The organism is Janthinobacterium sp. BJB301 (assembly GCF_002735685.1).
GTDB classification, from domain to species: domain Bacteria; phylum Pseudomonadota; class Gammaproteobacteria; order Burkholderiales; family Burkholderiaceae_D; genus Janthinobacterium; species Janthinobacterium lividum.
Genome location: NZ_PDZJ01000003.1, coordinates 280,837 through 395,256 on the forward strand (window position 1 = coordinate 280,837; position 114,420 = coordinate 395,256).

At 61.3% G+C, this 114,420-nt stretch carries 104 protein-coding genes, 1 tRNA gene and 1 pseudogene (2 of these 106 cut by a window edge); 47 read left to right on the plus strand and 59 right to left on the minus strand.

All coding sequences use genetic code 11. The features are described from left to right. The 6 genes from CSQ91_RS20635 to CSQ91_RS20660 all read left to right on the plus strand — a co-directional run. On the plus strand, positions 1-277 hold the 3' end of the coding sequence (locus CSQ91_RS20635) for a carbohydrate ABC transporter permease (RefSeq protein ID WP_034781832.1). It extends 593 nt beyond the left edge of the window; the window shows 277 of its 870 coding nt (coding positions 594-870); its start codon lies beyond the left edge, outside the window; the stop codon is at positions 275-277. 13 nt (positions 278-290) lie between these two features. Further along, entirely contained in the window at positions 291-1,127 is an 837-nt protein-coding gene (locus tag CSQ91_RS20640; RefSeq protein WP_070257507.1) for a carbohydrate ABC transporter permease, read from the plus strand. 26 nt (positions 1,128-1,153) lie between these two features. Further along, positions 1,154-2,482 carry an MFS transporter gene (locus CSQ91_RS20645; protein WP_052140085.1) on the plus strand — a complete coding sequence of 443 codons (1,329 nt, stop codon included), beginning with the start codon at positions 1,154-1,156 and terminating at the stop codon, positions 2,480-2,482. 14 nt (positions 2,483-2,496) lie between these two features. Further along, on the plus strand, positions 2,497-3,630 hold the full coding sequence (locus CSQ91_RS20650) for an ABC transporter ATP-binding protein (RefSeq protein WP_099389469.1): 1,134 nt from the start codon (positions 2,497-2,499) through the stop codon (positions 3,628-3,630). Between the two features lie 159 nt (positions 3,631-3,789). Next, entirely contained in the window at positions 3,790-5,097 is a 1,308-nt protein-coding gene (locus CSQ91_RS20655; protein ID WP_070257505.1) for a tetratricopeptide repeat protein, read from the plus strand. Positions 5,098-5,178: 81 nt separating this feature from the next. Then, positions 5,179-6,381, plus strand: a complete 1,203-nt coding sequence (locus CSQ91_RS20660; RefSeq protein ID WP_099389470.1) for a DUF5009 domain-containing protein — start codon at positions 5,179-5,181, stop codon at positions 6,379-6,381. Here CSQ91_RS20660 and CSQ91_RS20665 read toward each other — a convergent pair. The 3 genes from CSQ91_RS20665 to CSQ91_RS20675 all read right to left on the minus strand — a co-directional run bounded on the left by CSQ91_RS20665 (position 6,378) and on the right by CSQ91_RS20675 (position 13,140). Then, positions 6,378-7,499, minus strand: a complete 1,122-nt coding sequence (locus CSQ91_RS20665) for an acyltransferase family protein (RefSeq protein ID WP_099389471.1) — start codon at positions 7,497-7,499, stop codon at positions 6,378-6,380. The genes CSQ91_RS20660 and CSQ91_RS20665 overlap by 4 nt on opposite strands. Before the next feature lie 64 nt (positions 7,500-7,563). After that, a complete protein-coding gene (locus CSQ91_RS20670) occupies positions 7,564-10,278 on the minus strand; it encodes a TonB-dependent receptor (protein ID WP_180278478.1) in 2,715 nt (904 codons plus the stop codon). Between the two features lie 177 nt (positions 10,279-10,455). After that, on the minus strand, positions 10,456-13,140 hold the full coding sequence (locus CSQ91_RS20675; protein WP_099389472.1) for a TonB-dependent receptor: 2,685 nt from the start codon (positions 13,138-13,140) through the stop codon (positions 10,456-10,458). A gap of 387 nt (positions 13,141-13,527) precedes the next feature. On the opposite strand from CSQ91_RS20675, the gene CSQ91_RS20680 reads away from it, so the two are divergent. Continuing rightward, positions 13,528-14,268 carry a GntR family transcriptional regulator gene (locus CSQ91_RS20680; protein ID WP_034781815.1) on the plus strand — a complete coding sequence of 247 codons (741 nt, stop codon included), beginning with the start codon at positions 13,528-13,530 and terminating at the stop codon, positions 14,266-14,268. A 192-nt stretch (positions 14,269-14,460) separates the two neighbouring features. On the opposite strand, the gene CSQ91_RS20685 is transcribed toward CSQ91_RS20680, so the two are convergent. The 10 genes from CSQ91_RS20685 to rpsP all read right to left on the minus strand — a co-directional run bounded on the left by CSQ91_RS20685 (position 14,461) and on the right by rpsP (position 21,972). Then, positions 14,461-15,924: a carbon-nitrogen hydrolase family protein gene (locus CSQ91_RS20685; protein WP_143451071.1), complete on the minus strand. Its 1,464-nt coding sequence runs from the start codon at positions 15,922-15,924 to the stop codon at positions 14,461-14,463. Further along, positions 15,921-16,739, minus strand: a complete 819-nt coding sequence (locus tag CSQ91_RS20690; protein ID WP_099389474.1) for an AraC family transcriptional regulator — start codon at positions 16,737-16,739, stop codon at positions 15,921-15,923. Before CSQ91_RS20690 ends, CSQ91_RS20685 begins: the two co-directional genes overlap by 4 nt. A 206-nt stretch (positions 16,740-16,945) precedes the next feature. Beyond that, positions 16,946-17,395, minus strand: a complete 450-nt coding sequence (locus CSQ91_RS20695) for a CBS domain-containing protein (RefSeq protein WP_035825422.1) — start codon at positions 17,393-17,395, stop codon at positions 16,946-16,948. A gap of 81 nt (positions 17,396-17,476) precedes the next feature. Continuing rightward, positions 17,477-17,812 carry a DUF3579 domain-containing protein gene (locus CSQ91_RS20700; protein ID WP_099389475.1) on the minus strand — a complete coding sequence of 112 codons (336 nt, stop codon included), beginning with the start codon at positions 17,810-17,812 and terminating at the stop codon, positions 17,477-17,479. A gap of 225 nt (positions 17,813-18,037) precedes the next feature. Continuing rightward, on the minus strand, positions 18,038-18,997 hold the full coding sequence (locus CSQ91_RS20705) for a CobD/CbiB family protein (protein ID WP_034759859.1): 960 nt from the start codon (positions 18,995-18,997) through the stop codon (positions 18,038-18,040). Positions 18,998-19,094: 97 nt separating this feature from the next. Continuing rightward, positions 19,095-19,754 (minus strand): CoA pyrophosphatase, encoded by a 660-nt coding sequence (locus tag CSQ91_RS20710; protein ID WP_070282504.1) that lies wholly within the window; start codon positions 19,752-19,754, stop codon positions 19,095-19,097. Positions 19,755-19,835: 81 nt separating this feature from the next. Then, positions 19,836-20,219 (minus strand): 50S ribosomal protein L19, encoded by a 384-nt coding sequence (gene rplS, locus CSQ91_RS20715; protein ID WP_010395528.1) that lies wholly within the window; start codon positions 20,217-20,219, stop codon positions 19,836-19,838. Between the two features lie 133 nt (positions 20,220-20,352). After that, complete coding sequence (gene trmD / locus CSQ91_RS20720) at positions 20,353-21,099, minus strand: tRNA (guanosine(37)-N1)-methyltransferase TrmD (protein WP_099389476.1); 747 nt, start codon at positions 21,097-21,099, stop codon at positions 20,353-20,355. A gap of 50 nt (positions 21,100-21,149) precedes the next feature. After that, positions 21,150-21,707, minus strand: coding sequence for a ribosome maturation factor RimM (gene rimM / locus CSQ91_RS20725; protein WP_070282501.1), 558 nt, complete (start codon positions 21,705-21,707; stop codon positions 21,150-21,152). 13 nt (positions 21,708-21,720) lie between these two features. After that, positions 21,721-21,972: a 30S ribosomal protein S16 gene (gene rpsP / locus CSQ91_RS20730; RefSeq protein WP_010395524.1), complete on the minus strand. Its 252-nt coding sequence runs from the start codon at positions 21,970-21,972 to the stop codon at positions 21,721-21,723. Between the two features lie 288 nt (positions 21,973-22,260). Between rpsP and CSQ91_RS20735 the strand changes: the two genes are divergently transcribed. Beyond that, positions 22,261-22,695 carry an NINE protein gene (locus tag CSQ91_RS20735; protein WP_034781788.1) on the plus strand — a complete coding sequence of 145 codons (435 nt, stop codon included), beginning with the start codon at positions 22,261-22,263 and terminating at the stop codon, positions 22,693-22,695. A gap of 137 nt (positions 22,696-22,832) precedes the next feature. Continuing rightward, positions 22,833-23,459: a glycine zipper 2TM domain-containing protein gene (locus tag CSQ91_RS20740; protein ID WP_034781786.1), complete on the plus strand. Its 627-nt coding sequence runs from the start codon at positions 22,833-22,835 to the stop codon at positions 23,457-23,459. A gap of 153 nt (positions 23,460-23,612) precedes the next feature. On the opposite strand, the gene CSQ91_RS20745 is transcribed toward CSQ91_RS20740, so the two are convergent. From CSQ91_RS20745 to CSQ91_RS20770, 6 genes are all read right to left on the minus strand, one after another. After that, positions 23,613-25,403 carry an acyl-CoA dehydrogenase gene (locus tag CSQ91_RS20745; RefSeq protein ID WP_070282497.1) on the minus strand — a complete coding sequence of 597 codons (1,791 nt, stop codon included), beginning with the start codon at positions 25,401-25,403 and terminating at the stop codon, positions 23,613-23,615. Positions 25,404-25,495: 92 nt separating this feature from the next. Then, a complete protein-coding gene (locus CSQ91_RS20750; RefSeq protein ID WP_099389477.1) occupies positions 25,496-26,428 on the minus strand; it encodes an electron transfer flavoprotein subunit alpha/FixB family protein in 933 nt (310 codons plus the stop codon). Between the two features lie 42 nt (positions 26,429-26,470). Beyond that, complete coding sequence (locus tag CSQ91_RS20755) at positions 26,471-27,220, minus strand: electron transfer flavoprotein subunit beta/FixA family protein (protein ID WP_034759884.1); 750 nt, start codon at positions 27,218-27,220, stop codon at positions 26,471-26,473. Positions 27,221-27,476: 256 nt separating this feature from the next. Next, positions 27,477-27,704: a sulfurtransferase TusA family protein gene (locus tag CSQ91_RS20760; protein ID WP_010395510.1), complete on the minus strand. Its 228-nt coding sequence runs from the start codon at positions 27,702-27,704 to the stop codon at positions 27,477-27,479. Between the two features lie 237 nt (positions 27,705-27,941). Then, the gene (alaS, locus tag CSQ91_RS20765) at positions 27,942-30,554 is read right to left on the minus strand and encodes an alanine--tRNA ligase (protein ID WP_099389478.1); all 2,613 of its coding nucleotides are present in this window, start codon (positions 30,552-30,554) and stop codon (positions 27,942-27,944) included. Between the two features lie 119 nt (positions 30,555-30,673). Beyond that, positions 30,674-31,147 carry a Fur family transcriptional regulator gene (locus CSQ91_RS20770; protein ID WP_034781775.1) on the minus strand — a complete coding sequence of 158 codons (474 nt, stop codon included), beginning with the start codon at positions 31,145-31,147 and terminating at the stop codon, positions 30,674-30,676. 157 nt (positions 31,148-31,304) lie between these two features. Here CSQ91_RS20770 and CSQ91_RS20775 point away from each other — a divergent pair, with 157 nt between their 5' ends. After that, a complete protein-coding gene (locus CSQ91_RS20775; protein ID WP_180278479.1) occupies positions 31,305-33,362 on the plus strand; it encodes a TonB-dependent receptor domain-containing protein in 2,058 nt (685 codons plus the stop codon). Between the two features lie 89 nt (positions 33,363-33,451). Here the strand turns inward: CSQ91_RS20775 and ugpQ are convergent, their stop codons facing one another. Next, a complete protein-coding gene (ugpQ, locus tag CSQ91_RS20780) occupies positions 33,452-34,189 on the minus strand; it encodes a glycerophosphodiester phosphodiesterase (protein WP_099389480.1) in 738 nt (245 codons plus the stop codon). A gap of 197 nt (positions 34,190-34,386) precedes the next feature. Here ugpQ and CSQ91_RS20785 point away from each other — a divergent pair, with 197 nt between their 5' ends. Beyond that, positions 34,387-35,505, plus strand: a complete 1,119-nt coding sequence (locus CSQ91_RS20785) for a sensor histidine kinase (protein WP_099389481.1) — start codon at positions 34,387-34,389, stop codon at positions 35,503-35,505. Beyond that, positions 35,502-36,359 carry a LytR/AlgR family response regulator transcription factor gene (locus CSQ91_RS20790; protein WP_099389482.1) on the plus strand — a complete coding sequence of 286 codons (858 nt, stop codon included), beginning with the start codon at positions 35,502-35,504 and terminating at the stop codon, positions 36,357-36,359. The genes CSQ91_RS20785 and CSQ91_RS20790 overlap by 4 nt, the downstream gene beginning before the upstream one ends. A 19-nt stretch (positions 36,360-36,378) precedes the next feature. On the opposite strand, the gene CSQ91_RS20795 is transcribed toward CSQ91_RS20790, so the two are convergent. Beyond that, entirely contained in the window at positions 36,379-36,705 is a 327-nt protein-coding gene (locus CSQ91_RS20795) for a hypothetical protein (RefSeq protein WP_070221866.1), read from the minus strand. A gap of 168 nt (positions 36,706-36,873) precedes the next feature. Between CSQ91_RS20795 and CSQ91_RS20800 the strand changes: the two genes are divergently transcribed. Further along, positions 36,874-37,518: a hypothetical protein gene (locus CSQ91_RS20800; RefSeq protein WP_070282483.1), complete on the plus strand. Its 645-nt coding sequence runs from the start codon at positions 36,874-36,876 to the stop codon at positions 37,516-37,518. 5 nt (positions 37,519-37,523) lie between these two features. On the opposite strand, the gene CSQ91_RS20805 is transcribed toward CSQ91_RS20800, so the two are convergent. Next, complete coding sequence (locus tag CSQ91_RS20805; RefSeq protein ID WP_257217426.1) at positions 37,524-38,801, minus strand: MFS transporter; 1,278 nt, start codon at positions 38,799-38,801, stop codon at positions 37,524-37,526. Positions 38,802-38,909: 108 nt separating this feature from the next. On the opposite strand from CSQ91_RS20805, the gene CSQ91_RS20810 reads away from it, so the two are divergent. Then, positions 38,910-39,812: a LysR substrate-binding domain-containing protein gene (locus tag CSQ91_RS20810; RefSeq protein WP_034781759.1), complete on the plus strand. Its 903-nt coding sequence runs from the start codon at positions 38,910-38,912 to the stop codon at positions 39,810-39,812. A 28-nt stretch (positions 39,813-39,840) separates the two neighbouring features. Here the strand turns inward: CSQ91_RS20810 and CSQ91_RS20815 are convergent, their stop codons facing one another. From CSQ91_RS20815 to CSQ91_RS20830, 4 genes are all read right to left on the minus strand, one after another. After that, complete coding sequence (locus CSQ91_RS20815) at positions 39,841-40,713, minus strand: hypothetical protein (protein ID WP_034781756.1); 873 nt, start codon at positions 40,711-40,713, stop codon at positions 39,841-39,843. 19 nt (positions 40,714-40,732) lie between these two features. Beyond that, positions 40,733-41,533 carry a hypothetical protein gene (locus CSQ91_RS20820; RefSeq protein ID WP_034781755.1) on the minus strand — a complete coding sequence of 267 codons (801 nt, stop codon included), beginning with the start codon at positions 41,531-41,533 and terminating at the stop codon, positions 40,733-40,735. Next, positions 41,523-42,035 (minus strand): hypothetical protein, encoded by a 513-nt coding sequence (locus CSQ91_RS20825; protein ID WP_099389483.1) that lies wholly within the window; start codon positions 42,033-42,035, stop codon positions 41,523-41,525. Before CSQ91_RS20825 ends, CSQ91_RS20820 begins: the two co-directional genes overlap by 11 nt. 105 nt (positions 42,036-42,140) lie before the next feature. Then, positions 42,141-42,434, minus strand: coding sequence for a DnaJ domain-containing protein (locus tag CSQ91_RS20830; protein WP_010395442.1), 294 nt, complete (start codon positions 42,432-42,434; stop codon positions 42,141-42,143). A gap of 161 nt (positions 42,435-42,595) precedes the next feature. Here CSQ91_RS20830 and CSQ91_RS20835 point away from each other — a divergent pair, with 161 nt between their 5' ends. From CSQ91_RS20835 to CSQ91_RS20845, 3 genes are all read left to right on the plus strand, one after another. Then, on the plus strand, positions 42,596-44,362 hold the full coding sequence (locus tag CSQ91_RS20835; RefSeq protein WP_092611631.1) for a glutamine--tRNA ligase/YqeY domain fusion protein: 1,767 nt from the start codon (positions 42,596-42,598) through the stop codon (positions 44,360-44,362). Positions 44,363-44,563: 201 nt separating this feature from the next. Then, positions 44,564-46,423: a CHASE domain-containing protein gene (locus CSQ91_RS20840; RefSeq protein WP_257217427.1), complete on the plus strand. Its 1,860-nt coding sequence runs from the start codon at positions 44,564-44,566 to the stop codon at positions 46,421-46,423. A gap of 189 nt (positions 46,424-46,612) precedes the next feature. Next, entirely contained in the window at positions 46,613-47,359 is a 747-nt protein-coding gene (locus tag CSQ91_RS20845) for a glycine-rich domain-containing protein (protein WP_034781741.1), read from the plus strand. An 87-nt stretch (positions 47,360-47,446) separates the two neighbouring features. Here CSQ91_RS20845 and CSQ91_RS20850 read toward each other — a convergent pair whose 3' ends face one another. The 4 genes from CSQ91_RS20850 to CSQ91_RS20865 form a co-directional block, all read right to left on the minus strand. Further along, entirely contained in the window at positions 47,447-47,686 is a 240-nt protein-coding gene (locus CSQ91_RS20850; RefSeq protein WP_029496207.1) for a hypothetical protein, read from the minus strand. A 242-nt stretch (positions 47,687-47,928) separates the two neighbouring features. Then, positions 47,929-48,291 carry a hypothetical protein gene (locus CSQ91_RS20855; protein ID WP_070257480.1) on the minus strand — a complete coding sequence of 121 codons (363 nt, stop codon included), beginning with the start codon at positions 48,289-48,291 and terminating at the stop codon, positions 47,929-47,931. Between the two features lie 112 nt (positions 48,292-48,403). Then, complete coding sequence (locus CSQ91_RS20860) at positions 48,404-48,664, minus strand: hypothetical protein (RefSeq protein WP_034781738.1); 261 nt, start codon at positions 48,662-48,664, stop codon at positions 48,404-48,406. Between the two features lie 84 nt (positions 48,665-48,748). Continuing rightward, a complete protein-coding gene (locus CSQ91_RS20865) occupies positions 48,749-49,666 on the minus strand; it encodes an SDR family oxidoreductase (protein WP_099389484.1) in 918 nt (305 codons plus the stop codon). 12 nt (positions 49,667-49,678) lie between these two features. Between CSQ91_RS20865 and CSQ91_RS20870 the strand changes: the two genes are divergently transcribed. The 5 genes from CSQ91_RS20870 to CSQ91_RS20890 all read left to right on the plus strand — a co-directional run bounded on the left by CSQ91_RS20870 (position 49,679) and on the right by CSQ91_RS20890 (position 54,552). Next, entirely contained in the window at positions 49,679-50,704 is a 1,026-nt protein-coding gene (locus tag CSQ91_RS20870) for a CDP-6-deoxy-delta-3,4-glucoseen reductase (RefSeq protein ID WP_099389485.1), read from the plus strand. Between the two features lie 79 nt (positions 50,705-50,783). Then, positions 50,784-52,055: an MFS transporter gene (locus CSQ91_RS20875; protein ID WP_099389486.1), complete on the plus strand. Its 1,272-nt coding sequence runs from the start codon at positions 50,784-50,786 to the stop codon at positions 52,053-52,055. 38 nt (positions 52,056-52,093) lie between these two features. Beyond that, positions 52,094-52,759: a DUF1345 domain-containing protein gene (locus CSQ91_RS20880; RefSeq protein ID WP_034781730.1), complete on the plus strand. Its 666-nt coding sequence runs from the start codon at positions 52,094-52,096 to the stop codon at positions 52,757-52,759. A 189-nt stretch (positions 52,760-52,948) separates the two neighbouring features. Then, complete coding sequence (locus CSQ91_RS20885) at positions 52,949-53,326, plus strand: HPF/RaiA family ribosome-associated protein (RefSeq protein WP_034781728.1); 378 nt, start codon at positions 52,949-52,951, stop codon at positions 53,324-53,326. A 260-nt stretch (positions 53,327-53,586) separates the two neighbouring features. After that, entirely contained in the window at positions 53,587-54,552 is a 966-nt protein-coding gene (locus CSQ91_RS20890; protein WP_099389628.1) for a GGDEF domain-containing protein, read from the plus strand. Between the two features lies 1 nt (position 54,553). On the opposite strand, the gene CSQ91_RS20895 is transcribed toward CSQ91_RS20890, so the two are convergent. Beyond that, positions 54,554-55,168 (minus strand): DUF5610 domain-containing protein, encoded by a 615-nt coding sequence (locus CSQ91_RS20895; protein ID WP_257217428.1) that lies wholly within the window; start codon positions 55,166-55,168, stop codon positions 54,554-54,556. Between the two features lie 146 nt (positions 55,169-55,314). Here CSQ91_RS20895 and sbcB point away from each other — a divergent pair, with 146 nt between their 5' ends. After that, complete coding sequence (sbcB, locus tag CSQ91_RS20900) at positions 55,315-56,763, plus strand: exodeoxyribonuclease I (protein WP_099389488.1); 1,449 nt, start codon at positions 55,315-55,317, stop codon at positions 56,761-56,763. Positions 56,764-56,898: 135 nt separating this feature from the next. On the opposite strand, the gene pyrF is transcribed toward sbcB, so the two are convergent. Further along, complete coding sequence (pyrF, locus tag CSQ91_RS20905; RefSeq protein ID WP_034781724.1) at positions 56,899-57,723, minus strand: orotidine-5'-phosphate decarboxylase; 825 nt, start codon at positions 57,721-57,723, stop codon at positions 56,899-56,901. A 167-nt stretch (positions 57,724-57,890) separates the two neighbouring features. Here pyrF and CSQ91_RS20910 point away from each other — a divergent pair, with 167 nt between their 5' ends. The 5 genes from CSQ91_RS20910 to CSQ91_RS20930 all read left to right on the plus strand — a co-directional run bounded on the left by CSQ91_RS20910 (position 57,891) and on the right by CSQ91_RS20930 (position 61,681). Next, entirely contained in the window at positions 57,891-58,505 is a 615-nt protein-coding gene (locus tag CSQ91_RS20910) for a LemA family protein (RefSeq protein WP_034781723.1), read from the plus strand. A gap of 1 nt (position 58,506) precedes the next feature. Next, positions 58,507-59,337 (plus strand): TPM domain-containing protein, encoded by an 831-nt coding sequence (locus CSQ91_RS20915; protein WP_099389489.1) that lies wholly within the window; start codon positions 58,507-58,509, stop codon positions 59,335-59,337. After that, entirely contained in the window at positions 59,337-59,858 is a 522-nt protein-coding gene (locus CSQ91_RS20920; RefSeq protein WP_099389490.1) for a TPM domain-containing protein, read from the plus strand. Before CSQ91_RS20915 ends, CSQ91_RS20920 begins: the two co-directional genes overlap by 1 nt. Positions 59,859-59,942: 84 nt before the next feature. Continuing rightward, a complete protein-coding gene (locus CSQ91_RS20925; RefSeq protein ID WP_070282461.1) occupies positions 59,943-60,707 on the plus strand; it encodes an SDR family NAD(P)-dependent oxidoreductase in 765 nt (254 codons plus the stop codon). Positions 60,708-61,255: 548 nt separating this feature from the next. Further along, a complete protein-coding gene (locus CSQ91_RS20930) occupies positions 61,256-61,681 on the plus strand; it encodes a VanZ family protein (RefSeq protein ID WP_070257290.1) in 426 nt (141 codons plus the stop codon). A 20-nt stretch (positions 61,682-61,701) separates the two neighbouring features. On the opposite strand, the gene CSQ91_RS20935 is transcribed toward CSQ91_RS20930, so the two are convergent. Beyond that, positions 61,702-61,989, minus strand: coding sequence for a hypothetical protein (locus tag CSQ91_RS20935; protein WP_099389491.1), 288 nt, complete (start codon positions 61,987-61,989; stop codon positions 61,702-61,704). Between the two features lie 221 nt (positions 61,990-62,210). On the opposite strand from CSQ91_RS20935, the gene CSQ91_RS20940 reads away from it, so the two are divergent. After that, complete coding sequence (locus tag CSQ91_RS20940; RefSeq protein WP_099389492.1) at positions 62,211-62,690, plus strand: hypothetical protein; 480 nt, start codon at positions 62,211-62,213, stop codon at positions 62,688-62,690. 41 nt (positions 62,691-62,731) lie between these two features. On the opposite strand, the gene CSQ91_RS20945 is transcribed toward CSQ91_RS20940, so the two are convergent. After that, the gene (locus CSQ91_RS20945; RefSeq protein WP_099389493.1) at positions 62,732-63,859 is read right to left on the minus strand and encodes a M24 family metallopeptidase; all 1,128 of its coding nucleotides are present in this window, start codon (positions 63,857-63,859) and stop codon (positions 62,732-62,734) included. 194 nt (positions 63,860-64,053) lie between these two features. Continuing rightward, on the minus strand, positions 64,054-65,559 hold the full coding sequence (locus tag CSQ91_RS20950) for a dipeptidase (RefSeq protein WP_099389629.1): 1,506 nt from the start codon (positions 65,557-65,559) through the stop codon (positions 64,054-64,056). Positions 65,560-65,773: 214 nt separating this feature from the next. Between CSQ91_RS20950 and CSQ91_RS20955 the strand changes: the two genes are divergently transcribed. Further along, positions 65,774-66,772 carry an LLM class flavin-dependent oxidoreductase gene (locus CSQ91_RS20955; protein WP_099389494.1) on the plus strand — a complete coding sequence of 333 codons (999 nt, stop codon included), beginning with the start codon at positions 65,774-65,776 and terminating at the stop codon, positions 66,770-66,772. Between the two features lie 184 nt (positions 66,773-66,956). Continuing rightward, the gene (locus CSQ91_RS20960; RefSeq protein ID WP_099389495.1) at positions 66,957-68,186 is read left to right on the plus strand and encodes an MFS transporter; all 1,230 of its coding nucleotides are present in this window, start codon (positions 66,957-66,959) and stop codon (positions 68,184-68,186) included. Positions 68,187-68,312: 126 nt separating this feature from the next. Here CSQ91_RS20960 and CSQ91_RS20965 read toward each other — a convergent pair whose 3' ends face one another. The 6 genes from CSQ91_RS20965 to CSQ91_RS20990 form a co-directional block, all read right to left on the minus strand. Further along, positions 68,313-69,953 (minus strand): M28 family peptidase, encoded by a 1,641-nt coding sequence (locus CSQ91_RS20965; RefSeq protein WP_099389496.1) that lies wholly within the window; start codon positions 69,951-69,953, stop codon positions 68,313-68,315. A gap of 137 nt (positions 69,954-70,090) precedes the next feature. Then, complete coding sequence (locus CSQ91_RS20970) at positions 70,091-70,927, minus strand: HDOD domain-containing protein (protein WP_034784492.1); 837 nt, start codon at positions 70,925-70,927, stop codon at positions 70,091-70,093. Positions 70,928-71,042: 115 nt separating this feature from the next. Then, positions 71,043-72,119: a BMP family ABC transporter substrate-binding protein gene (locus CSQ91_RS20975; RefSeq protein ID WP_099389497.1), complete on the minus strand. Its 1,077-nt coding sequence runs from the start codon at positions 72,117-72,119 to the stop codon at positions 71,043-71,045. A 21-nt stretch (positions 72,120-72,140) separates the two neighbouring features. Continuing rightward, the gene (locus tag CSQ91_RS20980; RefSeq protein WP_099389498.1) at positions 72,141-73,070 is read right to left on the minus strand and encodes an ABC transporter permease; all 930 of its coding nucleotides are present in this window, start codon (positions 73,068-73,070) and stop codon (positions 72,141-72,143) included. Further along, positions 73,063-74,139, minus strand: a complete 1,077-nt coding sequence (locus CSQ91_RS20985; protein WP_099389499.1) for an ABC transporter permease — start codon at positions 74,137-74,139, stop codon at positions 73,063-73,065. Before CSQ91_RS20985 ends, CSQ91_RS20980 begins: the two co-directional genes overlap by 8 nt. Next, positions 74,132-75,646 (minus strand): ABC transporter ATP-binding protein, encoded by a 1,515-nt coding sequence (locus tag CSQ91_RS20990; RefSeq protein ID WP_099389500.1) that lies wholly within the window; start codon positions 75,644-75,646, stop codon positions 74,132-74,134. Before CSQ91_RS20990 ends, CSQ91_RS20985 begins: the two co-directional genes overlap by 8 nt. Positions 75,647-76,086: 440 nt before the next feature. Here CSQ91_RS20990 and CSQ91_RS20995 point away from each other — a divergent pair, with 440 nt between their 5' ends. Both CSQ91_RS20995 and gluQRS read left to right on the plus strand, forming a co-directional pair. Continuing rightward, positions 76,087-76,899, plus strand: a complete 813-nt coding sequence (locus tag CSQ91_RS20995) for an outer envelope protein (protein ID WP_099389630.1) — start codon at positions 76,087-76,089, stop codon at positions 76,897-76,899. Between the two features lie 243 nt (positions 76,900-77,142). Further along, a complete protein-coding gene (gene gluQRS, locus CSQ91_RS21000) occupies positions 77,143-78,069 on the plus strand; it encodes a tRNA glutamyl-Q(34) synthetase GluQRS (RefSeq protein WP_099389501.1) in 927 nt (308 codons plus the stop codon). A 74-nt stretch (positions 78,070-78,143) separates the two neighbouring features. Here gluQRS and CSQ91_RS21005 read toward each other — a convergent pair whose 3' ends face one another. Then, the gene (locus tag CSQ91_RS21005) at positions 78,144-80,375 is read right to left on the minus strand and encodes a TonB-dependent receptor (protein ID WP_099389502.1); all 2,232 of its coding nucleotides are present in this window, start codon (positions 80,373-80,375) and stop codon (positions 78,144-78,146) included. 516 nt (positions 80,376-80,891) lie between these two features. On the opposite strand from CSQ91_RS21005, the gene CSQ91_RS21010 reads away from it, so the two are divergent. Beyond that, entirely contained in the window at positions 80,892-83,567 is a 2,676-nt protein-coding gene (locus CSQ91_RS21010; RefSeq protein WP_099389503.1) for a hybrid sensor histidine kinase/response regulator, read from the plus strand. Continuing rightward, positions 83,560-84,453: a class A beta-lactamase gene (bla, locus tag CSQ91_RS21015; protein WP_070257246.1), complete on the plus strand. Its 894-nt coding sequence runs from the start codon at positions 83,560-83,562 to the stop codon at positions 84,451-84,453. The genes CSQ91_RS21010 and bla overlap by 8 nt, the downstream gene beginning before the upstream one ends. Here the strand turns inward: bla and CSQ91_RS21020 are convergent, their stop codons facing one another. The 10 genes from CSQ91_RS21020 to CSQ91_RS21065 all read right to left on the minus strand — a co-directional run bounded on the left by CSQ91_RS21020 (position 84,454) and on the right by CSQ91_RS21065 (position 93,692). Beyond that, the gene (locus CSQ91_RS21020) at positions 84,454-84,888 is read right to left on the minus strand and encodes a DUF695 domain-containing protein (RefSeq protein WP_099389504.1); all 435 of its coding nucleotides are present in this window, start codon (positions 84,886-84,888) and stop codon (positions 84,454-84,456) included. A 44-nt stretch (positions 84,889-84,932) separates the two neighbouring features. After that, the gene (locus CSQ91_RS21025; protein ID WP_099389505.1) at positions 84,933-85,595 is read right to left on the minus strand and encodes a hypothetical protein; all 663 of its coding nucleotides are present in this window, start codon (positions 85,593-85,595) and stop codon (positions 84,933-84,935) included. Positions 85,596-85,705: 110 nt separating this feature from the next. Continuing rightward, positions 85,706-86,569, minus strand: coding sequence for a hypothetical protein (locus CSQ91_RS21030; protein WP_143451072.1), 864 nt, complete (start codon positions 86,567-86,569; stop codon positions 85,706-85,708). Positions 86,570-86,642: 73 nt separating this feature from the next. After that, positions 86,643-87,638, minus strand: a complete 996-nt coding sequence (locus CSQ91_RS21035; RefSeq protein ID WP_070281050.1) for an extracellular catalytic domain type 1 short-chain-length polyhydroxyalkanoate depolymerase — start codon at positions 87,636-87,638, stop codon at positions 86,643-86,645. An 84-nt stretch (positions 87,639-87,722) separates the two neighbouring features. Continuing rightward, a complete protein-coding gene (locus CSQ91_RS21040) occupies positions 87,723-89,942 on the minus strand; it encodes a TonB-dependent receptor (RefSeq protein WP_218963768.1) in 2,220 nt (739 codons plus the stop codon). A 148-nt stretch (positions 89,943-90,090) separates the two neighbouring features. Then, entirely contained in the window at positions 90,091-90,897 is an 807-nt protein-coding gene (locus tag CSQ91_RS21045; RefSeq protein ID WP_099389507.1) for an alpha/beta fold hydrolase, read from the minus strand. 107 nt (positions 90,898-91,004) lie between these two features. Next, complete coding sequence (locus tag CSQ91_RS21050; protein ID WP_218963769.1) at positions 91,005-91,652, minus strand: TetR/AcrR family transcriptional regulator; 648 nt, start codon at positions 91,650-91,652, stop codon at positions 91,005-91,007. Positions 91,653-91,759: 107 nt separating this feature from the next. Then, positions 91,760-92,716 carry a bifunctional helix-turn-helix transcriptional regulator/GNAT family N-acetyltransferase gene (locus CSQ91_RS21055; RefSeq protein WP_099389508.1) on the minus strand — a complete coding sequence of 319 codons (957 nt, stop codon included), beginning with the start codon at positions 92,714-92,716 and terminating at the stop codon, positions 91,760-91,762. A gap of 97 nt (positions 92,717-92,813) precedes the next feature. Next, a complete protein-coding gene (locus CSQ91_RS21060) occupies positions 92,814-93,239 on the minus strand; it encodes a hypothetical protein (protein WP_034784502.1) in 426 nt (141 codons plus the stop codon). Between the two features lie 27 nt (positions 93,240-93,266). After that, entirely contained in the window at positions 93,267-93,692 is a 426-nt protein-coding gene (locus CSQ91_RS21065) for a hypothetical protein (RefSeq protein WP_099389509.1), read from the minus strand. Between the two features lie 172 nt (positions 93,693-93,864). On the opposite strand from CSQ91_RS21065, the gene CSQ91_RS21070 reads away from it, so the two are divergent. The 4 genes from CSQ91_RS21070 to CSQ91_RS21085 are packed head-to-tail and all read left to right on the plus strand — an operon-like array spanning position 93,865 to position 96,164. Next, positions 93,865-94,359, plus strand: coding sequence for a hypothetical protein (locus CSQ91_RS21070; protein ID WP_099389510.1), 495 nt, complete (start codon positions 93,865-93,867; stop codon positions 94,357-94,359). Between the two features lie 9 nt (positions 94,360-94,368). Beyond that, the gene (locus tag CSQ91_RS21075; RefSeq protein WP_099389511.1) at positions 94,369-94,890 is read left to right on the plus strand and encodes a DUF1993 domain-containing protein; all 522 of its coding nucleotides are present in this window, start codon (positions 94,369-94,371) and stop codon (positions 94,888-94,890) included. Then, the gene (locus CSQ91_RS21080; protein WP_099389512.1) at positions 94,874-95,605 is read left to right on the plus strand and encodes a DUF1566 domain-containing protein; all 732 of its coding nucleotides are present in this window, start codon (positions 94,874-94,876) and stop codon (positions 95,603-95,605) included. The genes CSQ91_RS21075 and CSQ91_RS21080 overlap by 17 nt, the downstream gene beginning before the upstream one ends. Positions 95,606-95,645: 40 nt before the next feature. Continuing rightward, positions 95,646-96,164, plus strand: a complete 519-nt coding sequence (locus CSQ91_RS21085; RefSeq protein ID WP_099389513.1) for a hypothetical protein — start codon at positions 95,646-95,648, stop codon at positions 96,162-96,164. Positions 96,165-96,167: 3 nt separating this feature from the next. Here CSQ91_RS21085 and CSQ91_RS21090 read toward each other — a convergent pair whose 3' ends face one another. Next, positions 96,168-96,884 (minus strand): SDR family NAD(P)-dependent oxidoreductase, encoded by a 717-nt coding sequence (locus CSQ91_RS21090; protein ID WP_099389514.1) that lies wholly within the window; start codon positions 96,882-96,884, stop codon positions 96,168-96,170. A 163-nt stretch (positions 96,885-97,047) separates the two neighbouring features. Between CSQ91_RS21090 and CSQ91_RS21095 the strand changes: the two genes are divergently transcribed. From CSQ91_RS21095 to CSQ91_RS21115, 5 genes and pseudogenes are all read left to right on the plus strand, one after another. Further along, positions 97,048-98,352: an MFS transporter gene (locus CSQ91_RS21095; protein ID WP_099389515.1), complete on the plus strand. Its 1,305-nt coding sequence runs from the start codon at positions 97,048-97,050 to the stop codon at positions 98,350-98,352. A gap of 337 nt (positions 98,353-98,689) precedes the next feature. After that, positions 98,690-100,270, plus strand: a complete 1,581-nt coding sequence (locus CSQ91_RS21100) for an isocitrate lyase (protein ID WP_034784508.1) — start codon at positions 98,690-98,692, stop codon at positions 100,268-100,270. Between the two features lie 646 nt (positions 100,271-100,916). Then, the gene (locus CSQ91_RS21105; protein ID WP_099389516.1) at positions 100,917-101,654 is read left to right on the plus strand and encodes a LemA family protein; all 738 of its coding nucleotides are present in this window, start codon (positions 100,917-100,919) and stop codon (positions 101,652-101,654) included. After that, positions 101,651-103,384, plus strand: a complete 1,734-nt coding sequence (locus tag CSQ91_RS21110; RefSeq protein WP_099389517.1) for an MAG1210 family protein — start codon at positions 101,651-101,653, stop codon at positions 103,382-103,384. The genes CSQ91_RS21105 and CSQ91_RS21110 overlap by 4 nt, the downstream gene beginning before the upstream one ends. A 288-nt stretch (positions 103,385-103,672) precedes the next feature. After that, positions 103,673-104,172: pseudogene (locus tag CSQ91_RS21115) on the plus strand (LysE family translocator); the annotation flags it as partial. Between the two features lie 147 nt (positions 104,173-104,319). Here CSQ91_RS21115 and CSQ91_RS28760 read toward each other — a convergent pair. The 6 genes from CSQ91_RS28760 to acs form a co-directional block, all read right to left on the minus strand. Continuing rightward, positions 104,320-104,838, minus strand: a complete 519-nt coding sequence (locus CSQ91_RS28760; RefSeq protein ID WP_143451073.1) for a hypothetical protein — start codon at positions 104,836-104,838, stop codon at positions 104,320-104,322. 5 nt (positions 104,839-104,843) lie between these two features. Then, on the minus strand, positions 104,844-106,199 hold the full coding sequence (locus tag CSQ91_RS28765) for a hypothetical protein (RefSeq protein ID WP_143451074.1): 1,356 nt from the start codon (positions 106,197-106,199) through the stop codon (positions 104,844-104,846). Position 106,200: 1 nt separating this feature from the next. Continuing rightward, positions 106,201-107,322 (minus strand): UvrD-helicase domain-containing protein, encoded by a 1,122-nt coding sequence (locus CSQ91_RS21125; RefSeq protein ID WP_099389519.1) that lies wholly within the window; start codon positions 107,320-107,322, stop codon positions 106,201-106,203. A gap of 16 nt (positions 107,323-107,338) precedes the next feature. After that, positions 107,339-108,703, minus strand: a complete 1,365-nt coding sequence (locus tag CSQ91_RS21130; protein WP_143451075.1) for a serine/threonine protein kinase — start codon at positions 108,701-108,703, stop codon at positions 107,339-107,341. A gap of 444 nt (positions 108,704-109,147) precedes the next feature. After that, positions 109,148-109,238: transfer RNA gene (locus CSQ91_RS21135), tRNA-Ser, on the minus strand. A 190-nt stretch (positions 109,239-109,428) separates the two neighbouring features. Continuing rightward, a complete protein-coding gene (gene acs / locus CSQ91_RS21140; protein WP_099389521.1) occupies positions 109,429-111,435 on the minus strand; it encodes an acetate--CoA ligase in 2,007 nt (668 codons plus the stop codon). Positions 111,436-111,743: 308 nt separating this feature from the next. On the opposite strand from acs, the gene CSQ91_RS21145 reads away from it, so the two are divergent. The 3 genes from CSQ91_RS21145 to murI form a co-directional block, all read left to right on the plus strand. Next, entirely contained in the window at positions 111,744-112,358 is a 615-nt protein-coding gene (locus CSQ91_RS21145) for a YqhA family protein (RefSeq protein WP_034784515.1), read from the plus strand. A 97-nt stretch (positions 112,359-112,455) separates the two neighbouring features. Beyond that, positions 112,456-113,997, plus strand: a complete 1,542-nt coding sequence (locus tag CSQ91_RS21150; protein WP_034784516.1) for a fumarate hydratase — start codon at positions 112,456-112,458, stop codon at positions 113,995-113,997. Positions 113,998-114,063: 66 nt separating this feature from the next. Continuing rightward, positions 114,064-114,420, plus strand: partial view of a glutamate racemase gene (gene murI / locus CSQ91_RS21155; protein WP_099389522.1) — the 5' end (the start) only. It continues 489 nt past the right edge of the window; only the first 357 of its 846 coding nucleotides appear in the window; its start codon is at positions 114,064-114,066; the stop codon falls past the right edge of the window.

Sequence of the window (114,420 nt, forward strand, 5' to 3'; positions counted from 1 at the left end):
GCGTTTCTGGAAGATCACCGTGCCGATGCTGCGCCCCACCATCATGCTGTGCTCCATCCTGTCCGTGCTGGCGGCCCTGAAGGCTTACCAGGAAGTCGATGTGCTGACCCAGGGCGGCCCGATGAATTCCACCTTCACGGCGCTGTACTACGCGTATGACCAGGGCCTCAAGCACTTGAAACTGCCGCGCGCGCTAGCGGCCAGCTTCGTCGTCTCGCTGTTCTGCATCGGCATCGCCCTGCTGTGTCTGCGCTACCTCAAACCCAAGCACCGCTGACAGGGGAATGACCATGAAAACCCGTTCCCGCTCCCTGAAAACGCGCCTGCACATACTGGGCCACTATGCCGTGCTGTGCGCGATCGCCGTCGTCTGCGTCTTCCCCTTCTGGTGGACCCTGGTGACGGCCATTTCCACGGAAGGCAATATCTTCGCCTTCCCGCCCACCTTCTGGCCGAAGGCGCCGTCCTTCGACAACTTCATCGAAGTGTTCAATGCCATCCCGATCTGGTCGTTCTTCAAGAACTCCGTGCTGATCGCCGTGTTCACCGTGTTCTGGAAACTGCTGCTGTGTTCACTGGCCGCGTATCCGCTGGCGCGCCTGAAATTCCGTGGCCGCAAGCTCGTGTTCGGCCTGATCCTCGCCACCCTGGTGCTGCCGTCCGAGGTCAACTTCCTCGTCAACTTCATCACCATCACGCAAATGAGCCTGGTCGATACCTACACGGGCGTGATCCTGCCCAACGTGGTGACGGCCGTGGCCATCTTGCTGCTCAAGCAGGCGTTCGAGGAAGTGCCGCAAGACCTGATCGACGCGGCGCGTGTCGATGGCGCTACCGAGTGGGTCATCTTCAGCCGCATCATGCTGCCGCTGATTACGCCATGGCTGGCCACCGTCGGCATCCTGACGGCCGTCGAATCGTGGAATGAATACATCTGGCCCTCCATCGTCATGAGCAAACCCGATGAATTCCCCCTGTCGGTGGGCGTGCTGTATTTGCGCGGCACCTTCGGCAGCAGTACGCGCGTGATCGCCGCCGGCACCCTGATCACCATCGTGCCGACCCTGCTCGCCTTCCTGTTTACCCAACGCTTCTTCATGCGCGGCATGGACGGCGCAGTCAAATGAAAACGTCTCTCGATAAGGAAGCCCCCATGCACGACCAGCGCATCAGCATCAGCAAAAAAGTCCGCAGCCCGATTTCCTGGGTGCCCACCTTGTACTTCGCCCAGGGCTTGCCGTTCTACGCCGTGGCCCTGGTGGCCGGCCTGATGTTCAAGAGCATGGGCGTGCCGAACGACCAGATCGCCCGCTGGACGGGCCTGATCGGCTTTGCCTGGGTCTTCAAGTCGCTGTGGAGCCCCTTCCTGGAACTGGCGTCGAGCAAGAAGACCATGGTGGTGCTGTTCCAGTTCGCCGGTGGCCTGAGCCTGGGCCTGATCGCGCTGGCCCTGCAAACGCCGCTGTGGTTCGCCGCCTGCATCGCCGTGCTGTTCGTCGCCGCGCTGGCCTCGTCCACGCACGACATCGTCTGCGACGGCCTGTATATCGCCAGCCTGTCGGACAAGCAGCAGGCGGCCTACGCGGGCTGGCAAGGCGCCTTTTTCAATGCGGGCAAGTTCATCTCGCTGGGCGGCCTGGTGATCCTGGCCGGCTACCTGGAGAAAAAAATCGGCATCAAGCCCGCCTGGTCGGTGATCTTCCTGATCATCGGCGCCATGATGCTGTCGCTGGCCGCGTACCACCTGTGGGCGCTGCCGCAGGTGCGCAATGCGGCCGTGGCCGACAAGAGCGTGGCCGGCATCAGCCGCACCCTGTGGGACGTGCTGGTGGACTTCCTGAAAAAGCCCGGCATCTGGGGCATGATCGCCTTCATCATCCTGTTCCGCGCCGGCGAGGCGCAAGTGCAGACCATCGGCCCGCTGTTCCTGCGCGAAGCGCGCGAACTGGGCGGCCTGGGCCTGTCGACGACGGAAGTGGGCGCCGTGTACGGCACGGCCGGCACCGTGGCATTCCTGCTGGGCAGCATCGGCGGCGGCTACTTCACTTCGTGGCTGGGCCTGAAGCGCGCCATGTTCTTCCTGATCCTGGCCATGAACTTGCCGAATCTGGTGTTCTATTACCTGAGCCACAGCATGCCGACCGACCTGACCCTGATCACGGCCGCGCTCAGCGTGGAGATGTTCGGCTATGGCTTCGGCTTCGTCGGCCTGATCCTGTTCATGATGCAGGTGGTCTCCGTCGGCAAGTACCAGACGGCCCACTATGCGTTCGCCACCGGCGTGATGCAGCTGGGCTTCGTGCTGTTCAAGATGATCAGCGGCGACATCCAGACGGCGCTCGGCTACAAGACGTTTTTCCTGTGGGTGCTGGTGTCGGCCGTGCCCGTATTGATCCTGTCGCGCTTCATGCGCATCGGCCCGAAGGATACCTCCGACCAGTCTGACGCCGGCGCCACGTCCGCGCCGGCCAGCGCAAGCTAGGAATCGCACAGTCCATGGCACACATCGCATTAAAGAATATCGTCAAGCTGTATGACGACAAGCACCCGGTCATCCACGGCATCGACCTCGATATCCGCGACGGCGAATTCGTCGTCTTCGTGGGGCCCTCCGGCTGCGGCAAATCGACCCTGCTGCGCATGATCGCCGGGCTGGAAGACATCACCGACGGCGAGCTGCATATCGGCGGCAAGCTGGCCAACGATATCGCGCCGGCCGAGCGGGGCCTGGCCATGGTCTTCCAGAGCTACGCCCTGTATCCGCACATGACGGTGTACGAAAACATGGCCTTCGCCCTCTCCCTGGCGGGACACAAGAAGGCCGAGGTGCGCGCCGCCGTCGAGCGCGCGGCCGACATCCTGCAGATCACGCCACTGTTGAAACGCAAGCCGAAGGACCTGTCGGGCGGCCAGCGCCAGCGCGTGGCCATCGGCCGCGCCATCGTGCGCAAGCCACAGGTTTTCCTGTTCGACGAACCGCTGTCGAACCTCGACGCCTCGCTGCGCGTGCAGATGCGCGTGGAAATCTCGCGCCTGCACCAGGAACTGAAAACCACCATGATCTACGTCACGCACGACCAGGTCGAGGCGATGACCCTGGGCGAGCGCATCGTCGTCTTCAATGGCGGGCGCATCGAGCAGGTGGGCAGTCCGCACGCGCTGTATAACAATCCCGGCAACCTGTTCGTGGCCGGCTTCCTCGGCGCACCAAAGATGAACTTCATCGCTTGCACGGCCGTTGCCAGCGGCCCCGGCTCGGTGGCCGTGCGCCTGCCCGGCGGCGCCGTCATCGACGTCGAGGCGCAGGGCGGGAGCGTGGCGCAGGGCGACGGGCTGACCCTGGGCGTGCGCGCCGAGCATGTCAGCCTGCAGCACGGGGACAATGCGGACGGCAACGTGATCGACGCGGCCGTCAGCCATGTCGAATACCTGGGCGACGTGGCCATCGTCTACGCCAGCATGCCAGGCGTGGCCGAGATGCTGGCCGTCAAGCTGCCGGCCGAGGAAGGCTTGCGCCAGGCAGGCGACGCCATGCGCCTGCACCTGCCAGCGCAGCGCTGCCTGCTATTCGATGCCGCAGGGCAAGCCCTGGCACGCACGTTTGCCGCACCCGCTCAGCCGTTTATGTGACAATAGCCGTTTTGTATCATGCCGCTTCTGTTTGACCTATGCAGGCAGAACGGCAGAAATGTGTTTTTCGAGCTTCCTTGCCCCTCTGGCAATGCCACTGCACGATGTTGCGGTTGCCAGTGCCGGTGCGTATTTTTGTTATTGATTGAAGGATTGACCATGTCCCAATTCCGTCTTGCCCGTCTTAGCCTGCTCCTGGCCGCCATCGGCCTGAATGTCCTGCCATCCCTGTCGCACGCGCAGGATGCCAAGCCAGCCGCCGCCGCGGCTGCCGCTCCGGCCGAATCGGTGCGCCCTGAAGTGTTCAAGCTGCTCGATCCGACCGCCGTGAAGGCATCGATGGATGCCAAGAACTACGCCGACGTGCAAAGCCGCATCGACCAGGCTGCCGCCATTCCGGCCCTGACGCCGTATGAAACGTTCGTGCTGAACCGCCTGCGCGTGGCATTGGCATCGGCCACCAACAATGCGCCCATGGCCATGACGGCACTGGAAGCGGTGATCGAATCGGGCAAGCTGGAAAAGAACGTCAAGGGCGATTTCATCCAGGCGCTGGCCAACTACCACTACAACGCCAAGGATTACCCGAACGCCATCAAATGGTTCACCCGCTACCAGACGGAAACGGGCGATGTCGCCAGCGTACGCAAGTACATCGTGCGCGCCTATTACCTGGGCAATGACTTTGCGCGCGCAAAGCAGGAATTGTTGGCCGATATCACGGCACAACAGCAAGCGGGCAAGACACCTAGCCTGGAAGAATTGCAATTGCTGGCCAACACGGGTTCGAAAAGCAAGGATCCGGCCACCTACCTGATCGCCATGGAAAACCTGGTGCGCTACTACCCGTCGGACGACTACTGGACCGACCTGCTGGGCCGTTTGCAGGGCAAGGCCGGCTATTCCGACCGCTTTGCGCTGGACGTGCTGCGCCTGCAATTCCAGGCCGTCGGCACCATGTCGCCGCAAGATTACAGCGACATGGCTGAAATCGCCTTGCAAAACGCCTTCCCGACGGAAGCGAAAAAAGTCCTCGACGCCGGCTTTGCCAAGGGCGTGCTGGGCACGGGCGCGAATGCGGCCAAGCACAAGAAACTGCGCGACCAGGCCAACAAGGCTGCCGCCGACGATGCGAAAAACATCGCCAGCGGCGAAGCGTCGGCCATGAAGAGCAAGGATGGCACGGGCTTGATCAATCTGGGCTACGCCTTCGTGACGATGGACCAGTTCGACAAAGGTATCGACCTGATCCAGAAAGGCATCGCCAAGGGCGGCCTGAAACGTGCTGAAGACGCCAAGCTGCGCCTCGGCTATTCCTACGCCATGGCTGGCAAGAAAGATGACGCCATCAAAGTCCTGGAAACGGTCAAGGGCGGCGACGGCGTGGGCGACCTGGCCCGCTACTGGATCCTGTGGCTGAACCGCCCTGCCACGGCAGCGGCGGCACCGGCAGCAGCGGCACAGTAATTCCCGCTCCGTCCAGCATGCGCAAGGCAGTTCCCGGCTCAGGCCGGGGCTGCTTTTTTTTCGACCTTTTTTCATCCTTCCATGCCGCCAGCCACTATCGCCACCGCCACCGCCGCCGAACGATTGACCAGCCTGGACGCCTTTCGCGGCTTCGTGATCGTCACCATGATCTGGGTCAACTACCTGGCCGGCATGCCCGGCATTGCCTGGTGGCTCGAACATGCGGGTCCCCGCGCCGACGGCATCACCGTGCCGGACCTGGTCTTTCCCGGCTTTCTGTTCATGGTCGGCATGGCCATTCCGCTGGCCTTGCAGCGCCATTGCGGCCACGTCACACCAGCCCTGCTGGGACGCCTGCTGTGGCGCTCCGCCAGCCTGATGCTGGCCGGCGTGGTGCTGGCGAACGCCTACCGCTACGATGCGCAGGCGGCGCTGCTGCCGCACGCCGTGTATTTCCTGCTGTTTTACGTGGCCATGATCCTGCTGTGGCGCCAGGGTGCGGGCAAGCTTGAGCTGGCCGCGGGCGGCGCCCTGATGCTGTTCCTGCTGGCGACGTTCCGCGGTGAATTGAATGCGGAATTTTCCAGCACCTGGCTGCAACCGTCCTGGTGGGGCATCCTCGGCATGATCGGCTGGTCTTACCTGCTGTGCAGCCTGCTGTACCTGGCATGCCAGGGCAGCGGCACGGCGCTGATGGGCGTGCTTTCCCTGCTGATCGCGCTGTACATGGGCGGCACGGCGGGCAGCCTGGATTTCCTGCCGGCGGGTATCAACGGGTTTGTCAACGTGCCGCAAGTGCTCGGTTCGACGGCGGCGAATGTGCTGGCCGGTACCCTGGTGGGCCGGCTGTTCCTGCGTGGCGCAGCATTGAACCATGCCCAGAGGATACGTTTCATGGCGTGGTTCGCGCTGGGCCTGCTGGTGGCCGGCCTGCTGCTGCGGCCGTATCACCACATCAACAAGATCGCGGCAACGGAATCCTACACGCTCGTGTGCAGCGCCATCATCCTGGCCCTGTTCCTCGTGTTTTATGTCGTCATCGACGTGTGGCGCTGGCGCGCCTGGGCGGCGGTGCTATTGCCCGCCGGCACCAATGCCCTGTTCGCCTACATCGTGCCCGACCTGTGGCAGCAACTGGCAACCGTGCTGCACCTGCCGCGCTTCTGGTGGCCGTATCTGGAAACGGGCGGCGCGGCCGGCCTGTGGAATGCCGCCGCCGTCACCACCCTGATGCTGCTCTTCACGGCCCTGGCCACACGCTATGGCCTGAAGCTGAAGTTTTAGACCTTGATATAGATCTTGCGCTTGTCCATGCCGTACGCGATCAGCCAGCACAGCAGCATGAAGCTGACGGCAAACAGCAAGGAGCCCACGCGCGCCGGCGCCCAGCCCGTAAACCACTGCTGGTACAGCCACTGGTACAGGTTGCCGCCACCGATGCGCACGGTAAACGCGATGATCACCAGCACTTCCGACACCAGGTAGATGAACAGGGTGTTCTTGCCGAAGACTTCAAAGAAGTAGGTCCAGCCCGTGATCTTGCGCACGTCGATGATGAACATCAGCAGCGCCAGCAGCAGCAAGTCCAGGCCGATACCGAGCATCACGTAAGAGCTGGTCCACAGCTTCTTGTTGATCGGAAACACTTCATTCCAGCACAGGGCCACCGCCACGCAAATGGCGCCGGCCACGGCCAGCTGATACAGGCTGGCGCGCAGCTGCGCCGGCGCCGTCTGGCGCAGGAAACTGCCCGCCAGGTAGCCGGCGATCACATTGACGATAGCTGCCAAGGTGCCGAGGATGCCTTCCGGATCGAAGGCGATGCCTTCGCCGTGGTACAAATGGCTGTCGCCCAGCAGAATCAGATCCAGCTTGGCCGGCGCGTTGCCGTGCAAGCTGTAGTCGCCCCAGGTCGCCAGGATGGCCCAGTAGCCAAGCAAGGCGCAGGCGCTGAAGACCAGCGCGCCCCGCGTCTTCCAGTAATGGAGGATCAGCGCGGCGGCCAGGTAGCATACAGCGATGCGCTGCAGCACGCCGGGGATGCGCGTGTGCGACAGGGGCGACCAGGCGAACTGGCCCGCATCGTCGAGCTTGAAGAAGGGAAACCAGTACAGCAGGAAGCCCAGTAAAAAGATCAGCGCGCTACGCTTGCACAGCTTGGCCAGCACGGCGCCATGGCCCAGGTTTTCATACTTGCCCAGCGCAAAGGCAAGCGCATTGCCGACCACAAACAAAAAGCTGGGAAAGACCAGGTCCGTCACGGTAAAACCATGCCATTCGGCATGCAGGAACGGCGCATACACGCTGCCCCAGTCGCCAGGCGTATTTACGACGATCATCAGGGCGACGGTCAGGCCGCGCAGGACGTCGAGGGCGAGGTAACGTTGAGGTGCAATAGTCATGTCAAACAATTCCAAAAGATAACAGCCAGCTCCCCGCTTGTGGCAGAAAGCCGGCAAAAAAAACCTACAGCTTGGCGCGCAGACCAAAGTAATACTGGCGGCCGTTCGAGTAGAGGGCCGTCGGCTGATCCTGGTTGGCGCCGTAATACTTGAGTACCGGATTATTCAGGTTCAGCACGTCGAAGGTCAACGAGTAGCGCTCGTCGATCTTGTAGTTGAGCGACGCGGCCAGGTTGCCCACGCCATGCACATACTGTGGCGAACTGCTGAACAGGCCTGCCAGGAAGCTGGAACGGTAGGTGTAAGCCAGGCGCGCGCTCAGGCGCTCATCCTCGTAATAGCCTTCCAGGTTGTAGGTGCCGCGCGAGCTACCGACCACGGCGGCGCCATCGTCGGCCTTGCCATTCGTATAGGTGTAATTGCCCACCACGCCGAAACCGCCCCACAGGCCCTGCTGGTAACTGAGTTCCACACCCTTGTTCTTGGCGCCGATATTCGTCGGCGACTGGATCACATAGGTGTTGAATTTCTTGAAGGTATTATTGTAGTAGCTCACGGGCGCGGTACCAAACGTCACGTACGATTTCATGTCCATATAGAAGGCCCCCACGGACAGCATGGCCTTCGGTGAAAAATACCATTCCAGAGTGGCATCGTAGTTGGTCGAGCGTATCGGTTTCAGGTCCGGATTGCCGCCCGTTCCCGTCAGTAACTGGTCATTCAGGTTGACAGCACCCACCAGAGCGCTATAGTCGGCGCGCGCCATGGTTTTCGCCACGGCCGCGCGGGCCACCAGGTCCTTGCTCAAGTCAAACTTGATATTCGCGCTGGGCAGCACGTCCGTGTAGCTGTGCTTGACGACGGTGGGCGTGTAGGTGCCGAAAATGTTTTCCTGGCCGATCGGATTTTCGCCGCCCGGCACGTTCGTCACCGTCGTCTGCTGCGTGCGCACCACGCGCACGCCCACATTGCCGCGCCACTTGTTGCCCGCCAGATTGGCCATGATATAGGCCGCGCTATCCTTTTCTTTCACGTCCAGCTCGGCCGGCCAGTTGCGCGAATTCGGTCCGCCCGAATTGTCGTATTTGTTGGCCCACGCCACGAGGTCGGCCGGATCAAGCTGCCAATAGCGGCCCTGCGCATTGCCGCCCAGCCCCTTGCCATAGTCGCCTGGGTATGTAGCGCCATTCCACTTCGGCAAGGGTGCATTCGTCGTGCCGTCGCATACGGCGCAACTGCGATTTTCCGGCCACGACACATTGCGGTGATGTTCCGCGTAGCGGGCACCGAACTTCAACGATTCGAGCACGCCGTAATCCATGCTCAGCTCGCCGTCCGCCTGGCCATATTTTTCCGTGTCCAGGGTTTCCACATGCGAACCCCAGGCCGACGCCGTGACCACGTTGGAAAACCTGGAAATGTCCAGGCCAGGGAAATTCAGTCTGGCCGGCGACAGACCGTTCAGCTGGTACGACACGCCAACGCCCGTCAAGCCTGCCTCATAGCCGAGGTCGACGGGCGTCTCGCCGATACCGCGAGTGTAGCCGAGACTGCCCGTGATGCGCAGGCGCTCGCTGGCGCGGTAGCTGCCGTTGAAGTCGACATACGCGGTCGACGAGTTCGACCCGGGACGGTAGATCTGGTCGACCAGGGCCGGGTACAGCTGGCCGTTATACGGCGTGGTGGCATTCGCGGCAGGAAATTGCGACGCGGGAAAATCGGCTGCCACCAAGGTGTTGTTCTTCACCGTAAACGCGCTGGGAATCACGCCGACGTGCTTGCCGTCATTGTCGACGGCATTCAGGTTGGCGCCTGGCTGGTTATAAAAACTGCGGTTGTAATTGGCCGCATCCAGCTTGGAATAGAAACCGTTGACGTCGAGCATCAAATCAGACGTCGGCTTGAATTGCAGGTCGATGCTGCCGCCCTGGCGCTTGCGCACCTGTTCGAACAGGGCCGAGTTGATGCCCAGCGGCGCCAGCACGCCGGCCAGTTGCGGATATTTCTGCGCGGCCGGGCTGTTGGCGTCGATGGCGCCATAACCGAAGAATTCCTGACCATCGCGGCGCTCATGGCGTTTTTCGGAAAACACCTGGAACAGCACGCCCAGGGTCTTGGCCTCGTTCTTCCAGTTGAACAAGGCATTCATTTGCGGATCTGTCTTGCCCGGCAAGTCCGCATAGATCGCCTGCACGGCCAGCTCGGCTGTGAACGGCTGCTTGAAACTGAGCGGCTTGCGCGTCTCGATATTGATGGAGCCAGCCACGCCGCCTTCCACCAGGTCCGCCTGCGAACTCTTTTGCACAGTGACCCGGCTGACGATTTCCGATGGCAGCAAGGCAAAGCTGACGCTGCGCCCCACAGTGCCCACCTGGTCGGTGACGAACCAGTCGCCCGTGCCGACGGCGTGGCCATTGATCAGGGTCTGCGTCAGGCTGGGACTGGTGCCTCGAATGCTGACCCGGTCGTTCTCCGAAAAACCGCCCTCGCCGCCTGCCGACGAGGAAATATTCACGCCCGGCACCCGCTGTACGGCGTCGGCCACGTTCTTGTCCGGCAGCTTGCCGATGTCTTCGGCGCTGACGACGTCGATCACGGAATCGCTGTTGCGCTTCTGGCTCAGCGACTGCTCCAACGAGGCGCGAATGCCGGTGACGACGACCTCCTGCATCGATGGAGCGGCGACCTGGGCCTGCTGCGCTTGGGCCGCCATGCTCATGGACAGCAAGGCTGCAGCGGCGGCGATGGGGTGCAATACGGGGTGCAAACGACTGTTCATAGACTCCTCGTTATAGATGTCCGCCACAGTGGCCAGACGGTTTTATATGAGTACAGACGGCAGGCGCCCTGCCAGTGGGCGTCGAAAAAAAAGGCAAGCTCCCGAAACAGGAACTTGCCTTGAAAAGACCGAGGAAGACCGGGCCCGACGCGGATGCATCAGGCCAGATCGTCTTGCTTACAGCTTGGCGCGCAGACCCAGGTAGAAGGTACGGCCATTGCTATAGAAAGCGCGTGGCTGATCCTTGTTTTCCGCGTACATCTTGATGGTCGTGTTCGTCAAGTTAAGCGCATCGAACGTGATCGTGAAGTGTTCGTTGATCTTGTAGTTGAGCGAACCGGCCAGGCCGCCCGCGCCGGCAACGTGCTGGCTGGCGCCACGGTCCACGCCCGCTTTGTAAGCGGAACGGTAGTTGTAGGCCAGGCGTGCGCTGAGGGCATTGGCTTCGTAGAAGGCCGTCAGGTTATACGTGCTGCGCGATGCATTGACCAGTTCATCACCATTGTCCAGCTTGCCGTCGGCATAGGTGTAGTTGGCCAGGATGCCGAAGTCGCCGAACAGCGGTTGCTGGTAGCTGAACTCCGCGCCCTTGTTCTTGCCGCTGGTGTTGAATGGCGACGTGATCTGGTACACGGCATTGGCATTACGCTTGCTGTTGAAGTAGGTAGCGTTGACGGTACCATTCGACACGACCGATTTCAAGTCCATGTAGAACAGGCCCACCGAGAAAGCCGACTTCGGTGCGAAATACCATTCGGCGCTGACTTCGGCGTTATCCGACTTGACCGGGTTCAGGTTGACGTTGCCGCCGCTACCGCTGAGTGCATCGTCGTTCAGCGATACCGAACCACCGAGCGCGCTGTAGTCAGGACGGGCGATGGTGCGGGCAATGGCGCCGCGGACGACCAGGTCATTGCGCACGTCGAACTTGATGTTGGCGCTAGGCAGGTAGTCGTTGTAGCTACGCTCGTACAGGTGCTGCGAGTATGCGCCCCAGTCGGAGCCGGTGATCGGGCCGCCAGCCTGGTTGACCAGCGTCGATTGCTTGGTGTGGACGGCGCGCAGGCCGAAGTTACCGCTCCAGTTGTCGCCCGTCAGGTTGGCCATGGCATAGATTGCCGAGGTTTTTTCCTTCAGTTTGAATTCGTCGGTCCAGTTATGGCGACGCACGTAGTCAAACAGACGGTTGCCAGGAGCCGCGCCCCATGCGCCCAGTGCCGAACCGTCGTACTTGAAGTAATTGCTCGACAGGTTGCCACCGAGATCCTTGGCGAAGTCGCTTGGGTACATGCTGCCATTCCATGCCGGGCCAGGGTTGCTGAAACCCAGGTCGCCCGGACGGGTCTCAAACGGATGCTCGGCATCGCGCTTGTGGTCGGTCAAGCGGCCACCGAACTTGACCGAATCCCAGATGCCGGACGACAGACGCAGTTCCGCATCGATCTGGGCATATTTTTCCTGGTCGACGGAACGCGATTCGCCGCCGCCGGCCCATGCCGTCGAGCCAGGCTTGGTGGTGGTGCCGCCCGGATAGGAAACGCTGGCCGGGCTCATGCCATTCAATTGATACACCATGCCGCCATCGACGTTGTTCTGGTAGTACACATCGTCACGGTCATAGCCGACGCCATGGGTCTTGCCCAGTTTACCGGTCAGTGTCAGGTCCTTGGTGGCGCGGTATTTGAAGTTGAAATCGAGATAGTACGATTCGCCACCGGCGTCAGGACGGTAGATATTATCGACTTCGCCCGAGTTCCTGGCGAAGGTGGCGCCTGTCAGCGTACCATTCTTGACCGTGTAGTTGGTCGGCACCTGGCCGGTCGACACGCCTTTGTCGTCCGTGCTATTAATCGAGTTGGCAGGCGCAGCCAGCCAGTTGGTGTTTTGATGCGGCGCCTTCAATTGCGAATAGAAGCCGTTCACATCCAGGGTCAAGTCCTTGCTGGGCTTGAATTCGATGTCGAATGCGCCGCCTTCGCGGGTTTTCTTTTGCTCGAACAGGCTGGCGCCGATAAAGGTCGGCACTTTCACGCCGGCCAGTTCAGGATGGGCCTTGGCCGCGTTGCTGCCTGCGGCGATGGGCGTGTAGCCGAGGATTTCCTGGCCATCGCGGCGCACGGTCGATTTTTGGGAAAAACCTTGCACCATGATGCCCAAGGTATTCGTGTCATTCTTCCAGTTCACCAGGCCGGAGAACTGCGGATCGGTCTTGCCGGCCAGGTCATTGTGGAAAGCCTGGATCGAACCTTCTGCCGTAATTTGGTTCTTGAATTCCAACGGACGGCGGGTGATCACGTCAATCACGCCCGAGACGCCGCCTTCAGGCAGGTCCGCCGTGGCGCTCTTGTGTACGACAACGGAGCTCACAAGTTCCGATGGCAGCAAGGAAAAGCTGCTGCTGCGGCCGACATTGCCGCCGAACTGGTTCAGGACGAACCAGTCGCCCGTGCTGATGGCGTGGCCGTTGAACAGGGTTTGCTGGAAGCTGGGGCTAGTGCCACGCAAGCTGACGCGATCGTTTTCGCCGAAGCCGCCTTCGCCACCGGCAGACGATTGGGTATTCACACCTGGCAGGCGCTGGATCGCGTCAGCCACGTTACGGTCTGGCATCTTGCCGATATCTTCGGCGGTGACCACTTCCACCACGGAATCCGCATTGCGTTTTTGCTTCAGCGATTTTTCCAGCGAGGCACGCACGCCGGTCACCGTCACCACGGTGGCCACGTCTTCGGCGGGCGCCTCCTGCGCCTGCGCCGAAAAGGACAGACCGGCGACCATCACGGCAACGGCCGCGGCGATCGGCGTACGGCTACGCGAACCGGATTTCACGACGGCAGCTGCAGGTGTCAAATTGCGTTTCATGTACTCCCCCTTGATTTAGGCTCCAGGATTGGATCCTTTTCATTTTTAATGTAGGTCTTCTTTCCAGCCGCCCACTCTCGCCGGCATGCTGCAGACCCTTCGGCACAACCACTTACAAAACCAATTCAACGCCAATATACTACTATCCAATACCAGAACACTACCAGTTGCAACTTTTTTTTTATAACGTTGCTTGAATCACACAGACCACTTTATCTAAATCAATCCGTAGCCCGTATGAGCAGGCTAAATCCCGGCGAAGCCAGGCATAAATTGCTGGCATGACAATTCAAATTGGTTTTATAACGGCCTTTTTTGGTATTATCCAGCGACACAAAACAGATACAGAGCGCGTCTGCAACGCGCCGTAACGGAGACCCTCAGCGTATGACAACCCTGGCTCACATCATGCAAGGCCTGGGGCAGACGAGTAGCCTGCCCCTGTACCAGCAACTGCAGCGCGCGCTGCGCGAAGCGATCGACAAGCGCATCCTCGGCCCCGAGGAAGCCTTGCCGGCCGAGCGCCAGCTGGCCAGCGACCTGTCCGTCTCGCGCATCACCGTGCGCAAGGCGATCGATGGCCTCGTCAACGAGGGCTTGCTGGTGCGGCGCCCCGGTTCGGGCAATTTCATCAATACGCGCATCGAGAAAAATTTCGCCAAGCTGACCTCGTTTTCCGAGGATATGCGGGCGCGCGGACGCACGCCGCGCAGCGTGTGGCTCAAGCGCGCGGAGGGCACCGTCACGCCGGAAGAGGCCTTGCGCCTGCGGCTGTCGCCGGGCGCGCCCGTGTACCGCTTCCACCGCATCCGCTATGCGGACGAGGTGCCGATGTGCCTGGAATACGCGACCATCGTCGCCAGCTGCCTGCCGAACCTCGACGCTGTCGATATCTCCATGTATGACGCGCTGGAACAGGCGGGCAACCGGCCCGTGCGCGCCTTGCAACGGCTCAGCGCCTTGTTGTTGACGGGGGAGCAGGCCAGCTTGTTGCAGGCGGAGGAAGGCGACGCGGGATTATCGGTGGAAAGACTGGGCTTTTTGCGCGATGGCCGCGCCGTGGAATTTTGCCGCTCCTACTTCCGCGGCGATATGTATGATTTCGTGGCTGAATTAAGTACCAATTAATACCAGCTGCCCGAATTTCTGAATACCAGATAAAACCACTTATTGCAGTGCAATATATATGCCGGCATCGCGGCTATATATGCACGGCAATGGTGCAATCATCGGCGGCGATTATGTGGCTGCCTGCGCGGAATATAAAATAAGAGCGTGCAATACGCTTTTTGCGCATTGCAGCAAAACGGAGATTATCCGTCAGGAAGCGGGGGCGGCGCGGCGGCCCACGCACAGCAAAATCACGCCCAGCGCCACGCACAGCCAGCCGAATAGCGGCCCCAGCCATCCGGCCCAGGTAGCGACGCTCGGGTGCGCCGGCAGCGGCGCCAGCACGGTACTGCCCGGCATGGCGCTGCTGGCCCGCTCCGCCAGCACGCGTCCATACGCATCGCTGACCGTCAGCATACCCTCGCGCGCCGCGCGCAGCACGGCATAACCGTTTTCCACGCCGCGCACCACCGTCATGCGCGCCCCCATCCAGGCGTCCAGCTGGAAATCCCAGGCCGGCACCAGCATCGCCTGCGCCCCGGCGGCGCCATACGCCTGCCCCAGGGGCGCGAAATGCATGTCCTTGCAGATGGCCAGTCCCATGGCCATCCCCGCTACCGGCTGCACGGCATAGGCGCTGCCAGCAAGAAACTCGCGCTCGGGCGGCGCCAGATGATGTTTTTGATAGCTGACAGGCGCGGCGCCATCGGGCGCGAACAGCCAGGCCAGGTTGCGCCGGCCGGCCTCATCTTGCACGCCCAGCCCCAAGGTGATCCACGCGCCCGTGCTGCGCGCCAGCGCCTGGAAACGCTGCCGCACGGCGTCCGCCTGCGCTGGCGCCAGCACGGCTATCTTTTCCGGCAACAGCACCAGCCTGGCGCCCTGCCCAGCCAGCCCTACCACGTGGCGCGCATACTGGTCCCAGATGGCTTGCGCGCGCGCTGGCGGCGTGGCCGGGCCGATGAAGTCATCGATGGCTACCAGGCCCGCCAGCGAACCGCCAGATGCCGGAGCGCCCTGCACGCGCCAGGCGCCGCCGGCAAACGCCACCGCCAGCAGCAGCACGGCAGCGCCGGCCGCTGGCGCATACGCGCGGCCGCCCGTCAGCAGCAAGGCCAGCGCGGATGGCGCCAGGCACAGCAAAAACAGCAGGCCAGGCACGCCCGCCAGGGCCGCCACCTGCAGCACGGCAAGGTTATCCGCTTGCGAATACGCGAGGCTGCCCCAGTTACCGTCCGGCAGCAAGGCCGCCATCAGCGTATCGATGGCCACCCACAGCACGGGATACGCCAGCACCGTCCAGGGCGCCCGGTAGCGCAGCACGAGGCGCCGCGCGGCCAGCACCACCAGCAGCCACAACAGTGCCTTGACGGCGATCACGGCCAGCACGGCCGGCAAGGGCATGAGCAGGCGGAAATAGGCAAAGTTCGATGACAGGCCGAGCACGGCGGCCAGGAACGTCATCCAGGCCGCATCGCGGCGCGACGAGCGCAGGGCCAGCCACAGCACGGGCAGCGGCGCGCACCAGGCCAGCCAGCCCAGCGGCTGCGGTCCCAGCACCCAGTACAGGGGCAGGCCCGCCGCCAGCGCGGCGGCGGTTTGCAACAGGCGCTGGCGCAGCGCGGTGCCGCCGGCAAACGCAGCCGAGGTAGTCAAGGTCGGGAACATGCTCATGCTTTCAAGGGAAGCCAGATTTCCACACCGCCGATGCCGCTGGCGGGATCGAAATGCTGGCCGTAGCGTTCAAAATCGGGCGCGTCGGCCACCTCCAGCCCGGACTGGGGCAGCCATTCGTTCCACACCGTGTGCCAGGTGGCGCGGATGGTGGAAATATGCCCGCGGTGATGAAACACGGCATAGCGCCGCGGCGCGATGCGCAGCCGCGTCCAGCCATCGGGGGCCTGGGAAAAGTCGCTTACCGGCATGGCGCACAGGTAGTCGAAATTGCCCGCGTCGTCATTGTTGCAGCACACGCCATACACCAGCTGGCCGGGCGCCACATGGGGCAGGAAACGCTGCCACAGGGCGGGGATGCCGGCAGCCGTCTCTGCGCAATAACGTTCGACGAAGCCCGCCACCAGCAAGGCGGGGCCCTGTTCGAAACGGGGTGCTTCCAAGGGCACGCCAGGCGCCACATCCATTCTGATGGCCTCCACCAGCGCGAGGTTGGCGACGTGGCGCTGGGCCCGCACCTTTTCCGGCGTGATCTGGAACTGCTCGCGGAAGGCCCGCGTAAAGGCCTCGTGGGAACTGTAGCCGGCCTGCAGCGCGACGGCGAGGATGTCTTGCGCGCCCTGCGCCAGCGCGCGGGCCGCCTCGCTGAGCCGGCGCGCCCGCACATAGCGCATCACGGAATGGCCCGTGGCCAGGCCAAACGCACGCGTCAGGTGACACGGCGAGGCACCGCCCACATTGGCGATGTCACCGAGCGAGATATTCTCCGCATAGTGCGATTCGATATACCAGAGTGCCTTGGCCAGATAGTGCATGAACGCTTCCCGTTGAACGAGCAGCGACTGTAGCATTTTCGGGAAGCCACCACTTGACCGGAATTGCGCAATAACCGGCGCACTGAACACCTGACAAAACCGTAGCGAGCGGCAGTGATTTGTGGTTGAGAAGCGCAGGCGTACTGTAGTACGGTGAGCATCGCCGACCGCAAAGCGCGACGCGCAGTAGGTTTTGACAGGTGTTCCTACTTCCGGGTGCGCTTTTCGTACACCAGCTGGCCGCTGCTGATGCGGGCCAGCTCGGCCATTTCCTGGGCCAGGAAGGCAAGCAGGTCGTCGATGCTGACGACGCCGGAGAGCGCGCCCAGGCTGTTGACCACGGGCAGGCGGCGGATGCCGTTGACGCGCATGCGTTCGATGATGTCATAGACATCCTCGTCTTCGCTGGCGGTCAGCAGCTGCGCGCTCATGATGTCGCCCACCAGCAGGCTGGCGGGGTCGAGGCCCAGGGCAATGACGGAAATGACGATGTCGCGGTCGGTGAGGATGCCGATGGGGACGCGCTCGCCGTTCGGCTGCTCGGCCACGATCAGGTCGCCCACGTGGTGCTGGCGCATCAGCAGCGCCGCGTCCTGCACGCTGGTGTCACGCTGGCAATGGATGGTGTGCAGGGTACAGATGTCGCCGATGCGCATGTCGCCACTCCGTTTGAGGCCGAGTGTCCACGCTACGCCAGCCCGCCGTGGCGGGTTTGAGGCACATCAATGAAACGGGTCTTACTTTTCTTCGGGAGGCGGCAGGAAGCAGGCTTCGACGATTTGCAGGTCATTATCCTTGGCAAATTCGCGCACGAAGTGAAACGCCATCGGTTCGATCTCGCGCAACTTGATGTTGACGACCACCGACTTGACGCCATTGACGACGGTCGGGCGCACGTAGGGCGAATACTGGAGGTGCGCATTGCGCCCGCCACCTTCGGGATTGAAACAGGACATCACTCCGCAAAGGCGCTCGGCCCAATCGCTGGGTCGGAATTGCTTGCCATTGCTGGTGAGACCAAGGATGAAGAACTCGTCTGAGAGTTCCCCTGTTTTTTGAGATAACTCGGCCATGTGGCTTGTCGGGACTGGATTGCGTGAATGGCCCCGGCGGGTAAGCCGGGCTGGTAATTCAACTACGTTTGCTGCGGTAAGCCAGTATTATATCTTATAGAAGACTTGGGTTCTACCTCGATCTGCCCTGACTATGCAAACAGGGGCTGGCACGCCTTGCGCGCCAGCCCCTATTTTAACCTTGTTCCACGCGCAAGGCGCATGGATGGCGCATGTGCGCCCGCGTCAGCCGAGGAAAACGGCGCCCGACATCAACAGCAGCAGCAGCATCCACAGCAGCAGGGCGCGCCACACGAGGCCCACCGTACTCTGCAAGGCGCGCGCTCCCGGCTCTTCGCCTGGCAGGATATCGCTTTCGCTGTCGCTGTCATCGACGGCCATGTCCGGCGTGACGAGCACGCGGGCCGCCGTTTCCGCTGGCGTGCCCAGGCGCACGCCCATGGCGCCGCCGCCGGCCGTCAAAATGATGCCGATGGCCTCGTCCTGCCAGCGCTGGGCGAAGTTGCGCCAGGCGTAGATGGCATCCTCGAAATTGCCGACCACGGCAAACGCCACGGCCGTCAGGCGCACGGGAATCCAGTCGATCCAGTAAAAGGCGCGCGCGGCGAACTGGCCGAACGCTTCATTGCGCATGTGCTCGGGCTCGTTCCAGGCGCGCGCCAGGTATTCGGCCACGCGGTACATCACGGCGCAGGCAGGGCCCAGCGGCATAAGGAACCAGAAGAACACGCCAAATACATTGCGGTGCGTGGTGACCAGGGCTTTTTCCACGGCAATGCGGGCGATTTCGCTCGCTTCCATGCCCACCGTGTCGAGCTTGGTCCACTCGGCCAGCAAGGTGCGCGCGGTCGCTTCGTCGCCGGCGCTCAGGGCCAGCTGGATCGACGTGAAGTAATGGCTGTAGTGGCGGAAGCCCAGGGTCAGGTAGACGATGAGGACGTTCCAGGCAAAGGCCAGCAAGGTCAGCTGATAATGCTGCAAGAGCCAGTAAATGCCGGCCGTCGGCACCATCAGCACGCCGATCATGAGGAACCAGCCCATGCGGCCATGGTTGGCGTGGCCGGCATTGAACCAGGTCTCCATGCGCATTGCCAGGCTCTTGATTTCGGCGTAGATCGGATTGTCCGCGCGCAAAGGTTTGAGCTGCTCGATCAGCAATGCGCAAAGTATGGAGAGAAATGTCATCAAACGTCCTTTTTGTCTTTTTCAGCAATACCGCAATGCCCGCTACGATAGCGCAGTGCAGTGCTGGAATCAAACTTATTACGTGCGGGGCGCCATTTTACGCGCGCAAGAGGTGAAACAGATTGCGCAGCATGCCGGCGGTGGCGCCCCAGATGTAGAAGCGCTCGTACGGCATGGCGTAGAACGAGCGCCGTCCGCCGGGCAACTCCACCGACAGGCGCTGATGGTTGAGGCCATCCATGAGGAAGACCAGCGGCACTTCGAAGATTTCCGCCACTTCGGACGGGTCGGCGCGCAGCTCGAACGGCGGCGTCACCAGGCCCACCACGGGCGTGACCTGGTAGCCGGTACCCGTCAGGTAATCGGGCAGGCAGCCCAGCACTTCGATATGCTCGCGCGCCAGGCCCACTTCTTCTTCCGTTTCGCGCAAGGCCGTGGCGATGGGCGACGCATCGAAGGCTTCGCTGCGCCCGCCTGGAAAGCTGACCTGCCCCGCATGGCTGCTCAGGTGGTCCGTGCGCATGGTCAGCAAGATGGTCAAGCCCTGTGGCCGTTGCACCAGGGGAATGAGCACGGCGGCGCGCACTGGCACGGCACGGGCGGAAAGAAAATCCTGGGTAATCTCGGGCTGCCAGTCAGGCTGTTCGGCCAGGCGCTGGCGCAGCCAGCCGGGCGTCAGGCGCACGGCGTCCAGCGCCGCCTCGCCGGCGATCGAATCGATGGCGAGTTGTTTTGGATCAAATGCGATAGTGGCCATGGCAGCTTGCCTCAATAGCAATTCAGAATAAAAAAAGGGGCACCATAACAGGCACCCCTTTTCCCAACGCAGACGCTGATATTACGCGCTTGCTTTCGCCACAACGCGGCGATTTGGCAATTTTTCTTTGATACGCGCCGATTTACCCGAACGCTCACGCAGATAGTACAGCTTGGCGCGGCGAACGTCACCACGGCGTTTCACTTCGATCGAAGCGATCAGCGGCGAGTACAGTTGGAACGTACGCTCAACGCCTTCGCCGGACGAGATCTTGCGAACGATGAAGTTCGAGTTCAGGCCACGGTTACGACGGGAGATAACGACGCCTTCGTAAGCCTGGGCGCGCTTGCGCGTACCTTCGACTACGTTGACGCTGACGATAACGGTATCGCCTGGTGCGAATTCAGGAATGGTTTTACCCAGACGAGCAATTTCTTCCTGCTCTAATTGTTGAATCAAGTCCATTTTTATAACTCCGAAAACCATCATGCCGGCGCACTGTGGATAGCAAGTATCCGCCCGGTAGAGGATGGGTATTACCAATTTGGGCAACATGCCCGGCACTGCAAGGCCACCCTGCTTGCAGTCCGAAAACGGCTTACAGGCTGGCCAGGAATTTTTCGTCGGTCTTGCTGAGCAAGCCGGCGGCACGCGCGCTGACCAGCAGGTCAGGCCGCTTTGTCGCGGTCGCTTCCAGCATGCGCTGGCGGCGCCACTTGACGATCTCGGCATGGTTTCCACCCATCAAGACGGGCGGCACGGCCATGCCTTCATATGTTTCCGGCCGCGTGTAGTGCGGCGAATCGAGCAAGCCATTGACGAAGCTGTCCTCGACGGCCGATGCCTCGGTGTTCAAGACACCCGGCAACAGGCGAATCACCGCATCCATCAGCGCCATGGCAGGCAATTCACCGCCCGACAGGACAAAGTCGCCGACGCTGATTTCTTCGTCGACGCAACGGTCCAGCAAACGCTGGTCCACGGCTTCATAGCGGCCACACAGGATCACCAAACCAGGTTCGGCTTTCAGTTGCGTGACGCGCTCGTGCGTCAACGGACGGCCTTGCGGCGACATGAACACCACGCGGGGCGCCGCCAGGCCGAGATCGGTCTGGCGTTGCTTCGCGGCATGAATTGTCGCTTCAAGGGGACGGGCCATCATCACCATGCCGGGGCCGCCGCCATACGGGCGGTCATCCACGGTACGGTGATTGTCGGTCGTGAAATCACGGGGATTCCACAGCGACAAGCCACATTTCCCCTGCTCGAAGGCGCGCCGGGTCACACCCGACTGCGTCAGCGCGGCAAACATTTCCGGGAACAGGGTCACGACATCAAATTGCATCGTTCACCATCCTGCAAAGTTTGCCCGGCGCAAAGTTAAGCGCAGGCGGTTTAATAATCGAGGCCCCAGTCGACCGTGATCTTGCTGGCAGCCTTGTCAACGTTAATGACAAACTGGCCAACAAACGGGATCAGGCGCTCAGGCGCCTTTTCAACGGTCTCATCGGCAGTGGCGACGGGCGTAACGCGCAAGATCGACTGCGGACCATTGCTCATCATGTCGTGCACTGTGCCGAGGCACTCGCCTTGCAAATTCTCGACTGTCAGTCCGATCAGATCGGACCAATAAAATTCATCGGCCGTCAGCGTCGGGAAATGGCTACGCGGAATTTGCACAGAGACGCCTTTCAGCGCTTCTGCGGCATCCCGCCCGACCACACCCACCAGCTGGGCCACGACGTCGCCGCCGTGTAACTTCGCTTGCCTGACTTGAACATCATGCAAGGTCGGTTTATCAAACCACCAGGTTTTGACGCTTAATAATGCATCCGCATCTTCGGAGAAAGGAGTGATCCTGACTCCGCCAGCAATGCCATAAGCACCGGAGACATAGCCTACCTGTACCAGGTCATCGGGGACTTTCACCCCGGATGCAGTCTTGACCGTCAAACCAGTGATCTAATTAAGCTGCTGCTTTGTTGTTGCTGGCTACCAGGCGAGCAACGGTTGGCGACAATTGTGCGCCAACGCCTTGCCAGTAGGCCAGACGGTCTGCGGTGATACGCAGTGGAACTTCGCCACCTTGCGCCATCGGGTTGTAAAAACCGATACGCTCAATGAAGCGACCATCGCGGCGATTGCGCGAATCAGTAGCGACGATGTTGAAGAACGGGCGCTTCTTGGCGCCTCCACGAGCTAAACGAATAACGACCATAATATTTCCAAAAAGTGTGCTGAGGCGGAAAAAGCCGCAAATTATAGCGCGCTTTACCGCCAGGCAGCAAGCGTTATGATGACGGGCGTGTAATTTGGGCTAATCAAACATTATGACCAGTCATGGCCGAAGACGCAATAGGCGCGTGCGTCTATCGTGCCTGCCATGCCACGTCCAGGCGATGATCTTGCACGACAGCATCGCCTGAACGCCGCCTGAAAGTGCTATCGTTGCGGCAAGCAATGACCGATACTGGCAATCTTTACCGATGAGCAACTCTGGAGTCCCATGACCACCGCTACCATTTTGCAACAGTCGCACAAGAACAAGGCATTCACGACACTACTGGCCTTCCTGCTAGGCATGCTGGGTGCCCACCGCTTCTACCTGCATGGCAGCAAAGACCGCTGGGGCTGGCTACACCTGGCCGCCCTGCCCGCTAGCTTGCTGCTGCGCCAGCTGTTTCCCGAGGCCGACTGGTTTTACCAGATTTTGCCGCTGACCCTGTCCGCCCTGGGCGGCTTCCTGGAAGCGCTGGTGCTGGGCCTGATGCCGGACGACAAGTGGGATGCGCGCTACAACGCCGCCTCCGGCCGCCTGTCGGATACGGGCTGGCCCCTGGCCGTTGTGCTGGTCGCTACCTTGATGCTAGGCGCAGGCGTGCTGATCGCCACCATGGCGCGCCTGTTCGACTTGCTGTATACAGGCGGTGCCTACGGTTAATTTCCATACGGAAAATGACTTCAGATATGGCGCGCCACACGCACATGTAAGTGTTGGTAAGCAATCATGATTTTCCTCTATACTGCATTCACAATGCCGACATTACTGGCACATTTAACACCCCCTAGGAGAAGATCATGATTCGTCGCCCACTCATCCTCGCAGTCGCCATCACGGCCCTGTTCAGCACCTCCGCCTTCGCGCAAAACCTGTCGCCGAAGGCGCAATACGCCTACGACACCAAGCAAGCCAGCACGCGCTATGCGGACGACAAGAAACTGTGCGCAGAAGAAAGCAGCTCGAAAGCCCGCATGCAATGCCTGCGCGACGCCAAGGGCGAATACGACCAGGCCATCATCAACGCCAAGGCCGCGCAAAAGGCCGGCAATTCATACGCAGGCCAGAACAACAAGCCAGCCCAGCAGCAAATCTGCGCCGAGTGCGGCAAGGTGCTGGCAGTCAACGTCGCTGAAAAAGCGGGCGAAGGCGGCGCGCTGGGCATGATCGGCGGCGGCGTGGCCGGCGCCCTGCTGGGCCGCCAGGTCGGCGGCGGACGCGGCAAGGACCTGGCCACCCTGGCCGGCGCCGCCGGCGGCGCTTTCGCAGGCAAGCAAGTCGAAGGCCACATGAAAAACAGCAAGGTGTGGACTGTCACCGTGCAATACGAAACAGGCGCCAAGGCTGACTTCGCATTTGACCAGGATCCAGGCCTGGCCGCTGGCGACCTGGTGCGCAATTCGGGTAATGGTATTGCCAGAAGATAAGCCCAACCCAAGAAAGACCGGGGTCGTACGGGGACGCCGAGTCCCTCAGGGTACGACCCCAGAATTTGCTTTGGGGCTAAAAAAGAAAAAGCGCTGGAGAGTGATCTCCAGCGCTTTTTGCATTCAACCAGCTTGCACTGGCCAAGCTTCAACTTAAAACTGCTCTTCCGACAAGGCCATCACGCCGGCGCTGCCATCGATGATGGTGGCGCGCAATCCTGGCGCTTGCGACAGGATGTGGTCGGCAAAGAAGCGCGCCGTGGCGATTTTTGCCTTGTAGAACGAGGCGTCGCCGCTGCCCTCGCCCAGCTTTTGCTGCGCCACCACGGCCGCGCGCGCCATTTGCCAGCCGCCCAGCACGATGCCGGCCAGCTTCAAATAGGGCACGCTGCCCGCGAACACGGCCTTGATGTCCGTCTTCATGTTCGCCACCACGTACTCGACCACGGCTTCCAGCGCGGCGCTGCCTTCGGCCAGGTGGCGCTGCATGGCCTGGAAGTCGGCGCCGGTCAGCTCGCCCAACTGGGCTTCCGTGGCGCGCACCTGGGCGATGATGGCTTTCGCCACGGCGCCGCCGTCGCGCACCGTCTTGCGGCCCACGAGGTCGTTCGCCTGGATGGCCGTGGTGCCTTCATAGATGGTGAGAATCTTGGCGTCGCGGTAATGCTGGGCGGCGCCTGTCTCTTCGATGAAACCCATGCCGCCATGCACTTGCACGCCATCGCGCGTGACGTCCTGCGACATTTCCGTGGCCCAGCCCTTGATCACGGGCACCAGGTATTCATACGTCGCCAGGCTTTCCGCGCGCACGTCCGCCTCCGGATGGTGGTGCGCCACGTCGCTGATGGCCGCCCCCACGTAGGCCAGCGCGCGCGCCGCTTCCGTCTGCGAGCGCATCGACATCAGCATGCGGCGCACGTCCGGGTGGTGGATGATGGAGACGGGGCCAGGCGAACCGGCCAGGTCGCGCGACTGCACGCGGTCCTTGGCGAACGCCACGGCCTGCTGGTAGGCGCGCTCGGCCAGGCCGATGCCTTGCAAGCCCACGCCGAAGCGGGCCGCGTTCATCATGATGAACATGTATTCGAGGCCGCGGTTTTCCTCGCCCACCAGGGTGCCGATGGCGCCGCCGTGGTCGCCGAATTGCAATACCGCCGTCGGGCTGGCCTTGATACCCAGCTTGTGTTCGATGGAAACACAGTGGGCGTCGTTGCGCGCGCCCAGGCTGCCATCGGCGTTGACGAGGAATTTCGGCACGATGAACAGCGAGATGCCTTTCACGCCGGCGGGCGCGTCCGGCGTGCGGGCCAGCACCAGGTGGACGATATTTTCCGCCATGTCGTGCTCGCCGTACGTGATGAAAATCTTCGTGCCGAACACTTTATACGTGCCATCGTCCTGCGGCACGGCGCGCGTGCGCACGGCGGCCAGGTCGGAACCGGCCTGCGGCTCCGTCAGATTCATGGTGCCCGTCCACTTGCCGGACACCAGGTTTTCCAGGTAAACCGCCTTTTGCTCATCGCTGCCGGCCGTCAGCAGCGCTTCGATGGCGCCGTCCGACAGCAGAGCGACCAAAGCGAACGAGATGCTGGCCGAGTTGAGCATTTCGATGCACGGCGTGGCCAAGAGCTTGGGCAAGCCCTGGCCGCCGAATTCCGTCGGGTGCTGCACGCCCTGCCAGCCCGCTTCGCCATACGCCTTGAACGCTTCCTTGAAGCCTTTCGAGGTGGTGACTTGGCCGTCGTGCCAGAAGCTCGGCTCCTTGTCGCTGGGGCCGTTCAAGGGGGCCACCACGCCGCCGCAGAACTTGGCGTTCTCTTCCAGCACGGCTTCGGCCGTGTCGGGCGTGGCGTCTTCGCAGCCGGGCAAAGTGTGGATTTCGGCCAGGCCGGCCAGTTCGTTCATCACGAACAACATGTCTTTCAGCGGGGCTTGATAGCTCATCTTCTTTTCTCCAAGAAAAAAGCCACGCGCGGCTCGCCGTGTGGGGCGGGCCGGCGTGGCTTTGTCAGTAACAAAACCGGAAGGGGTGTGACTTAACCCAGTTCTTTGACCAGTTGCGGCACGATCTCGAACAGATCGCCCACGATGCCGTAGTCGGCCACGGCAAAGATCGGCGCTTCAGGATCCTTGTTGATGGCGACGATGGTTTTCGAGTCTTTCATGCCGGCCAGATGCTGGATCGCGCCCGAGATACCGACGGCGATGTACAGCGATGGCGCGACGATCTTGCCCGTCTGGCCCACTTGCCAGTCGTTCGGCACGAAGCCGGCGTCGACGGCGGCGCGCGAAGCACCCATGGCGGCGCCCAGCTTGTCGGCCAGCGGCTCGAGGATGTGGAAGTTCTCGGCCGAACCCATGCCACGGCCACCCGACACGATGATTTTCGCGGCGGTCAGTTCAGGGCGGTCGGACTTGGCCAGCTCGCGGCCCACGAAGGCCGATTTGCCATTGTCGGCAACGGCGGCGACGGTTTCCGTGGCAGCCGAACCGCCGGTGGCGGCAGCCGCGTCGAAACCGGTGGTGCGCACGGTGATGACCTTGATCTTGTCACCAGATTGCACGGTGGCAATCGCGTTACCGGCGTAGATCGGACGCTCGAAGGTGTCAGGGGAATCGACCTTGGTGATTTCCGAGATTTGCGCGACGTCCAGCTTGGCGGCCACGCGCGGCAGGATGTTCTTGCCGTAGGCGGTGGCCGGGGCCAGGATATGGCTGTAGTTGCCGGCGATGGCCAGCACTTGCTCGGCCACGTTTTCGGCCAGGCCGTCGGCAAAGTATGGCGCGTCGGCCACGATGACTTTCGTCACGCCGGCGATTTGCGCGGCGGCAACGGCAGCGGCCGATGCGTTCGAACCTGCGACGAGCACGTGCACGTCGCCGCCGCACTGGGCGGCCGCGGTCACGGTGTGGTGGGTGCTGCCCTTTAAGGTAGCGTTGTCGTGTTCAGCAATAACTAATGCGACCATGATGTGTCCTGTAATTGTTCTGGATAAACGGCGGGGCCGCGCTTAGATGACTTTGGCTTCGGTACGCAGCTTGGCGACCAGGGTAGCGACGTCAGGCACCTTGATGCCGGCCGAGCGCTTGGCTGGCTCGACGACTTTCAGGGTCTTCAGGCGTGGCGCAACGTCGACGCCCAGGTCTTCCGGCTTGACGGTCTCGAGCGGCTTTTTCTTCGCCTTCATGATGTTCGGCAAGGTCACATAGCGTGGCTCGTTCAAACGCAGGTCGGTGGTGATAATCGCTGGCAAGGTCAATGCCAGGGTTTCCAGGCCGCCGTCAACTTCGCGGGTAACGGTGACTTTACCGTCTTCCAGCACGACTTTCGAAGCGAACGTGGCTTGCGGCCAACCCAGCAGGGCTGCCAGCATCTGGCCGGTCTGGTTGCTGTCGTCATCGATGGCTTGCTTGCCCAGGATGATCAGTTGCGGCTGCTCTTTCTCGGCCAGGGATTTCACCAGCTTGGCGACAGCCAGCGGTTCCAGTTCAGTCGTCGTTTCCACCAGGATGCCGCGGTCGGCGCCGATGGCCATGGCCGTGCGCAGGGTTTCCTGGCACTGCGTCACGCCGCAGGAGATGGCGACCACTTCAGTGACCTTGCCTGCTTCTTTCAGGCGCATCGCTTCTTCCAGTGCGATCTCATCGAAAGGGTTCATCGACATTTTGACGTTGGCGGTATCGACGCCAGTGCCGTCACTCTTGACGCGGACTTTGACGTTGTAGTCGACCACGCGTTTGACGGGTACCAAGACTTTCATAGCTATGCCTTTGGGAAATTATAAAAATGACGGATCAAGTGCTGATTGTGCGTTCGATTATAAGAGAAATTTGAATCTTGAACCGAATTTAAGCACGATCGTGCGATTTTTTGTTAGAGCAATCCATCTAAACTGTCCAGCTTTGAGGATTTCAGGGGGCTCGGCCGCTACGCTGCAGGGCAGCAAAAGGGCCTGAAAGTGACGCGGCACGGCAAGGAGAAACCAGGCCGCACCACGGCGGCCCCGGCTGGCAGAATTATTTGCGTTGCATCAGGAAGACGAACTCGGTGCCCGTCTGCACATGCGACAGCAGGGCATTGCCCGTTTGCTTGGCGAAAGCCTGGAAGTCGCGCACGGAACCGGGATCGGTTGCCATGATGCGCAGCACTTCCCCGCTCTGCAGCTCTGACAAAGCCTTTTTCGCCTTCAGAATCGGCAACGGGCAATTCAAGCCCCGCGCGTCGAGTTCTTTGTGAAATTCCATAATCTCGGTATCAAGTAGTGTGTCGCTCATCATCAATATCCCACCATTGTTTTGTTGTACTGATTTTCGACATACTACTCTAAATCAGGGGCATTGACGCGCTGCACCAAAATAGTTCATCGGCTGTTGTGGTGTCACAACGAGATTCCACACGGCAAAACGGCCCACAAACAGTGTCTGCGGGCCGTTTTCAAGGGGCTGTGGGACGAAAACCCCGCATGCCCTCTAGCTTACGCCTTATTTTGCGCGTTCGCCGACCCAGGCCGGCACGCCAGCCAGGGCATTCGCCAGGCCGCTCGGATCGGTGCCGCCAGCTTGCGCCATATCGGGGCGTCCGCCGCCTTTTCCGCCCACTTGCTGTGCAACGAAGTTCACCAGCTCGCCCGCTTTGACCTTGGAAGTCGCATCCGCCGTCACGCCGGCGATCAGGCTGACCTTGCCGTCCGCCACGCTGGCCAGCACGATGGCGGCCGTTTTCAGCTTGTCCTTCAGCTTGTCCATGGTTTCGCGCAAGCGGGCCACGTCAGCGCCGTCCAGCACGGCTGCGAGCACCTTGATGCCATTGACATCGACGGCTTGCGTGACCAGTTCATCGCCCTGGCCCGAGGCCAGTTTCGATTTCAGCGCGGCCAGTTCCTTCTCCAGCGCCTTCACATGGTCCTGCACCTGGCCGATGCGGGCAGTCAGCTCTTCCGGCTGCGCCTTCAGGGCGTTGGCCGCTTCGACCAGGCGGCGGTTGATGGTTTGCACCAGCGCCAGCGCACCTTCGCCGGTCACGGCTTCCACGCGGCGGATGCCGGCGGCAACACCGCTTTCGGCTATGATCTTGAACAGGCCGATATCGCCCGTGCGCTGCACGTGGACGCCGCCGCACAGCTCTTTCGAGCTGCCGATATCGAGCACGCGCACTTCGTCGCCGTATTTCTCGCCGAACAGGGCCATCGCGCCATGCTTGACGGCATCGTCAAACGACATCAGGTGCGCTTGCGTGGCGCGGTTTTCCAGGATCTCTTTGTTGACGATGGTTTCCACGGCGGCGATCTGCTCGGCCGTCATCGGCGCATTGTGGCTGAAGTCGAAACGGGTTTTGTCCGGGTCGACCAGCGAACCCTTTTGCGCCACGTGGCTGCCCAGCACTTCGCGCAAGGCCTTGTGCATCAAGTGCGTGGCCGAGTGGTTGCGGATGGTGCGCGCGCGCTTGGCCGTATCGACTTGCGCCGAGACGGCGTCGCCTACCTTCAGCACGCCCGATTCCAGCACGCCGTGGTGGCCAAACACGTCAGCCTGGATTTTCAGCGTGTCGCTGACGGCAAAGCTGCCTGCGCCCGAGGAAATCACGCCCTGGTCGCCCACCTGGCCGCCCGATTCCGCATAGAACGGCGTGGTGTCGAGCACGACGATGCCATCCTGGCCCGCCTTCAGTTCCGTGACCTGCGTGCCGGCCGCGTACAGCGCCACGACCTTGCTGCTGAACGTCAATTGATCGTAGCCCACGAAGGTGTTTTTCTCGCCCGTGTACTCGACCTTGCTGTCCTTGTGCGTCTTGCCGCCCTTGCGCGACAATTCCTGGCTTTCCTTCAGGGCAGCGTCGTAGCCGGCCTGGTCGAACGTGATATTGCGCTCGCGGCAAATGTCGGCCGTCAGGTCTGGCGGGAAGCCGTACGTTTCATACAGGGTGAAGGCGGTGGCGCCGTCGATGCCCGTGGCATCCTTGGCCAGCTGCGCTTCCAGCACTTTCATGCCCGTTTCCAGGGTTTCGCCGAAACGCTCTTCCTCGGCTTTCAGCATGCTGGCGACGTTGTCTTTCGCTTCTTCCAGCTCGGGATAGGCGCCGCCCATCTCGATGGCCAGGTCGGCCACCAGCTTGTAGAAGAACGGTTTCGTCTGGCCCAGCTTGTGGCCATGGCGCAGGGCGCGGCGGATGATGCGGCGCAGGACATACGCGCGGCCTTCGCTGCCCGGGATGATGCCGTCGACGATCATGAAGGCGGCGGCGCGGATGTGGTCGGCGATCACGCGCAGCGACTTGTTTTCCAGGTCGGTGGCGCCCGTTTCGCGCGCGGCAGCCTTGATCAGGTGCTGGAACAGGTCGATCTCATAGTTCGAATGCACGTGCTGCAGCACGGCGGCCAGGCGCTCCATGCCCATGCCCGTGTCGACGCACGGCTTCGGCAGCTTGTGCATGACACCGGCTTCGTCGCGGTTGAACTGCATGAACACCAAGTTCCAGATTTCAATGAAGCGGTCGCCGTCTTCGTCAGGCGAGCCCGGCGGGCCGCCAGGAATGTCGGCGCCATGGTCATAGAAGATTTCCGTGCATGGACCGCATGGGCCCGTGTCCGCCATCTGCCAGAAATTATCCGACGCATAGCGCGCACCCTTGTTGTCGCCGATGCGGATGATGCGCTCGGTCGGCACGCCGATTTCTTTCGCCCAGATATCGTACGCTTCGTCATCTTCGATATACACGGTGACCGTCAGCTTGTCGGCTGGCAAGCCGTACACCTTGGTCAGCAATTCCCACGCGTATTGAATCGCATCACGCTTGAAATAGTCGCCGAAGCTGAAGTTGCCCAGCATTTCAAAGAAAGTATGGTGGCGCGCCGTGTAGCCGACGTTTTCCAGGTCGTTGTGCTTGCCGCCAGCGCGCACGCAGCGCTGCACCGAGGTGGCGCGCGTGTACGGACGGCTGTCCGTGCCCGTAAACACATCCTTGAATTGCACCATGCCGCTGTTCGTCAACAGCAAGGTCGGATCGTTGCCTGGCACCAGGGAGCTGGAACGGACGATGGAATGGCCCTTGGACTCGAAAAATTTGAGGAACTTGTCGCGGATTTCAGTTGATTTCATGTTTTTTTGGCAAAGAGTGGCGGCAGCTTTAAAGGGAAGATTATACGTGATATGGGGTGCGGCAATGACGGCTGGCCAGGGCATTGTTGCGCCCGTGCCAACATCGACGACCTGCCCGCTCAGGCCGGGTCGTGGTGGCTGGCGCAGGCGTGCGGTGCAGGCGCGGCCTTGGCCCCGGCAGCGGCGCCTTTGGCCGCAGAGCCTGTGGCGCCGGCGGCGGCATTGCAGTCGGCGCAGCGGCCGTACAGGGTCAGCTCGTGGCGCTCGACAACAAAGCCTTGCGGCGCCATGCGCTTCAAGTCGCCCGGGCAATCATGCACGTCGAACACACGCTGGCATGTGGTGCACTGGAAATGGTGGTGGTGGTGATTGGCGACCGTGTTCGACTCGTAGCGCGGGTTTTCACCCGGCAAGGTCACCACGTGCACTTTTTCTTCCAGTACCAGGGACTTCAAATTGCGGTAGACGGTGGCGATGCCCAGCTGCGTCACTTGCAAGCTGGCCTGTTCGAGGATTTCCTGCGCCGACAGGGGGCGCTGGGCCGACTCGATGGCGGCTTGAATAGCGGTTTTTTGACGTGTTGTGCGTTCCATAGCCGACAGAATACACCATCCGACTATATCTACCGTCCGGAAAAACTGTCACACAGTAATGATAATGGGTTATCATTATCATCTTAGGGCAGGCTATTTCCTTTTCACGCGCTGCCCCAACCCTGCCAACACTGATAGCCGATAAGGAACCTTGCCCATGTCCGTCCGTCCTCACCAACCCACTCCCCTCGCGCTGGCCATCATGCTGGCCTTTGCCGCTCCCGCCAGCGCCCTGGCGCAGCAGGCCGCCACCTTGCCTGCCGTTACCGTCTCGGCCAGTGCGCTGGCCCTGGGCAGCGACGACATGAGCACGCCCGTGACCGTACTCGAAGGCGAGGAACTGGTGCGCGCCCGCGAAGCGACCTTGGGCGAAACCCTGGCCGGCCAGCCCGGCATCACGTCCAGCCATTTCGGCGCCGGCGCCAGCCGCCCCATCATCCGCGGCATGGATGGCCCGCGCGTCAAGGTGCTCTCCGATGGCGCCGAAGTGCAGGATGCATCGACCATCAGCCCGGACCATGCTGTCGCGGCCGAACCGATGCTGTCGGAACAGATTGAAGTCTTGCGCGGCCCGTCCGCGCTGGCCTACGGCGGCGGCGCCGTCGGTGGCGTCGTCAATGTGATCGACAAGAAAATCCCCACGCGCGTGCCGGCGAAAGGCTTTGAAGGCAGCGCGGAAGTGCGCGCCAACTCGGCCGCGCGCGAAAAGGCGGGCGCCTTTGAAGTGACTGGCGGCTCCGGCAACATCGCCTTCCACGCGGAAGGCGTCAAGCGCGACGCGAAGGAATACAAGGTCGGCAGCGGCTGGGAAGGCGGCTCGAAAGTAGGCGGCAGCTACAACAAGACGGACACGGGCAGCGTGGGCGTGTCGTGGGTGGGATCGCGCGGCTTCCTGGGCCTGGCCTTCACCAGCCAGCACGCGGAATACGGCTTGCCTGGCCACAACCACGAATTCGAAAGCTGCCACCCGCACGGCACGCACCTGCATTGCGGCGGCCACGAAGGCCACGACCATGGCGATGAAGAGGAACACGACCACGATCACGAGCATGAAAGCGTGCCGTACGTGAAGCTGAAGAGCGAACGCTGGGATGTGCGCGGCGAATTGCGCGACCCCGTGCCCGGCTTCGCCAAGCTGCGCCTGCGCGCCGCGTTCACCGATTACAAGCACGATGAAATCGAAGGCACCGAAATCGCCACCACGTTCAAGAACAAGGGCCACGATGCGCGCCTGGAAATGGAACACCATCCCGTCTTCGGCTGGCGCGGTGTGGCCGGCCTGCAAACGTCGAAGCGCGATTTCTCCGCCCTCGGTGAAGAAGCGTACGTGGCGCCGACGGTAACGAAGAAACATGCGGCTTTCCTGGTGGAAGAATACAAGCTCGACCAATGGCGCTTCGAAGCGGGCTTGCGCCACGAATGGCAGGACATCACCGTCGACAGCGCCACCTTGCAAGACCGCAGCGCCAAGGGCACGTCCGTGTCTCTGGGCGCCGTGTGGAAATTCGCGCCCCAGTATTCGCTCGGGTCGACCATCTCGCGCACGCACCGCCTGCCCAGCGCCGAGGAACTGTATGCGCACGGCGTGCACATGGCCACGGCCACGTATGAGCTGGGCAATGAAAACCTGGGCAAGGAAACGTCGAACAATATCGACTTGACCTTGCGCAAATATGCGGGCGCCACGACCTTCTCGGCCAGCGCCTACCGCAACAAGGTAGATAATTACATCTTCGGCTCCACCCTGGACAACCACGAAGGCTTCCAGCTGATCCAGTACGCCCAGCGCGACGCCACGTTTACGGGCGTGGAAGGCCAGATCCGCCAGCAACTGAACCCCATGTTCGGCGCCAGCGTCTTCGGCGACTACGTGCGGGCCAAGCTGGCCAACGATGGTGGCAACTTGCCGCGCATCCCGGCCCAGCGCGTCGGCGTGAAGTTCGATGCCAACTGGCAGGCATGGAGCGGCGTGGCCGAGTTCTACCGCGTGGGCAAGCAGGATAAAGTGGCAGCGTTCGAAACGGCAACCCCGGGCTACAACATGCTGAACCTCTCCGCCAACTACGACACGCGCATCGGCACGACGCCGGCCCAGTTCTACATCAAGGCAAACAACCTGACGAATGAACTGGCGTACAGCCACACCTCGTTCATCAAGAATGCGGCGCCGTTGATGGGGCGCAATGTCACCGTCGGCATGCGCGTGACGTTCTAAGGATGGAAGCGTAGGTCGGCTTAGCGCGTGGCGCCTAAGCAGACGTTGCCACGGCACCATGAAGTCGGATTACGCTACGCTAATCCGACCTACGCCTTGATCAGATCGATCCTGTCCGTGCAAAACCCATCCACACCCCAGGCCAGCAGCTCGCTGGCCCGCTCGGGCGTGTTGACGGTGTAGCAGAACAACCCGTATCCCGCCTCCTTTATCTCTCGCGCCAGCTCCGGCGTCAGCTGCTGGTGATCGCAATGGAGCGCCACCACGCCCAGTTCGCGCGCCTGTCGTTCCCAGCCATCCGGTATCTGTTCGACCAGCCAGCCGCGCGCCAGTTCCGGCGCCGCCTGGCGCGCCGCCTGCAAGGCTTCGATGCTGAACGATGACAGCAGCGGCAGCAATTCCCCTGCCGCGATTTCCTGCGCAAAGTAACCGCGCGTGGCGCGCGCCACCGCCTCGCCCGTGGGCACGTCGAAGCCGGGCGCCGGCTTGATTTCGATATTCATCCAGATGCGCTGCGTCTTGCAATAGCTGACAACGGCGTCAAACGTGGGCACGCCCTCGCCCGCGAAAGCGGGGCCAAACCAGGCGCCCGCCTCCATCGCTCCCAGCTGCGCGGCCGTGTAATCGCTGACATGCCCGCTGCCGGCCACGGTGCGCCCCAGTTCGGGGTCGTGCACGACGACGGGCACGCCGTCGGACGCCAGCATGACGTCGAATTCAACGGCGCGGTAGCCGTAGGCCAGGCCGCAGCGCAGGGCGGCCAAGGTATTTTCAGGCGCCAGGGTGCCGCCGCCGCGGTGCGCCAGGGTACGTGGATAGGGCCACATGATGCTTCCTTTATAGCAATTCCATGGATACAGACTGTCTTGCCATACTATTGCGTGCCTGTCCTGAAAAGTAAAGCGGTCCCGTTTGGCGACCCTCCGCGGCGAATGGCGGCGCGCCAGGCGCGTTTCGTCGCAGCCCGGTTGCGCCCTGGCTTGCGCTGGCACACAATGCCCCATCGCTACCAGCAGACAACAACATGAAAACCGACGCTCCCTCCGCCGCTGCGCCAGCAGCCAAGGCCAGGTCTCCGTACTACCGCATGCTGCACGATGCGCGCTACGCACTGGCGCTGAACGTGATCTGCGCGCTGGTCATTACCTTCATCCTCAACCCGGGCAGCCATTTTGGACAAAACCTGGTCGCCTCGATGTGCATCGGCACGATCGCCTTCCTGCTGATCGACGGCATGCGCCTGACGTTATGGGGCGCTGACCAGCGGCCCAAATTCCTGCCCTTCATGCTCATCATCCTGATTTCCGTGCCCGTGGCGCAAGTGCTGGGCCTGACCCTGTTCAGCTGGCTGACGGGCGTGGACGTGGGCGGCTTCGAAAACCTGCTGCCCACGCAGATGGTCAGCACCCTCGTGTTCACCTTGCTGGCCACGGGCGGCGCCGTGCTGTTTTTCTCCAGCCGCGAAAAGATTACCCGCCTGCAAATGGCGGCAGCCCAGGAAAAGGCCCGCGCCGAATCCGTGGCGCGCCAGGCCATGCAGGCGCAACTGCAACTGCTGCAAGCGCAGATCGAACCGCACATGCTGTTCAACACCCTGGCCAACCTGCAGGGCCTGATCAGCTTTGATCCAGACCGCGCCCAGTTACTGCTCGACCAGCTGATCCAGTATTTGCGCGCCACCCTCTCTTCCTCGCGCGCCGAATCGACCACTCTCGAGCAGGAGTTTTCCCTGATGCAAGCCTACCTGGGCCTGATGTCCATCCGCATGGGCGCGCGCCTGAGCTTTGCGCTGGACTTGCCCGAGGCTTTGCGCCAGGTCAAGGTGCCGCCCATGCTGCTGCAGCCGCTGGTGGAAAACGCCATCCAGCATGGCCTGGAACCTAAGATCGAAGGCGGCCATATCCATGTGCACGCCTCCACGGACGCTGGCGTGCTGATTCTTACCGTCAGCGACGATGGCCTGGGCCTCGACCATCCGGGCCAGACCAAGGGCACGCACCTGGGCGTAACAAATATCCGCGAACGCCTGCGCGGCATGCACGGCGATGCCGCCAGCCTGTCGCTGGCCGCCAACCATCCGGCAGGCGCGACCGCCCGCCTGACACTCCCCCTTCCACCCACCATCACGAGTCCCCTCGCATGAGCCAACACACCGCACGCGCGCCACGCGCCCTGATCGCCGAAGACGAACCGATACTCGCCGCCGCCCTCGCGCACGCCTTGCAGCGGCTGTGGCCGGAACTCGACATTGTCGCCACCTGTCCCAACGGGGTGGAAGCCTTGCGGCAGGGCCTGGCGCTGCAGCCCGACATCCTCTTTCTCGACATCAAGATGCCAGGCAAGACGGGCCTGGAAGCGGCCGAGGAGCTGGCAGAGCAATGGCCGGACAGCGTCCCTTTTCCTCACATCGTGTTTGTTACCGCTTACGACGAATACGCGCTGGCCGCCTTCGAGCACGCGGCCGCCGATTACGTCTTAAAACCCGTCAACGATGCGCGCCTGGGCAAGACGGTGGAACGCCTGCAGCAGCGCTTGCGCGACAGCGGCGGTACGGCAGCGCCGGCGAACGCGACAGCGACGGCCGCCACGGTGACACCGGCAGCCGGATCCGCCAGCGACGACAACATGGCCCGCCTGCTGAGCCAGCTGCAAGCCATGCTGCCGCCCGCGCCGCGCCTGCAAATGATACGCGCGGCCGTCGGCAACAGCGTGCGCATGATCGCCCTGGCCGACGTCGTGTATTTCGAGGCGCTGGACAAATACATCAACGTCGTGTGCCAGGACAGCGAAGCGCTGATACGCACGAGCCTGAAGGAACTCTTGCCCCAGCTGGACCCGCAACAATTCTGGCAAATTCACCGGGGCACCATCGTCAACGCCGGCGCCATCGCCACGGCCGTGCGCGACGAGGCGGGCAAGCTGTCGCTGACCCTGCGCCAGCACCCGGCGCAGTTGCGCGTCAGCCCTCTATATGCCCATTTGTTCCGCCAGATGTGAAGCGGTCAAGAGGTAGGGCCTAGTGCAGCTGGTGCTTCAGGTCCGACAATTCATCATGCACCTTGAGCACGGCGCTCTTCATTTCCGGCGTCACGCTGGTCGCCGTGCCGCACGCCCGCTTGGCGCGGTCGCCCAGTGATTCCATCTGGTCGACGGCTTGCCGGATGCGCGCATCGTCTTGCGTGTCGATGGCTTGCCGCACGGCGCTCTTTTGCTGGTCCAGCTGGTTGATGCAATCCTTCAAGTCCATCGGCATGCCCTGCTGCTTGCCGCACAGCTGGGCTGCCTGGCCGATCGCGTGTTCAATGGCGCCAAAGCGCCGTGCCACTTCCTTTACTTGCATCATGATGATCTCCTGTTCGCGTGGTGTCTGGATTGGATCACCAGACTGGCGCAGGGTTCCCCACCAGCGGCCAGCACATCAAAATTTCCATGCGGCACTTTTTTTGTAAGCGCTTGTGACATTTTAGATAATTATCAAATCCTTCAGATACATTGGCGTACCTGAACCACCATGCCCTCCATGACCTCGCTGACTACCTTGCCCCGCCGCGCTCCCGGCCTGCTGCTGATTGTCCTGCTGCACGTGGGCCTGGCATATAGTGTCTTGCAGTCGCGGCCCCGCGCTATCACGGACGAACACCTGCCGCAGGGCCCGGCCATCGCCTGGCTGCGCTACACCCCCCCGGCGCCGCCCAAGCCGGTCCCCGTACCATTGCCCAACGTAAAACCAGCCGCCGCGCGCCTACCCGTGCCGGCGCCCGTCAGCCGCCCCTTGCCCGCTCCCGCCGCCGAGCAGGCGCCGGCGCCAGCAACGCCGGAAGCGATCACACTCGTCGCGCCACCCAGCGCGGCCGATATCCTGGCGCAAGCCAAGCGCGACGTGGGCAAGATCGACAGGGAGTTGCGCAAGGAATTCCCGCAGCGGGGAGAGCAAAAACTGGACGACACAGCCTTCAAGCGCATGCAGCAAGGCTTTGCCGAGGCCTACGCAGCCGTGCCGCCGAAATGGTATGAAGCGTCAAGAATCGAGGAGATCGGCGCGAATGAGGCCAAAGGCAGCCGCACTTATAAAATCACCAGCGCGCTGGGTACATTGTGCGTGACCACGCGCGCGGGCAAGCAGGGGGAAACGATGATCGGCATGTGCCCCAAATAGCTGCCTCAGCCCACCGCTTCGCGCGCCCCCAGCGGCTGCAAATGGCGCAGGCGCAAGGCGATCAGCACGCCGCCGCCCAGGCACAGGCCCAGCATGATGACCACGCCCGTCCAGCCGTCGAAGCCCCACATCATGCCCGAGGCGGAACCGATCAGGCTGGAACCCAGGTAATAGAACAGCAAATAAAAGGCCGAGGCCAGGGCCTGCGGTGCGCGGGCACGGCGGCTGACCCAGCTGCTGGCGATCGAATGCGAGGCAAAGAAGCCGAAGGTGGCCAGCGCCATGCCGATGACGATCAGCGGCAGGGAATCGAACAGGGTCAGCAAAATGCCGGACAGCATCACCGACAGCATGATCCACAGCACGCCCCGGCGCCCCAGGCGGTCCACCAGACGGCCTGCCCAGACGGAACTGAAGATGCCGATCAGATACAAGAAGGCCAGCAAGCCGACCGTGCTCTGGCGCAAGCCAAATGGCGCGGCCAGCAGGCGGTAGCCGATGTAGTTATACAAGCTGACGAAACACCCCATCAGCACGAACGCCAGGCAGAACAGCCATGGCAAGCCCCGGTCGGAAAAATGCTGCTTGATGGCGTGCGGCAAGGCGTTCCAGCCCTTGGTGCTGGGCACGAAGTTCTTCGATGCGGGCAGACTGCGCCAGAACTCGGCCGCCGCCAGCACGCCGGCCACGCCCAGCACGCCGAGGGCCCAGCGCCACGACAGGAAATCGCTGAGCATGGACGCCACCAGCCGCCCCGACATGCCGCCAAACGCGCTGCCTGCAATATACAAGCCCATCGACAGGCCCAGCGACGGCCCCTCGATTTCCTCGCCCAGGTAAGCCATGGCCACGGCCGGCATGCCACCCAGGGCAATGCCCAGCGCGGCGCGAATCGCCAGCAGCTGCGCATAATCCTGCGCGAAGGCGGACAAGATGGTGAGGATCGCGGCGGAAAACATCGACGCCACCATCAAGGACTTGCGGCCGACCCGGTCCGAGACGGCACTCAGCAGCACCAGCGAGATGGCCAGCAAGCCGCTCGACACGGACAAGGACCAGCTGCTTTGCGCCGGCGTCAGATGAAACTGGTGCGACAGCAGCGGAAACAGGGGCTGGATGCAATACAGCAGGCTGAAGGTGGAAAAGCCGCCAAAGAACAGGGCGCGGTTGCTGCGCTTGAATTCCGCCGTACCTTTGGCGATGGCCGAACGGGGAGCGGGAGGAGCAACAGGAGCAAGCGCCGGAGTGGCGACGGAGGCAAAAGCAAGCGATGAATCAGACATGGCCGTGTTTCGAAGAGGAAGCGAGTCTTCATCTTAGGATTGCCAACTCATATCGTCCAATATATATTCAAGGCCCAACTCATACTTTAAAACAATTACTGGACAAATATGGAACTGCGCCACCTGCGTTATTTTGTCGCCGTCGCCGAGGAGCTGCACTTCACGCGCGCGGCCGAGCGCCTGCATATCGGCCAGCCGCCGCTGAGCCAGCAAATCCAGGCGCTGGAGGCGGAATTGGGGGCGCAGTTGTTCGAGCGCAACAAGCGCTCCGTGCGGCTGACGCAGGCGGGCACGCTGTTCCTCGACGATGCGCGGCGCATCCTGGCCCTGTCGGAACAGGCGGCCGTGACGGCACGCCGGGCGCAGCGGGGCGAAGCGGGCGAATTGCGCATCGGCTTTACGTTTTCCACGCCGTTTACGCCGTATTTTGCCACCGTCATCAACCGCTACCGCCAGCAATTCCCGCACGTCACCTTGACCCTGCACGAAATGGCGACCCTGCATCAACTCGAAGCGATCTCGGGCAGGACGATGGACCTGGGCTTCGTGCGCCCGCCGGAAACGACGTACCCCTCCGATATCAAGCTGACGCAATTGCGGCAAGACCCGTTGTTCCTCGTGCTGCCCGTCGCCCACGCGCTGGCGGCCAAGAAGGCGATTGCCATTGCCGACATGGCGGGCGAAGGTTTTGTCATGTACCCCAAGGATGCGGGCACGGGGATTTATCCGCAGATCTTCCGCCTGTGCAAGGCGGCAGGCTTCGTGCCCCAGGTCGCGCAGGAAGCGGGCGAAGCGTCCACCATCATCGGCCTGGTGGCGGCCGGCTGCGGCATTTCCGTGCTGCCCGCCTCGTTCGACCGCATCCGCATGGATGGCGTGTGCTACCGCCCGATCGCCGACCCGCAGGCGACGACCAGCTTATTGCTTGCACAACGGGAAGAAGAAACGTCGCCGCTGGTGGCGGCGTTCGTCAAGCTGGCCGAAGAGGCCGCAATGGAAGGGGGAGCGTAGGCCGGCAGGCGCCGGCCCACGTACTGTACTACGAGTAATCCGCGTCCAGCTCCGAACCCGCGTAGTTTTCCAGGTCCTCGAACAGGCTCTTCATGCTGGCCCGCGTGAGGATTTTATGCACGACGGTGCAGCTGCGGCGGTACGAGTCTATGCGGTCGAGCAACACGGGATGGTGCTGCACAGGCACCTTGGCCACCAGGGCGGCCCAGCCTTCCTCGAAGTCGGGCTTGTTCTTGCGCACGGAACGCACAAAGCGTTCAAACTCCTTTTGACCCGTGCGCGCGATGATGCGCCCGCCGCCTTCGATGGCGAAGATGATGGCCAGGGCGATGACGCCCTCGGCATTCAAGTCGCTGTCGCTGACGGGGCCGTTGTCATGGTGGCGGCGCAGCCAGCCGGCCAGACGCACGACGGCTTGCACTTCCTTGCGCTGTTGCAACTGCAGCGCATACTTTTCATAGCCGGCCCAGTTCTGGTTCGGGTCGGCCTGGCAAATATCGATGAACAGTTCGCGCAAACGGCGCTGCAGGTAGACGGGATCCTGGTCGTATTCGCCGACGAGGGCGTCTTCCGGCAACTGCGACAGGTCCTTGATCAGGCGAAAGCCCACCTGGAACGCGTGCTCGGCGCCGTGCTCGACGAGGAAATCGAGCGCGGCCTGGTCGCCTTCATGCGTGACGGCCTGCTCCAGTCCCAACGACACGCCGCCCACCGTCAGGTACAGCGCTTTCTGGATGCCATCGGCCGTGCGTTCATTCGTGAACTTCTCGGCCACCATGGCCGTGATGCCCGTCAATTCGTCGGCCAGGTTCAGCGCCGCGTCCTCGCGCGGGTCGCGCGGCAACAGTTTGATGGCGCGCACCAGGCGCGGAAGATTCTCTACAACAATTGCTGGCAGCATTAGACGTTCCCTGCTTTCATTACGAGAAAATGCCGGTGCCCAGGCTGCGGCGCGTGCTGGAGCGTGGCGCGCTGCGCGTGCTCGGCACTTGCTTGCGCAGGCGGTACAGCAATTCCTTGGTGCTACGCTGCAACATGGTCGGCTCTTCGTCCGGGTCGTCCGAGTATTCCGCGTCGGCCAGGTCGGCGCTGTGGCGGAAGTCGGGGAACAGTTCGAACAACGAGCGGTCCCAGCCGTCTTCATTCGCTTGCGCCAGTTCGATGGCCAGCGGCACGACGTCATTGTCGGACGAGGTCACGCCCGTCACGTACGGTCCCTTGATGACGATCTCGCCCGCCACTTCGAGGATTTCCTTCGGCGCCATCGAGAACAGGATCGCAAACGCCGTGGCGCCCCAGTCGGTGGCCGATGCTTCCAGCAGCAGCTCGCGGCGGCGCTCGGCGTCGTCGGTGGAAAACACCACGCCGTGGATGTGCGCGAACAGGGCTTCGGCGATGCGTTCAGGATCGTCCTCGATCTGGTCGTCGCTCCAGGTGGCGGCGATGAAGGCCAGGCTGTCGGCCCAGGCTTTCGGCGGCACCAGCAAGGTCGCCAGCGACATCTTGCCGCCATCGAAACCGGCCAGGTGCAGGGCCGTCACCTGTGGCGGGATGGCATTCAATACTTCCACCACGGCCAGGTCGCCATACTGGTCGGCCGCATCGGCAAACGCCTGCTCGGCGTGGCCCAGCGAACCGGACAGCACCAATTCCGTGACCTGTTTCGTCAGCGCGGGAAGATTGCTCTTTTGATCCGCATTTTGCTTGTCATTATCTGCCATGGTCATCTCCATCCTGGTCAAACATCTGGGCGAAATCGTCGGTGGCTTCGTCTTCGTCGTGATCGTCGTCGCCGCCGTCATTGGCGGCCAGCTGGTCGAGCGACTGGTCGTCGTCGTCCCACAGGCGCGGATTCTTGTGCAAAAAGGCCGTGATGATGGCCTGGCGCGCCAGGTCGGGGAAGCTCTCTTCGATGGCGGCGTACATCTTTGCCGCTTCCGGCGCGGCGCACGCGGCCATGGAAAACACGCGGGCCGTATCGCCGAATTCGTAGTCTTCGCTTTCGGCCAGCAAGCCTTTCGGGTCGCTGAAGGTGATGTGATCGACCAGCGCGAAGGCCAGCATGTTCACGTCTTCGATGCCGCCGCCGCTCGCGTATTCACCGACCAGGGCGTCGACCATGCTTTTGTAATTCTTGCGGTTCGGCGGGTCGCCGAGGATGCCTTCGATCTGGCCTTCCAGCTCGCGCGACTGGTACGCGAATTCAGGGTGTACTCTTCTCATGCTGTGCTTTCCAATGTGGTGCGCGGCACTTTTACTTAAAAGCAAAAGCACCATTGTTTGTTGTTTTTCAAATCATTCAGGCTGGCCGGACAGCCGCCAGCAGGCTTAATCTGCCGGTAGGACGGTGCCATGCAGGCGGAACACGCCGCACCACAGGGCATAGGCTTCCGCTTCCGGATCGATGATGATGCGGTGATTCACGCTCTGGTCGTACTCGGCGCGCTTGGCCGGGTCGGCCAGGATTTCATACGCCTTGGTCACGCTCTTGAAGCGCGCCTCGGCGCCGGGGGCCTGGTTGCGGTCGGGGTGGAAGCGCATGGCCAGCGAACGGTAAACTTTCTTGATTTCATCGTCGCTGGCATTGGGCGCGACACCGAGGACGTTATATAAATTTTCCATAAAAGGCTCCGGGGTCACGTTTTTCTACTAATTAAAGGCGAATTATCCTATAGAACGGCGCCCGCGTCGCTTGCATGCTGGGATATGGGGGCAAATACGTGCTTATAAAGCGCTTGCGGTACGGTAAAATGCTTTTTACTGTCACTCTTCCGCATTGATCAATGAGCAACGATAAACCGAATACCGCCGCGCCAGCGCTGGCGCCCAATTTCTTGCGTAACATCATCGAAGCCGACCTGGCTGCCGGCGCCCACGTGCGTCCCGGCCTGCCCCAGGTGATCACGCGTTTCCCGCCGGAGCCGAACGGCTACCTGCACGTGGGCCACGCCAAGTCGATCTGCGTCAACTTCGGCCTGGCGCGCGATTACGCCGGCCAGTGCAACCTGCGCTTCGACGACACCAATCCGGCGAAGGAAGAGCAGGAATACGTCGACACCATCATGGACAGCGTGAAATGGCTGGGCTTTGACTGGGAGCCGAAGCATGCCGATGGCCAGAGCCATCTGCACTACGCGAGCGACTATTTCGACCAGTTGTACGCGATGGCCGAATACCTGATCACGGCCGGCTTTGCCTATGTGGACAGCCAGAGCGCCGAAGACATGGCCGCCAACCGGGGCAATTTCGGCCAGGCCGGCAAGAATTCGCCGTTCCGCGACCGTCCGCGCGACGAATCGCTGGCCCTGTTCCGCGCCATGAAGGCGGGCGAATTCAAGGATGGCGAGCACATCCTGCGCGCGAAGATGAGCGAAGATGCCATGAGTTCGCCGAACATGAACTTGCGCGACCCGGCCATCTACCGCATCCGCCATGCGCACCACCACCGCACGGGCGACGCCTGGTGCATCTATCCGATGTACGACTACACGCACCCGATCTCGGACGCGCTGGAAAACATCACGCATTCGATCTGCACGCTGGAATTCCAGGACCACCGCCCATTCTACGACTGGCTGCTGGAAACCCTGTCGGCCGGCGGCTTCTTCGCCAAGCCGGTGCCGCACCAGTTCGAATTCTCGCGCCTGAACCTGACCTACATCGTCACCAGCAAGCGCAAGCTGCGCCAGCTGGTGGAAGAAAAAATCGTCGACGGCTGGGACGACCCGCGCATGCCGACCCTGGTGGGCATGCGCCGCCGCGGCTACACGCCGGAAGCGATCCAGCTGATGTGCGAACGCACGGGCGTGACGAAATCCGACGGCTGGATCGACTACAGCGTGCTGGAAGGCTGCCTGCGCGAAGACCTGGATCCGAAGGCACCGCGTACGGTGGCCGTGCTGCGTCCGTTGAAACTGATCATCGATAATTTCCCTGAAAACGAAAGCGTGGAATGCACGGCGCCCGTGCACCCGCACTTCCCGGAACGTGGCTTGCGCACCTTCCCCATCTCGCGCGAGCTGTGGATCGAGGAAGACGACTTCATGGAAGTGCCGAACAAAGGCTATTTCCGCCTGTATCCGCCGATCGACGACAAGCCGGGCAGCAAGGTACGCTTGCGCTACGGCTACGTGATCGAGTGCACGGGCTTTGACAAGGATGCGGACGGCAAGGTCATCGCCGTGCATTGCACCTATTTCCCGGACAGCAAGTCGGGCACGGAAGGCAGCGCCAACTACAAGGTCAAGGGCAATATGCACTGGGTCAGCGCACCGACGGCGATTCCCGCCGAAGTGCGCCTGTACGACCGCCTGTTTACGGACCCGCAGCCGGACGCGGGCGGCAAGGACTTCAAGCTGGCCTTGAATCCGCTGGCCAAGGAAGTGGTGCAAGCGTGGCTGGAACCGGGCGCGGAACTGGCCCAGCCGGAACAGCGCTTCCAGTTCGAGCGCCACGGCTACTTTGCGGCCGACCGGGTAGACAGCCAGCCTGGCAAGCCCGTCTTCAACCGCATCGTCACCCTGAAAGACAGCTGGCAGCCCGCCAAGTAAGCCACCGGGACGACCCACAAAAAAACCGCTGCGGCGGTTTTTTTTCGTTTCAACGGGAAATATTGCCTGTTGACTATAATAACGATAATTTTGTATATTAGGCAGCTATTGAGCAATTTGCAATTTTAATAGTGCTTGTACAACCTAGCCTAGCCTCCGCCACCAGGCGGCACCCGATTCCTCTTCCTGATGCGGATGGCAATGCCTTCTACTGCCGGCGAACACCCCTTAGCTGCTGAAAAAAGACCGCTGTGGCTGTTCGGCTTTGTCGTGTCGACGATGGTGGGCCTGCTGTTCTACATGGCCGCATCGCTGTCGATCGAAAGCGATGCCAGCGAAGAATTCAACAATCTGGCGCACAACACCCAGAAAAACATCGAATCGCGCACCAAGTCGTATGCCAACCTGCTGCGCGGCACGGCCAGCCTGTTCCAGGCCAACGAACACGTGAGCCGCGAGCAATTCCACCGCTACGTGGCAAACATCTCCCTGCAACAGAACTACCCGGGCGTGATGAACCTCAATTACAGCCAGGAACTCGACGAGACGCAGCGCGCCGCCTACGAAGCGGCCATGCGGCGCGACTATCCGCCCGGGCGCGACGGCTATCCGGCGTTTGCCATCCACCCGCCCGGGCCGCGCGCCCAATATTCCGTGCTCGTATACATCGAGCCGATCGCCAGCGCCCCGGAAAAGTATGGCCATGACATCGCCTCGCGCCCCCAGATCGCGGAAGCGCTGGCGGAGTCGCGCGATTCCGGCCGCATCAGCAATTCCGGCGTGCCCGTGCCGATGGACGGCCGTCCCCAGCTGACGGGCATGGCCATGCGCCTGCCCGTGTACCGCTTCGGCATGCCGGTCGATACGGTGGAACAGCGGCGCGCGGCTTACCAGGGTTCCGTCGGCATCGGCTACGACCTGGTGACGATGATGCGCAGCGCGCTGGCCGACATGCCGGTACGCAACGTCCGCCTGACCCTGTTCGATATCGGCCCGCAGGCGCTGCAACAGCGGGAGGTGCCGCTGCAGTTGCCGCACGACATGCGCCCCATCTTCGACAGCACGGCGGCGGGCATGCATGCGCCATGGTGGCAGCCCGGCAGTTCAGGCCGCTACCTGAGCAGCACGCTGCTGATCGAGCACAATGGCCGCGCCTGGCAAGCGCTGTTCAGCGTGCGCAAGAGCGACCTGTATTCGCGCTTCGACGCCTTCCTGCCGTGGCTGGCCCTGCTGATCGGCTTTGCCAGCACCATGCTGCTGTATGTGCTGTTCCACACCCTGGCGTCGTCGCGCCGGCGCGCCATCCAGATGGCGACAGGCATGACGGAGGAATTGCGCGCCAGCCAGATCCGCCTGCAGCTGTCGCACCAGAAACTGCGCCGCCTGGCTGCCCACGCCGACCAGATCAAGGAAGAAGAGCGCAAGCGCATCGCGCGCGAAATCCACGACGACCTGGGGCAGAACCTGCTGGTGCTGCGCATCGACGCCGACATGCTGGCCTCGCGCACGCAGCGCCGCCACCCGCGCCTGAACGCCCGCGCGCGCTCAACCCTGGAGCAGATCGACGCCACCATCAAGAGCGTGCGGCAGATCATCAACGACTTGCGCCCTACCGTGCTGGACCTGGGCGTGAATGCGGCCGTCGAATGGCAGGTGGCGCAATTTCGCCAGCGCACGGGCATCGCCTGCGAAGTGAGCGAAAGCCATGACGACATTTGCCTCAGCGACCAATGCGCGACGGCCCTGTTCCGCATCCTGCAAGAGTCGCTCAGCAATATTTCCCAGCATGCGAATGCCAGCCGCGTCCAAGTCAAATTGGAAAAGTGCCGCGATACGGTGTCGATGAGCATCAGCGACAACGGCGTGGGCGCGGCCATCGACGGGCGCAACAAGCTGGGCTCGTTTGGCCTGGTGGGCATCGAAGAACGTATAAAGTTGCTGGGTGGTACTTTCTACATTGAAAGCAGCCCCGGCGCCGGCATGAGCGTGCATGTCAGCGTGCCGCTGGGCGCGGACGCCACCGCGTTTCCCTACCAGGAAGAAAGCCGGGCCAGCAGCTGAGCGGCGCGCGTTCCGCATGAAACAAGCTCAGCTTGCGTATTTTGTAATTAGATGCAATATTGATGTAGAACAACTTAGCGCCTGCCCGCCATCGGCCAGGCATTCCCCGACTACTTGCCAGGAGTACACAGCCACCGCTTTCCCTTGTTTTACCGCAGTTCCCACAACGCTCTTTACCAAAGGACATTCATGGATACGAACGACAGTTTCAAGGCAATTGCCGATTTGAATTTGGACGCGATCAAGGTCAAGCTGATGCACCGGGAGTCAGGCGAAGGATGGAGCCTCGAGAAGGCCAATGCGGTGGAATTCGAATACCGCCGCTTCCTGATCCTGATGAAACAGTTTCCGCAGGAAGAAACGGCGCCGCTGATGGACGTCGATACCTTCTGGCACTACCACATCCTCGATACCCTCAAATATGCGGCGGATTGCGAACAGGTGTTCGGCTACTTCCTGCATCACTTCCCATACATCGGCTTGCGCGGCGAAGACGACGAAGCGGCGCACCACCGCGTGGGCGAACGCATGAAGCAGTTGTACGAGCAGACATTCGGGGAAGATTATCTCCGCGCGGAGACGGCATATTCGGGACGCGCCGTGCAGGCGGCATTTTCCAGTGCGGCGGTACAGGCGACGGCATTTTCCAGCGCGGCCGTGCAGGCGACGGCGTATTCGGGGCGCGCCGTACAAACGGCGTTTTCCAGTGCCGCGGTACAGGCAACGGCGTATTCTGGCCGGGCCGTGCAGACGGCTTTTTCCAGTGCTGCGGTGCAAGCGACCGCGTATTCGGGCCGCGCCACCGGTGCTGCCCAGACCGCATTTTCCAGCGCGCCCGGCAAAGTGGCCGCAGCGCTGGTCGAGTCATCCCCGACTGGCCTGGAAACAGGGCGCTTCTATACGGATCGTCCGACGCTGAGCCCGGACACGCAATAGAAAACGGGAAGGTAGGTATGGCTGCCGCACGCGGCAAGCTTGACTAACGCAGACGGCACCTCTCAGTTTGCCGTCTGTCAGGCGCTCTTAGGCAGCCATCAACTCGCGCAGTTCACGAATGCTGAAATCGCTGATTTCATGCATGCGGATGAGGATCGTGGCGCCGATCGGCAAGGTGTTGTGACGAATCTTGCTGATGACCGGTGGCGCCACTTCCAGTGCTCGCGACAGGGCCGCATCGTTCTTCAGTTGCAGCTTGTCGATGATCGCATCGAGGACGCGATTCGGGTTGTAGGTAGGCAAAGAGGTAATTTGTTTGAGAGACATGATCGAAAATCCGTACTTGTTGTATTAAGGCAAAAAGAAACCGAATGTCTCTTCTGCAATAATTCAGGGTAAACACACTAAAAAGCGCCATCACTTATGCGGCTTTTACGCCGCAAACAATATAATACACGCTATTGTTGATTTTTGCGTAACTTAAAGCAAAATTGTGATAATTGAAGAGAATTGACGCACTTGGAATGTGCTAGAGGATAACTCAAATTGAAAAAATTTGCTGCACGTCATCAATTTTTACGATGAGCAACACCGCTATGCATGAGCCAGGCTATGGCCATGAGGGTGCTCAGGCGGGCCATTTCCGCTGATAAATGCCAGCCTTGCACAGCCACGCCGGCCGGGGTGGCAAGCGGGCAAGTGCCCGGAATGGCATCCACGCGGCACCAGGCCAGTTGCCGGCGGATTTCATCGGGAGGCGGCGGCGGCTGCAGCGCGCGTTCGCGCCGGCGCATATAGGCGCGTACCTGTTCCTTGCTGGGGTGACTCGTAGCTCGCATGGCTCGCTCCTGCTGACGGGAAACAACGTCACGCTCATTGTGGATGCCGAGCCCGCCACAAGAGCCCAGACGCGTGACGACATTGCTCACCATATCGCCAGCGTGCCATGGCACGTTTGCGCTGCATCAAATGGCCGGGCCCCGGCATTGCGCCGAAGCCCATGTTGCGCCATGGCCAGGCGGCCAGAAGCCCAGTGATCCGTTCTTATTTCTTTTGCTGGCGCACGCGCTGCTGCTGTTTTTCCTGCGTTTGCTGGCGATTCTGCTTGCGCTCGAATAAGGTGACCGCATCCTTCTTGGCTTGTTCGACGGTACGCATTTCTTCATGGGCATCGTGCGGGACAAAAAATTCGGCGTCCTGCGCCGCCACGACCAGCTTGATGGCGGCGTCGTCGTCGAGGTCATACAGTTCCGTCAGGACAGTGGTGACCTCGTCCAGGTATTCTTCGTAAGTGAGGGTGCTCATGCGGTAGTCCTTAAGTGAATGGCGCACCGCCGGAACGGCGCGCTGCGCGCCGGCCCAGGAAAAGTGCGCAGATAACCGGCCATTTTACCCGATGCCGGCCCCGTCGGCAGACAGCGACCGCAAGGCATCGGCCACGCGCGCGTAGCGCAGGCGCACGCCCAGCTCGCGCTTGATGCGCGTATTGTGCAAGCGGCGCGATTCGGACATGAATGACAGCAGCATCGGCGTGACCACCTGCTGCAGTTCGGCGCGCGGCAGACGCGGCGGGCGCGGCAAGCCGAACGTGTCGGCCACGGCATCGAAATACTCCGCCATTTTGAGTTCGCTGTCATCGCTGGCGTGATACACGCGCCCCGGCCTGCCCCGCCACAAGGCCCGTTCGATGATGCGCGCCAGGTCATCGGCATGGATATGGTTGGTGTATACATCGTCATCCGCGGCCAGGGCTGGCGTGCCCTCGCGCAGGCGCTTCAGCGGCAGGCGGTCATCCGCATAGATGCCGGGCACGCGCAGGATGGCCACGCTGGCGCCGCGGCGCGCGCCCCAGCCGCGCAAGACCTGCTCGGCATCGACACGCCGATTCGCGCGCGCATTCGCCGGCGCCGTCGGCCGCGTCTCATCGACCCAGGCGCCGCCGCAATCGCCATACACGCCGCTGGTACTCACATACACCATGCGTGCGTGCTCGGGTAAAATGGCGGCCAGATTGCGCGTGCGCCGGTCCAGCAAGCCCGACGACCGGGGCGGCGCCAGGTGCACGATCATCGTCGCCAGTCCCGCCAGCCGTTTCAGGCTGGCGCGCTCGTCGAGGTTGGCCACGATGGGCACGGCGCCGGCCGCCCGCAGCTGCGCGCAGCGCGCCGGCTGGCTGGTGACGGCAAAGACGCGAAAGCGCGTACGCAGCAAGGGCAGCAACCGCATGCCGACGTCGCCGCAGCCCAGGATCAGCAGGCGCGGCAAGCCTGACGGCTTGCGCAAAGAGTGCATTAACATATTTTTCATCTCAAGGATTGTATGACTTTTCAAGTTACTGTTCAGCCCAGCGGCCACCAGTTCAGCTGCGAAGCGGACGAAACCGTGCTGGCGGCGGCGATACGCGCCGGCGTCGGCCTGCCATATGGCTGTAAAAATGGCGCCTGCGGTTCCTGCAAGGGCAAAGTGGTGTCCGGCACCGTCCAGCACAAGGCGCACCAGCAGCGCGCCCTGACGCCGGAAGAGGAAGCGGCCGGCTTTTCCCTGTTCTGCTGCGCCACCACCAACACCGACCTCGTCATCGAAGCGCGCGAAGTGGCGGGCAGCAGCGACTACCCGATCAAGAAAATGCCGTCGCGCGTGACCACCATCGAAAAAGTCGCGCCCGACGTCGTCGTGCTGACCCTGCAGTTGCCAGCCAGCGAACGCCTCAACTACCGCGCCGGACAGTATATCGAAATCCTGTTACGCGACAACAAACGCCGCAGCTACAGCATGGCCAGCGCGCCCGCCGATGGCGGCCCGATGACCCTGCACATCCGCCACCTGCCGGGCGGCCTGTTCACCGACCAGGTGTTTGGCAGCATGAAGGAGCGCGACATCCTGCGCTTCGAAGGCCCGATGGGCACTTTCTTCCTGCGCGAAGATTCCGACAAGCCCGTCGTGCTGCTGGCCTCGGGCACGGGCTTTGCTCCCTTGAAAGCCATCGTCGAGCACATGATCAACGAGCAATCCACGCGCCCGATCACCCTGTACTGGGGCGGCCGCCGTCCGCACGATCTGTACATGGATGCGCTGTGCCGCCAGTGGGCCGCCGACTTGCCGCAGTTCACCTATGTACCCGTCGTTTCGGACGCGCTGCCGGAAGACGCGTGGGAAGGCCGCACGGGCTTCGTGCACCAGGCCGTCATCGCCGACTTGCCCGACATGTCCGCGTATCAGGTGTATGCCTGCGGCGCGCCCGTGATGGTCGATGCGGCCCACCGCGACTTCGTGCAACTGTGCCAGCTGCCAGCCGACGAGTTCTACGCGGACGCCTTCACCACGGAAGCCGACCTGGCCAAGTAAGCATCCAGACAGCGGGGTGCTGCTGGCGCGGCATCCGCTGCCGCCACCGCTCCACCCCGTCGTGTCCTGGAAAGTATTCATGTCTCTCGCCTCTGCCGGCAACGGCTTCAGTATCCTGCGTCACCGCAACTTCGCCTTTTATCTTTCCGCACGCGTGCTGGGCACGGTGGCCGTGCAGATGCAAAGCGTGGCCATCGGCTGGCAGGTGTACCAGATCACGGGCAGCCTGTTCGACCTGGGCTTGATCGGCCTGGCGCAATTCGCCCCTTTCCTGGTATTGATTTTGCCTGCCGGCCACGTGGCCGACCGCTATAACCGCCGCAATATCATCGCCTGGTGCCTGGCGGCGCAACTGGCTTGCGCGCTGGCCCTGCTGGCGTTCACCTTGAGCGGACTCTCCATCGTCTGGCCCGTGTTTGCCGTGCTGGTGCTGTTCGGCAGCGCGCGCGCCTTCATGATGCCGGCCACGCAAGCCGTGCTGGTCAACATGGTGCCCACGCAACATTTCAGCCGCGCCGTGGCGCTCAGTTCGTCGAGCTCGCACGTGGCCATCATCCTGGGGCCTACCCTGGGCGGCTTGCTGTATTACTTCGGCCCCAAGGTGGTGTATCTGATCTCGTCCGCACTGCTGGTCGTGTCCGTCCTGCTGATGCGCGCCACCACGCCCGCGCCGCAAGTGGTCAAGCGCGAACCCGTCAGCTGGCATACCCTGCTCGAAGGCTTGCGCTTCGTCTGGTCGAAACCCATCGTACTGGGCGCCATTTCGCTCGACCTGTTTGCCGTGCTGTTCGGCGGCGCCACGGCCCTGCTGCCGGCGCTGGCGCACGACGTGCTGCATATCGGCCCCAGCGGCCTGGGCTTGCTGCGCACGGCGCCGGGGGCCGGCGCGGCCCTATGCTCGATCGCGCTGGCCATCTTCCCCATCACGCGCCGCGTGGGCGCCTGGATGTTCGGCGGCGTGGCCGTCTTCGGCCTGGGCACCCTGGTGCTGGGCAGCACCAGCTATTTTCCGCTGGCGCTGGCGGCGCTGTTCCTGATGGGCGCCGGCGACATGGTCAGCGTCTACATCCGCCACCTGCTGGTGCAGTTCGAGACGCCGGACGAGATCCGCGGCCGGGTCAGCGCCGTGAATGCCGTATTCATCGGCGCTTCGAACGAACTGGGCGAATTCGAATCGGGCCTGACGGCCGGCTGGTTCGGCCTGGTACGCGCCGTGCTCTTCGGCGGCGCCGCCACCCTGGCCGTGACGGGTATCTGGGCCGTGATGTTCCCCGTGCTGTCGCGCATGGACCGCTTCCCCCACCACGAGAAGGAAACGGCCGCCAGGACGGCCACCACGGCAAGCGCATAAGGTCTAAGATGCGCTATCGCCACTGACGAACCCGTACCATGAAAATCACGCTTCCGTTCCACAGCTTCATCCGCAGCCGCCCCCACCTGAGCATGGCCACGGCCATCGGCGTGGCGGCAGGCCTGCTACTGCCCGCATCCTGGCAACAGATGACGCGTTTGCTGACGGCGTGGAACGTGGCCGTCTGGTTCTATCTGGCGACGATGGCCTGGATGATGATGCGCGCCAACCATCACAAGGTGAAAGCCATGGCGGCGCGCCAGGACGAGCGGGCGGCAACCGTCCTGTCGGCCCTGTCCGTCGCATCCGTGATGAGCCTGGTGGCCATCGTCTCGCAGCTGTCCTCGATGAAAGACATGGCGCCGGACGAGCGCGCGCTGCACTACGGCCTGACGATCCTCACCCTGGTCGGTTCCTGGTTCCTCGTCGGTACCCTGTTCTGCTTTCATTACGCCCACCTGTATTACCAGGCCGACCCCGCACTGCGCCCCCTGAAGTTTCCCGACGACGAACAAGACCCCGATTACTGGGATTTCCTGTATTTCGCCTTCACCATCGCCGTGGCCGTGCAAACGTCGGACGTTTCCGTGCAGACGCGCATGATGCGGCAGATCGTGCTGGGACAATCCGTGCTGAGCTTTTTCTTCAACCTGGTCGTGCTGGGGCTGTCGATCAATATCGCGGCCGGCCTCATCAATGGCTGAGGGTAAATAATTTCGTAGTGGAAACTTGACCTGGCTGAAGGGTTAAGCCCATCTTAATCGTGCGCACCCTCTTGAAATACTGGAAAGAGGAGTAAGATAAGTTCCATGCACGAGGTCATGTGCATGAGGCAGCAACCAGGCCGCATCACGCCTGAGATGGGTTTTTTTTGAATTGACAGGAGTAAGCATATGCAAATCAATATTCATACCGACAGCACCATCGCCAACACCGCTGGACTGAACGAACATGTGCAATCCGTACTTGAAAGCGCACTGAACCGCTTCCGCGACAACCTGACCCGCATCGAAGTCCACATCAGCGATACGAATGGCCCGAAAGGCGGCGCCGACGATATCCGCTGCGTCATGGAAGCACGCGTTGCTGGCTATCAACCGATTGCCGTGACCGAACAGAACGCCACCGTGCATCAATCCGTTGCCGGCGCCACCGATAAACTGAAACGCGCCATCGATAGCGCCCTGGGCCGCCTGCAAGACAGCAAGCGCCACGCCACCGGCAAGAATGCCGTGATCGATACGGCCGAAGCGGAAGAAACCGCCGAGTAACTCCCCACCCGCAGGATTTCCAGAGACTGAGGCAGCCGTTCAAGGCTGCCTTTGCACATCTGCCCCCGCAGTTCACGCGCAGCAACATCCATACTAAAACAGCAAGTGTTCCAGCGTATTAACGCGGCAATGAAATAATTGTCGTATTTCTCACAGTAAGTGACCTCAAGCAAGCCTTTGCCGTTACAGCCAAGGCTGCTTTACGCTATCATGAAGATACCGGCACCCTGCTCGCGCGCCGGCTTTTTGAAAGTGTGATTGTGGAACAGATCGGCAACTTCGGCGCTTCAGGCTGCAACATCGGCGATTTACAGCTATTTCGCGATGGGGCGGATAGCCAGACGGCTGCCATGCTGGCGCCCTGCCCCGTCATGCGCCTAGAAGCGGGCGAAGCCATTGCCGATACGCAAGGCGCCAGCCTGTACATCGTCCTGCGCGGTTCGCTGGCCGTGGCCGCCGACACCCACACGGGCATGGATGACGGCACCGTCAGCAAGGTCTTGCCCGGCGAAAGCGTGGGCGAACAATCGGTGCTCGATGAAGCGAGCAACCTGGCCGCCATTTCCGCCCTGGAAGAAACCGATTTGCTGGTAATCGACGCGGCCATCGTCTGGGAATTGATCGAGCAGTCGAACGGCCTGGCGCGCAACCTGCTGCGCTTGCTGTCCTTCCGCATCCGCGCCGCCAACGCCCTGCTGCGCCGCCGGCAGAAACTGGGCGAATTCTATCGCCAGCTGTCGATGGTCGACAGCCTGACGGGCTTGTACAACCGCGCCTGGCTGACGGATTTACTGCCGAACATGATCGTCACGGCCCACGCCAGCGGCTCTCCGCTGTCGCTGGTAATGATCGACCTCGACCATTTCAAGCGCTTCAACGACACGCACGGCCACCAGGCGGGCGACCAGGCATTGCGCATCGCCGCGCAAGTGCTGGGCGCGGCCCTGCGGCCCACGGATTTTGCCGTGCGCTACGGTGGCGAGGAAATGATGGTGATCTTGCCCGATACCAACGAACACGTGGCCCTGCGGGTCGCCGAGCGCCTGTGCGAGCGCATGCAGCTCGCCGTCATCTTCGCCGACATGCGCAGCGCCTTGCCGCACATCACGGGTTCCTTCGGCGTGGCCAGCCTGGCGGCCGAACAGGACGACCATGCGCTGATCGCCGCGGCCGACGCGGCGCTGTACCGGGCAAAAGCCTCAGGCCGCAACCGCGTCATGCTGTAATTCAGGCAGCCTTGCTGTCGGCCGGCTTGGCGGCATCATCCTTCTTGCTGCTGTGCGCGGCGATGAAGTCCGCATAGCCTTTCTGCACCAGTTCATACGTCTTGTCGATATTGCCGGCGATATCGCCTTGCAACACTTTCAAGCCGCCGAGGATATCGCGCGCTTCCTTGAAGCCTTTTTCCATGCCGCCGCTGATGGTGTCCATGAACTTGCTCAGGGCCGTATCGTCGTCCATGCCGGGATTCTGTTTCTTGAACGCATCAAAAAACCCCGTCGACAGCGATACAATGCGGTTCGCCGTCGCTTCGGCGCTGTTATCCTGCGAAGCCGCGTTCTGGATCGCGTCCTCGCCGTACTGACCCTTCAGCGCTTCATTGATGTTGGTGATGGCCGTCTTGTACAGCAGCGCCAGCGGTTCGTTCTCGGAACCGATCGACACGTTCAGCGACGCCTGCATGATGGACGCGTTCAATTGCAGCTTGGTGCGGTCGTTAACGCTCATTTCAGTCTTGACGCCGTCCTTTTGCTGGACTTTATCGTCCTTGCCGGCAACGCCCGTACTGACGGAAGTCACGGAAGGGGTGGAATTGCCGCTTGCGGCGATGGGAATTGACACGATAGACCTCCTTGAACAGGCAATGTATGCCACCATGCGGGAAACGCGATGATGACCATCCTCTCGTGTAGTATCGGCAGGTTTTCAGAAAACTGTAGCAGCGGCCCTTTCACGGGCCCGGATAACCCATCAAGTAACGACCATCAATGACTAACCAAACCTTTCTTTGGCACGACTACGAAACCTTTGGCGCCCAGCCGCGCCGCGACCGCCCGGCCCAGTTCGCCGCCATCCGCACGGATGCCGAGCTCAACGAGATCGGCGACCCGATCATGCTGTATTGCCAGCCCGCCAATGATTTCCTGCCCGACCCGCAATCGTGCCTGATCACGGGCATCACGCCGCAGCAGTGTCTGCAGCTGGGCGTACCCGAACACCAGTTCGCCGCCACCATCGAGGCGGCCTTTTCGGAGCCGGGCACCATCGGCGTGGGCTACAACACCATCCGTTTCGACGATGAAGTCACGCGTTTCCTGTTCTGGCGCAACCTGATCGACCCGTATGCGCGCGAATGGAAAAACCATTGCGGCCGCTGGGACATCCTCGACGTGGTGCGCATGACGCACGCGCTGCGCCCGGAAGGCATCGAATGGCCGAAGCGCGACGATGGCCAGACCAGTTTCAGGCTGGAACACTTGAGCAAGGCCAATGGCCTGGTCCACGAAGCGGCGCACGATGCGCTGTCCGACGTGCGCGCCACCATCGCCCTGGCGCGCCTGATCAAGGAAAAACAGCCGAAACTGTTCGAATTCTGCCTGGCACTGCACAAGAAAGACAGGGTCGCCAGCGAAATGGGCATGCACCTGGCCGCCAGCGAGCGCCAGCCTTTCCTGCACGTGTCCGGCATGTTCCCCGCCGAACGGGGCTGCCTGGGCGTCGTCTGGCCGCTGGCCACGCATCCGAGCAATAAAAACGAAATCCTCGTCTGGGATTGCGCCTACGATCCACGCGAACTGTTCGCCCTGGACGCGGACACCATCCGCACGCGTTTGTTCACGCGCAAGGAGGCCATGCCGGAAGGCATGACGCGCCTGCCCGTGAAAAGCGTGCACCTGAACAAGTCCCCCATGCTGGTTGGCAATTTAAAGACCCTGTCGCCGGCCATGGCCGCGCAATGGGGCATCGACTTGGACGCGGCGAAGGTCAACGCGCAATTGGCCGCCACGGCGCCGAACATGGATGCCATCTGGGCCGAAGTGTTCCTGCGCCCGGGCGCGAATGTCGCGCTGGACGTGGATGAGGATTTGTACAATGGTTTCGTCAGCAACGACGACCGCCGCCTGCTCGAATCCCTGCGCCGCGACACGCCGGCCAAGCTGGCCACGGCCCGCCCTTCGTTTGCCGACGAACGCCTGCAGGAACTGCTGTTCCGCTACCGCGCCCGCAATTTCCCGCAAACCCTGAGCGAAGCGGAAAGCCTGCGCTGGGAGCAGCACCGCGCTGCCCGCCTGTTCGACGGCGACGGCGGCGCCCGCACCATCGAAATGCTGTTTACGGAAATCGACGTGCTGTCGGAATCCGTGGATGAGCGTGGCGAGGAAATTCTGGGTGAGTTGTACGATTACGTGGAGATGGTGGCGCCCATGCGCGACTGAAAGTCGGGTAGGTCGGATCAGCGAAGCGTAATCCGACAAGTGCCGACGACGACTCATGTCGGCTTACGCCATGCGGCCAAGCTGACCTAGCAATGAAAAATGCCGGGCTAGCCCGGCATTTTTTATGCATGCAATTTAAACCGAACGATGCGCATTGATCGCATCGCGCGTTTCAATGGCCACGCGGCGTGCCGCGTCGGCGTAGTCTTCGCCCGCCTGCGGCGTGGCATAGATGATGGCGCGCGAGGAGCTGATCATCATGCCCATGCCGTTGGCCGTCTGGCCCGCGCCGACCGTGGCGGCAATGTCTCCGCCCTGTGCGCCGATGCCGGGCACCAGCAGCGGCATGTCGCCGACGATGGCGCGCACCTGCGCCAGTTCTTCAGGGAAGGTGGCGCCGACGACGAGCGCGCACTGGCCATTCTTGTTCCATTTGTCGGCCACCAGGCGCGCCACGCGCTGGTACAAGGGCACGCCATCCGTGTCGAGGAATTGCAGGTCCGAGCCGCCCGGGTTCGAGGTGCGGCACAGGATGATCACGCCGCGGTCTTGCCACGCCAGGTAGGGATCGAGCGAATCCTCGCCCATGTACGGGTTCACGGTGACGGCGTCGGCGCCGTAGCGCTCGAACGCTTCGCGCGCGTACTGCGTGGCCGTCGCGCCGATGTCGCCCCGTTTCGCGTCGAGGATCAGCGGGATGTGCGGATAGTTTTCGCGCACGTAGCGGCAGATGTCTTCCAGCTGCTTTTCCGCGCCCAGCGCGCCAAAATACGCGATCTGCGGCTTGAAGGCGCAGGCCAGGTCGGCCGTGGCATCGATGATGCGCGTGCAAAAGGTGGTGATTCCATCAGGCAGATCGCGCAGTTCGGCCGGCAGTTTCGCCAGGTCGGGGTCCAGGCCCACGCACAGCAGGGAATTATTGGCCGTCCACGCGGCGGATAATTTATTGATGAAATTCACGGCACACCTTCTCTATATTCAGTTGCAAACCCCGTATTGTAACGCGGCGCGGCGTTGCCACGGCGTGGCAACGCGGTCAGACGCGGCGGCCAGCGCTTATTAAACCGACATCCCGGGCCGTTTCAGGTATATTTGCCTCACCTCCCTTACTCTGCACGGAACCCATCATGCAAATCACCAATCAATTCACCAAATGGCTGCGCCTGGCACTGAGCGTCACCGTCCTGGCCGGCGTCCTGACGGGCTGCGGCTACAACGACTTCCAGAGCAAGGATGAAGCCACCAAGGCAGCCTGGGGCGAAGTGGTCAACCAGTACCAGCGCCGCGCCGACCTGATCCCCAACCTGGTCAACACCGTCAAGGGCTATGCGACGCACGAGCGCGAAACCCTGGAAGCGGTGACCAAGGCGCGCGCCGCCGCCACCAGTTTCCAGATCACGCCCGAAGTACTGAACGACCCGGCCGCGTTCGAAAAATTCCAGCAGGTGCAGGGCCAGCTGTCGTCGGCCCTGTCGCGCCTGATGGTGGTGTCCGAGAAATACCCGGACTTGAAGGCTGACACCAGCTTCCGCGACTTGCAGTCGCAGCTGGAAGGCACGGAAAACCGCATCACCGTGGCGCGCCAGCGTTACATCGTTGCCGTGCAGGATTACAACGTACATGCGCGCAGCTTCCCGAACAACCTGACGGCCATGGTCTTCGGCTACAAGGTCAAGCCATCGTTCACGGTGGAAAATGAAAAAGCCATCTCGACCGCACCGACCGTCAACTTCGGCAAATAAGATGAAAGCCTGGTCTTATCTGGCGGCGCTGGCGATGGCGCTGCTGCTGTGGACGATGCCGCCAGCCGGCGCACAGGGCTTGCAGCCCGTGCCGCCGCTGGCCGCGCGCGTGACGGACAACGCCGGCATGCTGGACGCCAAGCAAAAGGCGGCGCTGGAAGGCGTGCTGGCCGATTACGAAGCCAAGACGGGCAGCCAGATCGCCGTGCTGCTGGTCAAGAGCACGGAGCCGGAAGCCATCGAGCAATACAGCATCCGCGTGACGGATGCTTGGAAGCTGGGCCGCAAGGGCGTCGATGACGGCGTGCTGCTGATGGTGGCAAAGGACAACCCCTCGTCGCTGCGCCGCCTGCGCATCGAGGCGGGCCGCGGCGTGCAAGGCGTGCTGACGGATGCGCAATCAAAACGCATCCTGCAAGACGTGATCGCGCCGCATTTCAAACAGAATGATTATTACGGCGGCCTGGTGGCCGGCGTGGGCTCGATTGCCACCCTGCTGAACCAGGAGCAATTCCCCGCCCCGGCCCAGCAGAAAGCGCCGGCGACCGTGGAAGCGGGCGGCATGACGTTCTGGCTGCCGCTGCTGTTCTTCGGCTTTCTCGTCGTGCTGACCCTGTTCCGCTCGCGCGGCGGACCGACGCGGCTGCAGCGCGGCAGCAACTGGTCCAGCGGCGCCACCGGCGTCGTGCTGGGCAGCATTTTGAGCCAGGCGCTGAACAACCGCGGTGGCGGCGGAGGCTTCGGCGGCGGTGGTGGTTTTGGCGGTGGCGGCGGTGGTTTCGGTGGCGGCGGCGGCGGTTTTGACGGCGGCGGCGCCTCGGGAGATTGGTAATGACGAAACAACTGACATTCGGACAGCGCTGCGGACGGGCCTTGAAACATTTGCGGGGCACGCCGGCGACGGCACGCCATGCCTTTCCGGAACGCACCCTGAAAGCCATCGAGACAGCGATTGCCGACGGTGAAGCGATGCACCAGGCGGAAGTGCGCCTGATCGTCGAAGCGGCCCTGACGCCGGGCATGGCGTACCAGGGCGTGAGCAACCGCGAGCGGGCGCGCGAACTGTTCGCCCAGTATGGCGTGTGGGATACGGAAGACAACGTTGGCGTACTGATCTATATCAACCTGGCCGAGCACCAGGTCGATATCGTCGCCGACCGCAACGTGGGCCGGCGCGTCACGCCGGAACAATGGCAAGCCGTGTGCCGCACCATGACCAAAGGCTTCAAGGACGGCAATTACCACGACAGCACGCTGGATGCCTTGCAGCAGTTGAATACCTTGTTGCAAAGCCACTTCCCTGCCGATGGCACGCGCGGCAACCAGTTGCCAAACGAACCCATCCTCCTCTGATTCCCGCCCAGGGATTAAAATCTGCCCATTGCCGCGCGGGCCGGTGGCCCGGGCAGCGGCCCCTATTACCGCCGAGGAGCATACATGAGACTGATCAATAAAACCGCCATCGTCACGGGCGCCACGCAAGGCATCGGCCTGGCTTGCGCCACCCGCCTGATCGCCGAAGGGGCGCAGGTGATGCTGGTCGACATCAAGGAAGAAGGCGCACAGGCGGCCGCCGCCCTCGGCCCGCAGGCGCGCTTCTTTTGCGCCGACGTCAGCCAGAAGGCGGACGTCGATGCCATGCTGAAGGAAACCCTGGCCCAGTTCGGCCACATCGATATCCTCGTCAACAATGCGGGCGTCACGCACGCGGCCGATTTCCTCGACGTGTGCGAAGACGATTTCGACCGGGTCATGCGCATCAACCTGAAATCGATGTTCCTGTGCGGCCAGGCCGTGGCGCGCGAAATGGTCAAGCGCAATACTGGCTGCATCATCAACATGTCCAGCGTGAATGCGGAACTGGCGATCCCGAACCAGGTACCGTACGTGGTGTCGAAGGGCGCCATCAACCAGCTGACCAAGGTCATGGCCTTGAACCTGGCCTCGCATGGCGTGCGCGTGAACGGCATCGGGCCGGGCACCATCTTGACGGAACTGGCCAAGCAGGCAGTGCTGTCGAGCCCGGAGGCGCGCCACACGATCCTGTCGCGCACGCCGCTGGGCCGCTGCGGCGAACCGGAAGAAGTGGCTGGCATCGCCGCCTTCCTGGCCAGCGACGACGCCACCTACATGACGGGCCAGACCATCTATGTCGATGGCGGACGCATGGCGCTCAACTACACGGTGGCCGTGAAGGAATGAAGGCAGCGCCAGGCAGTTATATAAAAAAACGATAATGGTTATCTGAAAAGACCATTAGACACATATCGTGCGACGCAGCATAATGCACCTGTCTCCACTATTCTCCTCCAAGAAAATAGTTTTAAGCCCGCTTTCACCAGCGGGCTTTTTTTTTGCTATCACTGCTGAAACATGGCCATTCTTGCCATGACAGACGTTCTTCACTGTCCTTCTGCTCGCCGCAAAAAAATGTTGCGGCGTGTCATCAGCCCGTCATCTTCGCCCCCTATACTTGCTTCATCTGCTGTACAGGCAACCGATATGCCTGACTACAGACAGGTGTGCCGCGATGGCACACCACTCCCCTTTCATGACCGTGGCGGGCGCCGGCAAGGCGCGCTACATGGTGAGTACCGAGCAACTCTCAACTCTTGACCCATTTCATTTGGGTTTTTGGCCCGCCTCCCCGCGGGCCTTTTTTTGCCTGCACGGCAAGCTCTTGCGCAAAAACATGGCGGCCTGCCATGCACATGATATTGTGACGGCCTTTCCACCTGTCCTGACGCATCATGCCTGCACCATTGCTCGAACTCTGTTTTGCCGACCGCTACGAACGCCTGCGCTACCGCACTGCGCTGCTGCTGTATGTCCTGGTGATCCTGATCGGCGACATTCCCGGCGTGCGCGCGGATGTGGGCCAGTATGCGTCAGGCGGCGTGCTGCATTCCGTCGGCTATGGCGTGCTGGCCCTGATCCTGTTCAGCGGCACGGGCGGCGGCATGGCGCGCCGCGCGCTGCTGTCGGTGCTGATGGTGGCGGCCATGGGTGCGCTGGACGAATTCATCCAGAGTTTCCTGCCCTACCGCCGTGGCGCCGTCAGCGACTGGGTGGTCGATATCACGGCCGCCGTGGCAGTCTGCCTGCCGCTGTATTTCCTCTGGCCGAAAATGGTCGCCGCCGCCCTTGGCAAGGGCGTGCCGCGGCCCGAAGCCTGAACGGGGGGGACTCGCGCCCGTCAGGCGCGGTCCGCTTCGCTATCTTGCAATTCCAGCCGCAACTGTCCCTGGCCGCGCGCGCTGCGCGTGCCCAGGCGGCGCATCAGGGCGCGCGCCTCGCGCCGGCTGCCGGCCCCCATGGCGCGTGCCGCATCGCGCTGCATGTCCAGCAACTGTTCCGAGCGCGCCAGCCGCACCAGGCCATGCAAGGCCTGGGCCAGGACATGGCGCGCGCGGGCATCGCGCGCGGTGCTGCCGACGGCCAGCACCAACTCATCGATCAGTTTTGCGGTAGGGCCAGATGACATTTTTTCTCCCGATTCAACAGTGAGGAAGCGTGCAGGCGCACGAAGTGGTAATTGCCAGCATCTTTTATACCAAGCACGGCAATTGGACTCTTGATCTAGCTCAATCGACAATGACGGGCGCCGAACATCCCTGCTCCGCCATGCTCTTACATGCAGCAATCGCGGCTATCCGCAATCACCGCGGGTGCCGATCCTGAGTGTGCGACCATGAGGAGACCAAGATGAGATCGAAAACAACCCTGCTGCTGACCGGCCTGACATGCGCCTTGCTGGCGGCCTGCCAGTCCACGGACAAAACCAGCCTGGCACGCAGCAATAGCGGCGAAACCTATGCCGCACCGGCCGGCACGACGCCGCCAAGCAGTACGGCCAGCACCACCAGCAGCACGGCCACCGATACCGGCAACGCCATGAGCAGCGACATGCGCAATGATGCGAACCAGTCCACCCTGAACATCAGCTACGCCACGGTGCAGTCGATAGAAACCGTGCCGCGCAGCATGGACCAAGGCAGTGCCGACATGCAGGCGGGCACGTCGGGCACGGCCGGCAGCACCTCGGGGGCGGCGGGCAATATGCTGTATCGCGTCACCTTGCGCCTGGACGACGGCACGACGCGCACCTTTGTGCAAAATACCCAGCCCGCCTTCCAGATCGGCGAGCGGGTCAGCGTGCAAAAAGGCGTGATGCAGCGCTATTGATATGTACCGGCACTGGCCGATGCTGGTCGCAACTGACCGCATCAAGCCAGCGCCAGGGTCAACGGCCGGCTGCGCCCCTGCACCACGGCCGAAGGCCAGGCCGGGTCGTGCGTCAGATTGTGCAAATGGCTGCCGTCGAGCAAAAACGTGTCTTCCACCGTGCTGCCGGGCAGGCTGGGGTGAAAGGCCAGCGCCATGCCCCGCTTGAGGATGATTTCCGTGTGCGCGCCGGCCGCCACTTCGGGCGCCAGGTAGCCATGGATACCGCCCTGCCGGCTGGTGCGCACCGTGTCGGGTTGGCCGGCATAGGCGTAGGCGCTGTCGAGCGCGTGATACACCATGCTCAGCGCATGGCCCGTTTCGCAAGCGTCGAGCGCCACCGCTTCCAGCGCCAGCATGGCCGCATCGGCATCGTCCATCACCACCGCCGCGCCGTCGGCCCGATGCTGCGCCGGGCCGAAACGCCGTTGACGGCTGAGACTGGCGCACAGGCCGAAACGCCGCGCGCACAAGGCCAGCACGGCTTGCTTGCCCAGCACCGCCTGGGCTGGCGGCGCGCGCCGATAACGGTGCTGGCGCTCCCCACCGCTGGCCAGCACGTACACGGCTTGCAAGCCGCGCAGCCACAGCGCGCGCGCACACGCGGCAGCCAGTTCCAGCTCGCTCCAGTCGGGGCGGGCCTGGCGCAGCGCATCCGCGGCCGCGCCAGCTGCCAGCAGCCCCACCTGCCGGTAGCGTAACTGCTCCGATTCCAGCAGCACCAGCCGCTCTTCGCGCAGGGCCACAGGCAGGCTGCGTTCGTGCAAGCCGGGCCGGTCGGACAGGACAGGCGCGCCGCCGGCCGCATGCTGCACGAAATGCTCGCGCAATTCATACAACTGCGGCTGCATCCAGGGCGACACCTGCCATGTCCATGGCCCTCGCACTTCTTCCTCGCGCATGCGCATGGCTTCGGCTTCGTCCGTCAGGATGTAGGCGGCATCGCGCGTCACCAGCACCTCCGCACAGCCGCACTCGGTCGTATGACAATGGCTGTTCGATGCGCCCGCCGTGGCCCACGCAAACCAGTCCACGCCGCGCAGGCGCACGGCACCGGCACGCTGGTCTTCCAGCCAGCCCCGCATCTGCGCCAGCTTGTGCGCCACTTCCAGCTCCAGCGGCCAGTTCATGACCGCCCCTCGTGCGGGATGCGGCGCGGCGCCACCCCGCCTGCCCTGCCTGGCACCAGCCGGGAATCCTGTTGTGCATGCATAGCTGCTCCCTTCCTACATGGAAACTTAAGACCGGCGCGCGCATAAAAAGTTCAGTGCCTGGCCTCGTCTCAGGCTTGCAGTCTATGACTTCCCGCTATTTTTGCAAGCGGCTATTTCGCCAGTTCAATCAACACGGCCGTGTACATCTGCAAGTTCAACAGCAACTGCTTTTCCGTGATGAACTCATGTTCGGAATGCCCCGTGTAGACCGTGTGCGGCATGGCCGGGCCAAAGCTCACGGCATTCGGGAACAGGCGCGAATTGGTGCCGCCGCCGATGGCCACCGGTTGCGGATTGGCGATGCCCGTGTAGTGTTCGAAGACGGACAACAAGGTGGGAATCTGCGGCGCCGCCGTCTGCAGCCACGGTTCACCGATCTGCACCTGCAGGGTAGCCGGCACGTGGCGCCGTGCCTTCCAGCCGTCGAACGCGGCCGTCACCTGCTGCTGCAGCACGGCCGCCGTCTTGCCTTGCGGACGGCGCAAATTGATATTCAGTTCCAGCGCGCCACCGTTCTGCTTGAGCACGGTCGGCGCTACCGTCATCGGCCCCATGAAGCCGTCGCGGTAAGCGATCTGCCCAAAGCGTTCGCCGTGGATGCCCGTGCCCACCAGTTCATTCAGGAACGACAGCATGTCGGCCGCCTGCGTGCCCTGCCACGGCTGCACGGCCAGCGCGTCGGCCAGCATGCTGATGGCGTTGACGCCGTCTTCCGGTTTCGACGAGTGGGCCGACACGCCCAGCGCCGTCACCGTCAAGGTGCCTCCATCGCGTGCATAGCTGTAGCGCACGCCCTGTTGCTGCTGCGCGCGGGCGCGGATGGCCGCTTCCAGCGCGGCTGGCGCGTGGTCGATCACGGCTTGTGCATCTTCCGGGATCTGACTGCCGAAAAAGCCACCTGTCAGCTGCGTCAGCACAGGGCCCTTCCCCGCCGGCATGGCCGTGCGCGGCGGCAAGGTCAGCTTGATGGAACCGTAGCCCTTCTCGGCCGTCACCACCGGGTATTCCGCATCGATGGTGATGTTCACTTGCGGCGGCGTGTGGGTTTTCAGAAACTGTTTCAGCGGTTCCCAGTCCGATTCCTCGGCCATGTAGACGTACAGCTCGATGCGCTTGCTCAGCGGCACCTGCTTGTCCTGGATAGCCTTCATCGCGTACAGGGCCGTGGCGATCGGCCCCTTGTCGTCTTCCGTGCCCCGTCCCAGCAGCTTGCCAGGTTCGCTGGTGCGGTCCAGCTCGAACGGCGAACGGGCCCACTTGGCGGGATTCACGGGCTGCACGTCGCCGTGCGTGATCACGCCCACGCGCTCGCTGCCGCTGCCCATGCCGATGATCACCACGTGGCCGTGATCCTGGAAATCGAATCCCAGGCGCTGCGCCTCGGCCGCCAGGTAGCGCTTGAAGCCCGTGTGCTGGGGATTCGCGGCAAACGGCACGGCCGGGTCTGCCACCGTGTTGAAACTGACCATCTTCGCCAGGCTGGCGATCAGCGGTTCGGGATAGGTGGCCAGCGCGTAGCGCGCCGTTTCCTGCGCCTGCAGGCTGATGGGCGCGGCGTGAACGGAGGGCTGCAGCAGCAGGCCAATCAGGGTCAGCAGGATGGGTTTCTTGAACATGGCGGGGCGCATAAAGTGGGGAGGCCCACTCTAGCATTGCCCGCTCCTATTTCCAATCGATACGAGTTTTTTACCGATCAGTACGCAAATTCCCGATTCGCATTATCATGTGCACAGCCTGTCATCCCTGCCGCTTCCAAGGCCGACCCTATTGTCGTCAGGGGATAGACAAATCGTCCATTGTGATTTTCCACCACGTCCCGATATCGCTACCATGATTCCATTTTCCATACTCGACCTGGCCCCCATCGCCGAAGGCAGCGACGCCAGCCAGTCGTTCAAGAACACGCTCGCCCTGGCGCAGCACGGCGAACGCTGGGGCTACAACCGCTACTGGCTGGCCGAACACCACGGCATGCCCGGCATCGCCAGCGCCGCCACGGCCGTCGTCATCGCCCATGTGGCGGCTGGCACCAGGACCATCCGCGTGGGTGCCGGCGGCGTGATGCTGCCCAACCATTCTCCGTTGGTCATCGCGGAACAGTTCGGTACCCTGGAAGCGCTGCATCCGGGCCGCATCGACCTGGGCCTGGGCCGCGCGCCCGGCTCCGACCAGACGACGGCGCGCGCGCTGCGCCGCGACCTGCAATCCGACGCGGAACAGTTCCCGCAAGACGTGCTGGAATTAATCGACTACATGTCCGACGAGCCGCGCCAGCGCGTGCTGGCCGTACCCGGCAAGGGCGCGAAAGTACCCGTGTGGATACTCGGCTCGAGCCTGTTCGGCGCCCAGCTGGCCGCCCACCTGGGCTTGCCGTATGCATTCGCATCGCACTTCGCGCCGCAAATGATGCTGCAAGCCGTGGCGTATTACCGCGAACATTTCAAGCCTTCAAAACAATTGGCGAAACCGTACGTGATGCTGGGCTTCAATGTGTTTGCCGCCGACACGGATGCCGAGGCGCACCTGCGCGCCACGTCGATGCAGCAAGCCTTCGTCAACCTGCGCACGGGCCGCCCATCGCGCCTGCAGCCGCCCGTGCCCGGTTATCTGGAGCAATTGGGCCCGCAGGAACGCGCCATGCTCGACTCCGTCCTGTCCTGCACGGCCATCGGCGCGCCGGACACCGTCAAGGCGAAGATGGCCGCCTTCATCGCCGAGACGGGCGCCGACGAGCTGATGATCACTTCGCAGATCTTCGAGCACCAGCACCGCCTGCGCTCGTATGAAATCACGGCGCAGGTGCATGCGGAGCTGGCGCGCGCACAGTAAGCTTTAACTCTCCCCTGGTATATCCCCCTATACCCTTTTCCCGGCCGTCGGCAACGATCGCCGGGATTTTTTTGCCTGCTGCGTTGCCTGCCGCCCCACCGCAAAATCGGCCGCGCCCGGCAAGAAATGCGCAGCCCCGCTATCATGCTCATCCAAAAGCATCACTCCAAGAAAGTTGTCTCGCATGAAATCTGCACCATCCACCGTCGATGCCAGCGCCCTGCTGACGTCGACCCGCATCCTGTTGTTCGCCCTGTCCGCCGGCGTGCTCGTCGCCAGCCTCTACTATGTGCAGCCGCTGACGTCCATGCTGGCCGCCTCGTTTGGCGTCAGCGTGCCGCAGGCGGGCTACCTGGTCACGGCCACGCAAATCGGCTATGTGCTGGGCATCGTGTTCCTGGTTCCCCTCAGCGACGTGCTGAACCGCCGCCAACTGCTTACGTGGATGCTGATCGCCAAGATCGGCGCCCTGCTGCTGGCCGCCACCAGCCAGAACATTATTATCTTTGCCATCGCCAGCGTCTTGATGGGGATCACGTCCAGCGCCTTGATGGTGGTCACGGCCATGGTGGCGTCGTATGCACCCGACCACAGCCGGGGCCGCATGGTGGGCACCGTCATGACGGGCTTGTTGCTGGGGATTCTGCTGGCGCGTACCGTGTCCGGCACGGTGTCGCAGATCAGCGGCGGCTGGCGCACCGTCTACGTGCTGGCCGCCATCGTCGTCGCGGCCCTGCTCGTCATGCTGCGCCGCATCCTGCCGAACGAGGCGCCACGCGGCAAGCTGCAATACGGGAAATTGATGGCCTCGCTGGCCGACATCATCCGCCAGGAACCGTTGCTGCGCCAGCGCGCCCTGTTCTCGGGCCTGGGCCTGGGCACCTTCAGCGTGTTCTGGACGGGCCTGACCTTTTTGCTCAGCGGCGCGCCGTACCACTACTCGGAAATGCAGATCGGCCTGTTCGGCCTGGCCGGCGCCACGGGCGCCTTTGCCGCCAACACGGCGGGCCGCATGGCCGACCGCGGCTATGCGCGCCAGGCCACCTGGCTGCTGGCCGTGGCGTCCATTGCGGGCTGGGCATTGATCGGCTTTGGCGCCCATTCGCTGGTGCTGCTGCTGATCGGTATCGTCCTGCTGGACATGGGCGTGATGGGCTTGCAAGTGACGCACCAGTCCATCATCTATAAACTGGCGCCGCATGCGCGGGCGCGGGTCACCACCGTATTCATCGCGGGCGGCTTCATCGGCGCCTCGGCAGGTTCGGCCATGGCCAGCGCCAGTTTTGCCGCCGGCGGCTGGCCCGCCCTGTGCATGGTGGGCGGCGCCATGCCGCTATTGATGCTGCTGGTGTGGAGCAAGTACCGCCACACGCAGCGCAGGCTGGAACGGGCCACCCAGGCATCTATCACGTAGGTCGAATTAACGGCGGCACGCCGCTTAATCCGACACTGCTGCGCCAACTGTCGGATGACGCTCTTCGAGCTAATCCGACCTACGATCCTGAAAAAAACCGCTCCACCGAGCGGTTTTTTTACGTTCTTACTTCGCTGGCTCACGCGCCTTGCCGAACGCATCACCCGCCTTCCAGGCCGGCATCTTCGCGCCATTTGCCACGGCTTGCCCCAGGTTCAGGGTGAACTGCGCCTGCTGCGTCATGCCGGACAAATCCCAGCTGGCATCGTACTCATCGGTAACCTGATGGTAGCGGGGGCCATACGCGGCCGCCTTGGCTTTCGACGCTGCCACGTCCTTGATGTACTCGCGTCCGCCAATGATGGAAAACGCGGGCACGCCCGCCTTGGCAAAGCTGAAATGGTCGCTGCGGAAGTAGCCGCCGGCCAGGTCGGGACGGGCTGGGGCGATATGCATGCCCATGGCTTTGGCCACCGTGGCGGCGATCGCGCCCAGCTCCGTGCGCTCGCTGCCCTGCGCGCCGATGTCATGCGTGGCACCGACAAAGTTCAGGCTGTCCAGGTTCAGCGCGGCGGCCGTCTTGTTCAAGGGCCACAAGGGGTCGGCCGCGTAGGCGGCGCTACCCAGCAAGCCCTGCTCTTCGGCCGCTACCCACAGGAAGATCTGCGTGCGCTTCGCAGGCTTTTTCACGGCTTCCTGGGCCATGGCCAGCAAGCCGGCCGTGCCCGATGCATTATCGACGGCGCCGTTGTAGATGGTGTCGCCAGTATCCCCTTGCTTGCCCAGGTGGTCCCAGTGGCCGCTGTAGATGACGGCTTCATCCTTCAATGCCGGGTCGGTACCCGGCACCATGCCGGCGATATTGAATTGCTCCACCTTGCGCACGGCGGACTTCATTTCGCCGCTCAGCTTGGCATTCAAGGCGACGGCCTTGAAATCCTTGCTTTCCGCTTGCGCGCGCAAGGCGTCCAGGTCCAGCCCACCGGCCGCGAACAGGCGGCGTGCCGCGTCTTCCGCGATCCAGCCCTGCAGCGGCGTGCCGGCCGTGCGGTCGGCCAACTGGAAACGCTCGCTGCCGCTCCAGCTGTTCTGCACCACGCTCCAGTCGTACGATGCGGACGGTTTTGTGTGGATCAGCAATACGCCAGCCGCGCCCTGGCGCTTGGCTTCCTCGAATTTGTAGGTCCAGCGGCCGTAATAGGTCAGCGCCTTGCCGGCAAAGCGGTTCGGCTCGGCACTAGTCGGTTGCGGGTCGTTGACCATCATGACGACGATCTTGCCTTTGACATCGGCGCCCTTGAAATCGTTCCAGCCTTCTTCCGGCGCCGTGATGCCATAGCCGACGAAGACGAGCGGCGCATCGAAGGTGTGGGCGGCAACGGAGTCGCCCGTGGCCCAGACCCAGTCCGGGCCGAAAGCCAGCGGCACGGGCTTGCCGCCCGCCACGGCTTGCAGGCTGCTGTCTTGTGGCAAGGATTTCACGCCGGCGATCTGCACGCTTTGGCGGTAGCTGTTGCCGCGCACGGGTTGCAGTCCGGCCATCTGCGCCTGGGTTTCCAGGTAGGCCACCGTCAGGTCGGCGCCGCGCTGGCCCGTGCCCCGGCCTTCCAGCAAATCGTTGGACAGGAAAGCCAGGTGGGCGCGCAGCGGGGCTTCCTGCACCACGGGCAAGCCGTGCGCGGCAGGCGCGGCGGCGTGCGCGGAAAACGCCAGCGCCAGGCTGGAAGCGAGCGCCGTGACGGCCAGGGAAGAAAACAGCTTCTGCATAAGATCCTTTGGGTAAGAGGAGACATTCAGTCCGGCGGATGGCCGAGCCGGCGATTGTATGTCATAGGGAAAGATGCATCAAAATGCGGACGAAAAAAATCCCCGCGGCAAGGGCGGGGATTTTGCAGGGGCAACGTTCAGACCAGCAAAGCGGCCGCCAGGGATTCGATCTCTTCCGCCGATTCCTCGAGGATGGTGTGCAAGGTGCTGCCGCCGATGCCGAAGTCGATCTTCGCTGCAGCCTGGCGCCGCGCGGCGCTTTCTGGCGGGTGCAGGGGCGAGCCGACGGGAGACAGATCGTTGGCCAGCACCAGGGTCGCGCCCAGGGTGCGGGGCGGGAACGTGCTGCCGCCGTGCCACATGCCTTCCACGGCCTGCAAGACCATGTCCGGCACTTGCAACTGGCGCAGCACGCCGCGGCCGATCAGTTTTTCGCCGTATTCGATCCAGTCTTCCGTATTGTCGTCCAGCAAACCTGGATATTCCTCGGCGCGCGACAGCAGATAAAAGCCGCCCACTTCGTGCACGATGGCGGCGAACATGGCCGTTTCCACGTCCACATGCGTGACTTTCTTGGCGATTACCTGGCTCAGCGCGGCCACGTGGGCCGTGTGTTCCCACAGCTTGGCCGCCTTGGCGCGCAATTGGGGGTCGGTAATCTGGCTGCCCAGCTGGCGCACGATGACGGATGCCACCATCGATTTCAGGGTGGCAAAGCCCAGGCGCGAGACGGCCGCGCGCACATTGGCGATTTCATTGCCGGAACGGTTGTAGGCGGCCGAGTTGGCCAATGCCACGACCCGCGCCGACAGCAGCGGCTCGGCCATGACCATGCGGGCGGCCGCTTCGATATGGCAATCGGGGTCGTCCAGCGCTTCCTGCAGCTTCAAGGTGGCCTTGACGTTGGCGGGGAACGTCAGCTCGCCCTTGCTCGCTTGCAGCGCGATAATCTTGAATACTTCCAGTCTGTCCATGGGTCAATCTCCGGTACGGGCCTGTTCAGGCTCTGCTGTGTGGGTGGGCCGGGAATGCGCTCCCGGCCCGGCTCCCGTTTCCGGCAATATTACAGCAAGTTCAAACTCAAACCTATTACTTTCCGGAAACTTTTCCTGCCACGCCTTCGACAAAATAATCCATCTTCGTCAGCGCCGCATCGTCCAGCACGCCTTTGTCCAGGCGCACCTTGCCATCGTTATCCTTGATCGGCGCGCTGAAAGGATTGAGCTTGCCAGCTACCAAGTCTTTCTCGCGTGCCAATACAAACTGTTTCACGTCGGCCGGCACTGTGGCGTTGATGCCTTCCAGCTTGACCATGCCATCCTTGATGCCGCCCCAGGTGCTGCTGGACTTCCACGTGCCATCCAGCACGGCTTGCGCCTGCTTCGTATAGTAGTCGCCCCAATGGTGGGTGACGGCAGCCAGCTGCGCCTTCGGCCCGTACTTTTTCATGTCCGAATGGTAGGCGATCGCGTACTTGCCCTTCTCTTCCGCCGCCTGCACCACGGCGGTCGAATCCGTGTGGTGGGTAACCACGTCGGCGCCCTGGCCGATCAGGGTGATGGCCGCGTCGCGTTCCTTGCCCGGATCGAACCAGCTATTCACCCACACCACTTTCACTTCCGCCTTCGGGTCGACGCTGCGCATGCCGCGCGTAAAAGCGTTAACGCCCTGCAACACCTCCGGGATCGGGAATGCCGCCACGTAGCCCGCCACATGGGTCTTGCTCATCTTGCCTGCCAACACGCCGGCCAGGTAGCGGCCCTCGTAGAAACGGGCGTTGGTATTGGCCACGTTGACGGCCGTCTTGTAGCCCGTCAAATGAATGAACTTCACATTAGGAAATTGCTTCGCCACTTTCAAGGTGGGATTCATGTAGCCGAACGAGGTTGTGATGACGAGCTTGCTGCCCGTTTGCGCCAGGTCGCGGATCACCCGTTCCGCATCGGCGCTCTCCGGCACGTTTTCCACGTACTTGGTGGTGATCTTGCCGCCCAGCGCCTTTTCCATTTCCTTGCGGGCCAGGTCATGCTGGGTGGTCCAGCCCGCGTCGCCGATGGGGCTGATATACACGAAGCCGACATTCAGCGGCGCCGTCGCGGGAGTGGCGGCCATGACGGGCATCAAAACAGCACTGCAAACGGCGGCGCATACTAGTTTCTTGGACATGGTTTTCCTTGTGGTGAGTGATTAATTTCCCGGATTGAAATTCTTGCCCAGCGAAGCGGGCATATTGAGCTTGATGTAGTTGGCGTTGCTGGAGATCAAAACCAGCACGACGATGGCTGCCACATACGGCAGCATCGACAGCAGTTGCGACGCGATGGGCACGCCCAGCGCCTGCGCGTGGAAGGTCAGAATCGTGATGCCACCAAACAGGTAGGCGCCGCCCACCACGCGCGCGGGACGCCAGGTGGCAAAGGTGGTCAGCGCCAGCGCGATCCAGCCCCGTCCCGCCACCATGCCTTCGACCCACAGCGGCGTGTAGACGAGCGACAGGAAGGCGCCGGCCAGGCCGCAGCAGGCGCCGCCGAACAGCACGGCCGCCAGGCGGATGCGGCGCACGGGGTAGCCGAGCGCATGCGCGGAAGCGGGCGATTCGCCCACGGCGCGCAGCACCAGGCCCGCCCGCGTGCGGTACAGAAACCAGGCGATGGCCAGGCACAGCAGCAACGACAGATATACCATAGCATGCTGGCGGAACAGGGCCGGCCCCAGCACGGGAATATCTTCCAGGTAAGGGATGCCGAAGCGGCCGTTCTGCAAGCTGTTGCCCACATATTTCAGGCCGATATACGTTGACGCGCCCGCGCCGAACAGCGACAAGGCCAGGCCCGTCGCGTACTGGTTCGTGCCCAGCCACACGGTCAGCCAGGCAAAGAAGCCGGACAGCACCATGCTGGCGCCCGCTCCCGCCAGAAAGCCCAGGGTGGGGCTGCCCGTGTTGACAGCCACGGCAAAGCCCGTGATGGCCGAGACCAGCATCATGCCTTCCGCCCCCAGGTTGACCACGCCCGCCTTTTCATTGACGAGCAGCCCCAGCGCAGCGAGCATCAGCGGCGTGCCCGCATTGATGCTGGCCGCGACCAGCGGCGCGATGGTCAGCAGCAAGTTATCCATGTTTCCTCCAACGCAATTTGTATTGGATCAGCACATCGCAAGCGAGCAAGGCGAACAGCAAGATGCCCTGGAACACACCCGTGATCGCACTGGGCAAGCCCAGGCGCGACTGCGCCAGTTCGCCGCCGATATAGAACAGGGCCATGACGAAGCTGGAGAAAATCACGCCTACCGGATGCAGGCGCCCGACGAAGGCGACGATGATGGCGGCAAAGCCGTAGCCGGGCGAGACCGTGGGCGTCAACTGCCCCATCGGCCCCAGCACTTCGCACGCACCCGCCAGGCCCGACAGGGCGCCGCAGATCAGCAGGGACGACCACAAGGTCTTGCGCGAAGAAAAGCCCGCATAGCGGGCGGCGGCAGGCGCCATGCCGCCCACGCGCAGGCGGAAGCCGGCAATGCTTCTGGATAAGTACAGCCAGCCGCCCAGCGAGGCCAGCAAGGCAAACACGATGCCCACGTGCAAGCGCGTGTCGCTGATCACCATCGGCAACAGCAAGCCGTCCGACAGCAGTTTCGACTGGGGAAAATTGAATCCTTCCGGGTCGCGCAGCACGCCATACACGAGATAGCTGAGCAGCAATTGGGCGATATAGACCAGCATCAGCGAGACGAGGATTTCGCTGGCGTTGTAGCGGTCGCGCAGCCAGGCCACCAGCCCCGCCCACACCATGCCGCCCGCCATGCCGGCCAGCAAGGAAACGCCGATGATGGCAATACTCCCCACGCCATCGTCCAGATACAGGGCCGCCGCGCCGCCGCAGATGGCGCCCAGGGTCAGCTGCCCTTCCGCGCCGATGTTATAGATGTTGGCGCGAAAGCAGATGGCCAGGCCCACAGCGATCAGGAGCAAAGGCGCCACCTTGATGCCCAGCTCGGACCAGCCGTGCGCGTCGCGCAAGGGTTCCACAAAGAAGACGGCCAGTCCCGCCAGCGGATCGTGTCCCAGCGCAAGAAACAGCAGCGCGCCGCACAGCACGGTAAGCAGCACGGCCAGCACGGGCGACAGCCACGACATCAGCCGCGACGGAGAAGGACGGGCTTCCAGGCGCAAGGCGAACTTAGCCATTGATTGCCTCCTGCGGCCACAGCCCGCTCATCCATTGCCCCACGAGGCTCACGCTGGCCTCGCCCACATCCAGCGACGGCGAAATCTTTCCTTTCGCCATAACCAGCAAGCGGTCGCTGATGTCAAACAATTCATCGAGCTCCTCCGACACGACCAGCAGCGCGCAACCAGAGTCGCGCAGCGCCAGCAACTCGGCGCGGATTTGCGCGGCCGCGCCAACGTCCACGCCCCAGGTCGGCTGCGCCACCACCAGCACGGTGGGTTCGCGCATGACTTCGCGTCCGACTATGTATTTCTGCAGGTTGCCGCCCGACAGGCTGCGCGCCAGCGCCTGCGGCCCGCCCGCCTTCACCTGAAAGCGCGCGATGATGGCGGCCGCCCGCTGCGCAATGACCTTGTGGCGCACGAAGCCGTGGCGGATGGTGGCGGGTGTCTGCAAACTCAGCAGCACGTTGTCGGCCAGCGCCATGTCGGGCACGGCGCCCCGCCCCAGCCTTTCCTCCGGCACAAAGCCGAAACCCAGGGCGCGCCGGCGTCCCGGCGGCAAGCGTCCCGCCGGCGTACCGTTCAGAACGATGCTGCCGGCAGCTGCGCGCATGTCCTCGCCCGACAGGGCGGCGAGCAATTCCTGCTGGCCATTGCCAGACACGCCCGCGATGCCGACGATCTCGCCTGCGCGCACGTCGAAGCTGATGTCCGTCAACTGCGTGGCGAACGGGTGGCTCTTGGGCAAGTTCAAATTCTTGACGCTCAACATGGCGGCGCCGGGCGTGCGCGCCACGCGCGTGACGGCGGGCGGCTCGGCACCGATCATCATGCGCGACAGGCTGGCCGCCGACTCTTGCGAGGGATCGCACACGCCCGCATTCTTGCCGGCGCGCACCACCGTGCACGTGTGGCACAGGGCGCGGATCTCGTCGAGCTTGTGGCTGATGTACAGGATACTGCAGCCTTCGGCGGCCAGCTGGCGCAAGGTGGTAAACAGCTTTTCCACGGCGCCCGGCGTCAGCACGGAAGTCGGTTCGTCGAGGATCAGCAGTTGCGGCTTGGCCAGCAGTGCGCGCACGATTTCCACGCGCTGGCATTCGCCAACGGAAAGCGTGTGCACGTGGCGCTGCGGCTCCAGGTCCAGGCCGTACTGGCGCGCCGTCGCTTCGATGCGCCGCGCCAGCTCCGCCATGTTGGTGCCCGCGGGCAAACCGAGGGCGATGTTTTCCGTGACCGTCAAGGTGTCGAACAGGGAAAAGTGCTGGAACACCATGGCGATGCCCAGCGCCCGCGCGGCCGACGGGTTGGCGATGTCGACTTCGCGGCCATTCCACAGGATGCGGCCGCCATCGGGCTGCACGGCGCCGTAGATGATTTTCATCAAGGTCGATTTGCCGGCACCGTTTTCGCCAAGCACGGCATGGATCTGTCCGGGCGCGACGGTGAGACAGATGCCGTCATTGGCCACCACGGCCGGATAGCGCTTGCTGATATCGATGAGTTCCAGGCGTGCCGTCATTGTTTTTTTCGTGCCTCGCTGCGTGGTATGCGGGATGCCGATCGGTGGAAAAAATCAACACTCAGTCTCTATCGTATCGGCATCCGCGGCGCTTGGGGGGCGGGCGCGGCGGCGTGCATTTCTATTTCCACAAAAAAACAACACCTGTATACAATTTTGAAAAAAATTATCAGCTTTGCAGCGTCCGCCTTGCCCCGCAAGGACGAGAAGGTGCGATGATTATATGCAGGAACTGATAGTAAGTATGCGCACAAGACATATCGCCCGGCGCGGCGATGCTCGCATCATGGATTGAACGGCGCGCGTTATCCCATTGCAGCGCTACATGCAGACTACGCGTCCAGCCATCCCCAGTTCCCGTTTTCCCACACCGCCATCAGGAGCCGAAAGTGCCAAAAACCATACCGTGTCTGTTGCTCTGCCTCACCACCACCCTCGGCGTGGGCGCGACCGCCCAGGCTGCCGAATGGAGCGATACCGCGCTGAGCTGGCGCGCCGGCAATGATTACCGCGAGCCATTCAATCCGGACGACATCAAGAAAAACATCTTTGCCATCACGCACGCCAGCGGCTACAAATACGGCAGCAATTTCGTCAACCTCGATTTCCTGATCTCCGACAACAAGGACCCTGGCGCACTGGGCAAAACGTCCGGCGCACAGGAGGCGTACCTGGTCTACCGCAACACCATCGACATCGGCAAGGTGCGCGGCAGCGACATCAAGTTCGGCCCCGTGCGCGGCGTCGGCGTCACCCTGGGCTTCGACGTCAACACGAAAAATGACGTCGGCTACAACTCGCGCAAGCGCATGCTGGTGGCTGGCCCCACCCTGATGTGGGACGTGCCCGGCTTCTTCAATACCAGCCTGCTGTTGCTGCGCGAAAGCAACGCCCCCAGCGGCGCCTTCCCGCCCATCTCGCAGGTGACGGGGCGCTACACGTATAAAACGCACGCCATGCTGACGGGCGCCTGGGCCATCCCCCTGTCGCCGCTGTTCTCGTTCGAAGGCTTCTTCAACCTCATCGACTCGAAAGGCAAGGATGAAGTGGGTCGCGACACGGCGGTGGAAACGAATATCGACATGCAAGTGATGTACGACGTGGGCGCGGCCTTGGGCAGCGCCAAGAACACCTTCCGCGTGGGCCTCGAATACCAGTACTGGAAGAACAAGTTCGGCAACTCGCCCGCCACCACGGGCAATGTGGGCCAGACGGCAAAGACGCCGATGATACGCGCGGAGTACCATTTCTAAAATTCATTGTTACGCATCAACACCCACGATCGCGCCTGATGCCAGCATGAAGCTTTCCCACTTGCGGAGAGCGCGACCGTGGAACAACCGCTACCGTATGGCAAACGCGAACGGGGCCGATTGCCGACGCCGGTGAGCGGTCCCCATTTGACACGTCGGATTCCCTCCCCGATACTTGGCACTTGCTCCACTCCAGTCAACTTCCCAGCGCAGACAAGCGCTGTCGTCGCTTTGCCAGCACGCATGAACAGTTCTCTCGCCACCTCCCCCTACATCGGCCGCTTCGCCCCCTCCCCCTCCGGCCCTCTGCACATGGGCTCGCTCGTTGCCGCCATGGCCAGTTACCTCGACGCCAAGGTGCATCGGGGCACGTGGCTGCTGCGCATCGAGGATCTGGACTATGACCGCAATGTCGAGGGCGCCGATCTCGGCATCCTGGCCAGCCTGCAGCGCTGCGGCATGTACTGGGATGGCGAGGCGACGTGGCAGAGCAAGCGCTTGCCGCTGTACGAGGCGGCGCTGAAGCAGTTGCAGGATGATGGCCTCGTGTATGCGTGCGGCTGTTCGCGCAAGGAGATCCAGGATTCGGTGCTGCAGGCGGGCGGACCCAAGGGTGGGGCCGCCGTGTATCCGGGCACCTGCCGTCATGGACTGGCTCCGGGCAAGGCGGCGCGGGCCTTGCGGCTACGGGTACCGCAGGGGGTCGATGCGGTGTACGCGTTTGCCGACCGCTGGGCGGGTCCGCAGCGGCAGGATCTGGCCAGTGAAGTGGGCGACTTCATCGTGCTGCGCGGCGATGGCTACTGGGCGTACCAGCTGGCCGTGGTGGTCGACGATGGCGCGCAGGGCATCACGCAGGTGGTGCGCGGCGCGGACTTGCTCGATTCCACGCCACGCCAACTGTATCTGCAGGACGTGCTGGGCTTGCCGCATCCCAGCTTCCTGCACGTGCGAGTCGTCACGAACGACAGCGGCGAAAAACTGTCCAAGCAGACGGGCGCCCTCGCCTTCGATACGGCAAGCAATGCTGCCGACCTTCTGGCGTCGGCGCTGCAGCCTGCGGCCCGCTTCCTGGGACTCGACGTGCGCGCCGACAAGGTGGAAGATTTCTGGCGGCAAGCCATTCCCGCCTGGGCACAGCGGCTGGCACAACTTCCCGAGCGGGCATAAAAAAACCCGCCGCGGCGAACCGGGCGGGTAGCAATGCAGGCGCCAGCACATGGCCGGCACCTGAAGTCTGGCAATTAGAAGTTGCCTTTGAATTGCACCCCAAACTGACGTGGCTCATTGATGAAGCCCGTGCGGTTGTTGAAGTCGATGGCGCCCGTGATACGCTGGGTGTCGGTGATGTTGCGGCCAAAAGCGGCCACTTCATACTTGCCGGCATCCCAGGTGTAGCCTACGCGCAAGCCGCCTTCGACCATCGGCTTGCCGGTGAACTCGGTTGCTTCATACAGGAAGAAGTTGATCTTGCTGCGGTATGCCCAGTCCGTGAAGACGAAGAATTCGCCGTTTTCCATCGGGATCGAATAACGGCCCGTGGCGGTGATCGTCCACTTCGGCGCTTGCGGCAATGGATTGCCGTCGATGATGGCACGGTTGCCGGTGGTCAGCGAATCGGTCACGGTGCAACGCGTTTGAGCGCAGGTGGCGATCGACAGGCTCGGGTCCTTGATTTCCGTGAAGTTGTAGCTGCCGCCCAGGGACATCTTCAGGCTAGGCGTGACAAAACCTTCCAGTTCCAGCTCGGCGCCACGGCCATTCGTCTTGGCTGCATTGATCAGGCGCGTCACGTTCGAGGTGCCGCCAACGACCGTCAATTGCTGGTTCTTCACCTGGTAGTTATACAGGCTGAAGGCAACGCGGGCGCGGCGCTCGAACAGGTCGGCCTTGATGCCCGCTTCGAACGAGGTGATCGTTTCAGCATCGGCCACGGTGACAGGCACGCTGGTGCTGGCCGGGGCGATACTTGGCGCGCGGAAACCGGTAGCGACACGGCCGTAGAAGTTCACGTCCTTGTTGTATTTATAGGTACCGCTCAAGTCCCAGTTGACCTTGGCTTTGCTGACATCGGCGCTGGTCGGGTTGACCTGCACGATGTTGGTCGCTTCCACCGTGTTGAAATCCTTCTTGTCCTTGGTGTAGCGCAAGCCGGCGCGCAGCATGAAGTCATCGCTGACGGCGTAGTTGACGGAACCAAACGTTGCCCAGGCCGAGTTCTTCTGGCGGCTGGCCAGGTGCGTGGTCAGCACATGCGTGTCGGTATTGAAGTTGTCGGTGAAACCGTTGGCATCTTCGTTGAAGTAGTACACGCCTGCCTGCCAGTTGAGGGGACCAGCATTCTTCGATTCGGCGCGGAATTCTTGCGAGTATTGTTTCACGCTGGTGATGCCGCCAGCCGTTTCAACCTGGAAAGGAATGAAGCCTGGGCCCGTCGGCGTGCCGCCGTCGATATCGCCATGCGACACGTAATTGCCGACCTGTTCAAAGCCCGTGATCGAGTACAGTTTAATACCGTCCAGGTCCCAGCTCAGGCGGGCGCTGGCGCCGTTGGTGCGCAGGCGCTGGAAGTTCGGCGCATTCGTGAACGACTTGTTCGGGTCGAAACCGTCGACGATATCGTTCGTGCCCTGCTTGATCATGTTGGCGTAGAAGACGCGCGCGCTGCCCGTGGTGTTGCGCTGGTGCACATTGAACAGGGCATTGAAGGTGGTATTCGGTGCGTACATCAGTTGCACGCGCTCGGCGTGTTCGTTGTAGCCGTCCAGCGCGTTTTTCTGGCCCGTAAAGGTGTTGTCGACGTAATCGTCGCGGTGCTGGCGCAGGGTCGAGAAGCGCAGCGCCCATTCTTTGCTCAGCGGCACGTTGACGGCGCCGTCGAAGTTGGTCGTGTTATGCGTGGCGGCGGAAACGTTGTAATAGCCTTCAACCTTGTCCAGGTTCGGCTTGACGGATTCGAACTTGACCACGCCGGCGGGCGTATTGCGGCCGAACAAGGTGCCTTGCGGGCCGCGCAACACTTCCACGCCAGCCACGTCGAAAATCGGATAGCCCTTGAGGATCGGATTTTCTTGCACGACATCGTCGTAAATCAGGGAAACAGGTTGCGATGCAAAAATGTTGAAGTCGGTATTGCCGTAGCCACGGATGTAGAAGCGGGGGAAGGTGCGGCCATTCGACGATTCCACGTTCAGGCTCGGTACTTTGCCGGCCAGCACGCGAATGTCTTGTCCGCTGGACACCAGCACGTCGAGCTTCTCGTCGCGCAGCAGCGACACGGAGACGGGCACGTCGCGGATATTTTCCTTGCGGCGCTGCGCCGTCACGTTCACGGTTTCCAGCTGGCTGGCGGCAGGGGTCGTATCAGCAGCGACTTCATCAGCATAAGCCGAGCCGATAGGCAAGGCAGCGGACAGTGCCAGCATAGCAGCGCTTTTGGCGCACAAACGCTTGTGCATCTTGGACATCTTGATCATGTTGTTTCCCAGAAGTTTAAAAAAGAATTGCGAAACCTGTCTCCGGGTTATGTACGGCGCTGGATGATCGTCTGCACCATCACGGTGCAGCAGCGCGAGCGGATGTTTCTCCGCCCATGGCGTCACTGGCTCTGCCCTGGCTGTCGTCCACGCCGACAGCGGTCTGGCCGCATCTCTGGGATGTCTGATGAACACCAACTTTTGAGTAAGGCGCCAATTTAATTCAAGCGCCTTATACGCTGCAAGAATATTGTTATGTAAAATATTCATTCATCAACATAATGCGCTGACTAGTGGTTATTCAGCCACAATAGTGCCCTTGTCTTGCTATTTCCTTGCTATTTCCCCCGATCACTTGCCACTTGGCGAGATTTTTTCGCCAACCCTGAGAAAGTGGAAACGGCGTCCTGCAAGACAGCCCAGAGCGTATAAATAGTTGTAATATCGCCAGAATTGAGTTGCCAGGCCGCCCCATTCCGGTGCGGCGAGTTCCCTGCACCATCGTCCATAACCTCCATGCCAGAACCCAGCCAGCCCAGCAACGCCGCCCCGTCCTCCACCGTCGCCGCCCAGGCGGCGCATTTACTGCTGAGCGCCCATTGCGACATCGTCTGGAGCACGAAAACCTTCGGCCAGTTCGATGCCGACCAGCCATCCTGGCGCGCCTTCACGGGCCAGAGCGAGGCTGAACTGCTGGGCCGCGGCTGGGTCAATGCCCTGCATCCGGACGACCGCAACTTGCCTTACGTCATGCCATCGCACCTGACCAGCGTGTTCGAAGCGGAATACCGGCTGCGCCACGTCAGCGGCACTTACCGCAACATGCTCGTGCGCATGCTGCCTGTGCTGGCGCCTGACGGCAGCATCGTTGAATGGCTGGGCTCGCATTGCGACGTGACGCAGCAACGGCAGACGGAGCAGCGGCTGCGCCTGGCCATGCAGGGCGGCCGCATGGGCACGTGGGAGATCGACCTGGGCAGCGGCAGCATGACCGGCTCCGATGCCTTCAAGGCCAATCTGGGCTTGCCGCCGGACAGCCACATCGATTACGCGCAACTGACGGGCGCCATGCTCGACGGCGACCTGCAGCACTGGCAGACGGTGGTGCATGCCGCCATCGCCAGCGCCAGCGATTTCGAAATCGACATCCGCGTGCGCTGGCCCGATGGCGCGCTGCACTGGGCGCACATGCGCGGCACCTGCGCCAGCGATGGCGCCGGCAACGTGATCGCCCTGTCCGGCATCTCGCTCGACCTGACGACCAGCAAGCAAAACGAGGAAACCCTGCGCCTGACCCTGGCGGCCGGCGAAGTGGCCACCTGGAACTGGGATATCGTTGCCGACCGGGTCACGGCCGACAGCAATATGGCGCGCTTGTTCCCCGTCAATGCCGATGCTGCCACGGCGGCGCCGCTGGCGCGCTACCTGGACCTCATCCATCCCGATGACCGCGAGCAAGTCAGCGCGCAGATTACCCAGGCATTGCACGCACACACGCCGTTCGAGGCCAGTTACCGCGTCGGCGACGGCGACGGCCAATACCGCTCGGTCATCGCGCGGGGCCGTGCCGAATACGCGCCCGATGGCACACCTCTGCAATTGCCAGGCGTCCTGCTCGACATTACGCGCCAGAAACAGGTGGAAGATGCGCTGCGCCGCAGCGAGGAACGCTACCGCACCCTGATCGAGCTGATGGACCAGGCCTTTTGCGTCATCGAAATGCTGTACGACGAGCAAGGCCGCCCTGTCGATTTCCGCTATCTGGAAGGCAACCCCGCCTTCGTCAAGCAATCGGGACTGGACAATGCCATCGGCAAGACCATCCGCAGCTTCGTGCCCGACCACGACCAGCACTGGTTCGACATGTACGACCAGGTCGTCAAGACCGGCGAACCCGTGCGCTACGAAAACGAAGCAGTGGCCATGGAGCGCTGGTTCGAAGTCTTCGCCGCGCGCCTGGGCGGCCCCGGCAGCCGCTTGCTGACGGTATTGTTCAGCGACATCAGCGAGCGCAAGCGTTCTGAGCAGCAATTGCGCCAGCTGGCCGACAACCTGTCCGAAATGGACCGGCGCAAGACGGAATTCCTCGCCACCCTGGCGCACGAACTGCGCAACCCGCTGGCACCCATCCGCAACGGCTTGCAAATCATGCGCCTGGCCGCCGACAAGCCCGCCACCGTGGCGCGCGTGCGCGACGTGATGGAGCGGCAAGTCAATCAGATGGTGCATCTGGTCAATGATTTGCTGGATGTGGCCCGCATCACGCGGGGCCAGATCGAACTCAAGCTGGAACGCGCGGACTTGAAAACCATCATCGCGGGCGCCGTGGAAACGAGCATGCCGCTGATAGAAGCGGGCCGCCACCAGTTGCAGGTGCAACTTGCTGAAGAGGCGCTGCCGCTTGAGGCCGACCCCACGCGCCTGGCGCAAGTGCTGGGCAATTTGCTCAACAATGCCGCCAAGTACACGCCCGCCGGCGGCCATATCAGCTTGCGCGCCTTACGCGACGGCAACGAGGCATTGATTGAAGTCAAAGATAGCGGCGTGGGCATTCCCGCCGAATCGCTGGCTACCGTCTTCGACATGTTTACGCAGGTGGGGCAGAACATGGGCAGGGCTCAGGGCGGCCTGGGCATCGGCCTGTCGCTGGTGCGGCGCCTGGCCGAGCTGCATGGCGGCAGCGCCACGGCGGCCAGTCCAGGCGCCGGCCTGGGCAGCACCTTCAGCGTGCGCCTGCCACTGCTGGAGGAGGAAGCGAAGGCGCCTGCCGTACTGGCTGCGCCTGCCAACACCACCGGCGGCCCGCACTTCCGGGTGCTGGTGGTCGACGACAATGTCGATGCGGCCGATACCCTCGCCGCCGTGCTCGACATGATGGGCCATGCCGCGCAAGTGGCCCACGATGGCGCGCAAGCCCTGGCCTTGGTGCCGCAATTCCTGCCAGACGTTATATTCCTCGATATCGGCCTGCCCGGCATGAGCGGCTATGAAGTGGCGCGCACGCTGCGCCGGATACCGGCCGGCGCCAACGTCGTGCTCGTGGCATTGACGGGCTGGGGCGCCGAAAACGACCGCAGCCAGTCGAGCGCAGCCGGCTTCGACCACCATTTGACCAAACCGGCCAACCTGCTCGCCATCGGCGAACTGCTGGCCGCCCTTTCCACTCCCAACACTCCTACAAACCATGACTGAATCCCTGAACCACGTCCGCCGCAACCTCCTGCTGGCCGGCGGCGCCGCCCTGCTGTGCCCGGCACCGCTGCTGTTTGCCGCGCCCGCCACCAGCATCGCCGCAGCACAGACACAACTGGCCGCACTGGAAAAAGCCGCAGGCGGACGCCTCGGCGTTGCCGCCTGGCGCCAGGGCAGCGACCTGCGCGTTGCCTATCGCGCCGACGAACGATTTCCCCTGGCCAGCACCTTCAAGGCGATGCTGGCGGCCGCCGTGCTGGCCCGCAGCGTCAGCCAGCCGGGCTTGCTGGACCAGCACGTACGTTACGAGAAAAAAGACCTGGTCACCTATTCGCCCATCACGGAGAAGCATCTGGCCGACGGCATGACCGTGGCCGATCTGTGCGCCGCCACCTTGCAGTACAGCGACAATAGCGCGGCCAATTTCTTGATGACATTATTAGGCGGGCCGCAAGCCGTGACGGCCTATGCGCGCAGCATCGGCAATACGGTGTTCCAGCTGGAACGCTGGGAAACGGAATTGAATAGCGCCATCCCCGGCGAAGTGCGCGACACGGCCAGCCCCGCGTCGATGGCGCACAGCTTGCAGCAATTGTTATTGGGAAATAGCTTGCCAGCGCCGCAGCGCCAGCAACTGGACGCCTGGATGCGCGGTAACACGACAGGCGACAAACGCATCCGCGCCGGCGTACCGGCCGGCTGGCAGGTGGCCGACAAGACGGGCTCGGGCGCGTATGGCAGCGTCAACGATATCGGCGTGGCCTACCCGGCCAGCGGCGCGCCGCTGGTGATCGCCGTGTACTACACGCGCGAACAGAAAAAAGCGGACACGAATCAGGACATCATCACGGCCGCCACGCGCATCGTGACGGCCGCGTTGGTCTGATTACGTCGGCAACGCAGCCATGAAGCCCGCATACGTGGACCAGGCGGGGTCAGCCGCGCTGCGGATTTCAATCGGGAACTTTGGACGCGGCGCCAGCGCCGTGTTCAGGCGATTGAAGAATTCTTCGCCCGACTGCGTGTAGTAAATCCATTCGCGCAGGTTTTCACCCGTCGATACGAGGGCCAGGGTGGCGAAGCCGTCCTCTTCCACCACGGGTGCCAGCGCCGCTTCCAGCTCTTCCATGTGCTCGCGCTCGTTCGGTGCGGGCATGCCTGTCTCGTCCTCGTAGCGCCAGGCGATGATGATGCGGTCCGGCTGCGACGACAGGTCCCAGTCGTCATGGAAGGCGTCGACATAGCGGTAGATGATGGCCATCTCGTCGCTATGCGTGACGATGGTGCCCCAGCTGCGGGCAGAAGTGGAGTTTTCGTTCATGGTTGCAACAGTCAAAAAGTGAAATCGGGCAAAGGGCGAGCAGTCTACAGCACTGGCGGGCAAGTCACATTCCACGCGTCATACTGGGCCCCGCTCTTGCGCAGCCAGACGCGGGCGTAGCTGTCGCGGTCGCTCTTGAATACCAGCGCATAGCGCTCTTCGGCACGCGGTGCGGCGGCGCCCACGTCGACGGCCGCCAGCGCAAACTTCAACGCCCGCAACGGGGCACAGGCCGTGTTACCCGCCATCAATAATCGCGCCCGCTCCAGCAGCGGCTTCTGGTACAGCAACACGCCTTCCAGCTCGACATCGGGAACGCGCTGCAGCATGCGCACGGGCTCGGCCACCGCGCGGCAGGTGCCACGGTCGAGCCAGGCGTAATACTCCATGCCCGCCTCTTGCCAGCGCGCCTGCTTGCCCTCGCCGTGCAGCACGAACTTGGTGCGCTGCGTACGGCACAGCGCGCCATGTCCACGATACGGCGACGTTTCCACGCTGCCCACCACTTCGCTGCCACGGCCGCCGACCACGGGCACGCTCTCGAACACGGTGCGTGCAGCCGGCTCGCCCGGATATTGCTGCGCATAAAATTCCAGCAAGGACGCGCGCTGCTGCGCATCCACCGCCACCGCCTCGGCGGCACTGGCAGGGAGGCACATGGCCGACACTACACACAGCGCCAAGGGGCGCACGAAATAACCTGGCATGGCATTCCTTCAATCTGAGTCCAGGGCGGGTATCGCCCAAGCGCAGATTATATAGTTACCGGAAAATACAGGGAGGAGCGCTGCGCAAGCCGGCAAAACCGGCTTGATCCTTAGTCAGAAGTTGTCTTGCTGTCCAGCATTTGCCGCAAGACTTGCCGCTTGGCCGCCAGCGCGGCATCCGCCAGGCTCCACTGCTCCAGCCGCGGCGCATACGCCGGCGTCATCATCCAGCCGAACACTTCCGCCTTGTCTTCCTCGGGGCCGTAGGCCGCGTACAGGCTGACGAGGCCTGGCTGCGGGTGGCCCAGGTTCTGGAAGCCCTTGCCGTAGGCCGTGGCGCCGCCCTGGCCATAAGCCGTGCCGGGCGGGTTCAAGGCCAGCCAGGCCGGATCGCGGTAATAGAAATCGTTGAACAGGCGGTATTCGATGAAGTGGTAATACTCGTGGTGCACGCGCAGCTCCATGCCGGATGGACACAGGGCGGCCAGCAGGTTGTCGGCATAGACGACGCTGTCGATTTCCGGCGCCGGCATGGCCAGGCGGCGCTGGCCATCCACGCTCAAATCCTTGACCAGCACGACGTGGCGCAAGCCCGTGCGCGCGAAGACGCCGGCCGGGTAGCGTTCCATGGCCGGCAAGACGATACTGAGCAACAATTGCAGTCCGGCGCGGTCTTCTTCCGACGCCGTAAAGGCGTGCGCCTCGCTGCCGGGCATGGACAAGGTCCAGGCGGGCGCCAGCTGCAGGGCCGCCAGGCGCGCCGTGGCGATGGCCTGCAGTTGCGCCACGCTGGCGTCCTTTGCTGCGACGGGCGCATAGCGCACGTTCCAGTCGCATTCGCTGCGCATGCTGTCTTGCTGGGCGGCACGCTCGAACGCTTGCGCATAGGCGGCCGATGGCGCGGGCGGGCCGACGCTGGCGCAAGCGGACAGCAACGCAAGGGCAAGACAGGACAGGAGGCGGCAAGCAGGCATGGGATCTTTCACAGGCATGAAATGGGACGCAATCGCTGCGCCCCATTGTACAAGCTGCAAGTTTCTCAACCCATCAGCGCTGGTAATTCTTGAAGAAATTCCAGCTGATCACGGTGGCGTCCGGACCCAGTTCATCGCTGAACGGCCAGCCGGGAGGACCGCCGCTCCACGCGTGGTTCATGCCTTCCACCGTGTACTTTTGCGCGATGACGGCGCCGTTGTGCAGATACGTGTCGATGGAATAGCTGCGACCGTACGGCACCGTCTGGCGCACGATGCTGTCGGCACGGTAGCGCACGCTGTCATTGTCGAGGCCATCGTCGCCATAATCGCTGGTCTGCAGGAATTGCTCGATGGTTTGCTCGCCGTTGACGGGATTGACGACGATGTCCGAGGTGCCATGGAACACCATTGTCGGCATCAGGCGGCGCGGCGAACCGGAGCAGCGCCAGGCATCCTTGCCCCGTACTTTCGGGTCGAACGAGCTGCCGTTGAACAGCGAGTCGGCGGCCGTGAGCATGCCGATGGCGCCCTTGTACATGCCGCCCGAATGCACCATCACGGCGGCGAACACGTCGGAATAACAGGCGGCCATGATGGAAGCCATGGCGCCGCCGGCCGAGATACCCGTCACATACACGCGGCTATCCTGCACCGCATATTTATTCTTGACCTTGTTCAAGATGCCCATCAGCACGGCCGGTTCACCCGTGCCCCGCTCCTGGTTCAGCGGCAACATGAAATTCCAGCAGCGCATGGGGTTGGCCGTGGCGTTCTGGCGCGGATAGACAACAATAAAGTTTTCGCTGTCGGCCAGCTGGTTGTAGCGGCTGACGGCGGCCATGCTGTTGGGCTCGGAACCGCAGCCGTGCAGCATCAACACGACGGGCAGCGGCGTGTTCGGATTGTAATTGCTCGGTAGCCAGACCTGGTATTCACGTGTACCCCACAGGCTCGCGTACAGGCCGAAATCCCACTGCCCGGCAGCAGCCGGCAGCGCGGCCAGCAAGCCGCAGGCGGCGATCAGTGCAGATAACAAGTGACGCAGTTGTTGATTCAGATGTGCCATGCCAGTCTCCTGATTATTATTCACGACGAAAACAGCGACAACCAACCGGCTTGACGCCCGTCAAGCCGGCACTTCTACAACTTCTTAAAATTTGTAGCCAGCCTTGGCGATGATCTGACGTGGCGGACCATAGAAACCGTCGAGGATGAACACGGCGGGAATGTTGTAGCCATCCGTGCGGTAGCGTTTATTGCCCAGGTTGCTGCCATGCAAGCTGAAGGTCCAGTTCTTCGGCGCTTCCCACACGACGCCAGCCGTCCAGATGCTGTAGCCGCCCTGCGCCAGGGTTTCGCTCAAGTCCGTGGTCGGGTAGACCTTGCTGCGGTAGCCGTAGCCGACCATGCTGCGCAGCGCGCCGCCGAACACGTCGCGGTCCGTGCGCGTCAGGTTCAAGCCAACTTGCCGGGCCGGCGTATTGCTGAACTTTTGCGTATCCGCGATATTCTTGCCGCCGCTCATGAACTCGTCATAGCCGGCGCTCAGCAAGGCGAGGAAGCCGTTGACTTCCCACTGGCGGTTGGGACGCCACGAGAATTCGAACTCGGCGCCTTTGACGGTGGCCTTGCCCGCATTCGTGAAGTCTCCATAGAAGCCCGGCACGCCGCCCGGCTGCACATAGCTGGTGAACACGGACAACTGGATATCCTTGTAGCGGTTGTAGAACAGGGCCACGTTGGCATCGAACGTGTCGTCCGGCGCCGCGTACTTCATGCCTACTTCCAGCGCATCGAGTTTTTCATCCTTGTACGGCCGCGCCGAGTCTGGCACCACCAGGTTGTTGGCGCGCACGTTGTAGCCGCCCGACTTGAAACCGCGCGACAGGTTGCTGTAGAAATTCGTCGTCTTTGACGCTTCGTAGCGCACGGACAGTTTCGGCGAGGTATTACTGACCGACAAGGACTTGTCGAAGTCGGCCGCCGTCTGGATAGGCCGCGTAAAGCCCACGTCGGCGAAAGCACGGTTGAGCACGATGGCGCGCTTTTCCTCGCGCGTGTGGCGCAAGCCAGCATTGATGCTCCACACCTTGCCCAGCGGCCAGGTCCAGTCCGTGTACAGCGCCGTGCTGTCCGTCTCCACCGTGCTGACGGCGGCCGTGAACTGGCGCCCCAGGAAATTGTTGTAGATGCCGCCGCCGGCCGTGCCTTCGAAGCGGTACAGGCCGATCACGCCGGCGCCGTAATCGCCGCTGTACGAGGCCTGCAATTCCAGGCTCTTCTGTTCGTCACGCGAGTCGCCGAACACGTCGGCGATGGGCAGCGGCAAGCCGTCGAAGTCGATGGTTTGCTCGGACGTGCTGCGCCGCTTGGCGCCGATCACTTTGACGGACCAGTCATTCGACAAGGTGTAGTTGGCCACCAGCGAGCCGCCCCGGTTGTGCGTGAAGTTGTTGCCCGGCATGCCGCTCTGGATGTCATAGGCATCCGTGCTGGCCGGCCGCTTGAGCGGATCGAAGGCGCTCACGCCCATGCGCTGGAAACCGCGCACGCCCGATTTGTCGTCCGTGGCGTCCAGGCTCAGTACGACGGTGAGCGGGATGTCCTGCGGAAAATAGCCGACGGACAGGCGCGCGGCCGTGCTGTCCTGGTCGCTGACCTGTTCGCCATTGAAGGTGTTGCGGCCGAAACCGTCGCGGTCCAGCTTGGCGGCCGCCAGGCGCGCGCGCCACGTGCCGTTTTCGTTGGCCACATTGAAGGCGGCCTTGAAGTTGCGCTGGTTATAGTTACCGATGCCCACTTCCGCCGAGGCGCCATTTTCCTTCGCCAGCGGACGCGAGATGTACTTGATGGCGCCGCCGATGGTGTTCTTGCCGTACAGGGTGCCTTGCGGGCCGCGCAGCACTTCGATGCGCTGCACGTCGAACACGTCGAGCAGGGCGCCTTGCGGACGGGCCATGTAGACATCGTCAAAATATATGCCCACGCCCGGGTCCACGCCCCAGACGGGGTCGGCCTGGCCCACGCCGCGAATGAAGGCCGTCAGGGTGGTATTCGTGCCGCGCGACGCGTACACGGTCAGGTTCGGCACGCGCTCCTGCAAGTCGGCCAGGTTCTGGATATTCGCCCGTTCCAGGGCCTTGGCGGAAAACGCCGTGACGGCCAGCGGCACGTCCTGCAGCCGCTCTTCGCGGCGGCGGGCAGAGACCGTCACGGTTTCCATGCGTTCTTTCGCGTCGCTGGCCTCGCTGGCGCTTTGGGCGCTGGCGGCGCCAGACGTGGTGGCCTCCTGTGCCAGGGCCTGGGTGGAAAAGCTGAAGGCACCGACAACGGCAAGGGCGGCGGGCATCAATTTCAAAGCAAGTTTCATAGCGTCTCCAATGTCAGGCTTGCTTACTGCCAGGGAAGACGGCCGGACTCCAGAATCGCAAGACGTAACGGTACCCGCGCGCGCAATGCGAGCACCTGCCCTGCGATGACTGTTTCCCGGCCCTCGGCCCGTGCGGCGAGTGGCCTGTTTATTTTGAATGTAGAGTAAGGAAGGACTGCAACAAGGTATTCACACGCTGCGCCTGGTCCAGAGGCGTGGCGTGGCGCGAGTTCGCGATGATCTCGATCTCGCACTGCTGAAACTGTGCGGCAAAGGCCCGCTTGCTGGCGACGGGCGTGTAATCCTGGTCCGCCGCCATGATGAAGACGGGCATGGCCAGGGCCTGGAAATGAATGTCGATATCCCAGTGGAAAATGGCGTCCAGCGCGGCCAGGTAGGCGCGCTTGTCCATACCCGCCATCTGCGTGGCAAAGCGCTCGACGAGGGCTTGCTGAGCAGGATCGGGAAACAGTTTCTTGCCGATGATCTTGCCCATGGCTTTCAGGCCGAAGGTGGCGATCACCGTGCGGCGCAGCCAGTAGGCAAACAGCAGCGCCGCCGGCTTGCTGCCCTGGAATGGCTGGGAATTGATCAAGCACAAGCTGGCCACGCGGCCAGGGGCGCGGTTGGCCATTTCCAGGCCCACCATGCCGCCCAGGGAAAAGCCGACGATGTGCGCGCGCGGCACGTCTAGCTGGTCCATCAGATTGAAGAGGTCGTTGGCGAAGTCGCCGATCTGCCAGTCGCCGTTTGGCGCGGGACTGGCGCCATGGCCACGCAGGTCTGGCACGATCAGGCGGTAGCTTCTGCCGAGGGCGTCGATTTGCGGGCGCCAGTCTTCGGCGCAGGAACCGAGGCCGTGCAACAAAAACACGGGATCGCCCTGCCCTGTCTCGGTGCCGGGATCGAGGTCGAGGTAATGCAATGGAACATCGGATGTCGTGTGACGCCGCATTCTGTCTCCTTGCTGTTGAACATGCTTTGTGTTCAGGTGCAGGAATATATTTTCCTGCTGTTGGAAAACATAATACGGAATCCGAATTCCGATTTCAAGTTAAATCGCTAAATATCTGAAGTCAGGTAATTTAAAGCAACACGCACCAGCTCATCCTCCAGCGCGGCGGCCGATAAAAAGGAGAGCGAGCCCGACAACACGTGCTGGTTCAGGATGCCCAGCAGCACGGGCGGCACCACCATCATCGCCTGCGTGGGGTTCGGGTGGCGGATGCTGGCCGACTTGCTGGCTAGCACGGCCACCGTGCGCTGCGAAATCAGATGGTTGATCTGGTGCACCTTGTCGCGGAATTGCGCATCCTGCGAGCAACGGGTGATCAAGGCGCGCAACACGCCGCGCCGGCCCATGTTGACGGCCACGAACATGGCCACCATGGCGCGGATGAACTCTTCCAGGCTGCGCCCTTCCCACTGGCGCAGCTCCGTCAGGGTTTCGACCTTTTCCACCATGTCGGAAAAAAAACGCTGCAGCAGCAAGCGGCTCAGGGTGTCCTTGTCGCCCAATAAACGGTAAAACGTGCCCACCGAGGTTTCCGCCAGCTTGGCCAGGTCGGCCACGCCGATTTCATCGAAACGGTTTTCCGCCAACAACTGCTCACCCACCAGCAGCAAGCGTTCGAAGGCCAGCTTGCTGCGCGCCTGGGTGGGCTCGGGTGGAACGATCAACTGCGGGAAGGGCATCGGAAAGGAAGGCATGCGGCGTCGGCGTCTCGAAATAGTGGAACCTGGGTTCCGTTATGGGTGCGCGTATTGTAACGCGGGAGACGGCCGATGGGGAGCGCCGCGTGGCGCCCTCGCGTGTGCTACCTGCCCTGCCACTCCATGTAGACGTCGGCACGCTGGTAATGGGCGTCGCCGGCGGGCCGCGCCACGTGGGTAAAACCGCTGCTTTCATACAGGCGGATGGCGGGCGCCAGCTTGCTGTTCGACTCCAGGAACAGCAATTGCGCACCGCTGGCTTCGAAGGCATCGAAAGCCCGTTCGATCAGCCGGCGCGCGATGCCCAGGCCCTGGCATTCGGGCGTGACGGCCATCTTCGACAGCTCGATGCTGCCATCGCCGGCGTGGATGAGGGCGCAGGTGCCAACGATCTTGCCGCCCAAACGCGCGAGAAAAATCTGTCCGCCGTCGTCGAGGATCGAGCGTTGCGGATCGGACAGCACCTTGTCGTCCAGCGCCTCGACATAGAAATAGCGTTCCAGCCATTCGATATTCAGGCGCTTGAAATCTGCTCCGTACTGCGCCACATAATCGATGATCTCCACGGCAGCCCGCTCGCGCTGGCGCCGGCAGGCGGCGATCGTCTCGCCGAATCCCTGCGATTGCAGACGCGCCTCGGCCCGGTCCAGGCTGGCCATCAGCTGCGGCGCGCCCTGCTCGAACACCACATCGACGGCCGCGCGCACATCGTCCCACAGGGGCGCCATGTTGCGCAGCAAGACTTGCCCGGCGTCGGACAGCGCCAGCAGGCGCCGCCGTTCATCCTTGGCGTCCGGCATCTCCGCCACCACGCCCGCATCGAGCAGCTTGCGCCCGAGCTGCACCACCACAGGGTGCGTCTGCCCGATCTGCGCGGCCAGGGCCGTGATCGCCGTCGGGCCATTGTCGCGCAGCAGCAATAACAAAGGGAAACAGCGCGACGTCAGCTCGACACCGGCCGCCAGATAGCTGGTATCGACGCCGGCATACAGTTGATCGGAAAGACGGCGCAGGCGGCTGGCCAGCATCAGGGAGCCGTAGGTTTGCAGGGTGGAAGACATGTTGGGCAGGATATATGTAAGTAGTTACGTATACCCTAACGTAAACCAGTTTCCTTGGTCAAGAAGAAGTATTCGCCACACAACAGGCACGCCGAAGTCAGAACACGCCAGCCTTGCCCGCCTCAAAGGCGTCTCTCCACAAATGGTAGCCCTCCAGTTCGCTTTCATGAACAGCTTCATGGCCTATCAATGACTGCCCCTCCGCCGCGCCCGGACTGCGATTCGGAGCGTGGCCTATCCTGACCGTCCAGCTGCCATCCAGCGCAGCGGCCTGCGCCTCCTCGGCCGAGTCGAACTCGTATTCGCCGTATGCACAGCCGATGATCAGCAGGTAATCGTCCTCCGTTGCCACGATGTCCTTGCCGCCCATGTAAATCGCCTCGCCGCGGCCGACCTCGACTGTATCTATCTTCAACACCTTGGAAACAGAAAACTTGCCGCCCTCGTCTTGGGAAAGCAGCAGGTCTCCTTGCTCGAAAGGAAAAGTTTTATAGTCGGGAGGGAAGAAGTTTCCTGCAATCATGGGTACACCTTTCAGTTTATATTTACATCAATCTTCATCGGCCAGCGCCGCTTGCAGCCTGGCTCGGAACACCTCTCCGGCCACCTCGCCCAAGGTCGGCCACACCTGCGTCAGCCAGCGCTTGCCCGCCTCGCTCACCGCCACATACGGCGCGTCGCGCGTGACGCAGGCCTGGCCAATCGCGATGACTTGCCCCGCATCTTCCAGGCCGCCCGCGATCATGGCGTCGATGGGCAAGGCGATCAGCTCGGCGGTCAAATGCGGGCGCAGCAGGCAGGCAGGCGCGATGATGGCGAACGACGCTTCCACATAATTCCAGCAATTGGTGGGCCAGTGGGCGTTTTTCACATTTTCCAGGAAGACAGCATCACTGAGCGTTTCCGGATGGGCTTGCGCCTGCGCATAAAAGGCGGCAAGGGCGACGAGTTGTGGCGGGGAAGTCCAGGTGGGCATCGGTCATTGATCCAGGCAAAGCCGCGCCAGGCTGGCGGCAGTGGCGGACTGTAACATGTTCAATTAACACGCTGAAACACCAATGAGCGAGGCATAATAATGGCCGCCGCCACTCTCGCCAGTCACAGCCATGCCAACCGCCTTTGAACTCTGGAAAGCCGAACTTTTAATTGTGGGTAACATCGTCCAGGATGACGATACCTCCACGCCACCCGATGAGGCCCATCGGCGCTTCCAGCGCTACTGCGCCATGCTCGATGCGCTGACGGGCACGGAAGGCGCGCAATACGCACTGGCCATTTTTCAATCCGTGCAGGCCGAGCACGACTACGGCGCCTATCAGACGGCCAACCGCGCCGCCTGGCGCTTCGGTGAAACAGTGTATTGCACGGCACTACTACAGGAACTGCCGCGCCTGATCACCAGCCTGCCCGACTGGGCTGGAGAATTTCTCGTCGGTATCGCCAACGGCGCCGGCACGCCCAGCGCCTCGACCATCACCTGCTTCAACACCGTGCTGGCCACCGCGCCACCAGCACATCAGGCGCTGATCGCGGCATTTATTGCACAGGAAGAAGACGACGGCTGGTTCGACCATTGCCCTGGTGTACTGGGGCATCCGTCAAGGCCGGGCGCCTTTCCACTCCCTGTCAACATCACTACTTGAGGAATATGCATGTCGGTCTACGCCATTACCATCCCCTGCTTTGCACAGATGCTGCGCTCCCTGACGACGCTGTTAAATAAAGGCGAGGAACGCGCCCAGACGCTGGGTTTCGATCCCCAAAATCTGCTCGACGCGCGGCTGGCGCCCGATATGCACACCCTGGCGCGCCAGGTGGAATTCACGTGTACCCAGGCGCAGGAAGCCGTGTGCCGGCTGACGCAGCAAGCGCTGCCCCGGCTCGCCACACCCGCCAACATGCCGCAAGCCAAGGCGCTGATCGAGGCCACCCTGGCGATGCTCGCCTCGGCGGACCGTGCAGCCATCGACGCTGGCGCGCAGCAGCCAGTGTCGATCACCCTGGCCGGTGGCCTGACCTTCGACATGACGGGCCAGGAATACGCGCTCAACTGGGCCACGCCGCAGTTCTATTTTCACCTGGTGACGGCGTATAACATCCTGCGCCATAACGGCGTGCCGCTTGGCAAGGCCGAGTATGTACAACATATGTTTGCGTATGCGCGCCAGCCATAACCACCAGGGCGCCATTGACGGCGAGCGCTACGCGGGCATCATGCCTGGCCACGCTGGCGGCGCCGGCTACCGGCTGTTCCTGCTGCCCGGCGAAGCCGATGCCCTGCCCTGGCAAGCCGCGCTCGACTGGGCCGCGGCACGCGATGCCTGCCTGCCGACGCGCAGCGAATTGGCCCTGCTGCACGCCAACTTGCGCCATGTCTTCCCGGACGCCTGGTACTGGTCGTCGGAAGCGGACGCCATCCTGCCCCGCATGGCCTGGAGCCACGATTTCGATAACGGCACCCAGTACAACTTTCGCAAAACCTACTCGGGCCGCGCCTGCGCCGTGCGCCGGGTCGCGCTGCCGCCATCGGCCGCCGCGCCCATCCCTTTACAGCAGGGCGAACGCTATGCCGGGCTGATCCTCGGCACGGATGGCGCGCCCGATTACCATCTGCTGTTGCAGCCGGAAAAGTGCGAGCTGGAGTACCAGCCATGGCAAGCCGCATCAGACTGGGCCGCCAGCCTGGGCCACAGCTTGCCGGATCGGCGCGAGCAGACCTTGCTGTATGCGACATTGAAAGATGCATTCCGGCCAAACTGGCACTGGTCGAGCGAATGGGGCGACATCGAGGACGAAGCCTGGTGCAAGGATTTTGACACGGGCGTCGCCTATCAGAACGCGCGAGAGTTTGACGGCTATGCGCGCTGCGTGCGCCGGGTGCTTGTATAGTGCGCGTTTGCTCAGCCGAGCTGTCCCATCAAGGAAAACCATGCTGTTATCACTCGACGATCCCCTCTGGCCCACCCTGGAAGGCGGCTACCGCATGCCTTACGACGTGGCCGAGGCGCTCAAGGCCATGCAGGCGGGCGAAGACGTGTGGCATGAGCTATGGGAAGAGTTGCACCACCAGGGCGACGTGGGCGTCGCCTCATATGCTGCCGTGCCCCAGCTCGTGCACATGTTGGGCGGCGCCGAGTCGCGCGAGGAAGATTTCTATGCGCTCATCGCCCTGATTGAAATCGAGCGCCACCGCCAGCACAATCCGCCTCTGCCGGACTGGCTGGCCGACAGCTACCGCGATGCCTGGGCGCAACTGCCCGCCATCGCCGCGCGCGACTTGCAGGGCCAGCTCGACCCCGTCATGCTGGAATCCGTGTTCGCCGTGCTGGCCCTGGCCAAGGGCAAGCTGCGGCTGGGCGCCGCCCTGATGCACATGGATAGCTCGGAAGTGGACGAGTGGCTGGAAGAGCATCTCGGCTGGTCCGAGGTCTACGGCAAGGACGCTTAAGAGTCAGAAACGCTCGTCGCGCAGCGCCGGCATCACCAGTTCGCGCACGAACGAGGCATTCGACAGGCTCAGCAAGGTGCGCACGACGGCGACGACATCATGCACGGGTATCAGCTCGCCTTCGCCCCGCGCGGCAGCGTCCGCCAGCGGCACGGACAAGCCGTCGTAGGTATTCAAGTAGCCCAGCTGCAGCACCGTCACGGCCAGCCCCTGTTCGCGGAAACCTTCGCGCAAGGCATCGGCGATGCCGTTCAGGGCGAATTTCGACGCGCTGAACGTCACTTCCGGGCGGCCGCTCTGGCGCAGGCCGGACGTCGAGCCCGTGAGTATCAGTTGCGGCTTGCTGCTGGCCAGCAAGCGCGGCACGAGGCGCTTGAGCAGTAATATCGTCGCAGTAATGTTGGTATTGACCATGTCGACGATGGCATCGTCCGCATCGTCGAGAAAAGCATACTCGTCGCTGAAGGCTTTTTCTTCCCACACGCCCAGGTTATAGATCACCGCGTCCAGCGCGGCGGGCGCTGCTCGCGCGATGCGTTCGACGGCCTCCGCCGGCGCCGCCAGGTCCGCCGCGATCCATTGCAGTTGCGTCCCCTGGCCTGCGGGCAAGTCGGCAGGTTGCTGGCGCGATACGCCGATGACGGCATGTCCGTCAGCGAGCAAGCCGTCCATCAGCGCGCGTCCCAGGCCCCGGCTGGCGCCCACGATCATGATATGCATACTGTGTCCTTTCCAATGAAGTCAACGCCGATGATAGCGGCGTTGTATTAAGCACAGCTGAGGCGGCTCCCCCTACGCGCGCGCCTGTCACAGCATTTACTCACGCGGCGGAAATGCGTATGCTAGATCTGGCAATCTCCGATAACACACAAGAACGAGACACATGCCTACTTCCGACACCGCCGCAAGCAACGCCGCAACGCGTCCCCTCACCCAGCAAGACTATAAAACCCTGTCGCTGGCCGCCCTCGGTGGCGCGCTGGAATTCTACGACTTCATCATCTTCGTCTTCTTCGCCAACGCCATCGGCCAGTTGTTCTTCCCGCCCGAAATGCCGGACTGGCTGCGTTTGCTGCAAACCTTCGGCATCTTCGCCGCCGGCTACGTCGTGCGTCCCCTGGGCGGCATCGTCATGGCCCACTTCGGCGACTTGCTGGGCCGCAAGCGCATGTTCACCCTGTCCATCCTGATGATGGCCGTGCCGACACTGCTGATTGGCCTGCTGCCCACCTACGCCACCATCGGCCTGGCCGCCCCGCTGCTGCTGCTCCTGATGCGCATCTTCCAGGGCGCGGCCGTGGGCGGCGAAGTGCCGGGCGCCTGGGTGTTTGTCTCCGAACACGTGCCCAGCCGCTTCACGGGTTTTGCCTGCGGCGTGCTGACGGCCGGTCTGACCGTCGGCATCCTGCTCGGTTCGCTGGTGGCGACGGGCTTGAACACCGTCTACACGCCGCAAGAAATCACCGATGGCGCCTGGCGCTATCCATTCCTGCTGGGCGGCATCTTCGGCTTTGGCGCCATGTATTTGCGCCGCTGGCTGCATGAAACGCCGGTCTTCGCGGAAATGCAGCAGCGCAAGGCCCTGGCCACGGAAATGCCTTTGAAATCCGTGCTGCGCAGCCACCGCGGCGCCGTCGTCGTGTCGATGCTGCTGACGTGGATGCTGTCGGCCGGCATCGTCGTCGTCATTTTGATGACGCCTGCCCTGCTGCAAAAGATCCACCACATCGCGCCGCGCACCACCCTGGTCGCCAATACCGTGGCCACCCTGTGCCTGGCTTTCGGCTGCATCATCGCCGGCATGCTGGCCGACCGCCTGGGCGGCAAACGCGTGATCTTCGTCGGTTCCGTGCTGCTGGCCATTTCCACGTACCTCTTCTACACCACCGTCGGCAGCCGCCCCGACCTGCTGCTGCCCCTGTACGCAATGACGGGCCTGTTCGTCGGCGTCGTCGGCGCCGTGCCCTACGTGCTGGTGCAAGCGTTCCCGGCCCAGGTGCGCTTCTCGGGACTGTCGTTTTCCTATAACTTGTCGTACGCCATTTTCGGCGGCCTGACACCCGTGGTCGTCACCCTCATGCTGAAGAACAACGTGCTGGGCCCCGCCTATTACGTGATCGGTGTGTGCGTGGTGGGCATGCTGACGGCACTGTTCATCAAGGACCAGCGGCAGACGGTGGGACGTTAAATCAGCCGCCAGCGAGCCAAGCCACCTTCGGGTGGCTTTTTTTTCGCCCTGATTTGTCGCGCTGCACCAAAATCTGAAAAGGCGTTTCACATCGCGGGATTTCAAACGGCAGACTCATCAATTAATGCTCTCACTTTTTGAAAATTCATTTCACATCCTGAAAAATCATAATTAAGTCGTTGAAAAAGAACGATTAAATTTAAGTTATATGTCTTATATAAGACTTGAAGATCGGCGCGAATAGGCCTACTATTTAGTCATGCAGTTTGCTTCGACAAGACGTTGTGGCGCACTCGGCGATTTTCTCAAACATAGCTTTTCTTTTTAGGAGATTCACATGTCCCAATATCAAGACGACATCAAGGCTGTTGCTGGTTTGAAAGACCAACAAGGTAGCGCCTGGAACGCCATCAATCCCGAGTCCGCCGCCCGCATGCGCGCGCAGAACAAGTTCAAGACCGGCCTGGACATCGCCAAGTACACGGCAAAGATCATGCGCAACGACATGGCCGCCTACGATGCGGACCCATCCAAGTACACCCAGTCGCTCGGTTGCTGGCATGGTTTCATCGGTCAACAGAAGATGATCTCGATCAAGAAACACTTCAACAGCACCGACCGCCGCTACCTCTACCTGTCCGGCTGGATGGTTGCCGCCCTGCGCTCCGAGTTCGGCCCGCTGCCAGACCAGTCGATGCACGAGAAAACCGCCGTCTCCGCCCTGATCAAGGAGCTGTACACCTTCCTGCGCCAGGCCGATGCCCGCGAACTGGGCGGCCTGTTCCGCCAGCTGGACGCGGCCCAAGGTGATGCCAAGCAAGCCATCCAGGCCAAGATCGACGGCCACGTGACCCACGTCGTGCCCATCATCGCCGACATCGATGCCGGTTTCGGCAATGCCGAAGCCACCTATTTGCTGGCGAAACAGTTCATCGAAGCGGGCGCCTGCTGCATCCAGATCGAAAACCAGGTGTCCGACGAGAAACAATGCGGCCACCAGGACGGTAAAGTCACGGTACCGCACGAAGACTTCCTGGCCAAGATCCGCGCCATCCGCTACGCCTTCCTGGAACTGGGCGTGGACGACGGCATCATCGTAGCCCGTACCGATTCGCTGGGCGCCGGCCTGACCAAGCAGATCGCCGTCACCAACGAGCCAGGCGACCTGGGCGACCAATACAACTCCTTCCTCGACTGCGAAGAAGTGTCGGCCGATGCGCTGGGCAATGGCGACGTCATCATCAAGCGCGAAGGCAAGCTGCTGCGTCCGAAACGCCTGCCGAGCAACCTGTTCCAGTTCCGCGCCGGTTCCGGCGAAGAGCGTTGCGTGCTCGACTGCATCACCTCCTTGCAAAACGGCGCGGACCTGCTGTGGATCGAAACGGAAAAACCGCATATCGCGCAAATCGGCGGCATGGTCAGCGAAATCCGCAAGGTCATCCCGAACGCCAAGCTGGTGTACAACAACAGCCCATCGTTCAACTGGACCCTGAACTTCCGCCAGCAAATCTTCGACGGCATGAAAGCGGCAGGCAAGGACGTGTCCGCCTACGACCGCGCCCAGCTGATGAGCGTGGAATACGACCAGACGGAACTGGCGATCGCCGCCGACGAGAAAATCCGCACCTTCCAGGCCGACTCGGCCCGCGAAGCCGGCATCTTCCACCACCTGATCACCCTGCCGACCTACCACACGGCAGCCTTGTCGACCGACAACCTGGCCAAGGAATACTTCGGCGACCAGGGCATGCTGGGCTACGTGGCCGGCGTGCAGCGCAAGGAAATCCGCCAGGGCATCGCCTGCGTGAAACATCAAAACATGTCCGGCTCGGACATCGGCGACGACCACAAGGATTACTTCAGCGGCGAAGCGGCGCTGAAGGCGGCTGGTAAGGACAATACGATGAACCAGTTCTGAGCTTTTGGTTTGGTTGTAGAGTGAAAAAGTCCGCTTTGGCGGGCTTTTTTCGTTAACCGAACGGCAATCCCGCTTGCTAAGGATGTGAATGCTTCATAGGCATACCGCGAAACGATAGCGCCAATGTCAACGGCAATCGATATCGTTCTGCCCGGCCGTGTTACTTCACCGCTGCAGTGCAGCCCCTTCCCGCATTTCCTCTATTTGCCGATGGCAGAGCCTTAAAAAATTCTGGATCATTTATTTCTCCGCAAAGTTTAATCTGGCGCAGCCGAAGATACGGTGGAGGGCGGGGATTGCCTACCGGCCCGGAATGAATGTATTGGGTCGCTATGGCAGGCTGGAAGCGGGTGTCCGTTATCCAGTGCCCCGCCTTTCTGCTGCCGGGTTTATGCAAGCGGCTGGCTGAAAATTGGCCGCACCGGAAAATATCCAGGATTTTTCCCGAAACCTCACCTGCAATATTGGCTTGACCGCCCTTGATTGGATTTCATCCTTCAAGATATGATGACAAAAAAATTAATTTTAGGAAACTTACACGATACATCGACATTCCGCTCCCGCACGTCAAAAGCTGAAGCGACATATTTTGCAACCGAGCGAGATACGCTCAATCAAAAACACTCACTACAAAGGATTTTCAAGCATGGCAAATGATTTGGACGAAGTAACTGGCCCGATAAATGAACAGGGGCGCGACATCAACGTCATCAGCAAGCAGATTTCCGTCCAAGTCGGCACCGGGTCGCTCATATTTGAAATCGCCCTGTGGGCGGTCCTTCCGCTGATCGGAGGCTTGGCGCTGATGACCGGTGCGCTGCCGCAAACGTACGGCTTGGCACTCCTGGTACTGGGGGCACTGCCGGGCCTGGTCTTCCTGTTCATGAAGATCTCCGCCCTGGCGTATCTGCGCAAGCTGCAGCAGAAAATCCAGGCCGACGCGTCACAGATCGACAATTACCTGGAACAGCGCGTCGTCGTCCTGAACAACGTGGTTGGCCTGGTCGCAAAAGCGATCGACCTCGACAAGGACGTGATGAAGTCGGTAGCAGCTTACCGGAGCGGACACAACGCCGATGCCGAACGCAATCAGGCATCCCAGAAAATCGACGGGATTTTTTCCCGCATCAGCCTGGCGTGCGAAGCCTACCCGGATCTGAAGGCACAAGCCGTCATCGCCGATGCCATGCGCCAGAACAGTTATCTGCAAAAGGAAGTGACCGCCGCGCGCACGCTGTATAACGATACCGTCGGCATGTGGAACCAGGACGTCTTTGCCTGGCCGACCAAGCAGATCGTAGCGGCGCGCCAAGGTTATACCACGCGCATTCCTTTCACTGCCTCCGCCGAAACCAAGGCTGCCGCCCGGAGCGTCTTCTTTTGATCAACGACGTCCATGAACCATTGGAGCAGTATTCTCTCCATTTCAAAAATGCTCACGCCAGCAATACGTCGGACTTTTTCGAAGACCTCGTGCGCCAGTCCGGCGTGGACGAGAACGCCAACATCGCGACGGTGCAGGAACTACGCGTGCTCGAAAAGCAGGCCGCGGGCGCCGGTTCCAGCAACAAATGGTGGCGTATCCTGCGCGGCGCCAGCATCGTGGCCGCGCTGCTGGCGGCACTCTATATTTACGCCTATCACGCATGGCCATGGCTCATGGTCCCGGCGATTGCGCTTGCCGTTGCGATTCCTACGCTCAACCGCATCATCAACGATTCCGACGCGCAGTTAAAGCGGCTGCAGGAAGCCTGCGACGAAAAGCGTGCCGTGGCCTGGGGCCAGATGGTGCCGCTGAACAGCCTGTACGACTGGGATATCGTGGCGAAGCTGATGCAACAAACAGTGCCTCGCATCGCATTCGACCCGTATTTCAGCAACGGCCGCATGGAAGAGCTGCGCAACAGCTTTGGCTGGTATGGCAATCTTGGTGACAACCACTCGATCCAGTTCTCGCACAGCGGCGTACTGAACGGCAACCCGTTCATTCTTGCACGCACCTTGTCACACTCGATAGGCAGCAAGACATACCATGGCTCGCTGGCCATCAGCTGGACGGAACAGTACCGCAATTCGCAAGGCAAATCGGAAACCAGAACCCGCCACGAAACTCTGCGGGCATCGATCGAGCGTCCGCTGCCCGAGTACGAAAACCAGACGTTTATCGTCTACGGCAACGAAGCGGCGCCGGATCTCGTGTTCAGCCGTCACCCGTCAAAACTTTCCCGCCTGGAGGACGGCTTCTTCGACAAATGGCGGAAGAATCGCGCCATCAAGAAGCTGGAGGAAAAGTCCCGCGATGTCGACGAGGGGCATAATTTTACGGTGATGGCCAACCGCGAATTCGACGCCTTGTTCGATGCGACGGACCGCAACCATGAAGTACAGTTCCGGCTGTTGTTCACGCCGTTGGCGCAACAGGAAATGCTCAAGCTGCTCAAGGATAGTCAAACAGGTTTTGGCGACACATTCGTATTCGAAAAAACCCGCATGATCAACGTGCTGGAATCGGGACATATGCGCGCTACCGATATCAGCGGGGCCCCGGAGAAATTTTTTGCCTACGAACTGGCCCAGGCGCGCATGTTTTTCAACGCCTATCACAACGATTTCTTCAAGTCGTTCTACTTTGGGATCGCCCCGCTGCTTGCCATTCCATTGTACCAACAGCATCGGCCGCACTCGGACATCTATCAAGACACGTATTCGCACAAACCCTGTTTCTGGGAGCATGAAGCGATTGCCAATTACCACGGCGAGGCGATGTTCAAGCATCCCGAGTGCGTCACGCGAAGTATCCTGAAGACATCCATGCAACAGGAGGCCGACGGATCGCAGAAAGTGCATGTAAAGGCCAGCGGCTTCCGCAGCGTCGCGCGCACCCACTACGTCTCGGTCAGAGGCGGAGATGGCCGCTCCCATCAGGTTCCAGTGCATTGGGACGAGTACTTCGAGGTCGAGAATAGCGCCAGCATGCTGGTAAAGGAAACGGCTTCGCCAGGCAACACTGCAACGGATGATGTCGCGTTGCCGCCGGCGTTTTCACAGCGTGGTATCGATGCCGAAAGGACTGTGCTTCGCCGGTCGATTCTTTCGGCGGTTTTGGCTGGTTAGGGCACCTTCGCGGATTACAGTGGCAGAAGTTGGCCGCTTTAGTATGAAATCACAAAGGAGCTCGTGGAATCACGGGCTTTTTTGCTTTGTGGGTGCCAGGGTCAGGTCCGCTATTTGGACACGGACTGATGCATGATGCGTTGGATGCTGTAGAAGATTGCTCAGTCGAAGACTTGATTAGAACCACGAACGCGCGCCGAGGACGTGCGTTCGTTGTTCTAACTGAGCCAGCTTCTGCAGTGCTCAATGTATCAGCCCATGTCCAAATGGCAGACCTGACCCCGGCCCTTGGGCGGCGTCGCCGTCGGTTTCCTGTTCTACATGCTGTGCGCCGCCTTCGGCATTACCGCCTTTATGTTTGCCGTGCCCTACGCCTACGATGCGCTGCGCTTCGGCGCCGCCTATTTGCTGTACTTGGCCTGGCAAGCCGTCAAGCCGGGCGGACGCTCCGCCTTCGCCGGGCGCGATTTACCTGTCGATGGGCCGCGCAAACTGTTTCTCATGGGCTTGAGTACGAATCTGACCAATCCCAAGATTGCCGTCATGTATCTATCGCTGCTGCCGCAATTCATCACGCCGGGGCATGGGAGTGTGCTGACGCAGTCTTTGCTGCTGGGGAGCGTGCAGATTTCTGTGAGCTTGGTGGTGAATGCGGGGATTGCGGTGATGGCGGGGTCGATTGCGGGGTTTCTGGCTCAGCGGCCGAGTTGGGTGGTGGTGCAACGGTGGATGATTAGGGCGTGTTGACGGGGGTGGCGGTGAAGATGGCGACTGAGGGGAGGAAGTAAGGAGGCTAACTCTGAGGAGCCAGCAACGGGAGGAAGATTTTCCTAGGCAAGAAAGCGCACCAGCACCGCGTTTGCCAGCGCCTCGCGAGTAAAGCCCGCATTCGTTACCTCGAAACAAGTCCTCACCAGCTCATTGCATCACAGGAATTACTTTATCAAAATAATGCTTGATCTTTCGAGTAATTGATTTGGCCGCGGCACTGGAAAAGCAATGTATTCACGACAATGCACCATAACCTCATTTCCAGATGCATGTGCAGCCATTAAATCCGCGTCCAAATATCCATTTTGGGACAAAAAATCGGAAATGGTTTGACCTGTGTTCGCCGTTGCCACGTATTCAATCAAGTCTGCTAACTCAGGAGACCAGCAAAATCGATATGGTGTAGTTGGAATTATTCGAACAACATGATTATCATCACTCGCGTAATTCCGTGCAGTATCCCAGGAACTTGAAACGAAAAGTGCTTGGCTACGATATTTTATACCAAAGTGCTGCTCAAACCATCGATCCGCTTCATCATGCAAGTGCTTGGACATGTTTCGTGGCAAACGGTCCATCCGCGTTTTATGCACAATAGGTGAGACAATTTTATCTGTGTCTGATATCCCACGATAAAACTCTAATGTCTCAAAAGAAGAAATCATATTTTTAGCATTTTCCATATAAATTAAAATCTATTCTTACCATATCGATATTTCTCAGTTGACCCAGAGTACTGTTCATTGGACGGCGAATTAGACAATAACCGCTGCGCCTCAATTAGTAAGTTTGTTAACAATTGATCCCGTTTTTGGAAATTCTGCAAAATTTCTGCATCTCGTTGCTCCGGTTCAGCTAGTTGCTCCCCCATTTTAACAAACACATTAACACCGGGCAATAGTGAGAGAAAGATGGTTCTTGCCTGCAATGGGCGGAGCGTAGTAGGTTTCATACCAACTCGTGCCAGTACAAGAAACTCATCAATTGAGATATCGACCTCGGGCGTCATGCGGAAGTCGAACACCCTAGAGATATCTCGCTGCAACTTTCGATCAATCGGCAGGGAAACGCTTTCGACGCTGTATCGCTCTGAGCAAGCCGAAAAAAATCCGTACCAAACTAATAGAGAGTCATACATACCCAAATAACGACTCAGGACCTTGATATAACGCATTGAACCAACAAGAATTCTATTTGCAAAGAAAGCGATGGTAACTGTGTCAATGAGGTTGCTGTGCGGTCGATCTTGTATCGTTTCAACAATTTTTTGGAATGCATCCATTCGTCCATCAAAGTCACCTGACAAAGCATTAAGCGAATCAGCAATATGAGGATGAAATTCAAGAAGATAATCGCAAATTTGTTTATCATTGATCAAAAATGACGAGCCCCCCCCAAGAACAGCTCGAATATCCAGAAATCTATCTGAGATGTTTTCAATACCTTCGGAACGTAGAAGGCCAGCAAGGAAACGTATTGTTTCAAATAGCTGTGCACTCGACTCCGCAAGAATACTGCCTGGCAACATATTCCACTTCTCTGAAATTTTTGATGAATGAATATTTGGATATAAAATACCTGAGCGTGCGAGTGAAAATGTTAAAGTCCGCCGACACAGTGCATAAGTTGGCTCCTTATCGTTTAGACGGTTCATCACGATTATGGACGCCGCCTCAGTAAAAGCAAGGGAGCTCCAAAATTTCAACGGAGCTACCACTTTTATCGATGGAGTAGTTTTTGCTTTACGTGTTCGTGTTAGCGTACTCTTGTGCGGAATGGTAGAACTATTTACCACATGCACGTGTGCCGAAATTGGAGACCATGAAGGATAATACGTCGCCACATCTGCGAAGAAACTCTCCTGATCATCGTTGTGTGGAACAATGATGCATGGAAGGTCACCTTCCGAATTTTCGTCGTAAAAACACTCATGAAGTCGAGGAGCGCTTGCACCACTTGCAGTAAACAAATCCTGAGGTGTAGCCGACTTACTCTGGGTTAAACCGAAAATTTCAGCCGTGCTTAAATTTTTCCGTGTAAACATCTTATTTTTTCCTAAATAGATCGCCAAGCCCAGGGTTAGGCTTTGGGGCAGAGAGCCTCGCAATGGCACTTTCCAGGTAACCAGGGATGCTGCCAGTATAGTAGACATGTACAGATGTCCGACCGCGCAGAACAGCGGTGTACGCTAGTCTTTTCTGAACTGATCCCATTTTATAGAGTGCTTCACAGCCAGCTACGTGAACAGCTCGAAATTCAAGACCCTTGGCACTGTGCATAGTCTCCGCGCGAATTTGGTCTGTATCAAAGTCGGATGAGGACAACGCCAATATGGCTTTGAAGTTCTCAAGCTGGTCACGCTTTGGGAATAGGACGCCAATCAGTTCTTCAGGGTATAGATCGACCTGAGATTTCAACCTGGAAATTATCGAACTGATCTGCTCATCGAAATTTGCACAAATAACTGGTGTGACAGACGAAGGGAGCACTGTCTCATCGTACCTACACTCCCCATGCACTGGAGCAAAGCTTGCGGAATCTTTTAATATCCCATCAGCCACTTTGCAAATATTCAGGCCACTACGATAATGGTACTTTAGCGTGATTACTTTATTTTCAACCAGTGACTCGAGCAGGCCTGGCGTATGCGTAGTCCGATAGATTGACTGCCTTGAATCCGCTACAAGAATTAATCTATCACAGAGCCTGCGCAACACTAAAAGCTCAGTATCCATATAGTCTTGACTCTCATCAATAAGCAACGCCTCAAATGGCGGACTTATATTTTTCTCATCAACCAGAGATTTAACACGCCCAGCCAAGATTGCTCGGTCTGTTTCAAAGTCATTGGTCAAATCTAATTTAACATTATACTCATCTAGAATCTCGCGAAAAAACTGCATCCCAGTAATCACATGCTCGCGCGGAACGCCATACTTTTCACAACCTTCCTGTACAAATCGTTTAAGACTAGACGTGAAAACCACAATCTTAAAAGAATGGATATCTTTCAGTTTAAACCACAATGCTCGCAGCAAAAGAATATTCGTCTTACCCGATCCGGCCGGTCCACGGATCAAAAAACTGTCCGCCTCGTCCATATTCAGTACCGCGCTCGACTGCTCTTCATCGAGCTGTGATTCGCCAATCCAAAATGTACCGTGCATATTTTCCTCAGTCCGGTTAATCCGAAAGCATCTGGTCAGCTACCTGCAACAAACAAGTCTGGATGAGGCGAACGGTTGACTCAACAGTTAGCATTTCATTCCATTTAGCTTCAAACAAATCCGGTCGAGACTCTGTAGTTGCCAATATTGACATTGTGGTTGCTTGCTCAAACTCTTGATTTATCGATAGTTCAACAGTTATCGTCAATGGTTCATCGAATCCACCAGCAGTTAAATGCGGTTCGAAACTATACTTAGTCTGATATGAAGATTCAGACAGCGAGCTTTCGTGTGCTCCAAATCTGGATGGAAATATATTCGAACTAAGAAGATATTGACGAATTTCCTTGAATACGCTTAATTGCAGCTGCCAAAGTTGATTTACTCGATCATTAGCAGGCGGCACGGCTGCCTGAGCTTTTTCCATAGCGTGCTTTTCCTGCTTAAGAATTAATTTCAACCGAATTGCTTTTTGTTGATATTCCAACTCTGTCTGCGTTTCAATAGGCCCTTTGAAACTCTCCCAATTGACTAATTCCAACCGCTCGCGCCAGTTTTTGACAAGACAACACTTACTGAGCGCAACAATCCAAGGCTCACAATCAGTCGCTTCAATAATTGGAGTGTGAAGCTTTACGGAGTCAAATAATTTTGCGGGGGGCTGATCAATCCCAGTATAAAGCGGCTCTTTCATTATGAGGTCATGGAGTGTGGCCCCAATTTGATAAAAAGTTATCGCATTCCAAGCTTCACTATCGTCAGATTCCTCAGTCCTCCAAACAAACTCCGGAGGGCTATATCGTGTTGTGGCCACGAATTTTTCACCGGAAATTCGTGGATCATCAATCGATGGAATCGTGAGTACAACACCAAGATCTAAGAGAGTCAAGTGCGTATAGTCATCGCTAACGACTATGTTCGCCGGTTTGATATCGCGATGCACAAGGTCATAGCTTGTCAAAACTTCAGCCGCACTAGCAAGTTGGCGAACAAGACCCGGAATTGCTGACCGTGGGACATCGGAAATTATCTTGTCCAGTGATTTTCCTGGAATCAATTCCATTACTACAAAAAGGGTTTCAAGCTCTTCGCTATATCCACCATCAAAAATCTGTACTAAATTGGGGTGAACTTTGCTTCCACGCAATTGAAGTTGCAGATCCAGTCGACGCATCCCTTCGTCTACGCCGTTGCGCTTAAGAACATCCGGGAAGAAGAATTTAATAGCTACGCAGTCTTCCCCACATGTGCCAGCATAGACGATCCCGTCTGCGCCCTCGCCAATATCCTCACCAATTTGGTATTCATGAAATGACTGTCCAGTTAGTCCCCTAACATCTGGCATTTTTGTGGCCTTATCGGTGAGGGCGATGATACGCACGAGTGCTAAGTTTACGAACCTAGACTTCGTTCGACGAATTAGAGATGCTAAAGATTTAGTATTGTTGAAATTCTACCCTTTGCTACGAATGCAATGGGGAAATATTTTTCCTCTTTTTAAACCTATGAAAAAGGGCCATCGAAGCACTCCGTTGCATAATTGTGTGCGAAACTAGTAAGCTAGAATCAGGCCTGTCATTTAGAAAGAAGCTGGTGCATTGGATGCCGTAGAAGCTTGCTGAGTCGAAACCTAATTAGAACCACGAACGCGCGCCGCAGGCGCGCGGGGCTGCCGCGCAGCGGCAGCAGTTGGTCGATTCGGAGAGGGCCGGGCCGGTAGGCCCGCCCCTTCGAATCCCCCGCGCAGGGCGCGCAGGCGCCCTGCTTCTCTCTGCGTACAGACGAAAAAAAAGCTACCCGAGGGTAGCTTTTTCTTTTTCGTCTGTGGCGGAGAGAGGGGGATTCGAACCCCCGATAGAGTATTACCCTATACACGCTTTCCAGGCGTGCGCCTTCAGCCGCTCAGCCATCTCTCCTGAAGGCAATGCGCGCGTCTTGCTTGCTCACATTGTGTACTGCATATCGCTTGTCGCGAAGCCGCAGATTATAGCAAAGATTCTACGGACTGCCAAAGTTATTTACCCAGAGGTAAAAGTTGGGCCAGGCCCGCCGGAAGGATGCGCCCTGGTGCTGCGCACAGCCCTTCCCGAGGCACTGGCCTGTCTGTTAAGACGCTTCCTTCAACTGCTCCAGGATGGCCGGGTTTTCCAGAGTCGAGACGTCTTGCGTGATCGTCTCGCCCTTGGCCAGCACGCGCAGCAGGCGGCGCATGATTTTGCCGGAGCGGGTTTTCGGCAAGTTGTCGCCGAAACGGATTTCCTTCGGTTTCGCGATCGGGCCGATTTCCTTGCCGACCCAGTTGCGCAGCTCCAGGGCCAGCTTCTTGGCTTCCTCGCCTGTCGGACGCGCTTGCTTGAGCACCACGAAGGCGCAGATCGATTCGCCTGTCGTGTCGTCCGGACGGCCCACCACGGCGGCCTCGGCCACCAGCGGGTTGGCGACCAGGGCCGATTCGATTTCCATCGTGCCCATGCGGTGGCCCGACACGTTCAGCACGTCATCGATGCGGCCCGTAATGGTGAAGTAGCCCGTGTCCTTGTTGCGGATGGCTCCGTCGCCGGCCAGGTACATCTTGCCGCCCAGTTCTTCCGGGAAGTAGCTGGACTTGAAACGCTCGGGGTTGTTCCAGATCGTGCGGATCATCGATGGCCATGGACGTTTTACCACCAAAATACCGCCCTGGCCGTTCGGCACGTCCTGGCCCGCTTCGTCGACGATGGCGGCCATGATACCCGGCAATGGCAGGGTGCAGGAACCTGGCACCATCGGCGTGGCGCCCGGCAATGGGGTGATCATGTGGCCGCCCGTTTCCGTTTGCCAGAAGGTATCGACGATCGGGCATTTCTCGCCGCCGATATTCTTGTAGTACCACATCCACGCTTCCGGATTGATCGGCTCGCCGACCGTGCCCAGCAGGCGCAGGCTGGTCAGGTCGTAGTTGCCTGGATGGACTTTCGGGTCCACGTCGGCCGCCTTGATCAGCGAACGGATGGCCGTTGGCGCCGTGTAGAAAATGCTGACGTTGTGCTTCTTGATGGTTTCCCAGAAACGGCCCGCATTCGGGTAGGTAGGGATGCCTTCGAACACCACTTGCGTGGCGCCCACGGCCATTGGGCCATACGCGATGTAGCTGTGGCCCGTCACCCAGCCGATGTCGGCCGTGCACCAGAACACGTCGTCCGGCTTGATATCGAAGCTCCACTTCATCGTCAGCGCGGCCCACAGCAGGTAGCCACCGCTCGAGTGCTGCACGCCCTTCGGCGTGCCCGTCGAACCGGAGGTGTACAAGATAAACAGTGGATGCTCGGCATCGACCCATTCCGGCTCGCATTGCGCCGACTGGCCTTCGACCAGGTCGTGCAACCACGTGTCGCGGCCGGCCACCATCGGCAAGTCGCTGCCCGTACGTTTATACACGATGACGTTTTTCACGGAGTCGCAGCCGCCCAGCGCCAGCGCTTCGTCGACGATGGATTTCAATGGCAATTTCTTGCCACCGCGCAATTGCTCGTCGCCCGTGATGACGGCCACGGCGCCCGCATCGATGATGCGCTCCTGCAGGGATTTTGCCGAGAAGCCGCCGAACACGACCGAGTGGGTGGCGCCGATGCGCGCGCAGGCTTGCATTGCGGCAACGCCTTCGACGGACATCGACATATAGATGATCACGCGGTCGCCCTTGGCGATGCCCTTGGCTTTCAGGCCGTTGGCGAACTTGCAGACTTTTTCGTGCAGCTCTTTATATGTTGCCCTGGTGACGGTGCCATCGTCCGCTTCGAATATGATGGCCGTCTTTTCGCCCAGGCCATTTTCGATATTGCGGTCCAGGCAGTTGTACGATACGTTCAGCTGGCCGTCTTCGAACCATTTGTAGAACGGTGCATTGTCTTCGTTCAGGGTGCGGGTGAACGGTTTCTTCCAGCTCAGGTTTTCGCGCGCCAGCTTGGCCCAGAAGCCTTCATAGTCGGTTTCCGCCTCTTTCACCATGGCGCGGTAGGCGTCCATGCCGGAAATGGTGGCCTGTGCGGCAAACGCCGCCGACGGGTCAAATACGCGCGACTCTTCCGGTCCCTGCTGTTCCGTGCCCTGCCCTTGGTTTTCTGTAGCGCTCATGCTTGTCTCCAGTGTAGTAATTGTTTGCTAACACGATAGACCCCGTGTCTTACGGACGCCTTACATGTCGCGTTTATGCAGCGTTTTACCCCTATCAAGGCTAACCATAAGCGCCTTCGGCAATGGGAGTCAAGGGGACGCCGTACAGTATTTTCACTGGGAAAATGCATGCGGCACCGAAGGTTCAATACCACTTCGTGTTTCATCAAACCTAATAATCAGGAGCAAGGCCATGCGCAGTAATCAGCAGCAAGTGTAAAATGTCGGGCATACCAAAAATTGGTATTTACTCCCCCAGGAAACCCCACATGATCGACCACCTACCACCGTCATCCAAACATACCAAGCTGCACCCGCTGTCCTCCTTCATCTTCATGTCGCGCTGGCTGCAGTTGCCGCTGTACCTGGGCCTGATCCTCGCACAATGCGTGTATGTCTTCCATTTCTGGGTGGAATTGTCCGACTTGATCGGCGCCGTGTTCGGCAATGATGCAGCCCTGCAGCACGTGCTGACGGCCGTTGCCGTGCCGGGCAGCGCCCTGCCGACCAAACTCAATGAAGCGACCATCATGCTGGTGGTATTAGGCCTGATCGACGTCGTCATGATTTCGAACCTGCTGATCATGGTCATTATTGGCGGCTACGAAACCTTCGTTTCGCGCATGCACCTCGATGACCACCCAGACCAGCCGGAATGGTTGTCGCACGTCAATGCTTCCGTGCTGAAGACGAAATTGGCGATGGCCATCATCGGCATCTCGTCCATCCACCTGTTGAAGACATTTATCAATGCCAATTCCTACAAGATGGAAGTGATCATTGCGCAAACGGTAATCCACATGGTCTTCATCATTTCGGCCATGGCCATTGCGTACACCGACCGCATCATGACGGTAACCCAGAACCAGGCACGACCGCATTAAGGAGCGCTCCTGCACTACCGTACTAATTAGCAAGCAGCACCAAGCATCAAGTAACTAGCATCAAAGTCTTACCCTTCTTATCCACCGCGAGAACACCATGACTGTCATAAAGCAAGAAGACCTGATCGAATCCGTCGCCGCAGCGTTGCAGTACATTAGCTACTACCACCCTGCTGATTACATCGAGCACCTGGCGCGCGCCTACGCGGCCGAGCAAAGCCCGGCGGCAAAAGATGCGATCGCGCAAATCCTGACCAACTCGCGCATGTGCGCGGAAGGCAAGCGTCCTATCTGCCAGGACACGGGTATCGTCAACGTCTTCCTGAAAATCGGCATGGGCGTGCGCTTCGAAGGTTTCAGCGGCACCGTCACCGACGCCGTCAACGAAGGCGTGCGCCGCGCGTACAACTTCGACGACAACAAGCTGCGCGCTTCCATCGTGGCCGACCCGCATTTCGACCGCAAGAACACCAAGGACAACACGCCAGCCGTCGTGCACATGGAATTGGTTGAAGGCAATACCGTCGACGTGAAAGTGGCTGCCAAGGGCGGCGGCTCGGAAAACAAATCCAAGATGATCATGATGAACCCGTCCGATTCGCTGGTGGACTGGGTCATGAAGACCGTGCCGACCATGGGCGCCGGCTGGTGCCCGCCTGGCATGCTGGGCATCGGCATCGGCGGCACGGCCGAAAAAGCCATGCTGATGGCAAAAGAAGTGTTGATGGAAGACATCGACATGTTTGAGCTGAAACAACGCGGCCCGCAGAACAAGCTGGAAGAACTGCGTATCGAGCTGTGCGACAAGATCAACTCGCTGGGCATCGGCGCGCAAGGCCTGGGCGGCCTGACGACCGTGCTCGACGTGAAAATCATGATGCACCCGACGCACGCCGCGTCGAAGCCGGTCGCCATGATCCCGAACTGCGCCGCCACGCGCCACGGCCACTTCGTGCTCGACGGCTCGGGCCCGGCCTACATGGAACCGCCATCGCTGTCGTCGTGGCCGGAAGTGCACTGGACGCCGGACACGGAAAAATCCAAGCGCGTCGACCTGAACACCCTGACGAAAGAAGAAGTCGCTTCGTGGACGCCGGGCCAGACCTTGCTGTTGAACGGCAAGATGCTGACGGGCCGCGACGCCGCACACAAGCGCATCCAGGACATGCTGGCCAAGGGCGAAGAGTTGCCGGTCGATTTCAAGAACCGCGTCATTTACTACGTCGGCCCCGTCGACCCGGTGCGCGACGAAGCCGTCGGACCAGCCGGCCCGACGACCGCCACGCGCATGGACAAGTTCACCGACATGATGCTGGAAAAGACGGGCTTGATCGCCATGATCGGCAAGGCCGAACGCGGTCCGGTCGCCATCGAATCGATCCAGAAGCACCAGTCGGCCTATTTGATGGCCGTGGGCGGCGCCGCCTATCTGGTGTCGAAAGCCATCAAGCACGCCAAGGTGCTGGGCTTTGCCGACATGGGCATGGAAGCGATCTACGAATTCGACGTGGTCGACATGCCGGTGACGGTGGCCGTGGATGCGAAAGGCACCTCGGTGCACAACACGGGCCCGAAAGAGTGGCAGGCGAAGATCGAGCAACTCAATAGCGTCAGCAAGATTCCCGTGACGGTCGCTTAAACAAGCACTACCATAGACGCCGCGCGGCAACATCAGCGCGGCGTTTTTTATCTTCCCCGGTTCCCTATGACTTCTATTGCAAGCACTGCCCGCCCAGACGCGCCCATCGGCATTTTTGACTCCGGCGTGGGCGGCCTGTCGGTGCTGCGCCATATCCGCGCGCAGCTGCCGCAGGAAGACCTGATTTACTTTGCCGATTCCGGCTATGCGCCGTATGGCGACAAGACGGAACAGCAAGTGGTCGACCGTTCGCTGGCGATCACCGCCTTTTTATTGCAGCAAGGCGCGAAGGCGCTGGTCGTGGCATGCAACACGGCCACCATCGCCGCCATCAAGGCGCTGCGCGCGCGCTATCCCGACCTGCCCATCGTCGGCGTCGAACCGGGATTGAAACCGGCGGCCGCCATCAGCCGCAATGGCAAG

Excerpts from the sequence above, each read along its gene's own strand:
- CSQ91_RS20710 (WP_070282504.1), bottom strand. The coding sequence starts at position 19,754 with ATGGCCACTATCGCATTTGATCCAAAACAACTCGCCATCGATTCGATC.
- CSQ91_RS21085 (WP_099389513.1), top strand. The coding sequence starts at position 95,646 with ATGCTGTTATCACTCGACGATCCCCTCTGGCCCACCCTGGAAGGCGGC.
- CSQ91_RS21040 (WP_218963768.1), bottom strand. The coding sequence starts at position 89,942 with ATGAAACTTGCTTTGAAATTGATGCCCGCCGCCCTTGCCGTTGTCGGT.
- ugpQ (WP_099389480.1), bottom strand. The coding sequence starts at position 34,189 with ATGTGGCCCTATCCACGTACCCTGGCGCACCGCGGCGGCGGCACCCTG.
- CSQ91_RS21145 (WP_034784515.1), top strand. The coding sequence starts at position 111,744 with ATGATCGACCACCTACCACCGTCATCCAAACATACCAAGCTGCACCCG.
- CSQ91_RS21035 (WP_070281050.1), bottom strand. The coding sequence starts at position 87,638 with ATGGCACATCTGAATCAACAACTGCGTCACTTGTTATCTGCACTGATC.
- CSQ91_RS28765 (WP_143451074.1), bottom strand. The coding sequence starts at position 106,199 with ATGTTTACACGGAAAAATTTAAGCACGGCTGAAATTTTCGGTTTAACC.
- CSQ91_RS20740 (WP_034781786.1), top strand. The coding sequence starts at position 22,833 with ATGATTCGTCGCCCACTCATCCTCGCAGTCGCCATCACGGCCCTGTTC.
- CSQ91_RS20940 (WP_099389492.1), top strand. The coding sequence starts at position 62,211 with ATGAGATCGAAAACAACCCTGCTGCTGACCGGCCTGACATGCGCCTTG.
- CSQ91_RS21045 (WP_099389507.1), bottom strand. The coding sequence starts at position 90,897 with ATGCGGCGTCACACGACATCCGATGTTCCATTGCATTACCTCGACCTC.
- CSQ91_RS20950 (WP_099389629.1), bottom strand. The coding sequence starts at position 65,559 with ATGTTCAAGAAACCCATCCTGCTGACCCTGATTGGCCTGCTGCTGCAG.
- CSQ91_RS20970 (WP_034784492.1), bottom strand. The coding sequence starts at position 70,927 with ATGGACAGACTGGAAGTATTCAAGATTATCGCGCTGCAAGCGAGCAAG.
- CSQ91_RS20690 (WP_099389474.1), bottom strand. The coding sequence starts at position 16,739 with ATGCACTATCTGGCCAAGGCACTCTGGTATATCGAATCGCACTATGCG.
- CSQ91_RS20695 (WP_035825422.1), bottom strand. The coding sequence starts at position 17,395 with ATGCGCATCGGCGACATCTGTACCCTGCACACCATCCATTGCCAGCGT.
- CSQ91_RS20810 (WP_034781759.1), top strand. The coding sequence starts at position 38,910 with ATGGAACTGCGCCACCTGCGTTATTTTGTCGCCGTCGCCGAGGAGCTG.
- CSQ91_RS21150 (WP_034784516.1), top strand. The coding sequence starts at position 112,456 with ATGACTGTCATAAAGCAAGAAGACCTGATCGAATCCGTCGCCGCAGCG.
- CSQ91_RS20920 (WP_099389490.1), top strand. The coding sequence starts at position 59,337 with ATGACGAAACAACTGACATTCGGACAGCGCTGCGGACGGGCCTTGAAA.
- acs (WP_099389521.1), bottom strand. The coding sequence starts at position 111,435 with ATGAGCGCTACAGAAAACCAAGGGCAGGGCACGGAACAGCAGGGACCG.
- CSQ91_RS21050 (WP_218963769.1), bottom strand. The coding sequence starts at position 91,652 with ATGCCTTCCTTTCCGATGCCCTTCCCGCAGTTGATCGTTCCACCCGAG.
- CSQ91_RS20860 (WP_034781738.1), bottom strand. The coding sequence starts at position 48,664 with ATGAGCACCCTCACTTACGAAGAATACCTGGACGAGGTCACCACTGTC.
- CSQ91_RS20865 (WP_099389484.1), bottom strand. The coding sequence starts at position 49,666 with ATGAAAAATATGTTAATGCACTCTTTGCGCAAGCCGTCAGGCTTGCCG.
- CSQ91_RS21060 (WP_034784502.1), bottom strand. The coding sequence starts at position 93,239 with ATGATTGCAGGAAACTTCTTCCCTCCCGACTATAAAACTTTTCCTTTC.
- CSQ91_RS21090 (WP_099389514.1), bottom strand. The coding sequence starts at position 96,884 with ATGCATATCATGATCGTGGGCGCCAGCCGGGGCCTGGGACGCGCGCTG.
- CSQ91_RS20945 (WP_099389493.1), bottom strand. The coding sequence starts at position 63,859 with ATGAACTGGCCGCTGGAGCTGGAAGTGGCGCACAAGCTGGCGCAGATG.
- CSQ91_RS20910 (WP_034781723.1), top strand. The coding sequence starts at position 57,891 with ATGCAAATCACCAATCAATTCACCAAATGGCTGCGCCTGGCACTGAGC.
- CSQ91_RS20835 (WP_092611631.1), top strand. The coding sequence starts at position 42,596 with ATGAGCAACGATAAACCGAATACCGCCGCGCCAGCGCTGGCGCCCAAT.
- CSQ91_RS21025 (WP_099389505.1), bottom strand. The coding sequence starts at position 85,595 with ATGCCAGGTTATTTCGTGCGCCCCTTGGCGCTGTGTGTAGTGTCGGCC.
- CSQ91_RS20795 (WP_070221866.1), bottom strand. The coding sequence starts at position 36,705 with ATGATGCAAGTAAAGGAAGTGGCACGGCGCTTTGGCGCCATTGAACAC.
- CSQ91_RS20850 (WP_029496207.1), bottom strand. The coding sequence starts at position 47,686 with ATGTCTCTCAAACAAATTACCTCTTTGCCTACCTACAACCCGAATCGC.
- CSQ91_RS20815 (WP_034781756.1), bottom strand. The coding sequence starts at position 40,713 with ATGCTGCCAGCAATTGTTGTAGAGAATCTTCCGCGCCTGGTGCGCGCC.
- CSQ91_RS20705 (WP_034759859.1), bottom strand. The coding sequence starts at position 18,997 with ATGACATTTCTCTCCATACTTTGCGCATTGCTGATCGAGCAGCTCAAA.
- CSQ91_RS20790 (WP_099389482.1), top strand. The coding sequence starts at position 35,502 with ATGAGCCAACACACCGCACGCGCGCCACGCGCCCTGATCGCCGAAGAC.
- CSQ91_RS20745 (WP_070282497.1), bottom strand. The coding sequence starts at position 25,403 with ATGAGCTATCAAGCCCCGCTGAAAGACATGTTGTTCGTGATGAACGAA.
- CSQ91_RS20735 (WP_034781788.1), top strand. The coding sequence starts at position 22,261 with ATGACCACCGCTACCATTTTGCAACAGTCGCACAAGAACAAGGCATTC.
- CSQ91_RS20800 (WP_070282483.1), top strand. The coding sequence starts at position 36,874 with ATGCCCTCCATGACCTCGCTGACTACCTTGCCCCGCCGCGCTCCCGGC.
- CSQ91_RS20640 (WP_070257507.1), top strand. The coding sequence starts at position 291 with ATGAAAACCCGTTCCCGCTCCCTGAAAACGCGCCTGCACATACTGGGC.
- CSQ91_RS21105 (WP_099389516.1), top strand. The coding sequence starts at position 100,917 with ATGGCAAATGATTTGGACGAAGTAACTGGCCCGATAAATGAACAGGGG.
- CSQ91_RS20965 (WP_099389496.1), bottom strand. The coding sequence starts at position 69,953 with ATGCAGAAGCTGTTTTCTTCCCTGGCCGTCACGGCGCTCGCTTCCAGC.
- CSQ91_RS20655 (WP_070257505.1), top strand. The coding sequence starts at position 3,790 with ATGTCCCAATTCCGTCTTGCCCGTCTTAGCCTGCTCCTGGCCGCCATC.
- CSQ91_RS20985 (WP_099389499.1), bottom strand. The coding sequence starts at position 74,139 with ATGGCTAAGTTCGCCTTGCGCCTGGAAGCCCGTCCTTCTCCGTCGCGG.
- CSQ91_RS21095 (WP_099389515.1), top strand. The coding sequence starts at position 97,048 with ATGCCTACTTCCGACACCGCCGCAAGCAACGCCGCAACGCGTCCCCTC.
- CSQ91_RS20930 (WP_070257290.1), top strand. The coding sequence starts at position 61,256 with ATGCCTGCACCATTGCTCGAACTCTGTTTTGCCGACCGCTACGAACGC.
- CSQ91_RS20770 (WP_034781775.1), bottom strand. The coding sequence starts at position 31,147 with ATGGAACGCACAACACGTCAAAAAACCGCTATTCAAGCCGCCATCGAG.
- CSQ91_RS20650 (WP_099389469.1), top strand. The coding sequence starts at position 2,497 with ATGGCACACATCGCATTAAAGAATATCGTCAAGCTGTATGACGACAAG.
- CSQ91_RS20680 (WP_034781815.1), top strand. The coding sequence starts at position 13,528 with ATGACAACCCTGGCTCACATCATGCAAGGCCTGGGGCAGACGAGTAGC.
- CSQ91_RS20825 (WP_099389483.1), bottom strand. The coding sequence starts at position 42,035 with ATGAGAAGAGTACACCCTGAATTCGCGTACCAGTCGCGCGAGCTGGAA.
- CSQ91_RS20845 (WP_034781741.1), top strand. The coding sequence starts at position 46,613 with ATGGATACGAACGACAGTTTCAAGGCAATTGCCGATTTGAATTTGGAC.
- CSQ91_RS21055 (WP_099389508.1), bottom strand. The coding sequence starts at position 92,716 with ATGTCTTCCACCCTGCAAACCTACGGCTCCCTGATGCTGGCCAGCCGC.
- rplS (WP_010395528.1), bottom strand. The coding sequence starts at position 20,219 with ATGGACTTGATTCAACAATTAGAGCAGGAAGAAATTGCTCGTCTGGGT.
- CSQ91_RS20685 (WP_143451071.1), bottom strand. The coding sequence starts at position 15,924 with ATGAGCATGTTCCCGACCTTGACTACCTCGGCTGCGTTTGCCGGCGGC.
- bla (WP_070257246.1), top strand. The coding sequence starts at position 83,560 with ATGACTGAATCCCTGAACCACGTCCGCCGCAACCTCCTGCTGGCCGGC.
- CSQ91_RS28760 (WP_143451073.1), bottom strand. The coding sequence starts at position 104,838 with ATGGAAAATGCTAAAAATATGATTTCTTCTTTTGAGACATTAGAGTTT.
- CSQ91_RS20870 (WP_099389485.1), top strand. The coding sequence starts at position 49,679 with ATGACTTTTCAAGTTACTGTTCAGCCCAGCGGCCACCAGTTCAGCTGC.
- CSQ91_RS21075 (WP_099389511.1), top strand. The coding sequence starts at position 94,369 with ATGTCGGTCTACGCCATTACCATCCCCTGCTTTGCACAGATGCTGCGC.
- CSQ91_RS21080 (WP_099389512.1), top strand. The coding sequence starts at position 94,874 with ATGCGCGCCAGCCATAACCACCAGGGCGCCATTGACGGCGAGCGCTAC.
- CSQ91_RS20820 (WP_034781755.1), bottom strand. The coding sequence starts at position 41,533 with ATGGCAGATAATGACAAGCAAAATGCGGATCAAAAGAGCAATCTTCCC.
- CSQ91_RS20855 (WP_070257480.1), bottom strand. The coding sequence starts at position 48,291 with ATGGTGAGCAATGTCGTCACGCGTCTGGGCTCTTGTGGCGGGCTCGGC.
- CSQ91_RS20875 (WP_099389486.1), top strand. The coding sequence starts at position 50,784 with ATGTCTCTCGCCTCTGCCGGCAACGGCTTCAGTATCCTGCGTCACCGC.
- gluQRS (WP_099389501.1), top strand. The coding sequence starts at position 77,143 with ATGAACAGTTCTCTCGCCACCTCCCCCTACATCGGCCGCTTCGCCCCC.
- rpsP (WP_010395524.1), bottom strand. The coding sequence starts at position 21,972 with ATGGTCGTTATTCGTTTAGCTCGTGGAGGCGCCAAGAAGCGCCCGTTC.
- CSQ91_RS20925 (WP_070282461.1), top strand. The coding sequence starts at position 59,943 with ATGAGACTGATCAATAAAACCGCCATCGTCACGGGCGCCACGCAAGGC.
- CSQ91_RS21030 (WP_143451072.1), bottom strand. The coding sequence starts at position 86,569 with ATGCCTGCTTGCCGCCTCCTGTCCTGTCTTGCCCTTGCGTTGCTGTCC.
- CSQ91_RS21005 (WP_099389502.1), bottom strand. The coding sequence starts at position 80,375 with ATGATCAAGATGTCCAAGATGCACAAGCGTTTGTGCGCCAAAAGCGCT.
- trmD (WP_099389476.1), bottom strand. The coding sequence starts at position 21,099 with ATGCAATTTGATGTCGTGACCCTGTTCCCGGAAATGTTTGCCGCGCTG.
- CSQ91_RS20955 (WP_099389494.1), top strand. The coding sequence starts at position 65,774 with ATGATTCCATTTTCCATACTCGACCTGGCCCCCATCGCCGAAGGCAGC.
- CSQ91_RS20990 (WP_099389500.1), bottom strand. The coding sequence starts at position 75,646 with ATGACGGCACGCCTGGAACTCATCGATATCAGCAAGCGCTATCCGGCC.
- CSQ91_RS20665 (WP_099389471.1), bottom strand. The coding sequence starts at position 7,499 with ATGACTATTGCACCTCAACGTTACCTCGCCCTCGACGTCCTGCGCGGC.
- CSQ91_RS20700 (WP_099389475.1), bottom strand. The coding sequence starts at position 17,812 with ATGGCCGAGTTATCTCAAAAAACAGGGGAACTCTCAGACGAGTTCTTC.
- CSQ91_RS20840 (WP_257217427.1), top strand. The coding sequence starts at position 44,564 with ATGCCTTCTACTGCCGGCGAACACCCCTTAGCTGCTGAAAAAAGACCG.
- CSQ91_RS20660 (WP_099389470.1), top strand. The coding sequence starts at position 5,179 with ATGCCGCCAGCCACTATCGCCACCGCCACCGCCGCCGAACGATTGACC.
- CSQ91_RS20760 (WP_010395510.1), bottom strand. The coding sequence starts at position 27,704 with ATGGAATTTCACAAAGAACTCGACGCGCGGGGCTTGAATTGCCCGTTG.
- CSQ91_RS20830 (WP_010395442.1), bottom strand. The coding sequence starts at position 42,434 with ATGGAAAATTTATATAACGTCCTCGGTGTCGCGCCCAATGCCAGCGAC.
- CSQ91_RS20645 (WP_052140085.1), top strand. The coding sequence starts at position 1,154 with ATGCACGACCAGCGCATCAGCATCAGCAAAAAAGTCCGCAGCCCGATT.
- CSQ91_RS20960 (WP_099389495.1), top strand. The coding sequence starts at position 66,957 with ATGAAATCTGCACCATCCACCGTCGATGCCAGCGCCCTGCTGACGTCG.
- CSQ91_RS20975 (WP_099389497.1), bottom strand. The coding sequence starts at position 72,119 with ATGTCCAAGAAACTAGTATGCGCCGCCGTTTGCAGTGCTGTTTTGATG.
- CSQ91_RS20980 (WP_099389498.1), bottom strand. The coding sequence starts at position 73,070 with ATGGATAACTTGCTGCTGACCATCGCGCCGCTGGTCGCGGCCAGCATC.
- sbcB (WP_099389488.1), top strand. The coding sequence starts at position 55,315 with ATGACTAACCAAACCTTTCTTTGGCACGACTACGAAACCTTTGGCGCC.
- CSQ91_RS20755 (WP_034759884.1), bottom strand. The coding sequence starts at position 27,220 with ATGAAAGTCTTGGTACCCGTCAAACGCGTGGTCGACTACAACGTCAAA.
- CSQ91_RS20670 (WP_180278478.1), bottom strand. The coding sequence starts at position 10,278 with ATGAACAGTCGTTTGCACCCCGTATTGCACCCCATCGCCGCCGCTGCA.
- CSQ91_RS20915 (WP_099389489.1), top strand. The coding sequence starts at position 58,507 with ATGAAAGCCTGGTCTTATCTGGCGGCGCTGGCGATGGCGCTGCTGCTG.
- CSQ91_RS20935 (WP_099389491.1), bottom strand. The coding sequence starts at position 61,989 with ATGTCATCTGGCCCTACCGCAAAACTGATCGATGAGTTGGTGCTGGCC.
- CSQ91_RS21100 (WP_034784508.1), top strand. The coding sequence starts at position 98,690 with ATGTCCCAATATCAAGACGACATCAAGGCTGTTGCTGGTTTGAAAGAC.
- CSQ91_RS20785 (WP_099389481.1), top strand. The coding sequence starts at position 34,387 with ATGAAAACCGACGCTCCCTCCGCCGCTGCGCCAGCAGCCAAGGCCAGG.
- CSQ91_RS21125 (WP_099389519.1), bottom strand. The coding sequence starts at position 107,322 with ATGCACGGTACATTTTGGATTGGCGAATCACAGCTCGATGAAGAGCAG.
- CSQ91_RS20885 (WP_034781728.1), top strand. The coding sequence starts at position 52,949 with ATGCAAATCAATATTCATACCGACAGCACCATCGCCAACACCGCTGGA.
- CSQ91_RS21065 (WP_099389509.1), bottom strand. The coding sequence starts at position 93,692 with ATGCCCACCTGGACTTCCCCGCCACAACTCGTCGCCCTTGCCGCCTTT.
- CSQ91_RS21020 (WP_099389504.1), bottom strand. The coding sequence starts at position 84,888 with ATGAACGAAAACTCCACTTCTGCCCGCAGCTGGGGCACCATCGTCACG.
- CSQ91_RS21010 (WP_099389503.1), top strand. The coding sequence starts at position 80,892 with ATGCCAGAACCCAGCCAGCCCAGCAACGCCGCCCCGTCCTCCACCGTC.
- CSQ91_RS20750 (WP_099389477.1), bottom strand. The coding sequence starts at position 26,428 with ATGGTCGCATTAGTTATTGCTGAACACGACAACGCTACCTTAAAGGGC.
- CSQ91_RS20880 (WP_034781730.1), top strand. The coding sequence starts at position 52,094 with ATGAAAATCACGCTTCCGTTCCACAGCTTCATCCGCAGCCGCCCCCAC.
- alaS (WP_099389478.1), bottom strand. The coding sequence starts at position 30,554 with ATGAAATCAACTGAAATCCGCGACAAGTTCCTCAAATTTTTCGAGTCC.
- CSQ91_RS20675 (WP_099389472.1), bottom strand. The coding sequence starts at position 13,140 with ATGAAACGCAATTTGACACCTGCAGCTGCCGTCGTGAAATCCGGTTCG.
- CSQ91_RS20805 (WP_257217426.1), bottom strand. The coding sequence starts at position 38,801 with ATGTCTGATTCATCGCTTGCTTTTGCCTCCGTCGCCACTCCGGCGCTT.
- CSQ91_RS20775 (WP_180278479.1), top strand. The coding sequence starts at position 31,305 with ATGTCCGTCCGTCCTCACCAACCCACTCCCCTCGCGCTGGCCATCATG.